This is a genomic window from Enterobacter sp. ECC-219 (assembly GCF_043966805.1).
Taxonomy (GTDB): Bacteria; Pseudomonadota; Gammaproteobacteria; order Enterobacterales; family Enterobacteriaceae; genus Enterobacter; species Enterobacter cloacae_N.
This window is the reverse complement of sequence record NZ_CP143680.1, coordinates 2,121,980-2,236,635: the sequence shown is the minus strand read 5'-3', so window position 1 is coordinate 2,236,635 and position 114,656 is coordinate 2,121,980. Positions and strand designations below refer to the sequence as shown.

General features: G+C 57.9%; 109 protein-coding genes and 1 riboswitch (2 of these 110 running past the window's edge). Of the genes, 55 read left to right on the top strand and 54 right to left on the bottom strand.

Annotated features, from left to right (window positions below):
- A protein-coding gene (locus tag V1603_RS10525) for a heavy metal-binding domain-containing protein (protein ID WP_028012516.1) crosses the window boundary here: on the bottom strand, nt 1-154 show its 5' end (the start). The gene continues 170 nt to the left of window position 1, outside the view; 154 of the gene's 324 nt are visible here — the first part of the coding sequence; the start codon lies at nt 152-154; its stop codon lies off the left edge, out of view.
- A 96-nt stretch (nt 155-250) separates the two neighbouring features.
- On the opposite strand from V1603_RS10525, the gene V1603_RS10520 reads away from it, so the two are divergent.
- The 6 genes from V1603_RS10520 (at nt 251) to artJ (ending at nt 4,771) form a co-directional block, all read left to right on the top strand.
- Nucleotides 251-769, top strand: coding sequence for a lipoprotein (locus tag V1603_RS10520; RefSeq protein ID WP_116341044.1), 519 nt, complete (start codon nt 251-253; stop codon nt 767-769).
- A gap of 226 nt (nt 770-995) precedes the next feature.
- Nucleotides 996-1,724, top strand: coding sequence for an arginine ABC transporter ATP-binding protein ArtP (gene artP / locus V1603_RS10515; RefSeq protein ID WP_116341046.1), 729 nt, complete (start codon nt 996-998; stop codon nt 1,722-1,724).
- A 19-nt stretch (nt 1,725-1,743) separates the two neighbouring features.
- A complete protein-coding gene (artI, locus tag V1603_RS10510) occupies nt 1,744-2,475 on the top strand; it encodes an arginine ABC transporter substrate-binding protein ArtI (protein ID WP_008500032.1) in 732 nt (243 codons plus the stop codon).
- Nucleotides 2,476-2,481: 6 nt separating this feature from the next.
- Complete coding sequence (gene artQ / locus V1603_RS10505; RefSeq protein ID WP_025756069.1) at nt 2,482-3,198, top strand: arginine ABC transporter permease ArtQ; 717 nt, start codon at nt 2,482-2,484, stop codon at nt 3,196-3,198.
- The gene (gene artM / locus V1603_RS10500) at nt 3,198-3,866 is read left to right on the top strand and encodes an arginine ABC transporter permease ArtM (RefSeq protein ID WP_163330820.1); all 669 of its coding nucleotides are present in this window, start codon (nt 3,198-3,200) and stop codon (nt 3,864-3,866) included. Before artQ ends, artM begins: the two co-directional genes overlap by 1 nt.
- A gap of 173 nt (nt 3,867-4,039) precedes the next feature.
- Nucleotides 4,040-4,771, top strand: a complete 732-nt coding sequence (artJ, locus tag V1603_RS10495; RefSeq protein WP_028019301.1) for an arginine ABC transporter substrate-binding protein ArtJ — start codon at nt 4,040-4,042, stop codon at nt 4,769-4,771.
- Between the two features lie 42 nt (nt 4,772-4,813).
- On the opposite strand, the gene V1603_RS10490 is transcribed toward artJ, so the two are convergent.
- The 11 genes from V1603_RS10490 to nfsA form a co-directional block, all read right to left on the bottom strand.
- On the bottom strand, nt 4,814-6,283 hold the full coding sequence (locus V1603_RS10490) for an ATP-binding protein (protein ID WP_116341170.1): 1,470 nt from the start codon (nt 6,281-6,283) through the stop codon (nt 4,814-4,816).
- The gene (locus tag V1603_RS10485; protein WP_116341052.1) at nt 6,267-6,974 is read right to left on the bottom strand and encodes a response regulator transcription factor; all 708 of its coding nucleotides are present in this window, start codon (nt 6,972-6,974) and stop codon (nt 6,267-6,269) included. The genes V1603_RS10490 and V1603_RS10485 overlap by 17 nt, the downstream gene beginning before the upstream one ends.
- A gap of 72 nt (nt 6,975-7,046) precedes the next feature.
- Nucleotides 7,047-8,174: a 23S rRNA (uracil(747)-C(5))-methyltransferase RlmC gene (gene rlmC / locus V1603_RS10480; protein WP_395313884.1), complete on the bottom strand. Its 1,128-nt coding sequence runs from the start codon at nt 8,172-8,174 to the stop codon at nt 7,047-7,049.
- Between the two features lie 40 nt (nt 8,175-8,214).
- Entirely contained in the window at nt 8,215-8,688 is a 474-nt protein-coding gene (locus V1603_RS10475; RefSeq protein WP_116341056.1) for a YbjO family protein, read from the bottom strand.
- A 65-nt stretch (nt 8,689-8,753) separates the two neighbouring features.
- Nucleotides 8,754-9,599, bottom strand: coding sequence for a putrescine ABC transporter permease PotI (gene potI, locus V1603_RS10470; protein WP_061098748.1), 846 nt, complete (start codon nt 9,597-9,599; stop codon nt 8,754-8,756).
- Nucleotides 9,596-10,549, bottom strand: a complete 954-nt coding sequence (gene potH / locus V1603_RS10465; protein ID WP_116341058.1) for a putrescine ABC transporter permease PotH — start codon at nt 10,547-10,549, stop codon at nt 9,596-9,598. The genes potI and potH overlap by 4 nt, the downstream gene beginning before the upstream one ends.
- 9 nt (nt 10,550-10,558) lie before the next feature.
- Nucleotides 10,559-11,692: a putrescine ABC transporter ATP-binding subunit PotG gene (gene potG, locus V1603_RS10460; protein WP_045630953.1), complete on the bottom strand. Its 1,134-nt coding sequence runs from the start codon at nt 11,690-11,692 to the stop codon at nt 10,559-10,561.
- A gap of 102 nt (nt 11,693-11,794) precedes the next feature.
- Nucleotides 11,795-12,907: a spermidine/putrescine ABC transporter substrate-binding protein PotF gene (potF, locus tag V1603_RS10455; protein WP_041910676.1), complete on the bottom strand. Its 1,113-nt coding sequence runs from the start codon at nt 12,905-12,907 to the stop codon at nt 11,795-11,797.
- 351 nt (nt 12,908-13,258) lie between these two features.
- Nucleotides 13,259-13,735, bottom strand: coding sequence for a YbjN domain-containing protein (locus V1603_RS10450; protein ID WP_003858385.1), 477 nt, complete (start codon nt 13,733-13,735; stop codon nt 13,259-13,261).
- A 63-nt stretch (nt 13,736-13,798) separates the two neighbouring features.
- Nucleotides 13,799-14,701, bottom strand: a complete 903-nt coding sequence (rimK, locus tag V1603_RS10445; RefSeq protein WP_029739445.1) for a 30S ribosomal protein S6--L-glutamate ligase — start codon at nt 14,699-14,701, stop codon at nt 13,799-13,801.
- Nucleotides 14,702-14,770: 69 nt separating this feature from the next.
- Nucleotides 14,771-15,493 (bottom strand): nitroreductase NfsA, encoded by a 723-nt coding sequence (gene nfsA, locus V1603_RS10440; protein WP_116341060.1) that lies wholly within the window; start codon nt 15,491-15,493, stop codon nt 14,771-14,773.
- Between the two features lie 184 nt (nt 15,494-15,677).
- On the opposite strand from nfsA, the gene V1603_RS10435 reads away from it, so the two are divergent.
- Nucleotides 15,678-15,947 (top strand): GrxA family glutaredoxin, encoded by a 270-nt coding sequence (locus tag V1603_RS10435; RefSeq protein WP_006809455.1) that lies wholly within the window; start codon nt 15,678-15,680, stop codon nt 15,945-15,947.
- Between the two features lie 30 nt (nt 15,948-15,977).
- Here V1603_RS10435 and V1603_RS10430 read toward each other — a convergent pair whose 3' ends face one another.
- Nucleotides 15,978-16,346, bottom strand: coding sequence for an inner membrane protein YbjM (locus V1603_RS10430; protein ID WP_116341062.1), 369 nt, complete (start codon nt 16,344-16,346; stop codon nt 15,978-15,980).
- 279 nt (nt 16,347-16,625) lie between these two features.
- On the opposite strand from V1603_RS10430, the gene V1603_RS10425 reads away from it, so the two are divergent.
- The 4 genes from V1603_RS10425 (at nt 16,626) to arsC (ending at nt 20,659) form a co-directional block, all read left to right on the top strand.
- Nucleotides 16,626-18,311, top strand: a complete 1,686-nt coding sequence (locus tag V1603_RS10425) for an aspartate:alanine antiporter (protein WP_014169303.1) — start codon at nt 16,626-16,628, stop codon at nt 18,309-18,311.
- Nucleotides 18,312-18,564: 253 nt separating this feature from the next.
- Entirely contained in the window at nt 18,565-18,885 is a 321-nt protein-coding gene (locus tag V1603_RS10420; RefSeq protein WP_395313883.1) for a metalloregulator ArsR/SmtB family transcription factor, read from the top strand.
- Between the two features lie 40 nt (nt 18,886-18,925).
- The gene (locus tag V1603_RS10415) at nt 18,926-20,215 is read left to right on the top strand and encodes an arsenic transporter (RefSeq protein WP_395313882.1); all 1,290 of its coding nucleotides are present in this window, start codon (nt 18,926-18,928) and stop codon (nt 20,213-20,215) included.
- 12 nt (nt 20,216-20,227) lie between these two features.
- Nucleotides 20,228-20,659: a glutaredoxin-dependent arsenate reductase gene (gene arsC, locus V1603_RS10410; protein WP_395313881.1), complete on the top strand. Its 432-nt coding sequence runs from the start codon at nt 20,228-20,230 to the stop codon at nt 20,657-20,659.
- Between the two features lie 21 nt (nt 20,660-20,680).
- On the opposite strand, the gene V1603_RS10405 is transcribed toward arsC, so the two are convergent.
- Nucleotides 20,681-21,232 (bottom strand): TetR/AcrR family transcriptional regulator, encoded by a 552-nt coding sequence (locus V1603_RS10405; RefSeq protein ID WP_047742376.1) that lies wholly within the window; start codon nt 21,230-21,232, stop codon nt 20,681-20,683.
- An 80-nt stretch (nt 21,233-21,312) separates the two neighbouring features.
- On the opposite strand from V1603_RS10405, the gene V1603_RS10400 reads away from it, so the two are divergent.
- Nucleotides 21,313-22,527, top strand: coding sequence for an MFS transporter (locus V1603_RS10400; protein WP_395313880.1), 1,215 nt, complete (start codon nt 21,313-21,315; stop codon nt 22,525-22,527).
- Complete coding sequence (locus V1603_RS10395) at nt 22,517-23,329, top strand: Cof-type HAD-IIB family hydrolase (RefSeq protein WP_395313879.1); 813 nt, start codon at nt 22,517-22,519, stop codon at nt 23,327-23,329. The genes V1603_RS10400 and V1603_RS10395 overlap by 11 nt, the downstream gene beginning before the upstream one ends.
- 89 nt (nt 23,330-23,418) lie before the next feature.
- Here the strand turns inward: V1603_RS10395 and V1603_RS10390 are convergent, their stop codons facing one another.
- Nucleotides 23,419-24,651: an MFS transporter gene (locus V1603_RS10390; protein WP_163330810.1), complete on the bottom strand. Its 1,233-nt coding sequence runs from the start codon at nt 24,649-24,651 to the stop codon at nt 23,419-23,421.
- A 168-nt stretch (nt 24,652-24,819) separates the two neighbouring features.
- Between V1603_RS10390 and V1603_RS10385 the strand changes: the two genes are divergently transcribed.
- The 3 genes from V1603_RS10385 to deoR all read left to right on the top strand — a co-directional run bounded on the left by V1603_RS10385 (nt 24,820) and on the right by deoR (nt 26,991).
- Nucleotides 24,820-25,548 (top strand): phosphatase PAP2 family protein, encoded by a 729-nt coding sequence (locus tag V1603_RS10385; protein WP_395313878.1) that lies wholly within the window; start codon nt 24,820-24,822, stop codon nt 25,546-25,548.
- 7 nt (nt 25,549-25,555) lie between these two features.
- A complete protein-coding gene (gene ybjG / locus V1603_RS10380; protein ID WP_166710568.1) occupies nt 25,556-26,164 on the top strand; it encodes an undecaprenyl-diphosphate phosphatase in 609 nt (202 codons plus the stop codon).
- Nucleotides 26,165-26,232: 68 nt separating this feature from the next.
- Nucleotides 26,233-26,991, top strand: a complete 759-nt coding sequence (gene deoR, locus V1603_RS10375; protein ID WP_395313877.1) for a DNA-binding transcriptional repressor DeoR — start codon at nt 26,233-26,235, stop codon at nt 26,989-26,991.
- A 67-nt stretch (nt 26,992-27,058) separates the two neighbouring features.
- On the opposite strand, the gene dacC is transcribed toward deoR, so the two are convergent.
- Nucleotides 27,059-28,264: a serine-type D-Ala-D-Ala carboxypeptidase gene (gene dacC / locus V1603_RS10370; protein WP_116343419.1), complete on the bottom strand. Its 1,206-nt coding sequence runs from the start codon at nt 28,262-28,264 to the stop codon at nt 27,059-27,061.
- A gap of 241 nt (nt 28,265-28,505) precedes the next feature.
- On the opposite strand from dacC, the gene V1603_RS10365 reads away from it, so the two are divergent.
- Complete coding sequence (locus V1603_RS10365; protein ID WP_163330806.1) at nt 28,506-29,132, top strand: glutathione S-transferase family protein; 627 nt, start codon at nt 28,506-28,508, stop codon at nt 29,130-29,132.
- Here V1603_RS10365 and V1603_RS10360 read toward each other — a convergent pair whose 3' ends face one another.
- Both V1603_RS10360 and bssR read right to left on the bottom strand, forming a co-directional pair.
- Nucleotides 29,133-30,251, bottom strand: a complete 1,119-nt coding sequence (locus V1603_RS10360; protein ID WP_163330805.1) for a PQQ-dependent sugar dehydrogenase — start codon at nt 30,249-30,251, stop codon at nt 29,133-29,135. It abuts the gene before it with no gap.
- 108 nt (nt 30,252-30,359) lie between these two features.
- A complete protein-coding gene (bssR, locus tag V1603_RS10355; protein WP_116343416.1) occupies nt 30,360-30,743 on the bottom strand; it encodes a biofilm formation regulator BssR in 384 nt (127 codons plus the stop codon).
- A 216-nt stretch (nt 30,744-30,959) separates the two neighbouring features.
- Here bssR and rimO point away from each other — a divergent pair, with 216 nt between their 5' ends.
- Entirely contained in the window at nt 30,960-32,285 is a 1,326-nt protein-coding gene (gene rimO, locus V1603_RS10350; protein ID WP_116343415.1) for a 30S ribosomal protein S12 methylthiotransferase RimO, read from the top strand.
- 108 nt (nt 32,286-32,393) lie between these two features.
- On the opposite strand, the gene gsiD is transcribed toward rimO, so the two are convergent.
- From gsiD to iaaA, 5 genes are read right to left on the bottom strand one after another with little or no spacing between them, the layout of a single operon-like run.
- A complete protein-coding gene (gene gsiD, locus V1603_RS10345) occupies nt 32,394-33,305 on the bottom strand; it encodes a glutathione ABC transporter permease GsiD (RefSeq protein WP_163330804.1) in 912 nt (303 codons plus the stop codon).
- A 1-nt stretch (nt 33,306) separates the two neighbouring features.
- Nucleotides 33,307-34,227: a glutathione ABC transporter permease GsiC gene (gene gsiC, locus V1603_RS10340; protein WP_116343413.1), complete on the bottom strand. Its 921-nt coding sequence runs from the start codon at nt 34,225-34,227 to the stop codon at nt 33,307-33,309.
- A gap of 5 nt (nt 34,228-34,232) precedes the next feature.
- Nucleotides 34,233-35,771 (bottom strand): glutathione ABC transporter substrate-binding protein GsiB, encoded by a 1,539-nt coding sequence (gene gsiB, locus V1603_RS10335; RefSeq protein WP_395313876.1) that lies wholly within the window; start codon nt 35,769-35,771, stop codon nt 34,233-34,235.
- Between the two features lie 23 nt (nt 35,772-35,794).
- A complete protein-coding gene (gene gsiA / locus V1603_RS10330) occupies nt 35,795-37,666 on the bottom strand; it encodes a glutathione ABC transporter ATP-binding protein GsiA (protein ID WP_395313875.1) in 1,872 nt (623 codons plus the stop codon).
- An 11-nt stretch (nt 37,667-37,677) separates the two neighbouring features.
- Entirely contained in the window at nt 37,678-38,616 is a 939-nt protein-coding gene (gene iaaA / locus V1603_RS10325) for a beta-aspartyl-peptidase (RefSeq protein WP_166710558.1), read from the bottom strand.
- Nucleotides 38,617-38,804: 188 nt separating this feature from the next.
- On the opposite strand from iaaA, the gene moeA reads away from it, so the two are divergent.
- Together moeA and moeB are read left to right on the top strand one after the other, a co-directional pair.
- The gene (moeA, locus tag V1603_RS10320) at nt 38,805-40,037 is read left to right on the top strand and encodes a molybdopterin molybdotransferase MoeA (protein ID WP_395313874.1); all 1,233 of its coding nucleotides are present in this window, start codon (nt 38,805-38,807) and stop codon (nt 40,035-40,037) included.
- A 1-nt stretch (nt 40,038) separates the two neighbouring features.
- Complete coding sequence (gene moeB, locus V1603_RS10315) at nt 40,039-40,791, top strand: molybdopterin-synthase adenylyltransferase MoeB (protein ID WP_395313873.1); 753 nt, start codon at nt 40,039-40,041, stop codon at nt 40,789-40,791.
- 89 nt (nt 40,792-40,880) lie between these two features.
- Here moeB and fsa read toward each other — a convergent pair whose 3' ends face one another.
- Nucleotides 40,881-41,543 (bottom strand): fructose-6-phosphate aldolase, encoded by a 663-nt coding sequence (gene fsa, locus V1603_RS10310; protein ID WP_008501195.1) that lies wholly within the window; start codon nt 41,541-41,543, stop codon nt 40,881-40,883.
- Nucleotides 41,544-41,671: 128 nt separating this feature from the next.
- Between fsa and V1603_RS10305 the strand changes: the two genes are divergently transcribed.
- The 4 genes from V1603_RS10305 to V1603_RS10290 all read left to right on the top strand — a co-directional run bounded on the left by V1603_RS10305 (nt 41,672) and on the right by V1603_RS10290 (nt 47,423).
- The gene (locus tag V1603_RS10305; protein WP_395313872.1) at nt 41,672-42,571 is read left to right on the top strand and encodes a glycyl-radical enzyme activating protein; all 900 of its coding nucleotides are present in this window, start codon (nt 41,672-41,674) and stop codon (nt 42,569-42,571) included.
- Between the two features lie 4 nt (nt 42,572-42,575).
- Nucleotides 42,576-45,008 (top strand): formate C-acetyltransferase/glycerol dehydratase family glycyl radical enzyme, encoded by a 2,433-nt coding sequence (locus tag V1603_RS10300; RefSeq protein ID WP_395313871.1) that lies wholly within the window; start codon nt 42,576-42,578, stop codon nt 45,006-45,008.
- Between the two features lie 193 nt (nt 45,009-45,201).
- Complete coding sequence (locus tag V1603_RS10295; RefSeq protein ID WP_395313870.1) at nt 45,202-46,017, top strand: Cof-type HAD-IIB family hydrolase; 816 nt, start codon at nt 45,202-45,204, stop codon at nt 46,015-46,017.
- Nucleotides 46,018-46,166: 149 nt separating this feature from the next.
- Nucleotides 46,167-47,423 (top strand): DUF1479 domain-containing protein, encoded by a 1,257-nt coding sequence (locus V1603_RS10290; protein ID WP_395313869.1) that lies wholly within the window; start codon nt 46,167-46,169, stop codon nt 47,421-47,423.
- On the opposite strand, the gene V1603_RS10285 is transcribed toward V1603_RS10290, so the two are convergent.
- Nucleotides 47,420-48,493, bottom strand: coding sequence for a LacI family DNA-binding transcriptional regulator (locus V1603_RS10285; RefSeq protein ID WP_163330795.1), 1,074 nt, complete (start codon nt 48,491-48,493; stop codon nt 47,420-47,422). The genes V1603_RS10290 and V1603_RS10285 overlap by 4 nt on opposite strands.
- A gap of 288 nt (nt 48,494-48,781) precedes the next feature.
- On the opposite strand from V1603_RS10285, the gene V1603_RS10280 reads away from it, so the two are divergent.
- Both V1603_RS10280 and V1603_RS10275 read left to right on the top strand, forming a co-directional pair.
- Entirely contained in the window at nt 48,782-50,083 is a 1,302-nt protein-coding gene (locus V1603_RS10280) for an MFS transporter (protein WP_116343402.1), read from the top strand.
- Nucleotides 50,084-50,100: 17 nt separating this feature from the next.
- Nucleotides 50,101-52,464 (top strand): TIM-barrel domain-containing protein, encoded by a 2,364-nt coding sequence (locus V1603_RS10275; RefSeq protein WP_395313868.1) that lies wholly within the window; start codon nt 50,101-50,103, stop codon nt 52,462-52,464.
- A gap of 90 nt (nt 52,465-52,554) precedes the next feature.
- Here the strand turns inward: V1603_RS10275 and V1603_RS10270 are convergent, their stop codons facing one another.
- Complete coding sequence (locus tag V1603_RS10270; protein WP_163330792.1) at nt 52,555-54,150, bottom strand: ABC-F family ATPase; 1,596 nt, start codon at nt 54,148-54,150, stop codon at nt 52,555-52,557.
- A gap of 222 nt (nt 54,151-54,372) precedes the next feature.
- On the opposite strand from V1603_RS10270, the gene ldtB reads away from it, so the two are divergent.
- Nucleotides 54,373-55,293 carry a L,D-transpeptidase gene (gene ldtB / locus V1603_RS10265; RefSeq protein ID WP_008501186.1) on the top strand — a complete coding sequence of 307 codons (921 nt, stop codon included), beginning with the start codon at nt 54,373-54,375 and terminating at the stop codon, nt 55,291-55,293.
- Nucleotides 55,294-55,335: 42 nt separating this feature from the next.
- On the opposite strand, the gene V1603_RS10260 is transcribed toward ldtB, so the two are convergent.
- From V1603_RS10260 to mntR, 9 genes are all read right to left on the bottom strand, one after another.
- Nucleotides 55,336-56,052: a GntR family transcriptional regulator gene (locus V1603_RS10260; RefSeq protein ID WP_049122335.1), complete on the bottom strand. Its 717-nt coding sequence runs from the start codon at nt 56,050-56,052 to the stop codon at nt 55,336-55,338.
- Between the two features lie 15 nt (nt 56,053-56,067).
- Nucleotides 56,068-57,390 (bottom strand): PTS sugar transporter subunit IIC, encoded by a 1,323-nt coding sequence (locus tag V1603_RS10255; RefSeq protein WP_116343399.1) that lies wholly within the window; start codon nt 57,388-57,390, stop codon nt 56,068-56,070.
- A gap of 51 nt (nt 57,391-57,441) precedes the next feature.
- Nucleotides 57,442-58,818: a glycoside hydrolase family 1 protein gene (locus tag V1603_RS10250; protein WP_395313867.1), complete on the bottom strand. Its 1,377-nt coding sequence runs from the start codon at nt 58,816-58,818 to the stop codon at nt 57,442-57,444.
- A gap of 150 nt (nt 58,819-58,968) precedes the next feature.
- Nucleotides 58,969-60,009, bottom strand: coding sequence for an aldo/keto reductase (locus V1603_RS10245; RefSeq protein WP_395313866.1), 1,041 nt, complete (start codon nt 60,007-60,009; stop codon nt 58,969-58,971).
- A gap of 102 nt (nt 60,010-60,111) precedes the next feature.
- Complete coding sequence (locus V1603_RS10240; RefSeq protein WP_395313865.1) at nt 60,112-61,635, bottom strand: efflux transporter outer membrane subunit; 1,524 nt, start codon at nt 61,633-61,635, stop codon at nt 60,112-60,114.
- Nucleotides 61,635-63,206 carry a DHA2 family efflux MFS transporter permease subunit gene (locus tag V1603_RS10235; RefSeq protein WP_395313864.1) on the bottom strand — a complete coding sequence of 524 codons (1,572 nt, stop codon included), beginning with the start codon at nt 63,204-63,206 and terminating at the stop codon, nt 61,635-61,637. Before V1603_RS10235 ends, V1603_RS10240 begins: the two co-directional genes overlap by 1 nt.
- Nucleotides 63,203-64,297 carry an HlyD family secretion protein gene (locus V1603_RS10230; RefSeq protein WP_116343395.1) on the bottom strand — a complete coding sequence of 365 codons (1,095 nt, stop codon included), beginning with the start codon at nt 64,295-64,297 and terminating at the stop codon, nt 63,203-63,205. Before V1603_RS10230 ends, V1603_RS10235 begins: the two co-directional genes overlap by 4 nt.
- 101 nt (nt 64,298-64,398) lie before the next feature.
- Nucleotides 64,399-65,508 carry an anion transporter gene (locus V1603_RS10225; RefSeq protein WP_116343394.1) on the bottom strand — a complete coding sequence of 370 codons (1,110 nt, stop codon included), beginning with the start codon at nt 65,506-65,508 and terminating at the stop codon, nt 64,399-64,401.
- Nucleotides 65,505-65,978 (bottom strand): manganese-binding transcriptional regulator MntR, encoded by a 474-nt coding sequence (gene mntR / locus V1603_RS10220; protein ID WP_023335001.1) that lies wholly within the window; start codon nt 65,976-65,978, stop codon nt 65,505-65,507. Before mntR ends, V1603_RS10225 begins: the two co-directional genes overlap by 4 nt.
- A gap of 183 nt (nt 65,979-66,161) precedes the next feature.
- Here mntR and mntS point away from each other — a divergent pair, with 183 nt between their 5' ends.
- Complete coding sequence (gene mntS, locus V1603_RS10215; RefSeq protein ID WP_014831181.1) at nt 66,162-66,290, top strand: manganase accumulation protein MntS; 129 nt, start codon at nt 66,162-66,164, stop codon at nt 66,288-66,290.
- A 269-nt stretch (nt 66,291-66,559) separates the two neighbouring features.
- The gene (locus V1603_RS10210; RefSeq protein WP_395313863.1) at nt 66,560-68,143 is read left to right on the top strand and encodes a phosphoethanolamine transferase; all 1,584 of its coding nucleotides are present in this window, start codon (nt 66,560-66,562) and stop codon (nt 68,141-68,143) included.
- A gap of 353 nt (nt 68,144-68,496) precedes the next feature.
- Here the strand turns inward: V1603_RS10210 and ompX are convergent, their stop codons facing one another.
- Nucleotides 68,497-69,015 carry an outer membrane protein OmpX gene (gene ompX, locus V1603_RS10205; RefSeq protein ID WP_014883110.1) on the bottom strand — a complete coding sequence of 173 codons (519 nt, stop codon included), beginning with the start codon at nt 69,013-69,015 and terminating at the stop codon, nt 68,497-68,499.
- 355 nt (nt 69,016-69,370) lie between these two features.
- On the opposite strand from ompX, the gene rhtA reads away from it, so the two are divergent.
- The 6 genes from rhtA to ybiO all read left to right on the top strand — a co-directional run bounded on the left by rhtA (nt 69,371) and on the right by ybiO (nt 75,967).
- A complete protein-coding gene (rhtA, locus tag V1603_RS10200; protein WP_116343392.1) occupies nt 69,371-70,258 on the top strand; it encodes a threonine/homoserine exporter RhtA in 888 nt (295 codons plus the stop codon).
- 299 nt (nt 70,259-70,557) lie between these two features.
- Entirely contained in the window at nt 70,558-71,061 is a 504-nt protein-coding gene (dps, locus tag V1603_RS10195; RefSeq protein ID WP_008501171.1) for a DNA starvation/stationary phase protection protein Dps, read from the top strand.
- 361 nt (nt 71,062-71,422) lie between these two features.
- Entirely contained in the window at nt 71,423-72,166 is a 744-nt protein-coding gene (glnH, locus tag V1603_RS10190) for a glutamine ABC transporter substrate-binding protein GlnH (protein WP_014831177.1), read from the top strand.
- Between the two features lie 84 nt (nt 72,167-72,250).
- Nucleotides 72,251-72,910, top strand: a complete 660-nt coding sequence (gene glnP, locus V1603_RS10185) for a glutamine ABC transporter permease GlnP (RefSeq protein ID WP_003858462.1) — start codon at nt 72,251-72,253, stop codon at nt 72,908-72,910.
- The gene (glnQ, locus tag V1603_RS10180) at nt 72,907-73,629 is read left to right on the top strand and encodes a glutamine ABC transporter ATP-binding protein GlnQ (protein WP_116343390.1); all 723 of its coding nucleotides are present in this window, start codon (nt 72,907-72,909) and stop codon (nt 73,627-73,629) included. Before glnP ends, glnQ begins: the two co-directional genes overlap by 4 nt.
- Before the next feature lie 124 nt (nt 73,630-73,753).
- Nucleotides 73,754-75,967: a mechanosensitive channel protein gene (gene ybiO, locus V1603_RS10175; protein ID WP_233002228.1), complete on the top strand. Its 2,214-nt coding sequence runs from the start codon at nt 73,754-73,756 to the stop codon at nt 75,965-75,967.
- 43 nt (nt 75,968-76,010) lie between these two features.
- Here the strand turns inward: ybiO and rlmF are convergent, their stop codons facing one another.
- The gene (gene rlmF, locus V1603_RS10170) at nt 76,011-76,922 is read right to left on the bottom strand and encodes a 23S rRNA (adenine(1618)-N(6))-methyltransferase RlmF (RefSeq protein WP_395313862.1); all 912 of its coding nucleotides are present in this window, start codon (nt 76,920-76,922) and stop codon (nt 76,011-76,013) included.
- Nucleotides 76,923-77,165: 243 nt separating this feature from the next.
- Between rlmF and mcbA the strand changes: the two genes are divergently transcribed.
- From mcbA to ybiJ, 3 genes are all read left to right on the top strand, one after another.
- The gene (gene mcbA, locus V1603_RS10165; RefSeq protein ID WP_163330782.1) at nt 77,166-77,432 is read left to right on the top strand and encodes a DUF1471 family periplasmic protein McbA; all 267 of its coding nucleotides are present in this window, start codon (nt 77,166-77,168) and stop codon (nt 77,430-77,432) included.
- A 121-nt stretch (nt 77,433-77,553) separates the two neighbouring features.
- Nucleotides 77,554-77,820, top strand: coding sequence for a DksA/TraR family C4-type zinc finger protein (locus V1603_RS10160; protein ID WP_395313861.1), 267 nt, complete (start codon nt 77,554-77,556; stop codon nt 77,818-77,820).
- Between the two features lie 286 nt (nt 77,821-78,106).
- On the top strand, nt 78,107-78,367 hold the full coding sequence (ybiJ, locus tag V1603_RS10155) for a DUF1471 family protein YbiJ (RefSeq protein WP_014883102.1): 261 nt from the start codon (nt 78,107-78,109) through the stop codon (nt 78,365-78,367).
- Nucleotides 78,368-78,481: 114 nt separating this feature from the next.
- On the opposite strand, the gene ybiB is transcribed toward ybiJ, so the two are convergent.
- Nucleotides 78,482-79,444: a DNA-binding protein YbiB gene (ybiB, locus tag V1603_RS10150; protein WP_116343386.1), complete on the bottom strand. Its 963-nt coding sequence runs from the start codon at nt 79,442-79,444 to the stop codon at nt 78,482-78,484.
- Nucleotides 79,445-79,700: 256 nt separating this feature from the next.
- Between ybiB and V1603_RS10145 the strand changes: the two genes are divergently transcribed.
- The 5 genes from V1603_RS10145 (at nt 79,701) to V1603_RS10125 (ending at nt 85,070) form a co-directional block, all read left to right on the top strand.
- Nucleotides 79,701-80,237, top strand: coding sequence for a fimbrial protein (locus V1603_RS10145; protein WP_061098798.1), 537 nt, complete (start codon nt 79,701-79,703; stop codon nt 80,235-80,237).
- Between the two features lie 69 nt (nt 80,238-80,306).
- Complete coding sequence (locus tag V1603_RS10140; protein WP_395313860.1) at nt 80,307-80,981, top strand: molecular chaperone; 675 nt, start codon at nt 80,307-80,309, stop codon at nt 80,979-80,981.
- Between the two features lie 24 nt (nt 80,982-81,005).
- Nucleotides 81,006-83,549 (top strand): fimbria/pilus outer membrane usher protein, encoded by a 2,544-nt coding sequence (locus V1603_RS10135; RefSeq protein WP_395313859.1) that lies wholly within the window; start codon nt 81,006-81,008, stop codon nt 83,547-83,549.
- Between the two features lie 22 nt (nt 83,550-83,571).
- Nucleotides 83,572-84,561, top strand: coding sequence for a fimbrial protein (locus V1603_RS10130; RefSeq protein ID WP_166710523.1), 990 nt, complete (start codon nt 83,572-83,574; stop codon nt 84,559-84,561).
- Nucleotides 84,562-84,566: 5 nt separating this feature from the next.
- The gene (locus V1603_RS10125; protein WP_116343424.1) at nt 84,567-85,070 is read left to right on the top strand and encodes a fimbrial protein; all 504 of its coding nucleotides are present in this window, start codon (nt 84,567-84,569) and stop codon (nt 85,068-85,070) included.
- On the opposite strand, the gene dinG is transcribed toward V1603_RS10125, so the two are convergent.
- Both dinG and rhlE read right to left on the bottom strand, forming a co-directional pair.
- Entirely contained in the window at nt 85,057-87,234 is a 2,178-nt protein-coding gene (gene dinG, locus V1603_RS10120; RefSeq protein WP_116343383.1) for an ATP-dependent DNA helicase DinG, read from the bottom strand. The two genes, V1603_RS10125 and dinG, sit on opposite strands and share 14 nt — an antisense overlap.
- A gap of 97 nt (nt 87,235-87,331) precedes the next feature.
- Nucleotides 87,332-88,714, bottom strand: coding sequence for an ATP-dependent RNA helicase RhlE (gene rhlE, locus V1603_RS10115; protein ID WP_080327824.1), 1,383 nt, complete (start codon nt 88,712-88,714; stop codon nt 87,332-87,334).
- 205 nt (nt 88,715-88,919) lie between these two features.
- On the opposite strand from rhlE, the gene cecR reads away from it, so the two are divergent.
- The 5 genes from cecR to V1603_RS10090 are packed head-to-tail and all read left to right on the top strand — an operon-like array spanning nt 88,920 to nt 94,560.
- Nucleotides 88,920-89,597 carry a transcriptional regulator CecR gene (gene cecR, locus V1603_RS10110; protein ID WP_395313858.1) on the top strand — a complete coding sequence of 226 codons (678 nt, stop codon included), beginning with the start codon at nt 88,920-88,922 and terminating at the stop codon, nt 89,595-89,597.
- Complete coding sequence (hlyD, locus tag V1603_RS10105; RefSeq protein WP_163330775.1) at nt 89,594-90,589, top strand: secretion protein HlyD; 996 nt, start codon at nt 89,594-89,596, stop codon at nt 90,587-90,589. The genes cecR and hlyD overlap by 4 nt, the downstream gene beginning before the upstream one ends.
- A complete protein-coding gene (locus V1603_RS10100) occupies nt 90,582-92,321 on the top strand; it encodes an ATP-binding cassette domain-containing protein (RefSeq protein WP_163330774.1) in 1,740 nt (579 codons plus the stop codon). Before hlyD ends, V1603_RS10100 begins: the two co-directional genes overlap by 8 nt.
- Nucleotides 92,311-93,444: an ABC transporter permease gene (locus V1603_RS10095; RefSeq protein ID WP_163330773.1), complete on the top strand. Its 1,134-nt coding sequence runs from the start codon at nt 92,311-92,313 to the stop codon at nt 93,442-93,444. The genes V1603_RS10100 and V1603_RS10095 overlap by 11 nt, the downstream gene beginning before the upstream one ends.
- Nucleotides 93,445-93,453: 9 nt before the next feature.
- Nucleotides 93,454-94,560: an ABC transporter permease gene (locus V1603_RS10090; protein WP_116343377.1), complete on the top strand. Its 1,107-nt coding sequence runs from the start codon at nt 93,454-93,456 to the stop codon at nt 94,558-94,560.
- On the opposite strand, the gene V1603_RS10085 is transcribed toward V1603_RS10090, so the two are convergent.
- Nucleotides 94,522-94,932, bottom strand: coding sequence for a YbhQ family protein (locus V1603_RS10085; RefSeq protein ID WP_115874544.1), 411 nt, complete (start codon nt 94,930-94,932; stop codon nt 94,522-94,524). The genes V1603_RS10090 and V1603_RS10085 overlap by 39 nt on opposite strands.
- A 133-nt stretch (nt 94,933-95,065) precedes the next feature.
- Between V1603_RS10085 and V1603_RS10080 the strand changes: the two genes are divergently transcribed.
- Genes V1603_RS10080 through V1603_RS10070 form a run of 3 tightly spaced genes read left to right on the top strand, consistent with a single transcriptional unit; the run spans nt 95,066 to nt 98,024 of the window.
- Complete coding sequence (locus V1603_RS10080; protein WP_116343376.1) at nt 95,066-95,827, top strand: endonuclease/exonuclease/phosphatase family protein; 762 nt, start codon at nt 95,066-95,068, stop codon at nt 95,825-95,827.
- A complete protein-coding gene (gene clsB / locus V1603_RS10075) occupies nt 95,824-97,062 on the top strand; it encodes a cardiolipin synthase ClsB (protein WP_116343375.1) in 1,239 nt (412 codons plus the stop codon). Before V1603_RS10080 ends, clsB begins: the two co-directional genes overlap by 4 nt.
- Nucleotides 97,062-98,024 carry a lysylphosphatidylglycerol synthase domain-containing protein gene (locus V1603_RS10070; RefSeq protein WP_395313857.1) on the top strand — a complete coding sequence of 321 codons (963 nt, stop codon included), beginning with the start codon at nt 97,062-97,064 and terminating at the stop codon, nt 98,022-98,024. Before clsB ends, V1603_RS10070 begins: the two co-directional genes overlap by 1 nt.
- Before the next feature lie 105 nt (nt 98,025-98,129).
- Here the strand turns inward: V1603_RS10070 and V1603_RS10065 are convergent, their stop codons facing one another.
- The 6 genes from V1603_RS10065 to moaA all read right to left on the bottom strand — a co-directional run bounded on the left by V1603_RS10065 (nt 98,130) and on the right by moaA (nt 101,609).
- Nucleotides 98,130-98,837, bottom strand: coding sequence for a Bax inhibitor-1/YccA family protein (locus V1603_RS10065; protein ID WP_010428846.1), 708 nt, complete (start codon nt 98,835-98,837; stop codon nt 98,130-98,132).
- Between the two features lie 64 nt (nt 98,838-98,901).
- Complete coding sequence (moaE, locus tag V1603_RS10060) at nt 98,902-99,354, bottom strand: molybdopterin synthase catalytic subunit MoaE (protein WP_116343373.1); 453 nt, start codon at nt 99,352-99,354, stop codon at nt 98,902-98,904.
- A gap of 1 nt (nt 99,355) precedes the next feature.
- Nucleotides 99,356-99,601 (bottom strand): molybdopterin synthase sulfur carrier subunit, encoded by a 246-nt coding sequence (gene moaD, locus V1603_RS10055; protein WP_232935974.1) that lies wholly within the window; start codon nt 99,599-99,601, stop codon nt 99,356-99,358.
- Nucleotides 99,594-100,079: a cyclic pyranopterin monophosphate synthase MoaC gene (gene moaC, locus V1603_RS10050; protein WP_163330770.1), complete on the bottom strand. Its 486-nt coding sequence runs from the start codon at nt 100,077-100,079 to the stop codon at nt 99,594-99,596. Before moaC ends, moaD begins: the two co-directional genes overlap by 8 nt.
- Nucleotides 100,080-100,082: 3 nt before the next feature.
- Entirely contained in the window at nt 100,083-100,595 is a 513-nt protein-coding gene (moaB, locus tag V1603_RS10045; protein WP_163330769.1) for a molybdenum cofactor biosynthesis protein B, read from the bottom strand.
- 24 nt (nt 100,596-100,619) lie between these two features.
- Nucleotides 100,620-101,609 carry a GTP 3',8-cyclase MoaA gene (gene moaA, locus V1603_RS10040; RefSeq protein WP_395313856.1) on the bottom strand — a complete coding sequence of 330 codons (990 nt, stop codon included), beginning with the start codon at nt 101,607-101,609 and terminating at the stop codon, nt 100,620-100,622.
- A riboswitch (molybdenum cofactor riboswitch) is annotated at nt 101,597-101,731 on the bottom strand. (Overlaps the previous gene by 13 nt.)
- 225 nt (nt 101,732-101,956) lie before the next feature.
- Between moaA and yvcK the strand changes: the two genes are divergently transcribed.
- Entirely contained in the window at nt 101,957-102,865 is a 909-nt protein-coding gene (gene yvcK, locus V1603_RS10035; protein ID WP_316380459.1) for a uridine diphosphate-N-acetylglucosamine-binding protein YvcK, read from the top strand.
- 71 nt (nt 102,866-102,936) lie between these two features.
- Here the strand turns inward: yvcK and uvrB are convergent, their stop codons facing one another.
- Nucleotides 102,937-104,952 (bottom strand): excinuclease ABC subunit UvrB, encoded by a 2,016-nt coding sequence (gene uvrB, locus V1603_RS10030; protein WP_395313855.1) that lies wholly within the window; start codon nt 104,950-104,952, stop codon nt 102,937-102,939.
- A 751-nt stretch (nt 104,953-105,703) separates the two neighbouring features.
- On the opposite strand from uvrB, the gene V1603_RS10025 reads away from it, so the two are divergent.
- Complete coding sequence (locus V1603_RS10025; protein WP_116343367.1) at nt 105,704-106,426, top strand: ABC transporter ATP-binding protein; 723 nt, start codon at nt 105,704-105,706, stop codon at nt 106,424-106,426.
- Here V1603_RS10025 and bioD read toward each other — a convergent pair.
- From bioD to bioB, 4 genes are read right to left on the bottom strand one after another with little or no spacing between them, the layout of a single operon-like run.
- Nucleotides 106,389-107,090, bottom strand: a complete 702-nt coding sequence (bioD, locus tag V1603_RS10020; RefSeq protein WP_192982878.1) for a dethiobiotin synthase — start codon at nt 107,088-107,090, stop codon at nt 106,389-106,391. The genes V1603_RS10025 and bioD overlap by 38 nt on opposite strands.
- A complete protein-coding gene (bioC, locus tag V1603_RS10015) occupies nt 107,083-107,838 on the bottom strand; it encodes a malonyl-ACP O-methyltransferase BioC (RefSeq protein ID WP_116343365.1) in 756 nt (251 codons plus the stop codon). Before bioC ends, bioD begins: the two co-directional genes overlap by 8 nt.
- Entirely contained in the window at nt 107,822-108,979 is a 1,158-nt protein-coding gene (bioF, locus tag V1603_RS10010) for an 8-amino-7-oxononanoate synthase (RefSeq protein ID WP_116343364.1), read from the bottom strand. The genes bioC and bioF overlap by 17 nt, the downstream gene beginning before the upstream one ends.
- A complete protein-coding gene (gene bioB / locus V1603_RS10005; protein ID WP_116343363.1) occupies nt 108,976-110,016 on the bottom strand; it encodes a biotin synthase BioB in 1,041 nt (346 codons plus the stop codon). Before bioB ends, bioF begins: the two co-directional genes overlap by 4 nt.
- Before the next feature lie 86 nt (nt 110,017-110,102).
- Between bioB and bioA the strand changes: the two genes are divergently transcribed.
- On the top strand, nt 110,103-111,392 hold the full coding sequence (gene bioA / locus V1603_RS10000) for an adenosylmethionine--8-amino-7-oxononanoate transaminase (protein ID WP_395313854.1): 1,290 nt from the start codon (nt 110,103-110,105) through the stop codon (nt 111,390-111,392).
- A gap of 48 nt (nt 111,393-111,440) precedes the next feature.
- A complete protein-coding gene (locus tag V1603_RS09995; protein ID WP_116343361.1) occupies nt 111,441-111,917 on the top strand; it encodes a kinase inhibitor in 477 nt (158 codons plus the stop codon).
- Between the two features lie 103 nt (nt 111,918-112,020).
- Here V1603_RS09995 and hutH read toward each other — a convergent pair whose 3' ends face one another.
- Both hutH and hutU read right to left on the bottom strand, forming a co-directional pair.
- The gene (gene hutH, locus V1603_RS09990; RefSeq protein WP_320720448.1) at nt 112,021-113,541 is read right to left on the bottom strand and encodes a histidine ammonia-lyase; all 1,521 of its coding nucleotides are present in this window, start codon (nt 113,539-113,541) and stop codon (nt 112,021-112,023) included.
- Nucleotides 113,538-114,656, bottom strand: partial view of a urocanate hydratase gene (gene hutU / locus V1603_RS09985; protein WP_395313853.1) — the 3' portion only. The gene runs 570 nt beyond the window's last position; 1,119 of the gene's 1,689 nt are visible here — the last part of the coding sequence; its start codon lies beyond the right edge, outside the window; the stop codon is at nt 113,538-113,540. Before hutU ends, hutH begins: the two co-directional genes overlap by 4 nt.

Sequence of the window (114,656 nt, the reverse complement as noted above, 5' to 3'; positions counted from 1 at the left end):
TTTCGTACGCGCCGGAGCGTCCACCGACGATGTCACGAATGCCGGCAAAGAAATCGCGGAAAATGTTCGCGCCGAGAATCGCTTCGCCGGTAACCACGCCGCAATACTCGGTGATGGTTTGTCCTTCCAGGGTTGGCGTTGTTGAAAACTGCATTCTTTTCTCCTTCTTTAGCGTTCAATGCCTTAGGCACAGCATTATCGGTTCGTTACGCTATGATTGAAAGGATAGTTAATAAATAAGGAAATCAACATGCGCTACTCTGCTTTAACACTTTTAGTGCCCTGCGCGCTGGTGCTCAGCGCCTGTACCACCACGGTCACGCCAGCCTTTAAGGATATCGGTACCCGCAGCGGCCCCTGCATCGACGGCGGCCCGGATACCGTGGCGCAACAATTTTATGATTACCGCATTCAGCATCGCGGGAATGACCTGACCGCCCTGCGCCCGTACCTGAGCGATAACCTGGCAAAACTGCTCAACGACGCCACCCGCGATCCGCAGCATAACGCCCTGCTGAAATCCGATCCGTTCTCCAGCCGCGCCACGCTGCCGGACAGCGCCGAGGTGGCCAGCGCGTCAACCATCCCGAACACCGATGCGCGGAACATTCCGCTGCGCGTGAAGCTGACCCAGGGAACCCAGACCTGGCAGGATGAAGTGCTGATGATCCGTGAAGGTCAGTGCTGGGCGGTGGACGACGTGCGCTACATCGGCGGCAGCGTTCATGCCCCGGCCGGCACGCTGCGCCAGTCGATTGAGAACCGCTAAATCATCAGTGATAAAAATGTTACCCCCGTAAAATGTCCGGCATTTCGTGCGGAATGCCGACATTTATACTCGCCGACCTTGCCGTTCGCTATTTTGTGCTATGTTTAAGAGGAAATACGGGTTATATTTAACTTTTAACGCAGAAATATTGCATAACTATTCTGTCAACGGTACTATCTGCGGCCTCAATTGCTATAGATTGCCTGGATGAGTAAAGACTGCCCCGATGAGTATTAAACTAAACGGCATTAACTGCTTCTACGGCGCACACCAGGCGCTGTTTGACATCACGCTGAACTGCCCGGAAGGCGAAACGCTGGTTTTACTTGGCCCAAGCGGTGCAGGCAAAAGCTCCCTTCTGCGCGTCCTTAATCTGCTTGAAATGCCCCGTTCCGGTACGCTGGCTATCGCCGGTAACCATTTTGATTTCGCGAAAACCCCGTCAGATAAAGCGATTCGCGAGCTGCGTCAAAACGTCGGCATGGTCTTCCAGCAATACAATCTCTGGCCGCATCTGACCGTCCTGCAAAACCTGATTGAAGCCCCGTGCCGCGTGCTGGGGTTAAGCAAGGAGCAGGCCATCGCGCGTGCCGAAAAGCTGCTGGAGCGTCTGCGCCTTAAGCCCTACAGCGACCGCTATCCGCTGCACCTCTCCGGGGGTCAGCAGCAGCGCGTAGCCATTGCCCGCGCGCTGATGATGGAGCCTGCGGTACTGCTGTTTGATGAACCGACCGCGGCGCTGGACCCGGAAATCACTGCCCAGATCGTGAGCATTATTCGCGAGCTGGCGGAAACCAATATCACGCAGGTCATCGTTACCCACGAAGTGGAAGTGGCGCGTAAAACCGCCAGCCGTGTGGTCTACATGGAAAACGGGTACATCGTTGAGCAAGGTGACGCGAGCTGCTTCGCGAACCCGCAAACCGATGCCTTCAAAAACTATTTATCTCATTGATTGTGTCAGGGGAAATATAATGAAAAAAGTATTACTTGCCGTGCTGCTTGCTGGCGTTACCCTTTCCGCTACCGCAGCCCAGACCATTCGTTTCGCCACGGAAGCCTCTTACCCTCCGTTTGAGTCCATTGATGCGAACAACAAAATTGTTGGCTTCGACGTAGACCTGGCAAACGCCCTGTGTAAAGAGATCGATGCAACCTGTACCTTCAGCAACCAGGCGTTCGACAGCCTGATCCCAAGCCTGAAGTTCCGCCGTATTGACGCCGTCATGGCCGGTATGGACATCACCCCGGAGCGTGAAAAGCAGGTGCTGTTCACCACCCCTTACTACGACAACTCCGCCCTGTTTATTGGTCAGAAAGGTAAATTCACCTCTGTCGATCAGCTAAAAGGCAAAAAAGTGGGCGTGCAGAACGGCACCACGCACCAGAAATTCATCATGGATAAACACCCGGAAATCACCACCGTTCCGTATGACAGCTACCAGAACGCGAAGCTGGATCTGCAGAATGGCCGTATCGACGGCGTATTTGGTGATACCGCTGTCGTGACCGAGTGGCTGAAAGCCAACGACAAACTGGCGCCAGTGGGCGACAAAGTGACCGATAAGGATTACTTCGGTACCGGTCTGGGGATTGCCGTTCGTCAGGGCAACACCGAGCTGCAGCAGAAATTCAACGCTGCGCTGGAAAAAGTGAAGAAAGACGGCACCTACGAAACCATCTACAAAAAATGGTTCCAGAAGTAATTCCTGATGAATGAAATATTTCCTTTAGCAAGCGCCGCCGGGATGACCGTCGGCCTTGCCGTTTGCGCACTGATTATCGGCCTCGTGCTGGCGATGTTCTTTGCGGTGTGGGAATCGGCGAAATGGTTCCCCGTCGCCTGGACAGGCTCCGCGCTGGTCACCGTGCTGCGTGGGCTACCGGAAATTCTGGTGGTCCTGTTCATCTATTTCGGCTCCTCGCAGCTGCTGCTGACGCTGTCTGACGGCTTCACCCTCAATCTTGGCTTTGCGCAGATCCCGGTGCAGATGCAGATTGAAAACTTCGACGTCAGCCCGTTCCTGTGCGGCGTGATTGCCCTCTCCCTGCTCTACTCCGCGTACGCGTCGCAAACCCTGCGCGGTGCGCTGAAGGCCGTACCGCAGGGGCAGTGGGAGTCCGGTCAGGCGTTAGGCCTGTCGAAATCAGCCATCTTCTTCCGTCTGGTGATGCCGCAGATGTGGCGTCACGCCCTGCCGGGGCTGGGTAACCAGTGGCTGGTATTGCTGAAAGATACCGCGCTGGTGAGCCTGATCAGCGTTAACGATTTAATGCTGCAAACCAAAAGCATCGCCACCCGTACCCAGGAGCCTTTTACCTGGTACATTGTGGCGGCGGCTATCTACCTGGTGATCACGTTGCTCAGTCAGTACATCCTCAAGCGTATTGACCTGCGTGCGACGCGCTTTGAACGGAGACCAGGCTGATGCTTGAATATTTCCCCGAGCTGATGAAAGGGCTGCACACCAGCCTGACGCTGACCGTGGCGTCCATTATCGTGGCGCTGATCCTGGCCCTTATCTTCACCATCGTCCTGACGCTGAAAACGCCGGTGCTGGTGTGGATCGTGCGCGGCTATATCACCCTGTTTACCGGTACGCCGCTGCTGGTGCAGATCTTCCTGATTTACTACGGCCCGGGCCAGTTCCCGTCGCTGCAGGAGTATCCGGTTATCTGGCACCTGCTCTCTGAGCCGTGGCTGTGCGCCCTGATTGCCCTTTCGTTGAACAGTGCGGCCTATACCACGCAGCTGTTCTTTGGTGCGATCCGCGCCATCCCGGAAGGACAATGGCAGTCCTGCGGGGCGCTGGGCATGAGCAAGAAAGACACGCTGGCAATCCTGCTGCCGTACGCCTTTAAGCGCGCACTCTCCTCCTACTCCAACGAAGTGGTGCTGGTGTTCAAGAGTACCTCTCTGGCCTACACCATCACCCTGATGGAAGTTATGGGTCACGGGCAGCTGCTGTACGGGCGCACCTATGACGTGATGGTGTTCGGCGCGGCCGGCGTGGTCTATCTGGTGGTAAACGGCCTGCTGACGCTGATGATGCGCCTGATTGAGCGTAAAGCGTTAGCGTTTGAGCGCAGAAATTAACCACGCGAGTGCATAAAACGATATTCATGGAGCGGGTAACCTGATGGGTTATCCGCTTTTTTTTGCCATTAAAATAATATTTAATCATTTTTATTGCATATAAATTCATTAAATGGCATTGTACATCCATGCCGCAGACACGGCGCATAAATAAGACAGACGGGAGCATTACAATGAAAAAGTTAGTTCTGGCCGCACTACTGGCAACCTTCGCCGCTGGCGCATCCGCTGCTGATAAAATCAATTTTGGCGTTTCGGCGACTTATCCGCCGTTTGAATCGCTGGATGCCAGCAACCAGATCGTCGGTTTCGATATCGACCTGGCGAAAGCGCTGTGCAAGCAGATGCAGGCCGACTGCACCTTTACCAACCACGCGTTTGACAGCCTGATCCCGTCGCTGAAATTCAAAAAATACGATGCGGTAATCTCCGGGATGGACATCACGCCGGAGCGCAGCAAGCAGGTGGCATTTACCGACCCGTACTACGCCAACTCGGCGGTAGTGATTGCGAAGAAAGGGGCGTACAAGTCCTTCGACGAGCTGAAAGGCAAACGCATCGGGATGGAAAACGGCACCACGCACCAGAAATACCTGCAGGACAAGCATCCTGAAGTGAAGACCGTGGCCTATGACAGCTACCAGAACGCGATTATCGACCTGAAAAACGGCCGTATTGATGGCGTATTCGGCGACACCGCCGTGGTGAACGAATGGCTGAAAACCAATCCGCAGCTGGGTACGGCGACCGAGAAAGTCACCGACCCGCAGTACTTCGGCACGGGCCTCGGCATCGCGGTACGTCCGGATAACAAGGCCCTGCTGGAAAAACTGAACGGCGCGCTGAAAGCAATCAAAGCGGACGGCACGTATCAGAAAATCAGCGACCAGTGGTTCCCGCAGTAATCTCTTTTGCCGGGTGGCGGCTTCGCCTTACCCGGCACTCTCTCACAGCGGTACAAAGAACCTGAACCGCGCCCCGCTCACCGACTCCATCAGCCTGATCCCGCCGCCGTGCAGCTCCAGCATACGCTTAACGATTAACAGCCCTAACCCACCGCGGTTCTCCCGCGCTGCCTGGGTATTCAGCGCCGACGGCCGCTGGAACAGATCGTCGCGCAGCGAGGCATCCACTCCCGTTCCGGTGTCGGCTACTTCGACCTGAAGCTGCTCATTCTCCTGCCAGACCGCCAGACGAATTTCCCCGCCGGTGGGCGTATGGCGCATCGCGTTATCCAGAAGGTTGGTCACCACGCGCTCGATCATCGACACATCGGCATTGACCAGCGGCAGGGGCCCCGGCACGTCAATATGCAGATTGACCTCGCGCGTGCGGGCGGTGAGCTCAAACTTCTGCGCCACATCGGAAATCAGCTCTCCCATCGCGAAACGCTCGCGCTGCGGCTTGATGCCGCCGTGCTCAAGGCGCGCCAGCTCGAACAGCTGCTGCGAAAGATGACGTACCTTTTGTCCCTGACGCAGCGCGGTGGCGAGATACTGCTGGTGCTCCTGCGGCGTCAGGGTGGCGGATTTGAGCGACAGGGTTTCCAGATAGCCCAGCAGCGAGGTGAGCGGCGTGCGGAGATCGTGCGAAATATTGGCGATAAACTCCCTGCGCTGGCGATCGCTGTCGGCCAGCTGGTCCCACTGGCGGGTGATTTTCCGCGCCAGCTCGATAAAACTGTTGCGCAGGAGGGCCACTTCGTCATTGGCCGCGGCGTCCGGCGGCTGTGCTGCCAGCAACCTGATTGCGCTAATGCTGTCCTGCTCCAGGCCGGTGACCTCCTCCGTCAGGCGCTTAACCGGACGCGTCACCCAGTACCAGACCAGCAGTCCCGCCAGCAGGCCAAACAACGCGACCCACAGCAATGACCAGAGTACCGTGCTCCAGAGCGCCTTATGCCAGGCCATTTCCGCCAGCGCGTTCGACTCCTCGCCCTGCAAAATAATGTACAGGTAGCCCTTAAGCTCGCCGTCCTGTCGCAACGGCGTGGCGCTGAACACTTTTTTATTTTGACTGCGCGGATCGTCGCCCAGTACCGGTATGGCGGTACCGCTCAGGAAGGTCTGAACCGGTGCCAGGTCGATTTTTTGCCGCTGAATATGGCCCGGCGGTGCGGCGTCGGCCAGAATATCACCGTCCGGGGAGACGACGTACAGCTCAACGCTCGGATTAAAGGTCATCAGCCGGTCAAACAGCGGTTTCAGCGCGCTGCGGTCGACCCTGCCCTGCCCGTCCAGAATCGGTTCCCGCTGGACGATCTGCTGCGCCAGCCCGCCCGACAACCGCTGCACCATCGCATTGCCGTACTGCATACTGCTGTAGAGCTGTACCGCGCAGGCGACGGTGGCGCAGAGCATCATCAGCAGGACAAACAGCAGCGTCAGGCGCTGGCTCAGGCTAAAGCGGCGCATGATGGTTTGGCTCCGCAAATTTATAGCCCTTGCCCCAGACGGTGCGAATAATCTCCGGCTCGGCGGCGTCCTTTTCAATCTTGATGCGCAGGCGGTTGATATGGGTGTTGACGGTGTGCTCATAGCCTTCGTGCTGATAGCCCCACACCTGCTCCAGTAGCGCCAGACGGGAAAACACCTCGCCGGGATGGCGGGCGAAGAAGTACAGCAGTTCGAATTCGCGCGGGGTGAGATCCACCGCCTGGCCGTGAAGCAGCACGCTGCGCGCCAGCGGATCGATCGTCAGGCCGTGGGCCTGAATTTGCCCGTCAGCCTGCGCCTGCCCCATCGCCTGCTGGCGGCGGAACAGCGCTTTGATGCGGGCGATCAGCTCCTGCACCGAAAAGGGTTTGGCGAGGTAGTCATCGGCGCCGGTTTCCAGCCCGGTGATGCGGTCGGTTTCGCTGCTGCGGGCGCTGATGATGATCACCGGCAGGTAGCGGGTCATCTGACGGATGCGGCGGCAAATTTCCAGGCCGTCAACGTTGGGCAGCATCAGGTCGAGGATCACCGCATCCCACGGCTGTTTTTCAAGGCGCTGCAGGGCGTTGCCCCCGTCGGGCTCGTGGGTAATGGCGTAGCCTTCGTCTTCTAAATTGAGTCGCAGAAGCGCCGCGATATCGTGGTCATCTTCCACCAGCAGGATCTGCTTCATGGGTAAGCCTTTATTCATCTCTTATGACGTAAGCTTACCTGATTTTGTGGGCCGGCAGAGTTCACATTTTGTTTAAGATTTCACGAGCAACGTCAGCACTTCATAATGCGCGGTGTGCGGGAACATATCAAAAAGCTGTACCCGCTCAATGCGGTAGCCCGGCAGGCTGGCGATGTCTTTCGCCATGGTCTGCGCGTTGCAGCTGGAGTAGACGATAAAATCGGGCGCCATCTGGCTCAGGTAGTCGCACAGCGCATTTCCAATGCCACGGCGCGGCGGATTGACCAGCACCAGCTCCGGCACGTTGCCCTGACCGATGGCAAACTGCGTGGAGTCCAGCGCCTGGAAGTGCAGATTGGTTAACCCCAGTTCAGCGGCGGACTGTTTCGCGCAGGCAATCGCCTCGGCAGAGATCTCAATTCCGGTGAGCTTCATCTCAGGCGTGGCGCAGTGCAGACCAAAACCGCCCACGCCGCAAAACAGATCCCACATATGCTTGATGTTTAACGCGCGCACCCAGTCGCGGGCGGTGGCGTACAAGCTGCTTGCCACGGTCGGGTTGGTCTGGAAGAAGCTTTGCGGGCGGATCCACAGCGGCACGCCGTTGAAGCTCTCCGCCAGCGCGTGCTGGTCGGTGAAGAAAATCTCTTTCTCCCCTTCCATGATTGCCATATGCACCGGCTGAATATTTGCGGTAATCACCTTTAACTGGGGAAGCTGTTCCTGCAGCCAAGGCAGCGCCGCGCGCAGCTGCTCCAGCTTGGCTTCCGAACGCAGCACGAAGCGCAGCATCATCCCGCCGTCTTTCTGGCTTTCGGTCAGGAGAAGGTACTTCAGCTCGCCGCGCCTGCGGGCGACGTTATAAGGCGTTAACCCCGCGCGAGCGATAAACGGCTTCAGTGCGGCAAAAACCGGCTCAAACGAGGCGGGATACAGCGGGCAGTGGGTTAAGTCTTCCGGCGTGCCGTCGCGGTGCAACATCCCCAGCAATGGTTTTTCAACGCTGCCGCTGACCACCATTTTGGCTTTGTTGCGAAAGCCCTGCTCAGGGCCGCTGACGGGTGCGCACCACTCGCCCACCGCGCGTGCTGCCAGCAGCTGTTGCAGGTCGGCCATTTTGGCGGTGAGTTGTTGAGAGACCGGCTGTTCTATCCACTGACAGGAGCGACAGCGTCCGGCGTCATAGAGTGCGCACTGCATATGAAAACCTTAAGGAAAACGAGGGCTGCGATTATACACATTATTGCAGACGGAAGAACCGCCGACTGGAGGCAGGAATATAAAGCAGGCAGAGCACCAGCATATCCGGCAGCTTCTGCAGGACCAGCGCATGGAAAATCTCGCGCTTTGAGCCACCGGCAATGCTGAACAGCTCCGGGTAGCCATAGCCCAGCGAGGCGGCCCACAGATAGCTGGCGGCGGTAATTTGCGTGAGCAGATAGACCCAGCGCGCCCAGTTGCGCCCTTTAACCAGCGAAAACGCGCAGTAGATCTCGATAAACACCAGCACCAGGCTGCTCAAAAAGACCAGCGTCAGGTTCCACGTCTGCACGCTGCGGTGAATGAATTCCCCGATGCCGCGCACGCCCAGGGTATTCAGAATCATCAGCACGTCCAGGCAGCGGATCATAATAATGGCGAGCGCCGCCACCTGCACCAGCGCAGGAACGTTAGGACGGGCGTGCGTAAGACGTGATTTTTTTAATAATCCCAATGTTTTACTTCCCTGAAAAACAGTGCCGCGTCATGCGCGGCACATCACTGGAAATTTTAAATGCTTCAGCCGCGTCTTGCACGCTGGATATCGCGCACGCGCTGTTTTTCCGCGCGCGCCATCAAATACCAGGCGATAAATCCGACAATTCCGACCACGCCGAGGATGATAGAGGCCAGGGCGTTGATCTCCGGGTTGACTCCCATGCGCACGCTGGAGAAAACCAGCATCGGCAGCGTCGTCGCACCCGGGCCGGAGACAAAGCTGGCGATAACCAGATCGTCCAGCGACAGCGTGAACGCCAGCAGCCAGCCGGAGATCACCGCCGGCATGATCATCGGCAGCGTGATGATGAAGAAGACCTTCAGCGGCGTGGCGCCGAGATCCATCGCCGCCTCTTCGATGGAGCGATCCAGCTCGCGCAGGCGCGAAGAGATCACCACCGCGACATACGCGGTACAGAAAGTCACGTGCGCCAGCCAGATGGTGAGCATACCGCGATCCGCCGGCCAGCCGATGGCGTGCGCCAGCGCCACGAACAGCAGCAGCAGCGACAGGCCGGTTATCACGTCCGGCATCACCAGCGGGGCGGTGATCATGAAGGCAAACCCGTTCGACCCGCGAAAACGCCCGAAGCGCACCATCACCAGCGCGGCGATGGTGCCCAGAACGCAGGCCATCGTGGCCGCCAGGGCAGCAATGGTCAGGCTCAGCCCCACCGCGCTCATCATCGCGTCGTCGTGGAACAGCTCGCTGTACCAGCGCGTCGACCAGCCCGCCCAGACCGTCACCAGCTTAGAGCTGTTGAACGAGTAGATCACCAGCATCAGCATCGGCGCATACAGGAAGGTAAAGCCGATAATGAGGATCAGAATTCGCCACGGGGAGCGTACTACCGGTAGGTTGTTCATCCGCGATCTCCCATCTGTTTCTGCTGATGCTTGTGGAACCACATGATCGGGACGATCAGCAGCAGGAGCATGATAATCGCCACCGCCGACGCCACCGGCCAGTCGCGGTTATTGAAGAATTCCTGCCACAGCACGCGGCCAATCATGATGCTGTCCGGCCCACCGAGCAGTTCCGGGATCACAAACTCCCCGACCGCCGGAATAAAGACCAGCATCGACCCGGCGATAATTCCGCCCTTGGTCAGCGGGACGATCACGCTGAAGAAGGTCTTCAGCGGACGCGCGCCGAGGTCAAGCGACGCTTCCACCAGCGAGTAATCAATCCGCGTCAGGGCCGTATAGATCGGCAGCACCATAAACGGCAGATAGGCGTACACAATGCCGATATAGACCGCAAGGTTAGTGTGCAGGATCGTTAGCGGCTGATCGATAACCCCGAGCCACATCAGGAAGTTATTCAGCACGCCGTTGTTTTTCAGGATCCCCATCCACGCGTAAACGCGGATCAGGAACGAGGTCCACGACGGCAGGATCACCAGCAGCAGCAGGATATTGCGCGTCGATGGCTTGCTGTGCGCCACCGCCCACGCCAGCGGGTAGCCCATCGCCAGACAGCAGAGCGTCGAGATCGCCGCCACCTGCAGCGACTGCAGATACGCTTCGAAATAGAGCGGATCCTCGGTGAGCTGCAGGAAGTTACCCAGGTTCAAGGTCAGCGTCAGCTGTCCGTCGGCCCACTCCCACAGATCGGTATACGGCGGGATCGCCCGGGCCATCTCCGCCAGGCTGATCTTGAACACGATCAGGAACGGCAGCAGGAACAGCAGGATCAGCCACACGTACGGCATGGCGATCACCAGCTTGCGGCCGTGGTTCATCTTAAGGCGCGTCAGCCAGTGGGCAAAGCCGCCCGGTTTGGCTGCACGGGCTGGAGGTTCAAGTGTGCTCATGATCGCTCCTTATACCGTCAGCACAACGCAGCTGTCCGCGTCCCAGCACAGGCGCACTTCGTCGCCCCAGGTCGGCTGGCCCTTCCGGTAGCGATGTTCGTTCTGCAGCTGGGCGCTGAGCATCTGTCCGCTTTTCAGGCGCACGTGGTAGATGGACAGATCGCCCAGATAGGCAATGTGCACCACTTCGCCGACGGCAAAGTTGTAGCCGTCGGCAGGCGGATCGTCACAGAGCATGATCTTCTCCGGGCGCAGCGCCACGTAGACCGGCACGTTGTCCACTACCGAGCTGTCAGGATCGACCTTAAGCGGATGCTGCAGCCCCGGCGATTCGATGACCAGACCATCCTCCTGACGATCCTTCAGCAGCCCTTCGAAGACGTTGACCGAGCCGATGAACTCCGCACTGTAGCGGGTGGTCGGATGCTCGTAAATCTCTTCCGGCTCGCCAATCTGCACGAACTTACCGCGGTTCATGATCGCGATACGACCGGCCATGGTCATGGCCTCTTCCTGGTCATGGGTGACCATCACGCAGGTCACGCCCACGCGCTCGAGGATATCCACCACTTCCAGCTGCATGCGATCGCGCAGCTTTTTGTCCAGGGCACCCATCGGCTCGTCGAGCAGCAGCAGCTTCGGGCGTTTCGCCAGGCTTCTCGCCAGGGCCACGCGCTGACGCTGGCCGCCGGAAAGCTGGTGCGGCTTACGCTTCGCGAACTCCTGCATGTGAACGAGGCTTAGCATTTCTGCCACGCGCGCGGTGATTTCGGCTTTCGGCAGCTTGTCCTGCTTCAGGCCAAAGGCGATGTTTTGCTCCACCGTCATGTGCGGAAACAGCGCGTAGGACTGGAACATCATGTTAATCGGGCGCTGGTACGGCGGCACGCTGGAGAGATCCACGCCATCGAGCATAATTTGCCCGGCGGTGGGCTGTTCAAAACCGGCCAGCATACGCAGCAGGGTCGATTTACCGCAGCCCGAGGCGCCCAGTAGCGCGAATATTTCGCCTTTATAGATAGTCAGGCTGACGTCGTCCACGGCATGCTGGCCATCAAAAGATTTGGTGAGGTTACGAATTTCAAGAAGCGGGGTCAGCGCTTTACGGACTTTCGCCTGCGGGCGGGGGATCGCGTCATTCACGGGGTGCTCTCCGGCATAAATCAAATCATGGTGCAGGCGCACCAGAACGGTGCGCCCGTTGCCGGGGGCGGTGCGCTTGCCCGGCCTACGACTCACGGTAAATTATTTACCGCTTTTCACCTTAGTCCACGCACGGGTACGGACGCGGTCAATTTTTGGATCCTGAACCTTCAGGGTAAACAGCTTGGCGAACACGTCCGCTGGCGGATAGATTGCCGGGTTACTGCGGATCGCTTCGCTTACCAGCGGCACGGAGGCCTTGTTACCGTTCGCGTAGTACACGTGGTCGCTGATGTGGGCGATCACCTCAGGACGCATCAGGTAGTTAAGGAACTGATACGCTTCGTCTTTGTTTTTCGCATCAGCCGGCATCGCGAAGACGTCGAAGAAGGCAAGGGCACCCTCTTTCGGAATGAAATAAGACACGTTCACGCCGTTTTTCGCCTCTTTCGCGCGGTTAGCCGCCTGCCACACGTCCCCTGCCCAGCCGATCGCCACGCAGATGTCGCCGTTCGCCAGGTCGTTGATGTACTGAGACGAATGGAAGTAACGGATGTTTGGACGCAGCTTCAGCAGCAGATCGGTCGCCGGGCCGGTGTAGTCATCCGCCTTGTTGCTGTTCGGATCTTTGCCCAGGTAGTTCAGCACGGTGGCAAAAATCTCTTCCGGCGCATCGAGGAAGGAGACGCCGCAGCTTTTCAGCTTCTCGAGGTTTTCCGGCTTCAGCACCACGTCCCAGCTGTCCAGCTTGACGTCCGGGCCCAGCGCGGCTTTGACTTTATCCACGTTGTAGCCGATACCGGTGGTCGCCCACAGGTAAGGCATGGCGTATTTGTTATCCGGGTCATGCTTGGCGACCAGCTTCAGCACTTCCGGATCGAGGTTTTTCCAGTTCGATAATTTGCTTTTATCCAGCGGCTGGAACACACCCGCCGTCAGCTGACGCTCCAGGAAGCTCGCGGAAGGCACGACCAGGTCAAACCCGGTGCTGCCCGCCATCAGCTTTCCTTCCAGCACTTCGTTGGAATCGAAAACGTCGTAAACCACCTTAATGCCGGTCTCTTTTTCAAAATTTGCCACCGTGTCCGGCGCAATATAGTCAGACCAGTTGTAAACGTGCAGCGTTTTTTGTTCCGCAGCGAGCGTGCCGGCAGAGACGGCCATCAGAGCACCCGCAACCAGACCCGATAACCATTTTTTATTCAAGGCGATCATAGTGTTATTCCTTCTGAAAGCTCGTTAACAAACGAACTAAAACTGTGCAATCTGGATATATGCAAAAATCATGCATAGTTTGTCGCTCTGCTCAAAATAAAAAGAAACCTCTTTACCCGGCAGCTTCCGCTCGCTTTTTTAAGCATCGCAAGAATAACTGTAGCCCGTGTCTCCGGCTATAGCCCAGACGAAAAAACGCCTTTTATCAATTTTTTATGCAGGTTAAGTCTACGTGATAAGCCGAAACGGCCTTTGAGGAGGTGAAATATTCTTTAAAGAAAGGTTAAAAGCAGCAGAAAAAATGGCCTTATGCAGCCGCTCTGGCAGCGACTGCGCAAAAGTCAGACAGGCTTAGTGAAGAAAATTGGGAGATGCATCATTATTCTCTGCATCATCTTCCGCGCTATACAGCAGATGGTGTGCATTGGCTTCCATCATTACCATGGAAATTTGCTCTTCACTCAAGCGCATAAACCAGGCGAACTGCTTGAACGACAGCCCGGCACCGGAGAATAAAGACTGGCAAACCACCAGTTTCGGCAGATTATCATCCTGTATATCGAGAAATGCTTTCACCGTCAAAGAACTGGCGTTGATCGCCGAGAGATCGGAGGCCAGCGCCAGCAGCGCGGACGGCTTCACTTCGGCCAGCGCGGAAAATAGGATCACGTCGTTAATCAGATCGATTTTGGCATCGAAAATGCCATCGAAATTCTGCATGTGAGGCAGATGCAGCGCCTGGCAGGAATCGCATTCAAAGAACGTGATCCCGGCATCATCAAGCCATTGACGTAACGTATCCAGTGTAGGAACGACCTGTAAATCCATCGCTGTGCAGCCTCTTTAATAAAAACTTCGCATAGGGTACTCAAAAAGCGCGCGGTAATCCATTTAACCACCCGTTTTAAGACAGTAGCCCGGCGTCGCATGACGTTCGATCCATGCGATCATTTTACCTGCAATATCGACCCCTGTGGTTTTTTCCACGCCCTCCAGCCCCGGCGAGGCATTCACCTCCATGACCAGCGGCCCGCGCGTCGCCCGCAGAAGGTCCACGCCTGCCACGTCCAGCCCGAGGGTTTGCGCCGCTTTGACGGCAATTTCCCGCTCGCGGTCGCTGATATCAGCCACCCGCGCCACGCCGCCGCGGTGGAGGTTAGAGCGGAAATCGCCCTCTTTGGCCTGACGCTCGATAGCCGCCACGACCTCGTTACCTACCACAAAGCAGCGAATATCGCGCCCTTTCGCCTCTTCGATGTACTCCTGCACCAGAATATGCGCATTCAGACCGCGAAAGGCGTCAATCACGCTCTCCGCCGCCTGACGGGTCTCCGCCAGCACCACGCCAATGCCCTGCGTACCTTCCACCAGCTTGATCACTAAAGGCGCGCCGCCCACCATATCGATAAGATCGCTGGTGTCGTCCGGGGAATGGGCAATCCCGGTGACGGGAAGATCGATTCCCTGACGGGCGAGCAGCTGCAACGAGCGCAGCTTGTCGCGGGCGCGGGAAATGGCGACGGACTCGTTGAGCGGGTAGCTACCCAGCATCTCGAACTGGCGCAGCGCGGCGGTGCCGTAATAGGTGATCTGGGAGCCGATGCGGGGGATCACCGCATCAAAATGCGGCAGCTTGCGGCCTTTGTAGTGAATCGACGAGGCGGCCGGGTCGATGTTCATATAGCAGGACATCGGGTCGAGGATCTCAACCTGATGCCCGCGTTTCGCCGCCGCTTCTCGCAGGCGCTTACATGAATAGAGCGTTCCATCCCGGGACAATATGGCAATTTTCACCCTGCACCTCTCTGAAGACATGGAAAAAGCCTGCATATCATATACGCAGGCAGGCGCAGGAGGAATGGACTATCGCGTCGCCCACCCCTGTTTGTGGAGGTAATCAAGAATAAACGGGCGGTTTTCTTTGATGATGGTGCGGCGAATATGATCAGTCCAGGTGTCGCGACGGTTATTGCTGCCGCGCGTCATGTAGTAGTTGGCCAGCTCTTCATCATATTGATTCAGGACGTTCTGATCGACCGGCTGGTAGTGGTTCTCGTGCACCAGCATCGCGGCAGGAATGCGCGGCTTCAGATCCGGGTTATCCGCAGGCCAGCCGAGGCACAGGCCAAACAGCGGCAGCACGTGTTTTGGCAGCTTCAGCAGATCGGTCACGCTTTGAATGTTGTTACGCAGCCCGCCAATATAAACACCGCCCAACCCCAGCGACTCCGCCGCCGTAAAGGCGTTTTGCGCCATCAGCGCGGTATCCACCACGCCCAGCAGCAGCTGTTCGGCCAGCCCCAGCTCGGCCTCAGGGCAGATCTGCAGGTGGCGGTTAAAGTCGGCGCAGAACACCCAAAACTCTGCCGCCTGGGCCACATGCTTCTGCCCGCCGGTGAGCGTGACAAGCTGTTCACGCATGGCCGGGTCGGTAATGCGGATAATCGAGCTGCACTGAAGAAAACTGGAGCTTGAGGTCGCTCTTGCGCTGTTAATAATCGCTTCGCGCTGCGCCTCGGTAATCGGCTCATCGGTGAAGTGGCGAATGGAACGGTGGGAAAGGAGCAGGTCTATGGTTGGCGTCATCTTGTCTCTCTTTGTCGTGCTTAATACGTATGGCAGCCAGTATAGGCAATGATATGCGCGGTGTAATTGGCGAAACATAGCTCATAGATATTATAACGACAGGCGAAACCTTCTTTAATGACGACAGGTTATCGGGCACTATACGTGTTATTCGCCGTCAGGCTTGTTTTTTGAGGAGAGAGAAATGTTTGCAGTAATTTTTGGTCGTCCAGGGTGCCCTTACTGTGTTCGCGCGAAAGAGCTGGCTGAGAAACTGACCGAAGAGCGCGATGACTTCAACTTCCGTTATGTGGACATCCACGCGGAAGGCATCACCAAAGCCGATCTGGAAAAAACCGTCGGTAAGCCGGTTGAAACCGTACCGCAGATCTTCCTCGATCAGAAACACATCGGCGGTTGCACCGACTTTGAAGCCTACGCCAAAGAACATCTGGGCCTGTTTGCCGCTCAGTAATGAAAAGGCGCCCTCACCGTGAGGGCGTTTTTATTTGTGGTGCCGTCGGTGCTGAACCAGACTGCGCACAAACAGGTAGCAGAGCGCGCCAAGAGCGCACCAGAACACCGCGCTCAGCAGCCACGCCAGCTCCTGCCAGAAACTCCGCGTTGAAATATACAGCAGGCGCATCATCAGCAGACACAGCGGCGCTGCGAGTATGGCACCGAGAAGCGGTTTCACCACCTCCCCTTTGCGGGAGAGAAAACTGGCGGCAGCCCCCGGCAGCGTGAAGAAGAGCAGCCCCAGCTCAGGATGCCCGGACGCCCTGAACGCGCCCTTCACATTAAATGCGAGCGACATGCACACGACCGTGAACAGCAAAAAACAGCTGATCACCCCCGCCCAGTTTCGTTTCATATTCAAACTATCCTCCTGACTTATCTCTATCAAATACACATTCGTCGGGTAGACGCCCAGTCAGATAAAGCAGTGCGGCAATCCATGCCAAAGTACGCACAGGGTGATGCGATAATCAGTAGCTGTCAGTAGCTAATGCGATTAAACTACACGCCAGCTAATGTTTTAGGGAATAAAGCAGGAAACAGGGAGCGTTAACGCCTTTCCCTGACCCAGAAAACAGTAGCCCAAAAAGTCCTTTCATTCAACAACTTACTGGTAAACAAGAAGTTAGCCTCCGTGAATATAAACGTCGCAGACTTGTTAAATGGGAATTACATCCTGTTATTATTTGTGGTACTGGCGCTGGGTCTTTGCCTGGGTAAATTGCGCCTGGGTTCGGTTCAACTCGGTAATTCCATTGGCGTTTTAGTCGTCTCCTTATTATTAGGCCAGCAGCACTTCAGCATTAACACGGACGCGCTCAACTTAGGTTTTATGCTGTTTATTTTTTGCGTTGGCGTAGAAGCGGGACCTAACTTTTTTTCAATTTTCTTCCGCGACGGCAAAAATTATCTGATGCTGGCGCTGGTGATGGTCGGCAGCGCGCTGCTGATCGCGTTAGGGCTGGGTAAACTGTTTGGCTGGGATATCGGGCTTACGGCCGGTATGCTGGCAGGCTCCATGACCTCCACCCCCGTGCTCGTGGGTGCCGGTGATACCCTGCGCCATTCCGGCATGGCGGGCGCGCAGCTCTCTACCGCCCTCGACCACCTGAGCCTCGGCTACGCCCTGACCTATCTGATTGGTCTGGTGAGCCTGATCGTTGGCGCGCGCTACCTGCCAAAACTGCAGCACCAGGATCTTCAGACCAGCGCCCAGCAAATCGCGCGCGAGCGCGGCCTGGATACCGATTCCAAACGTAAAGTCTATCTTCCGGTTATCCGCGCCTATCGCGTCGGGCCGGAGCTGGTGGCGTGGGCAGACGGCAAAAACCTGCGCGAGCTGGGGATTTACCGCCAGACGGGCTGCTATATCGAACGTATCCGCCGCAACGGCATTCTGGCGAACCCGGACGGCGACGCGGTGCTGCAGATGGGCGACGACATCGCGCTGGTGGGTTACCCGGACGCCCATGCCCGTCTCGACCCGAGCTTCCGTAACGGCAAAGAGGTGTTCGACCGCGACCTGCTCGACATGCGTATCGTCACCGAAGAGATCGTGGTGAAAAACCATAACGCCGTGGGCCGCCGCCTGGCGCAGCTGAAGCTGACCGACCACGGCTGCTTCCTCAACCGGGTGATCCGCAGCCAGATTGAGATGCCCATCGACGATAACGTCGTGCTCAACAAAGGCGACGTTCTGCAGGTCAGCGGCGACGCGCGACGCGTAAAAACCGTTGCCGACCGCATCGGTTTTATCTCCATTCACAGCCAGGTCACCGACCTGCTGGCCTTCTGCGCCTTCTTTATCGTTGGCCTGATGATCGGGATGATCACCTTCCAGTTCAGCAACTTTAGCTTCGGCATCGGTAACGCCGCCGGGCTGCTGTTCGCCGGGATCATGCTGGGCTTCCTGCGAGCCAACCACCCGACCTTCGGCTACATTCCGCAGGGCGCGCTGAACATGGTGAAAGAGTTCGGTCTGATGGTGTTTATGGCAGGCGTCGGCTTAAGCGCGGGCAGCGGTATCGGCCACAGCCTGGGCGCCGTCGGCTGGCAGATGCTGGTTTCCGGCCTTATCGTCAGCCTGGTGCCGGTGGTGATCTGCTTCCTGTTCGGCGCCTACGTGCTGCGCATGAACCGCGCCCTGCTGTTCGGGGCGATGATGGGGGCGCGTACCTGTGCGCCTGCTATGGAAATCATCAGCGATACCGCGCGCAGCAACATCCCGGCGCTGGGGTATGCAGGCACCTACGCTATCGCTAACGTGCTGCTGACGCTGGCGGGTACGCTGATTATCATCATCTGGCCGGGACTCGGATAACTCCTAAGTTTGCGCGTAATGAAAAAATTTTTGTTACGCGCAGAACTTTTTTTGCAGGGGGCAGTCATAACTAGTGCCACTGCTTTTCTTTGATGTCCCCAATTTGTGGAGCCCATCAACCCCGCCGTTTTGGTTCAAGGTTGATGGGTTTTTTGTTGCCTGAAGTTCCCCTTCCTCTAATCTCACCTTCTCTCTTACCATCAAAACATATATGATTAAACACATATGAGTTAATCCGCTAGCAGGAATCCGCATGCTCCACCCCCTCCAGCTCTTCAAAACCCTCTCCGACGAAACGCGGCTCGCCATCGTCATGCTGCTCCGCGAAGCGGGCGAACTGTGCGTCTGCGATCTCTGCGCCGCAACCGCCGAATCTCAGCCGAAGATCTCCCGCCACATGGCGCTGCTGCGCGAGTCCGGGCTGGTGATCGACCGTCGCGAGGGCAAATGGGTCCATTACCGTCTCTCTCCCAACATGCCTGCATGGGCGGCAACCGTTATCGACAACAGCTGGAACTGCCTGCGGGAAGAGACGCGCATGAAGCTTAAAAACCGGCTTCCAGGCTCGTGCTGATAACAATACATTCACAAAAACAGATATAACGGAGTAAAAGATGTTTCTGGCAGGGGCTATTTTTCTGTTTACGCTGGTGCTGGTCATCTGGCAGCCAAAGGGGCTCAGTATCGGCTGGAGCGCGACCATTGGCGCTGTGCTGGCGCTGGCAAGCGGAGTGATCCACATTAATGATATTCCGGTGGTGTGGAATATCGTCTGGAACGCCACGGCAACGTTTATCGCCGTCATCATCATCAGCCTGCTGCTGGATGAGTCCGGCTTTTTCGAATGGGCGGCGCTGCACGTTGCACGCTGGGGAAACGGTCGCGGTCGATTGCTGTTTACTTATATTGTGCTGCTGGGTGCGGCCGTGGCGGCGCTGTTTGCCAATGACGGTGCGGCGCTGATCCTCACGCCTATCGTTATCGCCATGCTGCTGGCGCTGGGGTTCAGCAAGCAGGCCACACTGGCGTTTGTGATGGCGGCAGGTTTTATCGCTGATACCGCCAGCCTGCCGCTGATTGTCTCCAATCTGGTCAACATCGTGTCGGCAGACTTCTTTAAGCTGGGGTTCAGCGAATACGCCTCGGTGATGATCCCGGTAGATATCGCCGCGATTGCCGCAACGCTGGTGATGCTGCATCTCTTCTTCCGCAAGGAAATTCCCCCGGAATATGACCTGGCGAAACTTCAGGAGCCCGCGCGGGCCATTCACGATCTCCCGACGTTCAGAACGGGCTGGATCGTGCTGCTGCTTCTGCTCGTCGGCTTCTTTGTGCTTGAACCTCTCGGCATTCCGGTCAGCGCCATCGCCACCGTCGGCGCGCTGATTTTGTTTACCGTTGCAAAACGCGGGCATGCGATAAACACCGGAAAAGTGCTGCGCGGCGCACCGTGGCAAATTGTTATCTTCTCGCTGGGGATGTATCTGGTGGTGTATGGCCTGCGCAATGCCGGGCTGACGGACTCTCTCACAGGTGTACTGAATAGCCTGGCCGGACACGGACTGTGGGCCACCACGCTGGGGACCGGGTTCATCACCGCGTTTCTGTCATCCATAATGAACAATATGCCCACGGTGCTGATTGGCGCGCTCTCCATTGAGGGCAGTACGGCGACGGGATTGATCAAGGACGCGATGATTTACGCCAACGTGATTGGCTGCGATCTGGGGCCCAAAATCACGCCTATCGGTAGCCTCGCCACCCTGCTCTGGCTCCACGTGTTGGCGCAGAAAAACATGACGATTACCTGGGGCTACTATTTCCGGACGGGCATCATCATGACGCTGCCGGTCCTGTTTGTGACGCTCGCCGCGCTGGCGCTACGTCTCTCCTTCACACTGTAATGAGCCATTGATATGAGCCACATCACCATTTATCACAACCCCGCCTGCGGCACGTCGCGCAATACGCTGGAGATGATCCGCAACAGCGGCACGGAGCCGGATATTATCCTCTATCTGGAAACCCCGCCGTCGCGCGAGAAGCTGACCACCCTGATTGCCGACATGGGCATTTCGGTACGGGATCTGCTGCGTAAAAACGTGGAGCCATATGAACAGCTCGGCCTTGCCGAAGATACCTTCACCGACGACCAGCTTATCGATTTCATGCTGCAATACCCGATCCTGATTAACCGTCCAATCGTGGTGACGCCGCTGGGTACCCGCCTGTGCCGCCCGTCTGAAGTCGTGCTCGACATTCTGCCGGAGGCGCAGAAAGGGGCGTTTACCAAAGAGGATGGTGAAGCCGTCGTGGACGCCAGCGGGAACAAAATCGAACCCAGGTAAAACTGGCAGGGCGAGTGATGCCTAAGGGTTCCCCTCGCCCGCAATTCTCCCCACCATCGCCCGGATCTCTTCGCGGGTTAACGGCGCCCGGTCGGTGACATAGTGCAGCGTCATCCCTTCGATAAACGCGTCCAGCGCACGGGTGGTGACCGGGTCGAACCACTGCTCCAGCGTGGTCTGGCTCATCTTCATCCAGTCCTGCATCACCGTTTTGAGCGCCGCGCTGCGGTGCATAAAGGCGTAGAGCTGATACATCAGCGCCATGTTGTGCGGCGTGGTCACCTGCGAGCTGTGGATCAGCGTGGTGATGGATTCGCACGCCATTTCCGGCCCGGTGACGCCCGCGAAGAAATCCCGGTACTGCTGCGACATCTGTCGGGTAAACCACGTGAAGGCCTCCTCCAGCAGCGGCTCCATACCGTCGAAATAGTAGGTCATCGACCCCAGCGGCACGCCCGCGCAGGTGGCGATTTTACGGTGCGTGACGGCGTGAATCCCGTGCTCGGCAATGGTATCGAGCGTGGCCTGCAGGATCTTCTCCCGGCGATGCGGATCGTTCGGTGGTCTGCTCATAAATTCCTCACGTGGTTTATGTACAAATGTACACAAACTTGCTAGTGTTGTCGCTATCGTTGTACTTCTGGTGCTCCCCAATGACGCTGACCTCTCCCCGTAAAGCCCTGCAGCTCCGCATGTGGGCGCTGTTTATGTTCTTCTTCATTCCCGGCCTGCTGATGGCCTCCTGGGCCACGCGCACCCCCGCCATTCGCGATATTTTGTCCGTTTCTACCGCTGAGATGGGCATCGTCCTGTTCGGCCTGTCGATAGGCTCCATGAGCGGCATTCTCTGCTCTGCCTGGCTGGTGAAGCGCTTCGGTACGCGGGCGGTGATCCGCACCACCATGTGCTTCGCGGTGTTCGGGATGGTGATATTAAGCGTGGCGCTATGGTTTGCCTCGCCGGTGCTGTTTGCCCTGGGGCTGACGGTATTTGGCGGCAGCTTCGGTTCGGCTGAGGTTGCCATCAACGTTGAAGGGGCGGCGGTCGAGCGCGAGATGAACAAAACCGTGCTGCCGATGATGCACGGCTTTTACAGCCTCGGCACCCTCGCCGGTGCGGGTGTGGGGATGGCGCTGACGGCCACCGGCGTGAGCGCGAATCTGCATATTCTGCTGGCGGCGCTGGTGTGCATCATTCCGATCCTGACCGGCATCCGGGCGATCCCGAACGGGACCGGCAAGAATTCCGCTGAAGAACAGCATTCGACGGAAAAAGGGCTACCCTTCTACCGCGATTTCCAGCTGATGCTCATCGGCGTGGTGGTGCTGGCGATGGCCTTCGCGGAAGGTTCCGCCAACGACTGGCTGCCGCTGCTGATGGTGGACGGTCACGGCTTTAGCCCGACCTCCGGTTCGCTGATTTACGCCGGGTTTACGCTGGGGATGACCGTCGGGCGCTTCACCGGCGGCTGGTTTATCGACCGCTACAGCCGCGTGGCGGTGGTGCGCGCCAGCGCCCTGCTGGGCGGCCTGGGTATTGCGATGATCGTCTTTGTGGACGTGGACTGGATTGCCGGGGTCTCGGTGATCCTCTGGGGTCTGGGCGCGTCGCTCGGCTTCCCGCTGACCATTTCAGCCGCCAGCGATACCGGCCCGGATGCCCCGACGCGCGTCAGCGTGGTGGCGACCACGGGCTATCTTGCCTTCCTGGTCGGGCCACCGCTGCTCGGCTTCCTCGGCGAGCACTACGGGCTGCGCAGCGCCATGCTGGTGGTATTAGGGTTGGTCATCATCGCGGCGCTGGTGGCGCGCGCGGTGGCAAAGCCGGAAACGAATCAAACGACACTGGAGAAGGGATATGAGCGTTAAACTGATCGCCGTCGACATGGATGGCACATTCCTGAGTGATGCCAAGACCTATAACCGCCCGCGCTTTCTGGGGCAGTATGCGCGCATGAAGGCGCAAGGCATTCGCTTCGCGGTCGCCAGCGGTAACCAGTATTACCAGCTGATCTCCTTTTTCCCGGAGATCGCGCATGAAATTGCGTTCGTCGCTGAAAACGGCGGCTGGGTGGTCGATGCCGGGGAAGATGTATTCAACGGCGAGCTGACAAAAGCGCATTTCAGCACCGTGGCCACCGTGTTGAATGATGTCCCCGGCATTGAGATTATCGCCTGCGGGAAAGGCAGCGCCTACACCCTTAAGGCCTATGACGATGCCTTCATTGATATCGCGTCAAAATATTATCACCGCCTCGAAAGGGTGCAGGATTTCGACAACGTGAACGACATCTTCTTCAAGTTCGGGCTCAACGTTTCCGATGATGAAATTCCGCGCATTCAGGCGCTGCTGCATGAAAAGCTGAGCGACATTATGGTGCCCGTCACCACCGGTCACGGCAGCATTGACCTGATTATCCCCGGCGTGCATAAAGCCAACGGTCTGCGGATCCTGCAAAAGCGCTGGGGCATAGACGATAGCGAAGTGGTTGCCTTCGGCGACAGCGGCAACGACGTGGAGATGCTGCGCCAGTCCGGGTTCAGCTTTGCGATGGCGAATGCCAGACCGCATATTAAAGCGGCGGCGCGTTTTGAAGCGCCACACAATAACGATGAAGGCGTTTTAAACGTGATTGAGAAGGTGCTGAACGGGGAGGCACCGTTTAATTGATACCGTGCGGTCTGGTGCCCTCACCCTAGCCCTCTCCCACAGGGAGAGGGGACTGTTCCGTGCACTCACACAGGGAAAGGGAATAAGAATTAAGGTTGCAGGGCGTTTCCGACGCGTTTGTCTTTCAGGAACACCACCATCAGGCCAACCCAAAGCACGCCGTTGGCGAGGTTAAACAGGCTGAACAGACCGTTGCCGCCCAGGGCGTAGGCATGCTTGCTCACTTCGATACCGACGGTAAAAATCAGCATCTGCAGCATCCCCATCGCCGCGGACACCGTGCCTTTACTCATCTCGCTCGCAAACAGCGTCAGGCGCACCAGGCCGGCGTTCGCCACGCCAATCCCGAAAGCATAAATACTCAGCCCCGCCGTCATCCACAAGTAGGCGTGGGATGACGCGACGGTCGCCACCGCAGCAAGAATCAGACCTGCCGCAATCGGCCAGCCGCCCATAATAATCAGGGAACGCACGGTGCGGCGAGACGTCAGACGGGCCAGTACCAGGTTACCGATAATCAGCGCGCCAAAGATCGGCACCTGCAGCAGGCCGTACTCGTAACTGCTGAGTTTTTCACCGCTGATGATTATCACCGGTGACTGCGCGATCCACGCCAGCAGCGGCAGGCTAACGAATCCGGTCGCCAGCGCCCCCGCCACAAAGCGGCCATTTTTCAGCACTGCTTTGTAATCCCGGCCCAGCTCTTTCAGCGAGAGTTTTTCGCCCAGACGGGTAGCCGTTTCCGGCATCGCACGGTGCAGGCCGAAGAACGCAATAGCGGCGAGAACGGCAAAGAGCACAAACATCCCTTCCCACGGTGCAACGTGCACCCATGCGGCCCCCACCAGCGGCCCGAGTAAGGGGGCGATCAGCGCCACGTTCGCCATCAGCGCGGTAATTTTGATACACACCGCCTCTTCAAACGACTCCTGAATGGCGGCATACCCCACGGCGCCAATAAAGCACAGGCTGACCCCCTGCAGGAAGCGCAGCAGGGTAAATTGCTCAATGTTTTGCGCCAGCAGCGTGGCAAGACAGGTGACGATAAACCACACCACCCCCGTCAGCATGACCGGACGGCGGCCAATACGATCCGACAGCGGGCCTAACAGCCACTGTAAAAACATGCCGCCGGCCAGGTAGGCGGTCATGGAGGTCGGCACCCACTCAATTCCCGCGTTGTACTGCTCCACAACGGCCAGCATACCGGGCTGGATCATATCGTTGCCGATATAGGTAGAGAATTCGTAGAGCACCAGACACAGGGGGAAAAGCAACGCCTGACGACCCAGACGTGAACCAGAAGTAGAACGGTTTAACATGCAATCTCTTTATGATGACAAAATCGCGACGAGTGTAATGAAATGCCGCAGCCCGAGATAGTAATTTATCGAGGATAAACAGAAATAAAGCACATATCGTCTTCGTTTAAGGTTTCCTTAAGTTGACAGATTTATGATAGCCCGATTATTCGTCAACGACCTCCTATTATGGCACTCACCTCCAGCCGTTCAGAATTGTCTAACTTACAGACAAATAAGACAAAACGACTTTACCGCTTACCGCCCCGCTTTTATGGTTATCAGCTTTTAGTGCTGATAGTCCTTGCCGTGGTGTTTACGTGGCTATCGCGCAATGAAGCACTCGACAGATGGATCACCGGCTTTTGGTATGACGCGGCGACACAGACTTTCCCGCTGCAGAAAGACCACCTGCTGGATCTGCTGAACCATCGTCTGGCGAAGTACATTGCGATCGCCTTAGGCGCCGTGGCGCTGTTTTACGGCGCTTATAAACGTAATGCAAGGCTGGTCACCGCTGCGCTGCTGATGGGGCTTGGCGCGCTGGTGGTCGGCGTGCTGAAAAGCATGAGCCACCATAGCTGTCCGTGGGATCTGGTGGAATATGGCGGTAAGGCCGTGTCTTACCCTCTGTTCAGTTCCGTTCCGGCAGACAGCGGTCCGGGGCGCTGTTTCCCAGGAGGTCATTCCTCCAGCGGCTTTATGGTGATGGGGCTGTTTTTTGCCTTCTGGCGCGAGCGTCCGCGTCTCGCCTGGAGTTTTGTTGCCCTCGGCGTGCTGCTCGGTCTGGCGATGGGTTTCGGCCAGGTCATGCGCGGGGCACATTTTTTCTCTCACAACCTGTGGGCCGGGTGGTGGGTCTGGTTTTCCCAGGTGGCAGTCTACGGGCTGGTTTCCACCCGGTTTGCAAAAGAGTGATAACGCTATGCTAGAGAATCTGAATTATCAGCTGTTTTATCTGATCAACGCCACCCCGGCCTCGCCAGAGTGGATGATCGATTTTGCCACCTTTCTGGCGAAAGACCTTATCAGTATTGTGCCTGCGCTGGCAGCCATTCTCTGGCTGTGGGGGCCCCGCAGCCAGGTCAAGGCGCAGCGCCAGCTGGTGATTAAAGTGGCGATGGCACTCGGAGTAAGCGTACTGGTCAGCTATATTCTCGGCCACGCGTTCCCGCACGATCGTCCGTTTGTCGATCGCATCGGCTATACCTTCCTGCACCACGCGCCGGATGACTCCTTCCCAAGCGATCACGGTACGGTTATCTTCACCTTTGCACTGGCTTTCCTGTTCTGGCATCGCCTGTGGTCTGGTGCAGTCCTGATGGTGGCGGCGCTGGCAATCGCCTGGTCTCGCGTTTACCTGGGCGTTCACTGGCCGCTCGATATGGTGGGCGGTTTCCTGGTCGGGCTGATTGGCTGCGTGAGCGCGGCTATCCTGTGGAGCCTCTTCGGTGAAGCGCTCTACCGCACGCTGTCTTCACTCTATCGTGCCATTTTCGCTATCCCGATCCGCAAAGGCTGGATACGTGACTAACCCCAACCTGACAGGTTACACTTGAACCCCCGCCCTGCGGGGGTTCACTTTTTTTATCCCGAGGAACTATGGAAACACGTCGCGATGACCGCATTGCTCAGCTGCTACAGGCGCTGAAGCGCAGCGATAAGCTGCATCTTAAGGAAGCCGCCAACCTCCTCGGCGTCTCAGAGATGACCATTCGTCGGGATCTGAACAGCGAAAGCGCTCCCGTGGTGCTGCTGGGCGGGTATATTGTGCTTGAGCCGCGTAGCGCCAGCCATTATCTGATCAGCGACCAGAAGACGCGGCTGGTGGACGAGAAACGCAAAGCCGCGCGCCTTGCGGCCACGCTGGTACAGCCGCACCAGACGCTGTTTTTTGACTGCGGAACGACCACGCCGTGGATTATCGAAGCCATCGACAGCAGCATTCCCTTTACCGCCGTGTGCTACTCCCTCAACACCTTTCTGGCGCTTCAGGAGAAACCCGAGTGCAGGGTAATCCTCTGCGGCGGCGAGTTTCACGCCAGCAACGCCATCTTCAAGCCGCTTAACCTGCAGGACACGCTCAGCAATTTATGCCCGGACATCGCGTTTTATTCTGCCGCAGGCGTGAACGTGCGCCAGGGTGCAACCTGCTTTAATCTGGAAGAGCTGCCGGTGAAGCACTGGGCGTTAAGCGCCGCGCAGTACCATGTGCTGGTGGTCGATCACAGCAAGTTTGGCAAGGTGCGTTCGGCAAGAATGGGCGAGCTGGCGCAGTTTGACGCCATCGTCAGCGATTGCCGCCCGGACGACGAGATCGTAGCCCATGCAAAGGCGCAGCAGGTGAAGTTGATGTATTAAGAGGGGTGCGGCCTGACGCCCTCACCCCGGCCCTCTCCCAAAGGGAGAGGGAGAAAACCCACAAGGTTTAACTAAACCAGCTGCCAAACCACCCGTGGAATTTCATCAACACGAAATCCCACATCCGGCTAAAGAAACCGCCCTCTTCTACCGCTTCCATCACAATCAGCGGACGCTGTTCAATCGACTTGCCGTTTAGCTGGAAATCAATCGTCCCGACCACCTGGCCTTTTTTCAGCGGCGCGGTGAGCTGTGGGTCAGTCAGGGTATAGCTGGCCTTCAGGTTTTTCAGCTGGCCGCGCGGAATGGTCACGGAACCGGCCTCACCTGCCCCCAGATTCACCTCGCTCTTGTCACCAAACCAGACGCGCTGGCTGACGAACGTGGCATCCGGTTTAATCGGCGTCACGGTTTCATAGAAGCGGAAGCCCCAGGTCAGCAGTTTTTCTGATTCATTAAAGCGGATGCGGTCGGTTTTGGTGCCCAGCACCACCGAGATCAGACGCATATCGCCCTGCGTCGCGGAGGCCACCAGGTTATAGCCCGCACCGGCCGTAGTGCCGGTCTTCATTCCGTCCACGTTGACGTTGCTGCTCCACAGCAGACGGTTGCGGTTCGGCTGGCGAATTTTGTTGAAGGTAAACTCTTTCTCTTTGTGGATGGCGTATTCATCCGGCACGTCATGGATCAGCGCTTTCCCCAGCAGCGCCATGTCGCGCGCGGTACTGAATTGTCCCGGCGCATCCAGACCGTGAACCGTTTTGAAGGTGGTGTTGGTTAAGCCGAGCTTCTGCGCATAGCCATTCATTAAACCAATGAAAGAATCCTGGCTGCCGGCAACGTAATCGGCCAGCGCGATGCACGCATCATTTCCCGACTGAATGATTACCCCTTTATTCAGATCGGAGACGGAGACCTGATCGCCAGGCTTCAGGAACATCACCGACGAGCCGCGCAGCGCCGGGTTACCGGTCGCCCAGGCATCCTTCCCGATGGTAACCATATCGTCCAGCTTGATCTTGCCCGCTTTTAACGCCTGCCCGACGACATAGCTGGTCATGATTTTGGTCAGGCTCGCCGGATCGAGTTTCTCATCGGCATTGCCTTCCGCCAGCACTTTACCGCTGGAATAATCCATCAGTATCCAGGCGCGCGCGTCCACTGGCGGCGCTTCGGGCGCAGCCTGTTCAGCCGCGTAGAGCGTTGGTGCAAACAGGAAAAGGAGCGCAGAGCCTGCCGCCAGGCTGCGCAGAGAAGTCATTTTTCGCGTCATAAATGCCACCCGAGTGTCCATTCAAAAATTACGTCACATCACCGTGTCGCAAGAAGCGATGAGTAATAGCGCACTAAAACGGTTAAAGAAACCCAACGAGGGTAAAGTTATTAAAGTTTATGCAATAACATTCATTTACGCTTTGATTCAGGCGATTTTTTTGTCTTCTGTTGCGTAATTGTTAGGTTTATCTCACCATGGCGAAAAGCCGACCCGGATTCACATCTCATCAGGAGAAAATATGATTACGCTGTGGGGCAGGAACAATTCGACCAACGTTAAGAAAGTGCTCTGGACGCTGGAAGAGCTGGATTTACCGTTTAATCAAATCATGGCTGGAATGGCGTTTGGCGTGAACAAAGAGGCCGACTATCTGGCCATGAACCCGAACGGCCTGGTGCCGCTGCTGCGCGATGACGAAACAGACGCGACGCTTTGGGAGTCCAACACCATTGTGCGTTACCTCGCCGCCCAGTACGGTCTTGGCCGCCTGTGGGTTGAAAACCCGGCGCAGCGCGCCCAGGGTGAGAAGTGGATGGACTGGGCAAACCAGACGCTCTCCCCCGTTCACCGCGTGATCCTGATGGGGCTGGTGAGGACCCCTGAAGCCGAGCGCGACTACCCTGCTATTCATGCCGCGCAGGATGCCTGCGAAAACCTGTTTGCCATGATGGATGACGAACTGGCGAACCACGCCTGGTTCTCCGGTGAGGCGTTCGGCGTGGGTGATATTGCCGTTGCGCCGTTCGTCTGGAACCTGACCAACCTCGGTCTGAAGTGGACCCCGCGCCCGCACCTTGAGCGCTGGCTTAAACAGCTGAGCGATCGCCCGGCATACCGTAACGTGGTGATGATCCCGGTCACCTGATTACGCTCCGGACGGGCTGACTTTCAACAGCTGCCCGTCCGTTTCATCCGTCAGTACATACAGATACCCGTCCGGCCCGACCCGCACGTCGCGAATGCGCTGTTCCCGGTCGCCCAGGATCCGACCGTCCTCCGTGACCCTGTTGCCGTCCACGCTCAGCACGATAACGTCCTTCTCCTTCAGTGCGCCGATAAACAGCTTGTTTTTCCACTGCGGGAACACGTCGCTGTTGTAGAACGCCATGCCGCTGACGGCGGGTGACACTTTCCAGACAAACAGTGGCTTCTCCGCGCCCTCAACGTGCTCGCCTTTGGCCTCCGGGATTTTCAGCCCGCTGTAGTTGATGCCGTGCGTCGCCAGCGGCCAGCCGTAATTTTTGCCCTTCTCCGGGATGTTGATTTCATCCCCGCCGCGCGGGCCGTGCTCGTTCAGCCACAGCGTGTCGCTCCACGGGTTCATCGCCATTCCCTGCGGGTTGCGAATACCATAAGACCAGATTTCAGGCCGCGCGCCGGAGGTATTCACAAACGGGTTATCCGGCGGCACTTTGCCGTCTTCGGTGAGGCGCACCACTTTACCCTGCAGCTTGTCCAGATCCTGCGCCGTCGGGCGCTGGTTGTTCTCGCCGAGTCCGATAAAGAGATACCCTTTTCCGTCGAACACCAGTCGCCCGCCAAAATGGTTTCCGGTAGAGAGTTTCGGCATCTGGCGGAACACCACCTGAAATCCCTCGATGCGGGAAAAATCGTCGCTCAGGCGGCCATAGCCCACCGCCGTTCCGGCCTTGCCGTCCTGCCCGGCTTCGGCATAGCTCAGCCAGACGCGACGCGACTTTTCAAAATCCGGCGCCAGCACCACGTCCAGCAGTCCTCCCTGGCCGTTCGCCCACACCTTCGGCACGCCGACAATGGGATCGGAAAGCCCTTTCCCGGCCTGCCAGCGCTTGAGCTGCCCGCCCTTAAGGGTGACCAGTAAACCGTTATTGCCCGGCAGGAACGCCATCGACCACGGGTGATCGAGTCGGTTTTGCAGCACCTCAACCTTCACCGCCTCTGGCGCGGCAATAAGCGAAAACGGAATGAATAACGCAGGCAGGAAAATCAACGAGGATCGAGGCATAACGCGCTCCTTTTTCGGCATATGGCATAAAGATTAGCCATTACCTCCGGGCGCGTTACCACTTTTACAAAAGCTTAATCAGATGGGGGGAGTTGTCTCCCCCCGGGCTCAGTGCTGTGAAAGCGTCTCGTGCTTATTCAGGCACATGATGCAAAGAGAGAGCGTTGTCAGGCAGTTTTCAAGCTTCTCCGCGTTAACAGCAATAAAATTCGGGCAGTCGTGGCGTCCGTTCATCAAACATACCCCTGCAATGGAGAGCACCTCAGCGGCACGGCGCAGCGCCATTAGCTCGCATTCATCGTATTCCGCCTTCAGGGTCGGTGCTTTTTCACGCATGAAATTACACAGTTCAAACAGGTTATCACGCAGATGTTCGCTTTCGCTGACTGACATATAGCCCTTTGCCTTCCTGAGTTGCAGATAGGCGGCCAGGTCGATTCGGGCGTTGATCAGCTTGTTAAGCAGATCGCGTTTCAGTCTGTCAACGGACATGCTATTTCCTCCTCTGTCAGCCATGTTGCACATTCAGAATAAGTTCATTTTTTGTACAGCTTAATGCCTGAGATCAATTATTCTTAACCAATTAACATTATTTACAATGTTACAACCTCTACCCGGCCCATCCCGCTTGCAAAGAGTGTATAAATCCCACGCGATACGCTGTAAAATCCCGCCCTGATAACTCCATAATTGATGAATTTTTAACCTATGAGCAATGTTACGCACCAGCCGAAAATCGGCTTCGTCTCCCTGGGCTGCCCGAAAAACCTGGTGGATTCCGAACGCATCCTGACCGAACTGCGCACCGAAGGCTATGACGTGGTGCCAAGCTACGACAACGCCGATATGGTGATCGTGAACACCTGTGGCTTTATCGACAGCGCGGTGCAGGAGTCACTGGAAGCCATCGGTGAAGCCCTGACCGAAAACGGCAAAGTGATCGTGACCGGCTGTCTGGGTGCGAAAGAAGACCAGATCCGCGAAGTGCACCCGAAGGTGCTGGAGATCACCGGCCCGCACAGCTACGAGCAGGTGCTGCAACATGTTCATCACTACGTGCCAAAACCCAAGCACAACCCGTTCCTGAGCCTGGTGCCGGAACAGGGCGTGAAGCTGACGCCGCGTCACTACGCTTACTTAAAAATTTCCGAAGGCTGCAACCATCGCTGCACCTTCTGCATTATCCCGTCCATGCGTGGCGATCTGGTGAGCCGTCCGATTGGCGAAGTGCTGGCGGAAGCGAAACGCCTGGCCGACGCGGGCGTGAAGGAGCTGCTGGTGATTTCCCAGGACACCTCCGCGTACGGCGTGGACGTTAAGCACCGCTCCGGGTTCCACAACGGCGAGCCGGTGAAAACCAGCATGGTGGGCCTGTGCGAGCAGCTGTCTAAACTGGGTATCTGGACGCGTCTGCACTACGTCTACCCGTACCCGCACGTTGACGACGTGATCCCGCTGATGGCGGAAGGCAAAATCCTGCCATACCTGGATATCCCGCTGCAGCACGCCAGTCCGCGTATCCTGAAGCTGATGAAGCGCCCTGGCTCGGTTGACCGCCAGCTGGCGCGCATCAAGCAGTGGCGCGAGATCTGCCCGGAATTGACCCTGCGCTCCACCTTCATCGTCGGCTTCCCGGGTGAAACCGAAGAAGACTTCCAGATGCTGCTCGACTTCCTGAAAGAAGCGCGTCTTGACCGCGTCGGCTGCTTCAAATACAGCCCGGTAGAAGGCGCAACCGCCAACGAGCTGGCGGACCAGGTGCCGGAAGAGGTGAAAGAAGAGCGCTGGAACCGCTTCATGCAGCTGCAACAGCAGATCTCTGCCGAGCGTCTGCAGGAAAAAGTGGGCCGCGAAATTATGGTCATCATCGACGAAGTGGACGAAGAAGGCGCGATTGGCCGCAGCATGGCGGACGCCCCTGAAATCGACGGCGCGGTGTACCTGAATGGCGAAACCAGCGTTAAGCCGGGCGATATTATTCGCGTGAAGGTTGAAAACGCCGACGAGTATGACCTGTGGGGTAGCCGGGTTTAATTACATTCCCCTCACCCCGGCCCTCTCCCCAAAGGGGCGAGGGGGAAAACCGCACCGAGCAGTCCCCTCTCCCCTCCGGGGAGAGGGTTAGGATGAGGGGCAATAAACCTACCCCTTTATCCTCGGATCCAGCGCGTCGCGCAGCCCGTCCCCCAGCAAATTAAACGCCAGCACGGTCAGAAAAATCGCCAGACTCGGGAAGATCGCCACGTGCGGCGCAATCACCATATCCGCCCTCGCCTCGTTCAGCATCGCGCCCCACTCCGGCGTCGGTGGCTGAGCCCCCAACCCTAAAAACGACAGGCTGGCCGCCGAGATAATCGACACCCCGATACGCATGGTGAAATAGACCACGATGGACGATACCGTGCCCGGCAGAATATGGCTAAAGAGGATGGTAGCGTCGCTTGCCCCCATGCTGCGGGCGGATTCGATAAAGGTTTGCTGTTTCAGCACCAGCGTGTTGCCGCGCACCAGGCGGGCAAAGGCCGGTATCGAAAAGACCGCGACGGCGATAATCACGTTCGCCATACCACTGCCCATGATCGCCACCACGGCAATCGCCAGCAGAATGCCGGGGAAGGCAAACAGCACGTCGCAGATGCGCATGATGATGCGGTCCCACCAGCCTTCGTAATACCCGGCGACAAGCCCCAGCACGGTCCCGATAGCCGCGCCGATCAGCACCGCGAACACTCCGGCGGCGAGAGAAATCTGCGCCCCCACCAGCACGCGGCTGAAGATATCGCGACCGAGGGAGTCCACGCCGAACCAGTGCAGCATCGAGGGGCCGTCGTTCAGACGGTCGTAGTCAAAATAGTTCTCCGCATCAAACGGCGCCACCCAGGGCGCAACGATCGCCACCGCGATCAGCAGCAGCACAAACAGCCCCGCCGCCATCGCGACCGGCTGACGGCGAAAACGCCGCCAGAATTCGGACCACGGCGTGCGGACATGCTCCGGTTTCAGCCCCGGCATCGCGCTCAAAACGGCCTGACGCCGCCAGTTCAACAATCGCATCTTACTTATACCTGATGGCCGGGTTAATGGCGGCGTAGAGCACGTCCACCACTAAGTTGATAAGAATAAACTCCAGCGAGAAAAGCAGGACTTCCGCCTGAATCACCGGGTAGTCGCGCATCTCGACGGAATCGACCAGCAGGCGCCCCAGCCCCGGCCAGTTGAAGACCTTTTCCACGACAATAGAGCCACCCAGCAGGAAGCCAAACTGCAGCCCCATCATCGTCACCACCGGGATCATCGCATTGCGGAACCCGTGCTTGAGAATGACCCACTTCTCGCTGACCCCTTTCGCCCGCGCAGTGCGAATATAATCTTCGCTAAGCACGTCCACGAACGAGGCGCGGGTAAAGCGGGCCATCACTGCCGACACGGCCGCGCCCAGCGTCATGGAGGGCAGAATATAATGCTTCCAGGTATCGGCCCCGACGGTCGGCAGCCAGCCCAGCTCGACGGAGAAGATCTGCATCAGCAGCATCCCCAGCGCGAACGCCGGGAAGGAGATGCCGGTCACCGCCAGCGCCATGCCGAGCTTGTCCGGCCAGCGGTTGCGCCAGACGGCCGCGACAATCCCGGCGCCAAGCCCAAACACCACCGCCCAGCTCATGCTGGCTATCGTTAACCAGAACGTCGGCATAAAGCGGCTGGCAATCTCCTCCGACACCGGACGGCGCGACACCATCGAGATACCAAAATCGCCCTGCAGAACGTTGCAGATATAATGGATGAACTGCATATACAGCGGCTGGTCGAGGCCAAGCTGCTTACGCACCAGGTCAATGACGGTGGCATCCGCTTCAGGCCCGGCAACCAGACGCGCCGGATCGCCCGGCAGCATATGGACAAACAGAAACACCAGCACCGCCACAATCAGCAGCGTCGGGATAAGCCCCAGCAGGCGTTTACAAACATAGTTCAGCATGAGGTTTATTTTAAATCCGCATCGTCAAAGCTAAAGCCCGTGTCCGGCATGATGTAGAACCCGGTCAACGCTTTGTTATGGGCTGACACCAGTTTCTCCACCACCAGCGGCACCCACGGCGACTCTTTCCAGATAATATCCTGCGCGTCTTTGTAGAGGCGCGCTTTCTCTTCCGGTTTGGTGGTTTTCAGGGCATCGGCCAGGTCTTTGTCCACCTGCGGATTGCTGTAAAACGCGGTGTTGAACAAGGTTGGCGGCCAGTTCTGCGAGGCAAACAGCGGCGACAGCGCCCAGTCGGCTTCACCGGTCGAGGCTGACCAGCCGGTGTAGAACATCCGCACGCCGCTCTCTTTCTGCCCTTTCCCCTCCACTTCTGCCGCACGCTGCCCGGCATCCATCGCGGTGACCTGCGCCTTAATCCCCACCTGCGCCAGCTGCTGCTGGGTAAACTGCAGCACCTTCTGGGCAGTACTGTGATTATGCGACGACCACAGCGTGGTGCTGAAACCGTTCGGGAAGCCCGCCTCTTTCAGCAACTCGCGCGCTTTTGCCGGATCGTACGGCCACGGCTGATAGCTATGCGCATAGGCGATAGCCGGCGGCAGCACGCCGGTCGCCGGGGTGGCATAGCCGGCAAAAGCGACCTTCACCAGCGCCTGCCGGTTAATGGCATAGTTGATGGCCTCACGCACCTTCGGATTATCGAATGGCTTTTGCGTGACGTTCATGCTGATGTAGCGCTGCATGATCGACGGGCTGGCAACCAGCTCCAGCTTGCTGTTTTTCTGCAGAATGGCGGCCTGCTCGTACGGGATCGGGAAGGCAAACTGCGCCTCGCCGGTTTGCAGCATCGCCGCGCGGGTGTTGTTGTCCACCACCGGACGCCAGGTGATGGTGTCCAGCTTCGGCAGCCCTTTCTGCCAGTATCCCGCGAATTTCTTCACCTTCACAAAATCGGTCTGGTTCCAGGTGAGCAATTCGTAAGGACCAGTGCCAACAGGATGGAAGCCGATCTCCTTGCCGTATTTTTTCAGCGCGGCAGGGGCAATCATCGCCGTTGCCGGATGCGCCAGAATATTGATAAACGCGGAGAACGGCTCTTTCAGGGTGATTTTTACCGTCGCCGGGTCGACCACCTCGGTGCTGGCGATATTTTTATACAGGTTATAGCGCTTGAGGCTATTTTCCGGATTGCTGGCGCGATCGAGGTTAACCTTCACCGCCTCCGCATTGAAATCTGTCCCGTCCTGGAACTTCACGCCGGTTCTGAGCTTGATGGTATAAACCAGCCCGTCTTCGGACACGGTGTATCCCTCCGCCAGCACGTTTTTAAGCTTCATCTCTTTATCCAGGCCAAACAGGCCCTGATAGAACGATTTTGCCACCGCCTGAGAGAGCGTGTCGTTGGCGTCGTACGGATCGAGCGTGGTGAAGTTGGAGCCGACGGCGACCACCACATCTTTGGCGGCGAACGCGGGGGCAGCGGCCAGGGCTGCCGTCACGCTCGCGGCTAACAACCATCTACGCGCTACAAAAGTAACCATTGTGTTCTCCTGCCTGTTGTAAGTTATAACCGCGAAAATGCATTGTCCTGACGCGGGGGAGCCACGAAGTGGCCAGAACCGACCTCGCGCAGCGTCACGCGCTCCACGGCCTCGCCGCGTTTACGTATGTTGCTCGGCATTTCATCCTGCAGCAGCACGCGCTGGCCGTGACGGTGCGCCGGATCGGCAACCGGGACCGCCGCGATAAGCTTGCGGGTATACGGATGCTGCGGGTTTTCAAACACCGCCCTTCGCGGCCCAATCTCGACTATTTGCCCCATAAACATCACCGCCACACGGTGGCTGATGCGTTCTACCACCGCCATATCGTGCGAGATAAACAGGAAGGCAATTCCCATATCCCGCTGTAAATCCAGCAACAGGTTGATAATTTGCGCCCTAATGGAAACATCCAGCGCCGAGACGGACTCATCGGCAATCACCACCTTCGGGTTCAGCGCCAGCGCGCGGGCGATGCAGATACGCTGCCGCTGTCCGCCGGAAAACTCGTGCGGATAACGCCAGGCGTGTTCCGGCTTCAGGCCGACGCGCTCCAGCAGCCAGGCCACGCGGCGCTGTGCCGCCTCGCCGTCGAGCAGGTTATGTACCCGCAGCGGCTCCATGATCGAATACCCCACCGTGTGGCGCGGGTCGAGAGAGGCATACGGATCCTGGAAGATAAACTGAATATCCCGCCGCACCGCCTGTAATTTGTTATCTGGCAGGGTGTCGATACGTTCACCGTTAAAGGTTATCGTCCCCTCCTGCGTCTCCACGAGCCTGAGCAGCGCCCGCCCGGTGGTGGATTTCCCGCAGCCGGACTCCCCCACCAGCGCCAGCGTTTCGCCCGGCCAGAGATCGAAACTGACGTTTTCCACCGCGTGCACTTCGCGCTTCACGCGGTTGAAAATTCCGCTGCGCAGCGGAAAGCGGGTCACCAGATCGCGCACTTCGAGTATCGGCTTGCCCGGCACCACGGTGTCCTGCTCGCGCTCATCCTCCTGCGGCTCAGACGCCTCGAGAGAAATCAGGGGGAAGCGGCGCGGCAAATCGCTGCCGTTCATCGCCCCCAGGCGCGGTACCGCCGCCAGCAGCGCTTTGGTATAAGGATGAACCGGCGCGTGAAAGATCTGCTCGACCGGGCCGGTTTCCACCGCGCTGCCCTTGTGCATGACCAGCACCCGATCGGCAATATCGGCGACCACGCCCATATCGTGAGTGATAAAGATCACCCCCATCTCCATCTCCTGCTGCAGCACTTTGATGAGCTGCAGGATCTGCGCCTGAATCGTCACGTCCAGCGCCGTCGTCGGTTCATCGGCAATCAGCACCGCCGGACGGCAGGAGAGCGCCATGGCAATCATCACCCGCTGGCGCATGCCGCCGGAGAGCTGATGTGGGTAGCGCCCCAGAATGGCCTGCGCCTCCGGAATGCGCACCAGCTCCAGCATCCGTCGGGCCTCTTTCAGCGCCTCATCGCCGCTCAGACCCTGATGCAGCCGGATGGACTCGGCAATTTGCTCCCCGACCGGGAAAACCGGGTTGAGCGAGGTCATTGGCTCCTGGAAGATCATGGCGATATCCGCCCCGCGCACGCCCTGCATCTGTGAGGCGCTCAGATCGTTTAAGTCAATAACCTGACGATTGCGGCGGCGCAGGAGTAGCTTTTCGCTGGATATTTGCCCGCCCGTTTGCTCCAGCAGGCGCATCAATGCCAGTGCGGTAACCGACTTACCGGAACCAGACTCGCCGACAATCGCCAGCGTTTCGCCGCGATTCAGCGAAAACGATAAATTCTGTACTGCGGGGATGAACTGCCGCTCCTCCTGAAACGCAATATTCAGCTGATGGACAGCCAGTACCTGACGATTGTCCAACTCTTCACTGTGCGGCACGCGCTGCCCCCTTATTCACGATAGATGCCCGTGCTCGGCTCATCACCGGCGTAACCCCAGGCGCGATACATCCCTTCGCTGTTAAACGGCAGAGCCACGTTGCCCTCACGATCCACGGCAATGAGCCCGCCGACGCCGCCCAGGGCAGGCAGTTTCTCCATCACCACGCGCTCGCAGGCTTCGCTCAGGCTTAAGCCGCCGTAATCCATCAGCGCGGTGATGTCGTAGGCCGCCAGGGCGCGAATAAACACATCCCCGGTGCCGGTACACGACACCGCCGCCGTGGCGTTATTGGCATAGCAGCCGGCGCCCGGCAGCGGGCTGTCGCCGACGCGTCCGGGCAGCTTGTTGGTCATCCCGCCCGTTGACGTCGCCGCCGCGAGGTTTCCGGCCTTATCCAGCGCCACCGCGCCGACCGTGCCCATTTTGGTTGTTTCATCAAGCGGCGCACTATGGTCAAGCTGCGTCATGCCCGCCGTTCGGGCTTCCAGCAGCTGCTGATAGCGTTCTTCCGTGGAAAACAGATCCGGCGATACCGGTTCCATGCCGTGCTCAAAGGCAAATTTCTCCGCCCCGGCGCCCGCCAGCAAAACGTGCGGGCTCTCCTCCATCACCAGTCGCGCCGCCAGCACCGGATTTCGCAGATGGCTCACACCCGCCACGGCGCCCGCCTTCAGGGTGACGCCGTCCATCACGCAGGCATCCAGCTCGTGGGTTTCATCCCGGGTAAAGACCGAACCGATTCCGGCATTAAAGAGCGGACACTCTTCCAGCAGGCGCACCGCCTCGGTGACCACATCCAGCGCGCTCTCGCCCGCTTCCAGCATTTGCTGGCCCGTTTCCACAATGGCGTACAGCGCGTCAATGTAGCGCTTTTCCTGCTCGGGGCTGAGCTGTGCACGGGTGATTGCCCCGGCGCCACCATGAATTGCGATTACCGCATTAACCATTCGCATCACCCGTTAGCCTGATTTGCGGCTTTTTCTATAAATATCATTATCGTCGATGAAACTTCAGATGATTTTTGAATATAGAAAGACGCAACAGTGATGTAAAGCGTACACCCATCGGGTCATACAGTTAGCCGCACTTTTCTGCCATAATGAGCGCTTTCGTTGTTACTCCGCAGGAGCCCACCATGGATTTTACCGCCGGACTGATGCCGCTTGAGACGGCACTCACGCAGATGCTTGACCGCATTACTCCCCTGCACGATGTCGAAACGCTGCCGCTTGTGCACTGTTTTGGCCGCATTGCCGCGCGCGATATCGTCTCTCCGCTTAACGTACCGGGGTTCGATAACTCCGCGATGGACGGTTACGCGGTACGCATGGCGGATCTCCGGACGGGTAACGCCCTGCCGGTGGCGGGTAAAGCCTTTGCGGGCCAGCCGTTTAGCGGTGAGTGGCCTGCGGGCACCTGCGTACGCATCATGACCGGCGCGCCGGTTCCGGCTGGCTGCGACGCCGTGGTGATGCAGGAAGAGACCGAGCAGACCGACGACGGGGTGCGTTTTACCGCGAGCGTCAAAGCGGGACAGAACATCCGCCGTACCGGCGAGGACATCACCCTTGGCGCAACGGTCTTTGCCGAGGGGCAGAAGCTGACGGCAGGTGAACTGCCGGTGCTGGCGTCGCTCGGCATCGCGGAAATTGACGTTGTCCGGAAAGTGCGCGTTGCCGTTTTCTCTACCGGCGACGAGCTGCAGCTTCCGGGCCAGCCGCTGCAGGACGGTCAGATTTACGATACCAACCGTCTGGCGGTGCACCTGATGCTGGAGCAGCTGGGCTGCGAGGTGATTAACCTCGGCATTATTCCTGACGATCCGGAAAAACTGCGCGCCGCGTTTATCGAGGCGGATAACGCCGCCGATGTGGTCATCAGCTCCGGCGGCGTATCGGTTGGCGAAGCGGATTACACTAAAACCCTTCTTGAAGAGCTGGGCGAAATCGCCTTCTGGAAGCTGGCGATTAAACCGGGTAAACCGTTCGCGTTTGGCAAGCTCACACACAGCTGGTTCTGTGGCCTGCCGGGTAATCCGGTCTCGGCGGCACTCACCTTCTACCAGCTGGCGATCCCGCTGCTGGCCAAGCTTTCCGGCAACAGCGCCAGCCCGCTGCCTGAACGCCAGCGCGTGCGCGCCGCCACGCGTCTGAAAAAATCACCGGGTCGCCTCGATTTCCAGCGCGGCATTCTGGCGCGCAGCGCGGACGGCGAGCTCGAAGTGAGCACCACCGGCCACCAGGGCTCGCACATTTTCAGCTCCTTCAGCCAGGGCAACTGCTTTATCGTGCTGGAGCGCGAGCGCGGCAGCGTAGAGCCGGGCGAGTGGGTTGAGGTTGAGCGCTTTAACCACCTGTTCGGGGGCTAACATGACGGTGGAGCTGAGCGACCAGGAGATGCTGCGCTACAACCGCCAGATTGTGCTGCGCGGGTTTGACTTCGAGGGCCAGGAAGCACTCAAGGCGGCCAGCGTGCTGGTTGTCGGGCTCGGCGGTCTGGGCTGCGCCGCCGCGCAGTATCTTGCGGCGGCGGGCGTGGGCAGGATGACGCTGCTGGATTTCGATACCGTATCGGTGTCCAACCTGCAGCGCCAGACGCTGCACAGCGACGCGACGGTGGGCCAGCCGAAAGTGGAATCCGCCAGAGCGGCGCTGGCGCGCATCAACCCTAATTGTGAATTCACCCTGATTGACGCAATGCTGGATGACGATGCACTGTCGGCGCAGATTGCGCAGCACGATCTGGTGCTGGACTGCACCGACAACGTGGCTATTCGTCACCAGCTGAATACGGGCTGTTTTGCCCATAAAACACCGCTGGTTTCCGGCGCGGCCATCCGTATGGAGGGGCAAATCAGCGTCTTCACGTACGCCGAAGGTGACCCCTGCTATCGCTGCCTGAGCCGCCTGTTCGGTGAGAACGCGCTAACCTGCGTCGAGGCGGGCGTGATGGCGCCGCTCGTTGGCGTTATTGGTTCGCTGCAGACAATGGAAGCGATCAAAGTGCTGGCTCGCTACGGCACGCCTGCCGCGGGGAAAATCGTGATGTATGACGCGATGACCTGCCAGTTCCGCGAGATGAAGCTGATGCGTAACCCGGGGTGTGAGGTTTGTGGAGGTTAAAGCAAACGGCAACCTTCAGGTTGCCGTTTTAGTGTTTGCTCCCTCTCCCTGTGGGAGAGGTTTGGAGTGAGGGCATCAGGCCGCCCCCGTCAGATCGACGTCCGTCCAAACGCCCCCTGCCAGTCCTGCTCAAATTTCACAATCGCCGCATCCACAGCCGGAGACGTAATAAACTGCTGCGCCACGTCCAGCGGCAGCGTGATGGACTCACACCCTGCCAGCAGGCAGTCCAGCGCCTGACGCGGCGTTTTGAAGCTCGCGGCCAGCACCTTTGACTGCGGGGCGTGCAGCGTCAGCAGCTGTTGCAGCTCAATCACCGTCTGGATCCCATCCCCGCCCTGCGCGTCCACGCGGTTGACGTAAGGGGCTACATACTCCGCCCCCGCCAGCGCGGACAGCATTCCCTGCGCGGCACCGTACACCGCCGTACCCAGCGTCGGGATCCCTTCCGCTTTCAGCATTTTAATGGCAGCCAGCCCTTCCGCGGTCACCGGCACTTTCACCACCAGGTCGTTAATGATGGCCCGCAGCTTACGCGCGTCCTCCACCATCCCTTCGGCGGTGGTCGCCATCACCTGGGCGAACAGACGACCTTTGCCGCCCAGCGCGTCGTGCAGCGCGGGCAGCAACTCGTCGAGCGGCGTTTTACCTGCCGCCACAATGCTTGGGTTAGTGGTCACACCCGCCAGCGGGAAGATACGCGCCAGCTTTTTGACTGCCGCAACGTCAGATGTGTCGAGATAAAGTTCCATGATGTCACCCTCAAAATTAGCCTGCACTTACCCTATCACGACAAAACCTGCTCAGTAGTTGACCTGCATCAAGATAACTTTCATTCGAAAGTCATTTAATCTTCATATGCAACACGAGAGGCGAAATCATGATCTTCAATATTCAGCGTTACTCTACCCACGACGGCCCCGGCATTCGAACCGTGGTGTTCCTGAAAGGCTGCTCGCTGGGCTGTCGCTGGTGCCAGAACCCGGAAAGCCGCTCCCGCAGCCGGGACGTGCTATTTGATTCGCGTCTGTGCCTGGAAGGCTGCGACCTGTGCCAGCAGGCGGCATCGGGCTGCATCGAACGCGCGCTGAACGGGCTGGTCATCCATCGCGAAAAGCTGAGTGAAGAGACGCTTAATGCCCTGACCGACTGCTGCCCGACGCAGGCGCTGACCGTCTGCGGTGAAGAACAGCAGGTCGAGGAGATCATGGCGACCGTACTGCGCGATAAGCCTTTCTACGACCGCAGCGGCGGCGGCATCACCCTCTCCGGCGGCGAACCATTTATGAACCCGGAGCTGGCGCACGCCCTGTTTAAAGCCAGCCACGAACAGGCGATCCACACCGCCGTCGAAACCTGCCTTCACGTGCCTTGGCATTATATCGAGCCGTCATTACCGTACGTCGATCTGTTCCTCGCCGACCTGAAGCATGTGGATAGCGAAGTGTTTAAACAGTGGACCGACGGCTCGGCCAAACGGATCCTGGATAACCTGAAGCGCCTCGCGGCTGCCGGGAAAAAGATCACCATTCGCGTGCCGCTGATCCAGGGCTTCAACGCGGATGAAGCGTCCATTACCGCCATTACCAATTTCGCCGCCGATGAACTTGGCGTCGAAGATATTCATTTTCTGCCGTATCACACGCTGGGCATGAACAAATACACCCTGCTCGGCCAACCCTACTCTGCCCCTGACAAACCGCTGGATAACCCTGCCCTGCTGGACTTCGCGCAGCAGTACGCCTGCCAGAAAGGGTTAACCGCGACCTTACGAGGATAAACCTATGACAACCCTGAATCTCAACACCCTCAGCGAGCGCATTAAAGCCCATAAAATGGCGCTGGTGCATATCGTTAAGCCGCCGGTCTGCACCGAGCGCGCACAGCATTACACCGAGATGTACCAGCAGCACATGGACAAGCCGATCCCGGTACGCCGCGCCCTCGCGCTGGCGCATCACCTGGCTGAACGCACCATCTGGATCAAACACGACGAGCTGATTATCGGTAACCAGGCAAGCGAAGTGCGCGCCGCGCCTATTTTCCCGGAATACACCGTCTCCTGGATTGAGAAAGAGATTGACGATCTGGCGGACCGCCCGGGCGCGGGCTTTGCAGTGAGCGAAGAGAACAAGCGCGTACTGCATGAAATCTGCCCGTGGTGGCGCGGCCAGACGGTGCAGGATCGCTGCTACGGCATGTTCACCGACGAGCAGAAAGGCCTGCTGGAAACCGGCATTATCAAAGCCGAAGGCAACATGACCTCCGGCGACGCGCACCTGGCGGTGAACTTCCCGCTGGTGCTGGAAAAAGGTCTCGACGGCCTGCGCGCCAAAGTGGCCGAGCGCCGCTCGCGCATCAACCTGACGGTGCTGGAAGACCTGCACGGCGACCAGTTCCTGAAGGCGATTGATATTGTGCTGGAAGCCGTCAGCCTGCACATCAAACGCTTCGCCGATCTGGCGCGTGAGATGGCGTCTACGGAAACCCGCGAAAGCCGCCGCGACGAGCTGCTGGCGATGGCGGAAAACTGCGACGTAATTGCTCACGAGCCGCCAAAAACCTTCTGGCAGGCGCTGCAGCTGTGCTACTTCATTCAGCTGATCCTGCAGATTGAATCTAACGGTCACTCGGTGTCATTTGCCCGAATGGATCAGTATCTCTACCCGTACTACCGCCGCGACGTGGAGCTGGACCAGAGCCTGGACCGCGAGCACGCCATTGAGCTGCTGCACAGCTGCTGGCTGAAGCTGCTGGAAGTGAACAAAATCCGCTCCGGCTCGCATTCGAAAGCTTCCGCCGGTAGCCCGCTGTACCAGAACGTCACCATTGGCGGCCAGAAGCTGGTCAACGGTGAGCCGATGGACGCGGTCAACCCGCTCTCCTACGCGATTCTGGAATCCTGCGGTCGCCTGCGCTCCACCCAGCCTAACCTGAGCGTGCGCTACCACGCAGGGATGAGCAACGACTTCCTCGACGCCTGCGTGCAGGTGATCCGCTGCGGCTTCGGGATGCCGGCGTTCAACAACGATGAAATCGTAATCCCGGAATTCATCAAGCTCGGCGTTGAACGCGACGACGCCTACGACTACGCGGCCATCGGCTGCATCGAAACCGCGGTGGGCGGCAAGTGGGGCTACCGCTGCACCGGCATGAGCTTTATCAACTTCGCCCGCGTGATGCTCGCCGCGCTGGAAGGCGGCCGCGACGCCACCAGTGGCAAGGTGTTCCTGCCGCAGGAGAAAGCGCTCTCCGCCGGTAACTTCGACAACTTCGAGGAGGTGATGGCGGCGTGGGATACACAGATCCGCTACTACACCCGCAAATCCATCGAGATTGAGTACGTGGTAGACACCATGCTGGAGGAGAACGTCCACGACATTCTCTGCTCGGCGCTGGTGGACGACTGCATAGAGCGCGCGAAAAGCATCAAGCAGGGCGGCGCGAAGTATGACTGGGTTTCCGGCCTGCAGGTGGGCATCGCCAACCTCGGCAACAGCCTGGCAGCGGTGAAGAAGCTGGTGTTCGAACAGGGCACTATCGGTCAGCAGCAGCTGGCGGCCGCCCTGGCGGATGACTTCGACGGGCTGACTCACGAGCAGCTGCGCCAGCGCCTGATCAACGGCGCGCCGAAATACGGCAACGACGATGACAGCGTGGACATGCTGCTGACGCGCGCCTATCAGACCTACATCGAAGAGCTGAAGCAGTACCACAACCCGCGCCACGGCCGCGGCCCGATTGGCGGTAACTACTACGCGGGAACGTCGTCCATCTCCGCCAACGTGCCGTTTGGCGCGGCAACGATGGCGACCCCGGACGGACGTAAGGCGCACACCCCGCTGGCGGAAGGGGCAAGCCCGGCTTCCGGTACGGACCACCTCGGCCCGACGGCGGTGATCGGCTCGGTCGGTAAACTGCCGACGGAAGCGATTCTTGGCGGCGTACTGCTGAACCAGAAACTGAACCCGTCGACGCTGGAAAACGACAGCGATCGCCAGAAGCTAATGGTGCTGCTGCGCACCTTCTTCGAGGTGCATAAGGGCTGGCATATTCAGTACAACATCGTCTCGCGCGAAACGCTGCTGGAAGCGAAGAAACACCCGGACCAGTACCGTGATCTGGTGGTGCGCGTCGCGGGCTACTCGGCATTCTTCACCGCCCTGTCGCCGGATGCGCAGGACGATATTATTGCGCGTACTGAGCATACGCTGTAACGGTGTATCCCTTAAGGGGAAATGCGCACGCTGATGCCCTCACCCCGCCCCTCTCCCACGGGGAGAGGGAGAAAACACTCAAAACGGCAATCCTGGTTGCCGTTTTGCTTTTACTTTCGAATGAAATTAAATTTGTGCTCCCCGTCACCTTGTTATTAGAATGTTTCAAAACGCAGTGACCCAGGAGCACAGTATGACCGTTAAAGTTATCGTCACCGATATGGACGGAACTTTCCTTGATGATGCCAAGCAGTACGATCGTGACCGCTTCCAGGCACAGTTTGAGCAGCTTAAATCCCGCGACATCGAATTCGTTGTCGCCAGCGGCAATCAGTATTACCAGCTCATATCCTTCTTCCCCGAACTGAAAGACCAGATCTCCTTCGTGGCGGAAAACGGCGCGCTGGTGTTCGACCACGGCGAACAGGTTTTCCACGGCGAACTGACCCGCCATGAGTCGCAGATCGTCATTGGCGAACTACTGAAAGACAAAGGGCTGAACTTCGTGGCCTGCGGTCTGGAGAGCGCCTACGTCAGCGACCAGGCCCCGGACGCGTTCGTGGCGCTGATGTCAAAGCACTACCACCGCTTAAAGCGCATCAGCGATTACCGCGAAATTGACGACGTGCTGTTTAAGTTCTCCCTGAACCTGCCGGACAGTGATATCCCAACTCTGGTGGATAAACTTCACGTCTCCCTGGACGGCATTATGAAGCCGGTCACCAGCGGCTTTGGCTTTGTGGATTTAATTATCCCCGGCCTGCACAAAGCCAACGGCATCAGCCGCCTGCTGAAACGCTGGAAAATCTCCCCGCAGGAGTGCGTCGGCATTGGCGACAGCGGCAACGATGCCGAGATGCTGAAGCTGGTGAAATACTCTTTTGCGATGGGCAACGCGGCAGAGAGCATCAAAGAAATCAGCCGCTACAGCACTGACGACAACAACCTTCAGGGCGCGCTGAACGTCATTCAGGCCATGCTCGACAACCATTCCCCGTTCGACGCCTGATCCTCTCCTCGCCGGAGCCTCGCTCCGGCCTCTCACTCTTTTTCCGTCCTGTGGCTTGCGTCAAGTTTTTAAACTTGCATTAACTTATTTTTAACTTAAAGTATCACTTGTAGATATTTTTACTTTCGAATGAAAGATGCGAGGCGGTTATGACCTTTACCAGTGAAACTTTGCCGGCGGATCACAAAGCGGCAATCCGTCAGTTGAAACGTGAGCTGCGCGCGCAGATCGGCGACGTGCAGGCGGTGTTTAATAAGCTCAGCGATAAAATTGCCACCCGCGTGGCGGAGATCAACGCCCTTAAGAACAAAGGCGAAACCGTCTGGCCGGAGATCCCGTTTGCGGACGTGAAAAACGGCACGATTACCGACGCACAGCGCGAGGCCGTTAAGCGCCGCGGCTGCGCGGTGATTAAAGGTCATTTCCCGCGCGAGCAGGCGCTGGCGTGGGATCGGTCGATGCTCGACTATCTCGATCTGAACAAATTTGACGACGTGTACAAAGGGCCAGGCGATAACTTCTTCGGCACCTTAACGGCCTCCCGCCCGGAGATTTACCCGATTTACTGGTCGCAGGCGCAGATGCAGGCGCGCCAGAGCGAAGAGATGGCGCAGGTGCAGTCGTTCCTGAACCGTTTATGGACTTTCGAGAGCAACGGCAAGCAGTGGTTCGACCCGGACGTGAGCGTGATTTACCCGGACCGTATTCGCCGCCGTCCGCCGGGAACCACCTCGAAAGGGCTGGGCGCGCATACCGACTCCGGCGCGCTGGAGCGCTGGCTGCTTCCGGCTTATCAACAGGTGTTTGCCCGCGTGTTTGACGGCAACGTCGATAAGTACGATCCGTGGAACGCCGCGCACCGTGCCGAAGTGGAAGAGTACACCGTCGATAACACCACCAAATGCTCGGTGTTCCGCACCTTCCAGGGCTGGACGGCGCTGTCGGACATGATCCCCGGTCAGGGACTGCTGCACGTGGTGCCAATTCCGGAGGCGATGGCGTACATTCTGCTGCGTCCACTGCTGGACGACGTGCCGGAAGACGAGCTGTGCGGCGTGGCACCAGGGCGCGTGCTGCCGGTTTCCGAGAAGTGGCACCCGCTGCTCATCGAGGCATTAAGCAGCATTCCGGCACTCGAGGCGGGCGATTCCGTATGGTGGCACTGCGATGTGATCCACTCCGTCGCGCCGGTGGAAAATCAGCAGGGCTGGGGCAACGTGATGTACATCCCTGCCGCGCCGATGTGCGAGAAAAACCTCGCTTACGCGAAAAAGGTCAAGGAAGCGCTGGAAACCGGCGCGTCGCCGGGAGACTTCCCGCGCGAGGATTATGAAAAAAGCTGGCAGGACCGCTTTACCGTGAACGATCTCAACATCCACGGCAAGCGCGCGCTGGGCATGGCTTAACTGTCGTAAAGCCCTTCTCGCTCCACGGCGGTGCGTCGTTTCCCCTGACGTATCCGCCGTACCGATTCCCGCACGGTCAGGGTTCCATTAAGCAACAGCGTTCCCACCGGCGCGTCCGGACGCATCAGCCGCTGCTGGAGCATATGCACCGCTTCGGTTCCCAGCTCGTCGCGGGGCACATGCACCGCCGTCAGCGGCACGTCCTGGATTGCCGCCAGATTAAATCCGTCGATGCTCATCACCGACACGTCCTGCGGCACGCGCAGACCGTGGTTTTGTAATGCGCTGATGGTGCCCGCCGCCATAAAGTCGCCGCCGACCAGAAACGCCGTCGGCAGGTCTTTTCCCTTCTGCTGGTTAAGCCACTCGCTCACCAGCTGCTCCGTCTCTCTGGCGCTGAAGCTTGGCACCACCAGCAGATCGCGTTTATCGTTGAATTTCAGGTTATGAGACTGCCACGCGTCGCGGATCCCCGCCAGGCGCAGCTCCATGGTGTAGCGGCGCAGGCACAGCACGTTCATCACCTCGCGGTGCCCCATCTCGAACAGGTACTCCGCCGCCCGCTCACCAATAGTGCGGTGATCCGGGGCGACGGCAGGCAGGCGCATGCGGCGGTCCCGGCAGTTAATCAGCACGCAGGGTCTCCCCACGTCCACCGCCAGGTCGTGAATATGCGGATCGTCGATGCCGAGAAGAATGGCCGCCTGGGTATCCGGCTCGTTCATGCGCGCCAGAAACAGCTGGGCGTCGCTGTCGTTCTCCTCCAGCGCGCAGTAGCGCAGCCGGACCTCGTGCGAGGCAAGCCCTTTGCTCACGCTCTGGATCACGCGGTAGTAAAAGATGTCGGACCGCTCGTCAAACGCCCGCTGCGGGGCAAAAACCACCAGGCTGTTAAGCAGCAAACGTCCTGCCGCCATGCCGTCCATCACCCCCAGCTCCCGCGCACACGCCAGCACCTTTGCGCGCGCCTTTTCGCTGGTATTCGCTTTACCCGCCAGCACGCGGGAAACCGTGCTGATGGAGAGCTGCGTGCGGGCCGCGATTTCGGTGATTTTTAGCCTTTTGTCCATTTTGTGATCTGGCTCCATTTGCGAAATGAAAAAATTTTCATAGCGTATCCGTCAGGCAAAAACTGCCATGAACGCCATCATGCCAGAGTGTTTTCGTTAGTTATGAGAAATTTTGCACAAAATCCACTTTTACCCTCTCATTTTCTCCCTTAAGGTGAACCTGTCACACAACTTCCATACTAGTTGCATAGCAACTTAAGCAGTTTAAACGGATAGAAATCAAAGGCATAAAAATCTGTGTGACACCTGAACCTCCGTCCCCTTACCGTCCGTCTTGTGGAGAGTCAAATGAGTCAGGACATCAATAATACCGTTGCGACAAGCAAAACCCGTCGCGTCATCAAGAACCTGCGCTGGTACGTACTGGTGCTGTTCTTACTTGGCGTCACCGTTAACTACATCACCCGTAACTCGCTCGGGATCCTCGCCCCGGAACTGAAAGAGAGCCTGGGGATCACCACCGAGCAGTACTCCTGGATCGTCGGCGCGTTCCAGATCGCCTACACCATTTTCCAGCCCCTGTGCGGCTGGCTGATTGACGTTATCGGCCTGAAGATTGGCTTTATGGTCTGCGCCGGGATCTGGGCGCTGATGTGTATCTTCCACGCGGGCGCCGGAAGCTGGCTGCACCTGGCGATTCTGCGCTTCTTTATGGGGGCCTCTGAGGCCGCCGCCACCCCGGCGAACGCCAAAACCATCGGCGAATGGTTCCCGAAATCAGAGCGCCCCGTTGCCGCCGGCTGGGCGGGCGTGGGCTTCTCCATCGGCGCGATGCTGGCTCCGCCTATCATCTACTTTGCTCACGCCTCGTTCGGCTGGCAGGGCGCGTTTATGTTTACCGGCGTGCTGGCGCTGCTGTGGGTGATCCTGTGGTGGGCGTTTTACCACAACCCGGAGCAGCACCCGAACCTGAGCAAGGACGAGCTGGCGTTTATCAAGCAGGATAACGAACCGCCCGCGGTGAAACTGCCGTTTCTGACCGCGCTGAAAACCGTCTCGAAAAACAAACGCTTCTACGGTATCGCCATTCCGGCCTTTATGGCGGAACCGGCCTGGGCCGTGCTGAGCTTCTGGGTGCCACTGTACCTCGCCAAAGAGCACGGCATGGATCTGAAGCAGATTGCGATGTTTGCCTGGCTGCCCTTCCTCGCCGCCGACCTCGGCAGCGTGGCGAGCGGCTACCTGACGCGCCTCTACACCCGCTGGTTCGGCTGCTCCCGCGTAAACTCGGTGGTGGCAAGCTCCGTCACCGGCGCGTTCCTGATGATCTCGCTGGCCATCGTCGCCATTACCCGCGACCCGTATATCACCATCGTGCTGATCTCCATCGGCGGCTTCGGGCACCAGATCATCTCCTGCATGCTGAGCGCCCTGGTCGTGGAGTCGTTCGACAAAGGCCAGATGGCGACCGTCAACGGCATGCGCGGCTCGGCGGCGTGGATCGCCAGCTTCCTGTTCTCGCTGTTAATCGGTGTGACCGCCGACAAAATCGGCTTTAACCCGCTCTTTATTGCCATGGGCTTCTTTGACCTGATTGGCGCTGTCTTCCTGGTAGCATTTATTGCTGAACGTCGCGCCAAGCGCGCCTGATAGTGGATGTATTGCATATGAAAACCCTGAAAAACTGGACCGTAGATAAGCAGTCGGCAAACCATCTGGAACTGCTGGTCGATAACCAGCACCGCCTGTGCCTGTATGTTCTGGAAGAGAACCTGTTCCGCGTGCTGATTAAGCGCAAAGGCGAGCTGGCGCTGGACCGCACCTGGAGCATCGCACCGGAAAAAGACGTGCCGTGGGAAGGCCGTCGTCGTGACGATATAAGCGGTTTCTCCTGCCCGGCCTGGACGCTGACGCAGCAGGATGATGCCGTTACGGTGGCAACGGAGCAGCTGCGCGTGACCGTCCACCAGCCGCTATGGATGGAGTGGCACTACCGCAATGAGGCGGGCGAATGGCAGCCGCTGGTTAATGACCGTCCGACCAGCGCCTACCTGCTGAACGCCCACGGCGACGGCGTGGCGCACTACCTCAGCCGTCGCAAGGACGAGCGTTTCTACGGCCTGGGCGAGAAAGCGGGCGATCTGCAGCGCAACGGCAAGCGCTATGAGATGCGCAACCTCGATGCAATGGGGTACAACGCGACCAGCACCGACCCGCTCTACAAGCATATTCCGTTCACTATCGCCCGCCGCGACGACGTGAGCTACGGCCTGTTCTACGACAACCTGAGCAGCTGCTGGCTGGATCTGGGCAACGAGATCGACAACTACCACACTGCCTACCGCCGCTGGCAGGCGGAAGCGGGCGATATCGATTACTACATTTTTACCGGCAGGCGCGTGCTGGACGTCACCAAAGCCTTCGTGCGCCTGACCGGGAAAACGCTGTTTGGGCCAAAATGGAGCCTGGGCTACAGCGGCTCAACCATGCACTACACCGACGCGCCGGACGCCCAGAACCAGCTGATGAACTTTATCCGCCTGTGCGAAGAGCACGCCATTCCGTGCGACTCGTTCCAGCTCTCCTCCGGCTATACCTCCATCAACGGCAAGCGCTACGTCTTCAACTGGAACTATGACAAGGTGCCGCAGCCGAAGGTGATGAGCCAGGCCTTCCACGACGCGGGGCTGAAGCTTGCGGCCAACATCAAGCCGTGCCTGCTGCAGGACCATCCGCGCTATAACGAAGTGGCGGAGAGCGGCCTGTTCATTCGTGATTCAGAAACTGATGCACCAGAACGTTCAAGCTTCTGGGATGACGAAGGCTCGCACCTCGACTTTACCAACCCGCAGACGGTGAAGTGGTGGCAGAACGGCGTCACTACCCAACTGCTGGAGATGGGCATCGACTCCACCTGGAACGACAACAACGAATATGAAGTGTGGGACGGGGAAGCGCGCTGCTTTGGCTTCGGCAAGGAGATCGCCATCAAGCACATTCGCCCGGTAATGCCGCTGCTGATGATGCGCGCCTCGCTGGAAGCGCAGCAGCGCTTTGCGCCGGAGAAACGTCCGTATCTCATCTCCCGCTCCGGCTGCGCCGGGATGCAGCGCTACGTTCAGACCTGGAGCGGCGATAACCGCACCAACTGGGACACCCTGCGCTATAACATCCGCATGGGGCTGGGCATGAGCCTGTCCGGGCTGTTCAACGTCGGCCACGACGTGGGTGGTTTCTCCGGGGATAAGCCGGACGCCGAGCTGTTCGTGCGCTGGGTGCAGAACGGCGTGATGCATCCGCGCTTTACCATTCACTCATGGAACGATGACCACACGGTGAACGAGCCGTGGATGTATCCGGGCGTCACGCCTGCTATTCGCGGCGCGGTTGAGCTGCGCTACCGCCTGCTGCCGTACCTCTACACCCTGCTCTGGCAGGCGCACGCCGACGACGAGCCGATGCTGCGCCCGACCTTCCTCGACCACGAGCACGATACGCAGACCTTCGTAGAGTGCGATGACTTCCTGCTGGGCCGCGACCTGCTGGTTGCCAGCGTCGTCGAAGCCGGGCAGCGCGAGCGCCGCGTCTGGCTGCCGGATAACGCCACCGGCTGGTACGATTTTTACACCCACGCGTGGTATGCGGGCGGCCAGTCGATCGTTCTCGACGCGCCGCTGGAAAAACTGCCGCTGCTGGTGCGCGCCGGTGCCGGTCTGCCGCTGAGCGAGCGCATTACCCACGTATCCGCTGAAAAAGACGACACCCGCGAGCTGAAGCTGTTCCCGGTGAAGGGCGTCGGCACCACCTCCGGGCTGCTGTTTGAAGACGACGGCGAAAGCTGGGGCTATCAGAACGGCAATGCGCTATGGGTGGAATGGGAAATGGTGTGCGATGGCGCAACCATCAACCTGAAGATCAACGCGCGCGGGGATTATCGTCCGGCGTGGAAAGCGCTGAAGGTGTCGTTGCCTGTAGGGGAAAAACGTAAGCTGCTGGTGAACGGGATTGAAGGGAGCGAGTGGGTGGTGTAGTGCGGCCTGATGCCCTCACCCTGACCCTCTCCCACCGGGAGAGGGAATAGAACGTAGGCCGGGTAAGGCGAAGCCGCCACCCGGCTTTTTTTAGTTCTCGATACCTTTACTGCGCAGGTAATCTTCGTAGTTACCGGTGAAGTCCACCACGCGCTCTGGCGTAATTTCGATCACGCGGGTCGCCAGCGAGCTGACGAACTCACGGTCGTGAGAGACGAAGATCAGGGTGCCCTGATACATCTCCAGCGCCATATTCAGCGATTCGATAGATTCCATATCCAGGTGGTTAGTCGGTTCGTCCATTACCAGGATATTCGGTTTTTCCATCATCAGCTTGCCGAACAGCATGCGGCCTTTCTCACCACCGGAGAGCACTTTGGCCGGCTTTTTGATGTCGTCCTGGCTGAACAGCAGACGACCCAGAATGCTGCGCACCGCCTGCTCGTCATCGCCTTCCTGCTTCCACTGGCTCATCCAGTCGAAGACGGTGAGGTCGTTTTCGAATTCGTATTCATGGTCCTGCGCGTAGTAGCCAATCTGCGCGTTCTCGGACCATTTCACGGTGCCGTTGTCCGGCTGCAGTTCGCCGACCAGGGTTTTCAGCAGTGTGGATTTACCCACGCCGTTGGCGCCCAGAATGGCAATCTTCTCGCCCACTTCCAGCAGCAGGTTGAAGTTTTTAAACAGCGGGCCTTCATCAAAGCCTTTGGTAAGGGCTTCCACTTCCAGCGCGTTACGGAACAGCTTCTTGTCCTGCTCGAAGCGGATGAACGGGTTCTGACGACTGGAGGCTTTAACTTCTTCCAGCTTGATTTTATCAATCTGACGCGCACGTGAGGTCGCCTGACGCGACTTAGAGGCGTTGGCACTGAAGCGGCTGACGAAGGACTGCAGGTCCGCAATCTGCGCTTTCTTCTTGGCGTTGTCCGCCAGCAGACGCTCACGCGCCTGGGTGGCCGCCGTCATGTACTCGTCGTAGTTGCCCGGGTAAACGCGCAGCTCACCGTAGTCCAGATCCGCCATGTGCGTACAGACCATGTTCAGGAAGTGACGGTCATGCGAGATGATGATCATAGTGCTGTCGCGGTCGTTCAGCGTCTGCTCCAGCCAGCGGATGGTGTCGATGTCCAGGTTGTTCGTCGGTTCGTCGAGCAGCAGGATGTCCGGGTTAGAGAACAGCGCCTGTGCCAGCAGCACGCGCAGCTTCCAGCCAGGGGCGACTTCGCTCATCGGACCGTAATGCTGTTCAACCGGAATGCCTACGCCCAGCAGCAGCTCGCCCGCACGCGCTTCCGCAGAATAGCCGTCCATTTCGCCGTACTGCGTTTCCAGATCGGCCACTTTATAGCCGTCTTCTTCGCTCATTTCGGCCAGCGCGTAGATGCGATCGCGCTCCTGCTTCACTTCCCACAGCTCCGCGTGCCCCATGATCACGGTGTCCAGCACGGTGAACTCTTCAAAGGCGAACTGATCCTGACGCAGCTTACCGATGCGCTCGTTAGGGTCGAGCGACACGTTGCCGAGCGTTGGCTCCAGATCGCCGCCGAGGATCTTCATGAAGGTGGATTTTCCGCTACCGTTGGCGCCAATCAGGCCGTAACGGTTGCCGCCGCCAAATTTGACGGAAATGTTTTCGAACAGCGGCTTACTGCCAAACTGCATAGTGACGTTGCTGGTAACTAACACGGGGAGATTCCTGCGAAAAGTGTGATAAACACGGCATTATGCCACAATTCCGAATTGAGATCCCGTGTTGCGGCAATCCACTAAACTTTAACAAAATCGAAAAAAATGTGATTTCGTACACATCTGAATTCCCTGTTAGCGGGAATGCACATATAATGCGCTCCCATCACAGATTCAGACTTATCAACTCATCGCCAGAATGGCTTAGATACCTCGCACAACATGAACATGAAATTAACAACGCTTTTTGCGGCGGCGTTAGCCGTAGTAGGTTTTTGTAAGACCGCGTCTGCGGTGACGTATCCCCTGCCGACCGACGGAAGCCGTCTGGTGGGTCAAAATCAGGTAGTGACGGTACCTGAGGGTAACTCTCAGCCGCTGGAGTATTTCGCCGCACAGTACCAGTTGGGCCTGTCTAACATGCTGGAAGCGAACCCGGGCGTTGACCCGTATCTGCCAAAAGCGGGTACCGTGCTGAATATTCCTCAGCAGCTGATCCTGCCGGATACCGTTCATGAAGGTATCGTAATCAACAGCGCCGAAATGCGTCTGTATTACTACCCGAAAGGCACCAACACCGTTATCGTGCTGCCAATCGGTATCGGCCAGCTGGGCAAAGACACCCCGCTGAACTGGACCACCAAAGTCGAGCGTAAGAAAGCGGGCCCAACCTGGACCCCAACCGCCAAAATGCACGCGGAATATATCGCTGCGGGCGAACCGCTGCCCGCCGTTGTGCCAGCCGGCCCGGATAACCCAATGGGTCTGTACGCGCTGTACATTGGCCGCCTGTACGCTATCCACGGCACCAACGCCAACTTCGGTATCGGCCTGCGCGTAAGCCACGGCTGCGTGCGCCTGCGTAACGACGACATTAAGTTCCTGTTTGAAAACGTGCCGGTCGGCACGCGCGTTCAGTTCATCAACGAACCGGTGAAAGCGACCTCTGAGCCAGACGGCAGCCGCTACATTGAAGTGCACAACCCGCTGTCCACCAGCGAAGACCAGATTAATAACAACGAGATCGTACCGATTACGCTGAACAGCGCGGTGCAGTCCGTGACCTCTCAGCCTGACGTGGAAACCACCATCGTCGACCAGGCGATTCAAAACCGCTCCGGTATGCCGGTTCGTTTGAATTAACAGAGAAAAATTAAAAAAGCGGGCTTCGATGCCCGCTTTTTTTTACCCGTTATTCACGATCACGATCCCGCCGTGGTCGTAGCGATAGTGGCAGTGGGCATACTCCAGCGCTGTGCCGTCCTCCAGATAAATCACCTGCTCCACTTCCAGCACCGGATCGGTCTGCTCGCAGACCAGATGCTCTCTGTCCAGCGCGTTTGGCTTTAGCGCCCTCACCACCCGGTACGATCCCATAATTTTCAGCCCCAGCGTCTCCTGAACGTACTGGAACACCGAACCTTCAAGATGGCTTTTCGTCAGGCCGGGCACCAGATTCATCGGCATTACCGTGGAATCCAGCGACATGGGTTCACCGTTTAGTAAGCGCAGGCGGATAAAGTCATAGACAGGCGCATCGGCGTTAATCATCAGCGACGCCTGCTCTTTCTCGTTCGGGAAGCGCAGTTCGAAGTGCACCACCTGGCTGGTCACCGTCCCCAGATGTTCCCAGGTTTTGGTGGCGCCGAAGTAGTCGCTGCCGGAGAGATCCCACTGCGAGAGTTGAAGGAAATTTTTGCGGATAAACGTTCCCTGTCCCTGGCGGGTATAGACCAGACCTTCGACGATCAGCTGGCGCATCGCCTGCTGAATGGTCATCCGGCTGGTGCTGAACTCCGCCGCCAGTGCAAACTGGTCCGGCAGCGGTTCATTGGCGGCGTACTGCTGGCTGATGATGCGTTTTTTAATTTCCCGCGCTATGGTGATGTACTTCGCCGCCATCGTCCTTCCTTTCAGTTAGTTTTCTATCCCGCTGTTTTTCATCGCCACTCTCTCGGCAATCTTGAGGAAAGGCAGGTAGAAGAATACACCAAATACGATGATTGCCAACTGCACCACCACCGCGCGCCAGTCCCCCGCCGTCGCCAGCCAGGCGCTGAGAATTGGCGGAGTGGTCCACGGGATCATCACCACGCAGCGCGACATTAATCCCAGCGTGGTACAGAGCCAGGCGAAGTAAATGCCGATGGCGGGCAGCAGCACAAACGGGATCATCAGCGGCAGGTTAAACACGATCGGCAGGCCGAAAATGACCGGCTCGTTGATGTTGAACAGACCCGGCGCCAGCGACAGACGCGCCACCTGCTTAGCCGACTTTTGTCGGGAGAAGATAAAGATGGCGATCAGCAGCGATATTGTGCTGCCCGTGCCGCCCACCATGCCAAACGTCGGCACGAAAATGTTGTTGATGATATGCGGGATGGGTTGACCGTTGGCGAAGGCCAGCATGTTCTCGTTGGTGTTGATCAGCAGGAACGGCTCCAGCACCACGCTGTTAACGACTGACTGATGAATACCGAGGGTGAACAGAAAGTTACCGAAGCTGTAGATGAAAATCGTCCCCGGCAGGCTGGTGTTGATCAGCCGCAGCGGCTGCTGGATAAAGGTCGTAATGAGATGGATCAGGTCCGTGTGCAGAACGTTTGCCAACAGCGCCGCCAGCACGGCGAACACCGACAATGTAAGAATGGTTGGGATCAGCGCGGTAAAGGATTTGCTCACCGCCGGCGGCACGTTCTCACCCAGCGAAATGTGCAGCGCCTTCAGGCGCGAAATAGCGATAAACAGTTCCGTTGAGAGCAGCCCAATCAGCACCCCGGCGAAAATCCCGGTTGAGCCAATATTGGCGAACGTCAGCACCTGAGTGACGTTCACCACGGCGTCGCTACCGACGGGCGTAAGCTGCAGGCGCATCGGCATCATGATGATGAAGCTGCTGACGGCGATGACCACTGCCGAGACCGGATTGTCGAAATCTTTGTTGCGCGCCAGCGACCAGGCAATCATCGGGGCCAGCAGCAGCGCGGCGATGTTCAGCGTGCCGTTGATAATCGCCTCGCCCCACACCTTAAACTGCACGAGCGTCTCGCCGTGAAAAATCCACGGAAACACCACGTTGTTCACCAGCACCGCCAGACCGGCGAGGATGAAAATGGGCATCACCGTGGCGAAGGCGTCGCGCAGGGAGCGCAGGTGCACCTGGTTTGCCAGGCGCGCCGAGAACTCAACAAATTTATCGACAAAGGACTGCATGTGCGGTGTTATTTTTGCTTCAGACATAGCGGATAGTTCCCATCAATCAGTCACAAAAACGGCCCGGCAGCGTACGGCTTACATCTCGCGTCCGTTGGTATGAATAACCTGTTTTAACCACGCGTAGCTCTTCTTCGGCACGCGCTTGAGGTCTTTCAGGTCGTGGTTTTCCCGGTTGACGTAGACCACACCGTAGCGCTTACGCATGTCGCCCTGGGAGCTGAGAATGTCGATTAAGCCCCAGCCGAGGTAACCGATCACCTCCGCCCCGTCCTCGAACATCGCCGCCTTCATCGCGTCGATATGCGCCCGGTGGTAGTCGATTCGGTAGGTGTCCTCAATCGGGTTCATGCCGTCCCAGGACTCAATCACCCCGATACCGTTCTCGATCGGGAATACCGGCATCCGCCAGTCGTTGGCGTAGCGGGTGATGATGGTGCGAAAGCCCAGCGGATCGATCTGCCAGTTCCACTCGGTGGCCTTCAGGTACGGGTTGTTTTTATCGCCGTGCAGGAGGTAATAGTTCACCGGCGTGCCTTCCGGAATCGCATCGCTGTCCAGCGTTTTGCTGGCGTAGTAGCTGAAGGCCATAAAGTCGTTTCTGGTTCTTGCGAACAGGGCCAGATCCTCGGCACGGTAAATATCGCCAAACCCTTCCTGCTCCACCACCGCCATCACCGCCGGGCTGTAGCCCTGCCCGGCAAAGACGCGCAGCAGGTTCTGGTTGAGGAACTCGTCGTACTGCTGGGCGCAGAAGATATCGCGCGGTTTGCAGGTGGCCGGGTAGATCAGCTGGTGCGCCAGCATGCCGCCCATCAGCTTGCCCGGTTTGGTCTGGTGCAGATACTCGGTCAGCGCCATGTGCGCCACCATGGTGTGATGCTGCAACTCGTAGAGCTCGCGCAAGGTTTTCTCGCCTTTCATGTAGCCGGAAATGCGGAAGGCTTCCGGCATATGGAAGATGTTCTGCTCGTTGAAGGTCAGCCAGTACTTCACCCGGTCGCCGAAGCAGTCGATCATCTTTTTGCCGTAGCGGATAAAGGCGTCCATCACGCGGCGGTCGTTGAAGCCGTTGTACTCCTGCGCCAGCGCCAGCGGCATATCGAAGTGGTACAGGCAGATCATCGGCTCGATGCCGCGGGCGATCAGATCGTCAATAAAGCGGTCGTAAAACGCGATGCCTTCGTCGTTGAACGCGCCGTCACCCTGCGGACACACGCGGCTCCAGGAGATCTGGAAGCGGTAGCAGTTCATGCCCAGATCCTGCATCAGGTCAAAATCTTCCCGGTAGCGATGGTACGAATCGGTCGCCACTTTCCAGTCGGAGATGTTTTCCCCGGCTTCGCGAATGTCGTACACCGACATGCCCTTCCCGCCCTCGTTCCAGGCCCCTTCCGTCTGCATGCTGGATACCGAGTTGCCCCATAAAAAATTGGCCGGCAGCGATTTGTTCATGCTCTCTCTCCTTATATGACTAGTCATTTAAATATTCATGACTAGTCATATAGTCGAAGATAAAATGGCGATCAAAGAGGAGGATCGTTTTTTGTGAGCGATGCGGAAAAAAAGCCCCGGTAAGCGAAGCGTCACCGGGGAAAAGGAAGGTTACTGCTGCGCGAGCTGGTTACGACGATATTCGCCCTGGCGCTCCAGCATCCAGCCCGGGTATTCGCGCGGCAGCGCGCTCACCGCATCAAGCTGCTTAAGCTCGTCTTCGCTTAAGCGGATCCCGGTCGCGGCGATGTTGTCGTCCAGCTGATCGACACGTTTCGCACCAATAATCACGCTGGTCACGGCTTTTTGATGCAGCAGCCACGCCAGCGCGATTTGCGCGACGGAGACGCCCTTGCTTTCGGCAATCGTGCGCATCACGTCCACGCAGTCGAAGGCGCGGTCTTTATTCACCGGCGGGAAGTCGAACTCCAGACGGCGGCCTCCGGTTTCGCTCGTCCCGTCGCGGCCATATTTTCCGCTCAGCAGGCCACCCGCCAGCGGGCTCCAGACCATCAGCCCGACGCCTTCGCTCTGCATCATCGGTACCAGCTCGCGCTCAAGATCGCGCCCGGCGATGGTGTAGTAAGCCTGCAATGACGCAAAACGCGCCAGCCCCAGACGCTCGGAAATCCCGAGCGCTTTGGCTATCTGCCACGCCGCCCAGTTCGAGACGCCGATATAGCGCACGTGGCCGTGCTGCACCAGGTTATCCAGCGCATAGAGCGTCTCTTCAATCGGCGTTGCGGGGTCAAAGCCGTGAAGCTGGTAGAGATCGATATGATCGAGCTGCAGGCGACGCAGGCTCTCCTTCACGCTGCTGATGATGTGATAGCGCGAGCTGCCGCGCGAATTCACCCCCGCGGTGCCCGTTTCGCCGAACACCTTGGTGGCAACCACCACATTCTCGCGCGGGACGTTGAGGTTTTTCAGCGCCTGCCCGAGGATCGCCTCCGAGCGCCCTTCCGAATAGACGTCGGCGGTATCGATAAAGTTGATACCCGCATCCAGCGCGCGCCCCACCAGCTGTTCGGCTTCGCTCTGCTGCAGCTGGCCAATTTTTCCCCACATGCCGCCTTCACCGCCGAAGGTCATGGTGCCGAGGCACAGTTCAGAAACAAACAGTCCGGTGTTGCCCAGTTTTTGATAACGCATAAGTTAATCCTCGCATGTCGATTGGGTACCCGATAGTTATACCCGCCCCTCAGTCATCGCGAATGTGGCGTTCCTGTCCGTTTCTTGCCCAATCCTCTGAATTTATCCGCGCGGGGCGTCACCAAAGACGCTGTAATCCGGGAGCTGCACCTGCTGATAGGGCTCCCAGCCGCCGCCGAGCGCCTTGTAGAGCGCCACCAGATCGAGCGCACTCTGCACCTGCGCCTGCGCGCGCTGCTGCTCGGCCTGCGCCAGCTGTCGCTGGGCGTCCAGCACGTCGATAAAGCTGGCGATCCCCTGCCGGTAGCTATCGCTCGCTAAATCAAAGGCGTTTTTCAGGGCGTCGATGGTTTTTGCAAGACCCGCTTCACGCTGCTGGTCGGTGCGATAGCTCACCAGCGCGTTTTCGACATCCCCGAGCGCGGTCAGGACCGTCTGGCGATAGTCCAGCACCGCCGCCCCCTGCTGCGCGCGCGCCACCTTGACGCTGGAGACCAGCCGCCCGCCCTGGAAAATGGGAATGGAGACCTGCGGCCCAAAGCTGTAGAAGTGGCTGCTCCAGTCGGTCAGCCAGTTGCTTTCGCTGTTACGCAGGCCAAACTGCCCGGAGAGCGTAAAGCTCGGGAAAAGCTCCGCCACCGAGATGCCGATTTGCGCCGTCGCGGCGTGAAGGTTCGCCTCCGCTTCGCGCACGTCCGGACGGCGGCGCGCCAGCGTGGACGGAATACCCGTTTGTACGATATCCGGCAGCGCGGGCATTGGCTGCACGCTTTGCAGTTCCGCATCCAGCGCTCCCGGCGGCTTGCCGAGCAGGATCGCCAGGCCGTTCATCGCCTGGCGCTCCTGCGCCTGATACTGCGGTAGCTGCGCTTCGAGGTTGCCCAGCTGCGCCCGGGCGTTTTCCACATCCATCTGCGGCGACAGCCCGCCCCGCTGGCGGCTTTCGGTCAGATCCAACGTCTGCTGGGCGCTTTTAATCTGGGTATTCAGGGTGGCAATAATGCTCTGCGCCCCGCGCAGCTGTAGCCACGCGCGCGCCACTTCGGCTTCCAGCGACACCAGCGCGTCATTACGCTGCTCTATCGCCGCCTTCTGCTGAGCCTCCGCCGCCTCCACCTGACGGCGCACCTTGCCCCACAGATCGATTTCCCATTGGGCGTCGAAGCTGCCCTGGTAGAGGTTAATCGGCTGCGTCAGTGGCCCCAGCGCGCCTCTGAGTTCAGGATCGACATTATCCAGCTGGTCGTAAACGCCGTGGGATTTCAGCTCCCCTTCCAGCCCGAGCTGCTGGCGCGTCGCCTGCAGATTGCCGTTCACCGACGGGAAAAATGCCCCGCCCGCCTGGTTAATCTGTTCACGCGCCCCGGCGATGCGCAGCACCGTCTGCTGCAGCGTCAGGTTTCCGGCGATGGCGCGCTCAACCAGGCTGTCGAGCTGCGGCGAACCGAAGGTTTTCCACCAGCGGGGGTTGGTCGCGGCGGAGGTGGTTTGCGATTTCACCGCGCTGTCGCCCTTATCGTTCCAGTGCGTAACAGCGGGCGGCGCAGGCTGCTGGTAGTCCGGCCCGACGGCGCAGCCCACCAGCAGCATCACTATCATCAGGGGGTGTAAACGTCTGTGTATCATCAATGTGCTCCTGCACTCCCCTCGCTCTTAACCGGCGAGAGCAACAAACAAAACGGAATCAGTAACAAGGCCACCGCGCTCAGGATGGTGAAGACGTCGATGTAGGCCAAAAAGCGCGATTGCTCGATCATCGTCTGGTACATCCTCCCGGTGGCTATTCCCGTAGGGTCACCCACCTGGGTGGTGAAGTTTTGAATAGCCTGCGCGCTCTCGTGTATCGCCAGCTGGAACTGCTCGTTGAACGGCGAGGCGTGGTACGCAAGGTGCGCGCTGTGCGCCTGCGCGCGCTCGGTGATGGCGGCCGTCGAGAGCGAAATCCCGATGGACCCCGCCACGTTGCGGAACATGGTAAACAGAGCCGCCGCATCGGCGTTGAGCCGCCTCGGTATCGAGATAAAGGCGATGGTGGTGAGCGGCACAAACAGGAACCCCAGACCTATCGACTGGGCGCTGCGGAACAGCACCAGCGTTTCGAAGTCGATATCCGGCGTCAGCGTGCGCGACCAGAAGAACGACACCGCCAGACAGGTAAAGCCAAAGGCGATGATCCAGCGCGTCTGCACCACCGGCATCAGCTTCAGCACCAGCGGGATGGTTAACACAATCAGCACCGCCCCGGGCGAGAGCACCAGCCCGGACCAGGTGGCGGTATAGCCCAGATCCTGCTGCGCCAGCTGCGGGATCACCACCGAGCTGCCGTAGAGGATCATCGCCATCCCCGCCATCAGCAGGCTGGAGATCGCGAAGTTGCGGTCTTTCATGCAGTGCAGATCCACTACAGGCTTTTTGGCATACATCAGCCAGTAGATTGCGCCGATAATGCCGACCAGCGTCAGCACCGCGAAGGTGCGGATAAAGTTCGAATAGAACCAGTCGTCATCCTCGCCCCGGTCGAGCATCACCTGCAAACAACCGAGACCAAGGGCGATCAGGCCGATCCCTGTCCAGTCAATTGTCAGCTTCTCTTTTGATTTGCTCTCCCACGGCGGATCTTCCAGCAACTGGTAGATCGCCAGCACCGTGACAATCCCCACCGGGATGTTGATAAAGAACACCCAGCGCCAGGAGTAGTTGTCGGTGATCCAGCCGCCCAGCGTCGGGCCGAGCACCGGCGCAACGATAATCGCGATCGAGGAAAGCCCGAACGCTTTGCCCCTGTCCTCCGGCTTGAAGTAGTCGAGCAGCACCGACTGCTGGGTGGGCTGTAGCCCGCCGCCAAAGAAGCCCTGCATCACGCGGAACAGGATAATTTGCCACAGCTCGGTGGCAATGCCGCACAGGAACGAGCAGATGGTAAACATCACGATGCAGATCAGGAAGAACTGCTTGCGGCCAAACAGGCGACTGAGGAAGGCAGAGATGGGCAGCACGATGCCGTTCGCCACCAGGTAGCTGGTCAGTACCCAGGTGGATTCGTCATAGCTGGCCGAGAGCGACCCCGCCACGTGCGGCAGCGCCACGTTGACGATGGTGGTGTCCAGAATTTCCATAAACACCGCCAGGGTGACGACAATCGCCACCGCCCACGGATTGCTGGCGGGCTTCCAGTTATCGTGGCTGTGATCCGTCATTCCACGGTAACCTTCGGTTCAACCGACAGCCCCAGCGGCAGCGGCTTGTTTGGATCAAGACCTTTATCAATGACGATTTTTACCGGCACGCGCTGAACAATCTTCACAAAGTTACCGGTGGCGTTTTCCGACGGGAAGGCGGAGAAGCGCGAACCGCTGCCCTGCTGGATGCTGTCGATATGGCCCTCAAGTTCCATATCCGGCCAGGCATCCACGGAGACGCTGACCTTATCGCCGGGCTTCATGCGCTCAAGCTGGGACTCTTTAAAGTTCGCCACCACCCACACGTTCGGGGAAACCAGCGAGAACAGCGCGGTGCCCGCCTGCACCAGCGTGCCGGGCTGCACGTTGCGTTTGGTGACAAAGCCGTCGAACGGAGCGCGGACTTCGGTGTAAGAGAGGTTCAGGTTGGCGGTTTCCAGCTGCGCTTTGGCCTGATCGACCTGACGCTCGCGAGCTTCGACGTTGGTCTCCTGCTGTCGAATTTGCAGCTGAACCTGCTCCGCCACTTCCAGCTGCGCCTGGGCGCTGGCCAGACCGGCCTGGGCGCTGCGTAGCTGAGCATTCGCGGAATCAATACTTTGCTGGGTGGTCGCGCGCGGGTCGACGCCGCGCTGGCGACGGTACTCTGCCTGCGCGTTCGCCAGATCGGCCTGCGCTTTCAGCACCTGCGCTTTAGCTTCATCACGCTGGGCGGGATACTGCACTTTTGAGAGCGCCAGCTGCGCCTGGGCCTGATGGAGCTGCGCGATAGCCAGCCCAAGCTGGGCCTGAGCCTGATCGCGCTGCGCGGTGGTATCACGCGGATCGATGACTACCAGCAGGTCGCCCTTTTTCACACGCTGGTTATCGCGCACGCGCAGCTCGGTAACGTAGCCCGCCGTCTTGGGGGCAATCGTCACCACGTCGCCGTCGGTAAAGGCGTCGTCGGTCGTCTCTTCGTTACGGGTTAAAAACCACCAGACCAGCGCCACAACGACCATTACCACCACGACAATGCCGAGGATAATTAACGGTTTCTTGCCCGGGCGCTTACGCTCATTATTGTTTTTGTCCTGCTCGTCAGCAGGCGGGTTTTGATCTTCAGCCATAGTTCAGCAACGGTCCTGTCAGTGAGCGGCATCACACTATGCCGTTCACTAAAGCTAGGACGTTGCTATACGTTTGCCAGGAAAAACTGACAAATTGCGCACTATATGAGAAGGAATAGTCCGAAACCGATCGCCGCAGCCCAGAGCAGCATCGGAATCGACCAGAGATGGAAGCGCCACCAGATGCGGCGGTCGTTGGCCATGCGCAGGGCGATCAGGTTTGCCAGAGAGCCGGGCAGCAGCCCAAACCCGCCAATGTTAACCGCCCAGGCTAGCAGCGTGTCCGGCGGAACGTAGTTGAGCAGCAGAATGGTGGCAGGCACGTTGCTGATAAACTGCGACAGGCCAATCGCCGTCAGCCACAGCCCCGGCTGCGACAAGCCGCTGACGCTGTGCAGAACGTTTTGCAGCACCGGAAGCTGGATAAGAAGATGCACATCAATAAACATCGCCATAAAGACCAGCAGCAGCGTCCAGTCCACGCTCACCAGCACGCGCCGTGCCAGTACGACAAAGCCCGCAGCGACGAGCAGGACGCCCGCCAGCTCGTACTTCAGCTCCAGGGCGAACAGAAAGACGATATACAGCCCGAGGCAGCTCCAGACCAGCCGCGGCTGCCACTGCGGGCCGGTTGTGCCGCTGTGGTATTGCAGCTTTTTATCCGGAAACGCGAACCAGCACACTGCCAACAGCGACAGCATCATCACCAGCGCCAGAGGCACCATCTGCCAGGTAAAGGCAGCGAACGACAACCCGGAACGTCCCCAGAGGAGGATATTTTGCGGGTTGCCGATAGGGGTCAACAGAGAACCCGCGTTAACGGCGAGCGCTTCAAAGATGATCAAGCGGCTGACCGGGATCTCGCACAGCTTACGCAGCGTGAGCGTGAGGGGCACGATGATAAACAGCGCCACGTCGTTGGTCAGAAACGTTGACAATACCGCAGCGGAGAACACCATAAACAGGGCCAGCCTGCGCTCGGTGGCAAAACGGCGCACCATTTTACGGCCCAGCACGTCAAAATAGCCGCTCAGCTCGACCCCTTTGGTCAGCATCATTAACCCGCTCAGGGTAATGATGGTGCGCCAGTCAATCGCCGCAGACCAGGCCTGTGGCGCAAACGGCACAAACAGGCTTAACGCTGCGCCAATAATTAATAAGAGATGGAAGAAACGATCGCGTGACAGGGCCTGCAGTCCAGGGATTTTCATTCAGCGGAGGGACCATATTTAAGGGTAAACTCACGAAACTTCACCAGCGTCTCTTCGCTAACGTGGTGCTCCATTCCTTCCGCATCCCGGCGGGCTATTTCCGGGCTGACGCCCAGCACCAGCAAAAAATTCTCGACAAGCTGGTGACGCTCGCGGCTCTCCTGCGCAAGCTTCTCCCCTTCCGGCGTCAGAAACACGCCGCGCCAGGGAATCATTTCAATAAGGCCCACCGAGGCCAGACGTTTTAACATTTTCGCGACCGTCGGCTGCGAAACCCCCAGCCTGGCGGCCATATCAACCTGACGCGCTTCCCCGACCTCGCGGATCAGATCGGAAATCAGCTCAACGTAATCATCAATCAGTTCACGCCGGTGCGCCTCACGGACCTGGCGAAAACCTTCGACATGTTCTTCAACATTCACCAGTTGCGTCGTTTTCCTCATTGTTGGCTTACCTGCACGACGGTTCATTGTACTTCCTCAGTGGGGTGACGCTTCCAGCGCCCGGTATCGAGAGCGCACATTGTAAACCATAGCTCTGCAAGCACAAAAAATTAACGAAATAGCCATAGCTATACAATATAGCCTGTGCTATATCTGTATGTAATGCAGTCACCCTTCACGGATCGAAGGGATCAAAAATCAGGAGGTCTTATGAACGAATTCAAGAGGTGTATGACCGTGTTTACCCACTCTCCTTTTAAAGTGCGCTTAATGCTGTTGAACATGCTGTGCGATATGTTTAACAACAAACCGCATCAGGACGACAAACCTTCCCACTAAGCGGCGTTGCGGTACGCCGCTTCATTTTTCTGTCACATTTCCGCTGTAAACTGACCAATTCCCGATTATTTTTGCGGATTTGCAGCCCCCTTCGCAAAACATCTGTTTAGCAACTGTTGACCTTAATTCACGCTCGCACTATCTTCTTGCAGCCCTGCACAATTTGCGGCTCGCTGAAGCGGACCTCTCATTCCCTTTCCACGCACTGTCCGGCAGGCTTTGACCCTTGGCGCCAGGGTGAGCACATGGCGTTTTTGTGATAGTGACCTATGAATGTAACCCTGATAGATACCATCGTTACCCGCAGCCGGGCCTTAAGCCCGTGGACGGGATTTTACTTTTTGCAGTCGCTGCTGATTAACTTTGCGCTCGGCTATCCCTTCAGCCTGCTTTATGCGGTGGCTTTCACCTGTGTGCTCCACGTACTGTGGAGGAGCGCTCCGCGCGTGCAGAAAGCATTTGTGGGGGTCTGTTCGCTGGTTGCTGCGATGTATTTCCCGTTTGGTCAGGCCTACGGCTCGCCAAACTTTAATACCCTGCTGGCGCTGCACTCGACCAACATGGAAGAGTCGACGGAGATCCTGACGATCTTCCCGTGGTACAGCTACGTGGTAGGGTTATTCATCTTCGCGTTGGGCGTTATCGCCATCCGCCGTCGGTCGGGCGAGAAAAAATCCTGGGGTAAAATCGAAATACTCTGTCTGGTCTTCAGCCTTGCCGTGGCGTTCGTCGCCCCCATCCAGAATATTCCCTGGGACGGTAAGCTAAGGCTCATCAATATCGGCTATCCGGTTTTCCGCTTCGTGAAAGACGTCGTTGTCAACAATAAAGAGGTTCTCGACGAGCAGGCGCGCATGGCTGAACTTTCCAATATGAAAGACACCTGGAACGTGCTGGCGGTTAAGCCGAAATATCATACCTACGTGGTGGTGATTGGCGAGAGCGCACGTCGCGACGCACTGGGTGCCTTCGGCGGGCACTGGAATAACACGCCGTTTGCCAGCTCGGTCAACGGCACCCTGTTTACCGATTATGTTGCGGCCAGCGGCTCGACGCAGAAATCGCTCGGCCTGACGCTGAACCGCGTGGTGGATGGCAAACCTCAGTATCAGGATAATTTTGTTACGCTGGCCAACCGCGCCGGTTTTCAGACCTGGTGGTTCTCCAATCAGGGGCAAATTGGCGAATACGACACGGCCATCGCCAGTATTGCTAAGCGTGCTGACGAAGTGCAGTTCCTGAAGAGCGGCGACTTTGAAGCCGACAAAAACACCAAAGACGAGGCGCTGCTGAAGATGACGGCGCAGGTCTTTGCTACCCCGCGCACCCAGCCTCAGCTGATTGTTCTCCACCTGATGGGATCGCACCCGCAGGCCTGCGATCGCACTGGCGGGAAATACGCGGAGTTTGTGCAGTCAAAAGAGACCTCTTGCTATCTCTACACCATGACGCAAACTGACGATCTTCTCAGCAAGCTGTACGATCAGCTGCGCAACACGGGCGAAAGCTTCTCTGTGGTCTATTTCTCGGATCACGGGCTGGCGTTTAAAGAGCGTGGCAAAGAAGTCCAGTATCTGGCGCACGACGACCAGTTCCAGCAGAACTTCCAGGTGCCGTTTATGGTGCTGTCGAGTGATGATAAAACGCATCGCGTTATTAAAGCGCGGCGCTCGGCGAATGATTTCCTGCTGTTCTTCTCGCAATGGACGGGGATTAAGGCCAAAGAGATAAAAAATAGTTACCCGTTTATCTCCAACAAGAAAGCGCCCCCAGTGTACGTTACCAACTTCAAGTTACAGAAAGTTGACTACAACCATCTGGGTACGGATATTTTTGATATTAAGAGTAAGTAGTTTCTGCCGTCTCGTGCGGTCTGATGCCCTCACCCTGGCCCTCTCCCACAGGGCTGAGGGATCCCCACAAAATAATGTTTGCATGGACGCCCCCCTCTCCCTTGAGGGAGAGGGCTGGGGTGAGGGGAACTTACGGCTCCGGTGGTCATTCCGTTCACTTTATGTTCCTTGCTACTCTGTAAGGACATGACCGGTGAACGTGCCAGGGCGTCGCTGAAAACCTTAAATCGTTCTGAAACAACCTTATTGCTTCTGCTTAAAAATTACTGGGGATTCCTCAGCCCACAGGGAGAGGGAAAAGGCAAAAAAAATCCGCCACATTGGGCGGATTTTTTATTTCATCACCGGAGTGATTAGAAGCGGTAACCTACGCCCGCGATCCAGGTGCCAACGTCAACGTTGCGGATACGGCTCTGCTCATAGGAGAAGTCCAGAGCCACGTCCTGGATTGGGTTGAACTGCAGGCCTGCGCCATAGGAGAAGCCGTAGTCGCTGGTGCTTGCAGTGCGGTTCAGACCCTGGTTTTCGGTCTGCTGGAATTTACCGTAGCCAACACCTACAACACCGTAGATGCTTGCCCAGTCGTTCAGACGGTAAGCTGGACCAGCGGTGATACCGTAGTACTGGCCTTTGTTGTATGCGCCGTTTTCAGTACGATCTTTCTCGGTGTAGGTGAAAGAACCGATCACGCCCAGCGGGTTGTTATCCTGCTCGTAACGATACTTCAGGTTGAAACCGTTGGTTTTGTTCATCACGCCCTGCATATCGCTCTGAGCGTAACCACCGGTTACAGTAGAAGTAGCAGCTACAGCGGTACCTGCGGAAACAGCCAGTACAGCGGCCAGTGCTGAAAGACATGCAATTTTTTTCATAACCACCTCAAATGTGCTTCAAGTAAGTCCGTAAGTTTTAAATATATCAAAAAAATTTGCGAAACTCTTTGTGATTCGTGATGTCTAATGAGGCCTTTCCTGTAACAGAACGTTTCCAACATCAGCTAACTCTTTCAAATCACATGCGATTTTTCCTACTAAACGCCCATATTGCGCGTCTGCGCCGTTACATTCATCCAGATTATTCCTAATCTTTCAGGCGATAAATCCACCAGCGCTTAACCATTTTACGGATTTCACGGGCCTTTTTTTTCAACAGAGTCTCAACCGTAGCTGTATATTTCCTTTACACTGCAACCTTTACTCCATTTGACATTAGCTGACAGGAGAAAGGATGCCTGGGTTATCCCGCACGTCGTCGGTCTGGTTGCCGGTAGCCGTCATACTCATTGCCATGTTGTCTATCCAAAGCGGTGCCTCGCTGGCAAAATCGCTTTTTCCTCTGGTGGGTGCCCCCGGGGTGACGGCCCTGCGTATCGTGCTGGGCACGGCGATACTGGTGGTCATTTTCAAACCCTGGCGTCTGCGCTTCAAAAAAGAGCAGCGTCTCCCCCTGCTTTTTTATGGTCTCTCCCTCGGGGCAATGAACTATATGTTCTACCTCTCCATCCAGACCATTCCGCTCGGGATCGCCGTCGCGCTGGAGTTTACCGGCCCGCTGGCGGTGGCGCTTTTCTCCTCCCGTCGTCCGGTGGATTTTATCTGGGTCGTGCTGGCCGTTCTGGGCTTATGGTTCTTGCTGCCGCTCGGCCAGAATGTCTCTGAGATTGATCTCACGGGCGCAGCGCTGGCTCTGGGAGCAGGGGCCTGCTGGGCTGTCTATATCCTCACCGGGCAGCGCGCGGGTGAAGAACATGGCCCGGCAACGGTTGCCCTGGGTTCCGTGATTGCGGCTATCGTTTTTGTGCCGATCGGTATGGCGCAGGCCACGGAGTCTATCTGGCAATGGTCAGTCATGCCCATCGGGCTGGCGGTCGCTGTTCTTTCAACGGCTCTCCCCTATTCTCTGGAGATGATCGCCCTGACGCGTCTGCCGACGCGCATATTTGGCACCCTGATGAGCATGGAGCCCGCCCTTGCGGCGATCTCCGGGATGGTGTTCCTGGGCGAAACGCTGACGTTTACCCAGACGCTGGCGCTCTGCTCAATTATCGCGGCGTCAATGGGTTCAACGCTCACCATGCGCCCGGAGCCCAAAGTAGAGAAAATCGACATCAGCTAATGCCATATATTCTGCATGGCTTCACGGCCATGCAGAATAAAGGCCACAAATTCATACGTTATAATTTCTTACATACCTGGTCATATTATCGAAATATCCTTTCCCGCCTGTTCCCCTTCCGGTGAATTAAGATTGATCTGTATCAATTTCAAAATTACCCATTCATTTCAAGCAATTAAATTATCAACCTCCTTCTTGCTATTAAACCGATAGGCACAGCCAGACCGCAGAGAAAAAATCCGGTGCTATACTTAGTTCCGTAATTACCTGGGACATAAACATCAAGAGGATATGAGATTATGAGTACCGCTAAACTGGTGAAAACGAAAGCGTCTAATCTGCTTTATACCCGTAACGATGTATCGGATAGCGACAAAAAGGCGACCATTGAGTTGCTGAATCGCCAGGTGATCCAGTTCATCGATCTTTCGCTGATCACCAAACAGGCCCACTGGAATATGCGCGGTGCAAACTTTATTGCCGTTCATGAAATGCTGGATGGCTTCCGCACAGCACTGGTGACACACCTCGATACGATGGCTGAACGTGCCGTACAGCTGGGTGGTGTCGCGCTTGGGACCACGCAGGTGATCAACAGCAAAACGCCACTTAAAAGCTACCCGCTGGATATTCATACCGTTCAGGATCACCTGAAAGAGCTGGCGGACCGCTACGCGATTGTGGCCAATGACGTGCGCAAAGCGATTAGCGAAGCCAAAGATGAAGATACCGCAGATATCTTCACCGCCGCGTCCCGCGACCTGGATCAGTTCCTGTGGTTTATCGAATCTAACATCGAATAATTCATACGACTTTTCTATCAAACCCTCGCCTCTGGTGAGGGTTTTGCACATCTATGGTGCACAGTTTTTGCCTGATACGGTGCAAAAGTGAAGAAATTGTAATAATCACCTCACACAACCGTTAATGGAAGATTGTTTTTTCGTCAGAATTTACGCTAAATATCTCCCCGTCAGTTGACCCAAACGAAGTGCACCAAAACGGTGCTCCATCCTGGTGCAACACGACATCATTGCCACGTTTTTTGTGCAATGCATGACTCCATCCCCTTTGCAAAACAACAGCTTGAAAAGTTGGCACGATTTTTTCATTGTGCCAGTCGTTCTCGCAGGGGATCGCCCCGTGGATATAAAAGGAAATGCTATGAAGTCTGTATTAAAAGTTTCACTGGCTGCACTTACCCTGGCTTTTGCGGTGTCCTCTCAGGCTGCCGACAAACTGGTTGTGGCGACCGACACGGCGTTCGTTCCGTTTGAATTTAAGCAGGGTGATAAATACGTTGGTTTTGATGTTGATCTGTGGGCCGCTATCGCCAAAGAACTCAAACTGGACTACACCCTGAAGCCAATGGACTTCAGCGGCATCATCCCGGCACTGCAAACCAAAAACGTCGATCTGGCGCTGGCGGGTATCACCATTACCGAAGAACGTAAAAAAGCGATCGACTTCTCTGACGGCTACTACAAGAGCGGCTTGCTGGTGATGGTCAAAGCCGATAATAACGACGTTAAAAGCGTGAAAGACCTCGACGGCAAAGTGGTCGCGGTGAAGAGCGGTACCGGTTCTGTGGATTACGCGAAAGCGAACATTAAAACCAAAGACCTGCGTCAGTTCCCGAACATCGACAACGCGTACATGGAACTCGGCACCAACCGTGCTGACGCTGTTCTGCACGATACGCCAAACATCCTGTACTTCATCAAAACGGCAGGTAACGGCAAGTTCAAAGCCGTGGGCGACTCTCTGGAAGCTCAGCAGTACGGTATCGCGTTCCCGAAAGGCAGCGACGATCTGCGCACGAAAGTTAACGGCGCGCTGAAAACGCTGAAAGAGAACGGCACCTACAACGAGATCTACAAAAAATGGTTCGGTACCGAGCCTAAATAATAAGACGTAAAAACGACGTTCACTCAGGGGCGGCCTTTCGCCCCTGCTATTTTTGAAACACGGTAACAGTAACAGGAAATTATCATGCAGTTTGACTGGAGCGCCATCTGGCCTGCCATTCCACTCTTGCTTGAAGGCGCTAAAATGACCCTGTGGATTTCGGTCCTCGGTCTGGTTGGCGGGTTGATTATCGGTCTTGTCGCCGGTTTCGCCCGCACCTACGGCGGCTGGATTGCAAACCACATCGCGCTGGTTTTCATCGAAGTGATCCGCGGCACGCCTATTGTCGTGCAGGTCATGTTCATCTACTTCGCCCTGCCCATGGCGTTCACCGACCTGCGCATCGACCCGTTCAGCGCAGCCGTCGTGACCATTATGATCAACTCAGGCGCCTACATTGCGGAAATCACCCGCGGTGCGGTTCTGTCGATTCATAAAGGTTTCAGCGAAGCGGGTCTGGCGTTAGGTCTTTCTCGTCGCGAAACGATCCGCCACGTTATTCTTCCGCTGGCGCTGCGCCGCATGCTGCCACCGCTGGGTAACCAGTGGATCATCAGTATTAAAGATACGTCGCTGTTCATCGTTATCGGCGTGGCCGAACTGACCCGTCAGGGCCAGGAAATTATTGCAGGCAACTTCCGCGCGCTGGAAATCTGGAGTGCGGTCGCCGTTGTCTACCTGATCATTACGCTGGTTCTGAGCTTCGTTCTGCGTCGTCTTGAAAGAAGGATGAAAATCCTGTGATTGAATTTAAAAACGTTTCCAAGCACTTTGGCCCAACCCAGGTGCTGCACAATATCGATCTGAACATCAAGCAGGGTGAAGTGGTGGTGATTATCGGGCCATCCGGCTCCGGTAAATCCACCCTGCTGCGCTGCATTAACAAGCTGGAAGAGATCACCAGCGGCGATCTGATCGTTGACGGTCTGAAGGTGAACGACCCGAAAGTGGACGAGCGTCTGATTCGCCAGGAAGCGGGCATGGTGTTCCAGCAGTTCTACCTGTTCCCGCACCTGACGGCGCTGGAAAACGTAATGTTTGGCCCACTGCGCGTGCGCGGTGCCAACAAAGCGGCAGCGGAAGCGCTGGCAAAAGATCTGCTGGCGAAGGTTGGCCTGGCGGAGCGTGCGCACCACTACCCTTCCGAGCTTTCCGGCGGCCAGCAGCAGCGCGTGGCAATTGCGCGCGCGCTGGCGGTGAAACCGAAGATGATGCTGTTTGATGAGCCGACGTCTGCACTCGACCCGGAGCTGCGCCACGAGGTGCTGAAAGTCATGCAGGATCTGGCGGAAGAAGGGATGACCATGGTTATCGTGACCCACGAAATCGGCTTTGCTGAGAAAGTGGCCTCCCGCCTGATCTTCATCGATAAAGGCCGTATCGCGGAAGACGGTAACCCGCAGGCGCTGATCGCGAATCCGCCGAGCCAGCGTTTACAGGAGTTCCTGCAGCACGTCTCCTGATCCCTCGCTTTACGCCAAGCCGGGCTTGCCCGGCTTTTTTACGCCAGATTGTTCCCAAAAACGCTCCTCCTCCCCTCGCCCTCTATACTTATCATTTTGCACGATATTTTTGTCGGAGGACGCCGTGCCCTGGATCCTGCTGCTGTTGATAAGCCTGTTTAGTGCGCCATCGCTCGCCGTGGCGATACCCGGTGTCACCACCGGAGCAACCGCGTCCCAGCAAAGTTCTCCTCCTCCGGAACCGGATGCTGAACAAAAAAAAGCGGCTTACAGCGCGCTTGCCGACGTTCTTGAAAACGACGCCTCCCGAAAGGAGCTCATCGAGCAGCTGCGCAAAGCCGCCGCCGCGCCGCCGCAGGAAACCGTCCCGACCCTCACCCCGCCGCAGGTGGAGGAACAAAAAACGGTGCTGGAAAACGTCACCGACGTGAGCCGCCGTTACGGTGAAGCGCTTTCCGCGCGCTTTGCCCAGCTCTACCGCAACCTGATGGGATCCCAGCACAAGGCGTTTAACCCGCAAACCTTTACCGCCGCCGCCACCCAGTTTTTGATGCTGGCCGCGGCCGTGTTTATTTTTTACTGGCTGGTGCGCCTGTGCGCCTGGCCGCTGTACCGCAGGATGGGCCACTGGGGGCGAAAAAAGAACCAGCATAAAAACAGCTGGCTGCACCTCCCCGCTATGGTTGCCGGAGCGTTTATCATCGATTTACTGCTGCTGGCATTAACGCTGTTTGTCGGTCAGGTGCTTGCGGATCACCTCAACACGGGCAACAAAACCATTGCCTTCCAGCAGGCGCTCTTCCTGAATGCATTTGCGCTCATCGAATTTTTTAAAGCGGTGCTGCGCGTCATCTTTTGCCCGCGCGTGCCTGAGCTTCGCCCTTTCAATATCAGCGATGACAGCGCGAAATACTGGGCCGTGCGGCTAAGCGTGCTCAGCGGCCTGATAGGCTACGGCCTGCTGGTTGCCGTGCCGATTATCTCCAACCAGGTTAACGTGCAGTTTGGCGCGCTGGCGAACGTGCTGATCATGCTCTGTATAACCGTCTGGTCTCTGTACCTTATCTTTCACAATAAAAAGGCGATCACCGAGAGTCTGCTGCACCTGGCCGACCGTTCCCTCTCGTTTTTCAGCCTGTTTATTCGCGCCTTCGCGCTGGTGTGGCACTGGCTGGCAAGCGCGTACTTTATTGTGCTGTGCTTCTTCTCGCTGTTCGACCCGGGAAACAGCCTGAAATTTATGATGGGGGCAACGTTCAAAAGCCTGGCGATTATCGGCATCGCGGCATTTGTGTCCGGGCTGCTGTCCCGCTGGATCTCGAAAACCATCACCCTGTCGCCGCAGGTACAGCGTAATTACCCGGAGCTGCAAAAACGGGTGAACGGCTGGATGTCGGTCTCGCTCAAGGTGGCGCGCATTCTGACCGTCTGCGTGGCGATCATGCTGCTGCTAAACGCGTGGAGCCTGTTTGATTTCTGGAACTGGCTTCATAACGGCGCAGGCGAGAAGACCGTCGATATTTTAATTCGTATTGCGTTGATATTATTTTTCTCCGCCGTCGGCTGGACGCTGCTGGCAAGCCTTATCGAGAACCGTCTGGTCTCCGATATTCACGGCAGACCGCTCCCCAGCGCCCGCGCGCGGACGCTGTTGACCCTGTTCCGTAATGCGCTGGCGGTGATCATCAGCACCATCACCATCATGATCGTGCTGTCGGAAATCGGCGTGAATATCGCCCCGCTGCTGGCAGGTGCCGGCGCGCTGGGGCTGGCGATCTCTTTCGGTTCGCAAACGCTGGTGAAGGATATTATTACCGGCATCTTTATCCAGTTTGAAAACGGGATGAACACAGGCGATCTGGTGACCATCGGGCCGTTGACCGGCACCGTTGAGCGCATGTCGATTCGCTCTGTAGGCGTGCGTCAGGATACCGGGGCGTACCACATCATTCCGTGGTCATCGATCACCACCTTCGCCAACTTTGTGCGCGGCATTGGCTCCGTTGTGGCGAACTACGACGTGGATCGTCACGAGGATGCGGATAAAGCGAAGCAGGCGCTGCGGGATGCGGTGGAAGAGCTGATGCAGATGGAAGATATTCGCGGGCTGGTGATTGGCGAGCCGTCATTTGCCGGCATCGTCGGGCTGACGAACACGGCATTTACCCTTCGCGTGTCGTTCACCACCCAGCCGCTGAAGCAGTGGACGGTGCGCTTTGCCCTCGACAGCATGGTGAAGAAGCACTTCGATCTGGCGAACGTGAGAACGCCGGTGCAGACGTATCAGGTATTGTCGCCGCCCGCCTCGCCGCTCCCTCCGCAGGAGCCGACGCTGTAACCCTATTGCCCGGTAGCGCTGCGCTTACCGGGCCTGTGGGTACTTACTTCCGACGTTTGTTATCGTCCATAAATGACCAGGCGATAAAGCGGCTCTGCTTCTGGCCCTGCGCCATCTCTTTTTTCACCACTTTTACGGCGCCCGCTTCGGACAGTGCGCGGTAGAGCGGCGGCAGGTTATCCCCGCGGGAAACCAGCGTCGTGAACCACTTCACCTGACGGCCAAACTGTTTGCTTTCCGCAATCATGCGCAGGATAAACGCAACTTCACCGCCCTCGCACCACAGCTCCTGCTGCTGACCGCCGAAGTTCAGCGCGGCGTCTTCCGCCTGACCGAGGTTGCGGCGTTTACGCTCGCTGCCCGCGCGGGCCGCTGCCGCCGAATCATGAAACGGCGGGTTGCACATCGTGGCGTCATAGCTTTCATTTTTGTGAATAATGCCGTTGAAGATAGCTGCAGCATCTTTCTGACGACGCAGACGAATGGCGCGGCTCAGGCCGGAATTGGCGCTGACGATCGCCTGCGCGCTGGCAAAAGCCTCGGCCCCGATTTCGCTCCCGGTAAAGCGCCAGTGATACTCATGCACGCCAATCAGCGGGTAAATCAGGTTTGCCCCGGTACCAATATCCAGGATGGAAGCCTGCTGCGGGATCGCGCCGTCACGGTCTTCGGCGAGAAGATCGGCAAGGTGATGAACGTAATCAGCGCGGCCCGGAACGGGAGGACAGAGAAAGCCTTCCGGGATATCCCAGTGCGCCACACCGTAAAAATGCGCCAGCAGCGCTTTGTTCAGCGTTTTCACCGCCTGCGGGTCGGAAAAGTTGACAGACGGCTCACCCGCTGGGGTCTGGACAATGTAGTCCTGCAGCGCAGGGCAGCTTTGGCACAGGGCGTTCATGTCGTAGCGACTGCGGTGGCGGTTTCGTGGGTGCAATCCCGGCTTTTGGGAAGTCATGGCATTCTCCTTTAAACAGCGGCGTAAGATACCCTGTGCTGGCCCAACGGTAAATCTTTCTCTGCGGCGCTTAAAAAAACACCGTAAATCAAACACCTCTACGTCTATGATCTGTCAGTGAATTGTCAGTTTTTATCGTTCAAAAAATAAGCAGATCATCATCAAATATTTGCGCTAAGTCACACTCGTCAGGCTTCTAAACTTAGAGGGAATCACCTGTTGTTTCCTCATGAGGATGTGATTATGAAAAAGTACCTGACCCTTGCTGTTATCGCCGGCGTCCTGGCGACCGCTTCATTTTCTGCAATGGCCGTCCAGTCGCTGACCGAGAGTAACGATACCAGCCAGCTGCGTCCGGCGGGCACCGTCTCGGTAAGCCGCGCAAGTAATCTGGACGATCTGCAAAATAAACTGGCCGAGAAAGCCCGCCAGGAAGGTGCCAAAGGCTTCGTGGTTAACTCCGCAGGCGGAGATAACCATATGTACGGCACTGCGACCATCTATAAATAATTTCCCTCTCTATAAAACTGCATCTGCCTGCCGGATGCAGTTCACTTCCCCCTTCACCTTGATTGTTCATTTTTTAACCCCATATTCATAGCAGGGTATAAACCAATTTCAGGAGGATGCTATGGCTTCCGGCTGGGCGAATGACGACGCCGTTAACGAACAGATCAACAGTACGATTGAAGATGCGGTTGCGCGCGCTCGCGGTGAGATTCCGCGCGGTGAAAGTTTAAAGGAGTGCGAAGAGTGTGGAGAGCCGATTCCGGAGGCGCGGCGTAAAGCCATCCCCGGCGTAAGGTTATGCATCACCTGCCAGCAGGATAAAGATTCAAAAAATAGTTCACATCCAGGTTATAATCGCAGAGGATCGAAAGACAGCCAGCTACGTTGACTTTCCTTTACCTAAGTTAACCGCGAGGGAACCTACCTTTACGCTCACGAAATTTAGCGAACCGCGTAGCAAAATGTGCCCTTCACCTCTCTTCTGTAAAGCGCACCAACAAGAAGTGTAAAGCGCAACTTTGATTTAATTAATAATCAATAAGTTATTTGTCATTCAATTTTTTTGATTGACCACGTCAATTCTCTTCGATTTTATCTCACCGAAAAAAACGTGATACTTATCACATCGACGGAACATCGTCCCCTTAACAGAAAACACCTGCGAGAGATTAATTATGAAAACCATCAAATATGCTGTAGCTGCTGTTGCCCTGTCCGCTCTGTCTTTTGGCGCATTCGCCGTAGAGCCAGTTTCATCCACTCAGGCTCAGAGCATGAATAAAATCGGTGTGGTGAGTGCAGAAGGCGCAACCACGCTGGACGGTCTGGAAGCCAAGCTGGCTGAGAAAGCGGCGGCTGCCGGTGCAAGCGGATATACCATCACCTCCGCTAACACCAATAACAAACTGAGCGGTACTGCGGTTATCTACAAATAATCGCCTGAATGAATGCTGTACCCTCGCCAAACCCTCTGGTGAGCTGCTCCAACCCTCATTGACCCTGTTGTTACCCTTGTTTGCCCGTCCGCCACTGGACGGGCTTTTTTTTGCCTAAAACGCCGCTTCAACGCGTTTCAGACCGGCCTCGACCGTGTCAGCTTCCCCGGTTGCCAGCAGGCAGCAGGCCATCTGCAGCTTAATGGCATGCGGCACAGGCACATTTCCGGCAAGGCACTGTTCAATCCAGCGCGCGGTGGTAAGCGGATCTTTCGCCTCGGGGAGAATGACACCCGTATTCTCTTCCCCACGCTCCAGAACCGCACGCGTACCGGCAGAATCGATCAGCATCAGCTGAGGGCAGCGCAGTGGATTGGCATAAACTTCACCTTCCGTGCCGTGCATCAGCAGCGCCCTGCCGCCAATCTCCTCAAAAAATGTCCCAACACGCCCCACGTATTCCGGGTGTGAGACGCTGGAAAGGCGCAATGCGGCGTCTTCAGCAAACGGCGTCGCCAGCTTCGCCAGGGTATGCGCGCTGTTACGCACGCCCATTCGCCAGCGCATATCAAGCTGCTTTTCCAGCGGCGGACATAGAGCACCAACGGGGATGTAAACCGGTTCATGACCCTCCAGCTTTGCCTGCGCCTGGCCCGCATGACGCGTGGGTTCAATCCCCAGCATGCCGAAAATGGTCTCCGTCAGCACGCGCGTCGGATCTTCGCTGACCCCGTGTACCACCACCGGGAACCCCAGCTTATGTAATAAGATCGCCAGCAGCGGGGTCAGGTTTGCCTGCTTGCGCGCGCCGTTATAGCTGGGGATTACGATCGGCATCGGTTTTGCCACCGGCGGCGTTAAGCGCAGCGTTTGCGCCTGCATCGCCTCGTAGAAGCCGCGCATCTCCGCTTCGCCTTCGCCTTTAATACGTAGCGCAATCAGGATGCCGCCCATTTCCAGGTCCGGTACCTCGCCATTGAGCATACGGGTATACAGGGCGCGAGCGGTCTCATGGTCCAGATCGCGGGCGTGGTTTTTGCCCCGGCCTACCTCTTTGATAATCTTGCGATAATCCACGACATCTCTCCTGAAAATATCATCTTGTTAACAATATAGCCCCGTTGAACGTCTGGACGTTAGTTTTTTTCGACACAATCAACGTTCTGTTTTTATGGCGAAAAATGAAACTCAAGCATTATTTCAATTATTTGTGATTTCTGCAGAAGATTCTTAACGCATCAATATTTGTTTAAATAACCAGCGGAAAGTCATTAAGGGTCAACGGTGAAAACGTCCAGGCAACGCTATCACCAGAAACATACCAGGATTTGTTATGAACAAGGTTGCTTTAGGTTTAATTATCGCCGCAACGATAGGATGTTCTGCATCCGCATTTGCGACAACAAACGGTGAAGGTCAGATCAATTTCACCGGTGAAATTATCGATTCTGCTTGTCAGGTCGTGAATGGGTTGAGTAACCCATTAAATGTTCAGCTGGGAAAAGTGTCTAAAACGGTATTTACCGGCGCAGGCTCTACCAGCACATTGACGAAGTTTGATATTCAGTTAACGAACTGCCCGGAAACGGTCACCTCCGCTGCGATTAACTTCGGCGGTACGCCGGATGCGAATAACAACGCCACGCTGGCCTTAACGCCAGATACCGATGCAGCTACAGGTGTCGCTATTCAGCTGGTTGACGCGTCAGAGCAGCCGGTCACCCTGTATACGCCGTCTCAGCAATATCCATTAGCCTCCGGCACGGCGGTTAACGATCTGGAGTTCGGCGCACGCTATATCCAAACCGGCGCTGCGATTACCGCAGGCCCTGCTAACTCTGTATCGACCTTCACCGTTATTTATAACTGATCTTATCAATCCTGAGATATTAATGCTTTTGCGAGCATTAATATCTCATCTATTTATTGAGAAATCTTTATGCGCCACGGTTATTTACTGAGCACTCTTTTACTGGTAGCCGCTACTGCACATGCAGGGGTCGTTATTAATGGCACCCGTCTGGTCTATCAGGGAGATAAAAAGGAATCATCTCTTGGCCTTTCAAATCCAGATGCGACGGATTATCTGGTGCAGTCCTGGGTTGATTCCGGCGGTAAAAACCTGGCCAAAGCCCCGTTCCTGATCACCCCGCCGCTTTTCCGTCTGGATGCGAAAGAAGATAACGTTCTGCGCGTGGTGCGTACGGGCGGAAATTTACCGGAAGACAGGGAATCCCTGTACTGGTTGAACATTAAAGCGATCCCTTCCTCAAAGCACGTTGAGGGGATAAACACGCTGCAAATCGCCATTAATACCCGCATTAAATTACTCTATCGCCCGTCCGCGGTAAAAGGCAGACCAGAAGATGTGGCCGATAAACTTGAATGGCGCCGCGAAGGTAACGATCTGGTCGTGAATAACCCAACGCCGTTCTATATGAATTTCCAGACCGTTACGTTGAATGGTCAGAAAATCACTAAAGCCACCTGGGCCGTCCCGAAAACGGAAACGCATTTTGCTTTACCTGGCAATGTCGGGGGCACGAACTTAACGTATTCCATTATTACTGATTACGGCAGCATCAGCCATACCTGGTCGAAATCCGTTCATTAATACTTCCCCGGTAATAAAATAATCATGTACAGCGATAAAAAGCCGTTCACCTGCCGATTTTCGTCATTGCTGGTCATTCTCTGTGGCCTGGCAATGGCGATCTTTGCGCAGCAGGTTATGGCTGATGATTATTTTAACCCGGCCCTGCTGGATATTGATAATCCCCAGCAGGGGAAAACCGATTTGTCCGTCTATGAAAAAGGCCCTGACCAGGCGCCGGGTAAATATCAGGTCGCGGTATTTATCAATAACAATAAAATTGATACCCGCGATGTCACCTTCACTTTGCAAAAAGACGCTCAGGGTAACAGCACGCTGCAACCTTGCTTCACCCTGGACGATTTAAAAAGCCTCGGCATCAAAACGAAAAAATATCCGCAGCTGATGGCCAAAGGCCAGTGCGCCGATTTACACGCCATCCCTGCAGCATCCGCAACTTTCCGCGTTCGTAACCAGCAACTGCTGCTGAGCATTCCCCAGTCGGCGCTCGGTCAGGTACCTCGCGGTTACATTGACCCAAAAGAATTTGACGAAGGGATCAACGCAGGCCTGCTTAACTACAGCGCCAATGCCAGCCAAAGCCATGCGCGCCAGCAGGGTGAACAGGACAACAGCAGCCAGTACGTTAACCTGCGTCCTGGCTTGAACATTGGCGCGTGGCGCGTTCGCAACTATTCCACCTGGAATCGCAGCACCACGGGTAAGGAGGAGGAACAGAAATTCACCTCCGTTTATACCTACGCGCAGCGCGATATTGTGGCGATGAAAAGCGACCTCACCGTCGGCCAGAGTTCCTCCCCTTCTGACGTGTTTGACAGCGTCCCCTACACCGGCGTGGAGCTGAAATCCGACAACGACATGCTGCCAGACAGTGAAAAAGGCTACGCCCCCATTATTCGCGGCACCGCCCACAGTAACGCGCTGGTGGTAGTACGCCAGAACGGATACATCATTTATCAGAACACGGTCGCACCGGGCGCGTTCGAAATTAACGATCTCTACCCCACCGGCAGCAGCGGCGATCTTCAGGTCACCGTGAAAGAGACCGACGGCAGCGAAAGCCATTTCGTCGTGCCGTTTGCCTCCGTGCCGGTATTGCAGCGTGAAAAAAACCTGCGCTACAGCGTGACCGCCGGACGCTATCGTTCTTATGACAAAGACGTGGAGAAGACCCCGTTTGCCCAGGGCAGCGCCATCTACGGTTTACCCTACGGCTTTACCGCCTACGGCGGCGTGCAGCAGAGTAGCCATTATCAGTCTCAGGCGGCTGGCGTCGGGAAAAACATGGGCGATTTAGGGGCGTTCTCCATTGACGTCACCCGCGCCAAAGCCCTGTTGAAAAAACAGCAGGCCAGCAAAGGCCAGTCGTGGCGCGTGCGCTACAGCAAAGATATCGCCCGCTCGGGCACCAACTTCTCGCTGGCCGGCTACCGCTACAACAGCAAAGGGTTTTACACCCTCGAAGACACCATGGAGTCGTATACCCGCTCTGACGACTGGTCTGCACCGCAGCAGCGCCGCGCCCGAACCGAAGCCACCATCGACCAGACGCTGCCGGAAGGCTGGGGGTCCGTCACCCTGAGCATGGTGAAAGAAACGTACTGGAGCCAGAGCCAGAACATGACCTCCATGAGTGTCAGCTACAACAACAGCTGGCACGGCGTGAGCTACAGCCTCAGCTACAGCATGAATAAAAACACCAGCGACAGCGATGAAGACGGTAATGAGGTAACGAACGACAATCAGTTCTCGCTGAGCGTCTCCGTGCCGCTGGACCACTGGATGCATAACACCTGGGCCACCTACAACCTGAACAACACCAAAGACGGCACGACGCAGAACATCGGCCTGAACGGCACTGCGCTGAAGGAAGACAACCTTAACTGGAACATTCAGGAAGGGTTGAGCAGCACCGGCAGCGGTAACTCCGCCAGCGTCAATGCCGACTACAAAGCGACCTATGGTGAAGTGAGCGCGGGGGTCAGTCAGGACAAATATCAGCAGACCGTGAACGTCGGTTTGCAGGGCGGCGTCATTGCCCATGCTAACGGGATAACCCTGAGCCAGCCGCTCGGTGAGACCATCGCGCTGGTGAAAGCGCCGGGCACACACGGAACCCATATCACTAACCAGACGGGCGTTGAGACCGACTTCCGCGGCTACACCGTCGTGCCGTTTGTTACCGCGTATCGCCATAACACCATCGCGCTGGATACCGAAACGCTGCCAGACAACGCCGACGTCACCCACGCGGCGCAGATCGTGACCCCAACCCGCGGGGCCGTGGTGCGCGCCAGCTTTAATACCCGCGTGGGTAACCGCGTCCTGATGACGTTGACACAAAACGGTAAACCGCTGCCCTTCGGTGCAACGGTAACCACGGACGATAAGGACAGCGAGTTTATTGTCGGTAACGACGGGCAGACCTATCTCTCTGGTCTGCCACAGCAAGGGCATCTCAACGTTTCCTGGGGACAGGAGGCGAGCGAGCAGTGCGTCGCTGACTATGCGCTAACGGATGAGAAAGAGAAAACCAGCATCATTAACGCTGCCGCGCAGTGTCACTGATCCACCGTTCAGGCTAACGATTATGCAACTGATTAAACAATGCTTTTTCTTACTGGTTCTGGGAACCGCCGCGTTATTTATGCCACATGCGAAGGCGACCTGTTCCACGCCGGATATGCCGAAGATGATTAACGTCGCCTCGATTATGGTTCCCACTACCCTGGCTGTAGGTGACACCATTCCGGGTTCGGAACAGACGGTCCACGTGGCGGGGAAATGCGATCACCCTTACGAGAGCGGCATGGAGATCATCTCCTGCTACTACGGAAGTGGTTCAGAAATTCCCGGCTTGACTGGCGTTTATGATTCGGGCGTACCCGGCGTAGGCGTGGCGCTGATGAATGACAAAGGTCAGCGCATCACGGGTGGGGGCCTGGCTGCCTGCGATTCCCGCAGTACGCCGATTGGCTATGTATCGAATGACGGAATGATGAGCTTTGATTTCAACGTGACCCTTCAGCTCGTAAAAACCAGCAATTCGGTGCAGTCCGGTACGCTGCAGCAGGCGCAAACTAAGTTTGGTATTGGTGTGTATGGCAATGACGGTATCGGAAGTCCCAACATTATCTCCTACGCTGGTAACGTCAATTTCCAGAACGTCACCTGCTCCGTCCTGCCGAAAAACCTGACGGTCAATCTGGGGGACTTCCCGGTCAGCGATTTCGTCAGCGTGGGGATGCTCTCTTCCCCGGCACAAAACTTTGACGTCACGGTGAACTGCAACAGCACCGTACAACCTGAGGTAAAAATTACCAGCGCAAACGGCTATGAAACGGCGTTTGAAGGAGTGCTGAAACTCACGCAACAACCCGGCGCGGCAACAGGCGTCGGCGTAAGAATGCTGTTCGACGACAATATCGCCACCTTTGATACCTACGTTAACACCCGAAGCGAAGCCATCGCCAACGAAACGCTGACCATACCGTTTGAGGTGCGCTACGAGCAGGTCAGCGACATGGTCACCCCCGGCCCGGCCAATACCGTTGCCACCATCACGCTTGCCTATAAGTGACCGACATGAAAAAGACAATCGCACTTCTGGCGCTGGGGCTGATCGCCCAGGCGCACGCCGACGATATTCAGATCCAGATGACGGGCAACATTTACGCCAATACCTGCATCATCGACAGCGCCAGCCGCAACCTGACGGTGGATTTAGGCCAGGCAGTATCCGGCGATTTTAAAGACGTGGGCGATACCGGCGAGTGGAAAGATTTTTCCCTTTCAGTGTCACATTGCCCGGCCACGCTCGCCCTTGCCACGGCCTATTTCTACGGCCAGGCCGACAGCGCGCACCCGACTAAGTTCGCCAATATCGGCAGCGCAAAAGGGCTGGCGCTGGAGCTGGCAGACCGTCAGGACAAAATCCTGATTGCCCCGCAGGCGGCCTTTAACGCCGTCATTAATCCAGGTGACCACACGGCCACGTTTCCGTTGTCCGCACGCTATTACGCCACCGCCATACCCGTCACGGCCGGCACGTTCAGCAGCGTAGTGCAGGTGACATTCACTTACCAGTAGGACCGCGCCTCTTAGCACGGATGCTTTTACCACGCCCGGCGGCCAGTTTTGCCGGGCGTTTTTTTACCTCCGGCACCTCCGGCTGTTCGATCGGGAAAACAGGCAGCGCGTTCAGCAAACGCTGGCCGTAGTTTTTGGTGAGCAGACGCTTGTCATAAATCACCACCTCGCCCCAGCAGCCGTGGCTACGAATAAGACGCCCCACCTGCTGAATCAGGTTAAACGACGCCGCAGGCAGGCTCTGCACCTCAAACGGATAGCGGTTAAGACTCTTCAGCCACTCCCCCTCGGTGATCACCACCGGGCTGTCGATGGGCGGGAAGGCAATTTTATGGATGTGCACCTGCGTCAGGTAGTCCCCTTTCAGATCCAGACCTTCGGCAAACGACTGTAGCCCCACCAGCACGCTGCGCTCGCCGTTATCAATACGCTTGCGGTGGGTTTCCACCAGCCGATAGCGCGGCTGATCCCCTTGCACCAGCAAGAGTAAACGCAGATCGGTGACGTGTTCGAGGAAGCGCTGCATCGCCCGCCCGCTGGCAAACAGCACCAGCATGCCGGGATACTTTTTACTCTCGACCTGTTCGCGGAAGTAGGCCGCCATCTCCGCAATGTGCTGCTCTTCGTTGTCGATAAGCGGCTCGAATTTCATGCGCGGAATCACCAGCTTGCCCTGCTCGCAGTGGTTAAAGGGCGAGTCCAGCGCCACAAAACGGTCGCCCGCTTTCTCCTTCAGGCCGCTCATCTCCTGCAGCCTGGAGAAGCTGTTCAGGGAGCGCAGGGTTGCGGAGGTGACAACCACGTGCGGCACGCTGCGCCAGATCAGCTTTTCCAGCTGATCGGCCACGCGAATGCCCACGCAGTGGAAAAAGAGGTGGACCTGCCCATCCCGCACTTCACGGGTGGCCCATTTGGTGACCGGCGCCCCCGACGCCTGAGCCATCGAAGCCAGACGCCAGAGCTTGCTCTGCGCCTCAAACATCCCCAGCGCGCGGTTCATCTGCAGCAGAATGCGGTGCAGGCGCACCACGTCGTGCGAGCCGGTTTTCTCGCTCAGATCGTTTAAGAACATCTCCGCCAGCCCGCGCAGCTTTTCCAGATGCTTCGCCAGCTGCTGGCAGATCTCCATCACCTCTTCCGGTAGTTCCCCCATCGCAAAGCGGTGTTCGGCTTCCTGGGCGGCAGGAAGATAGAGGTTCAGGATGTTGTTCAGGGACGAAATGAGGCTATAAACCTCTTCGCAGTGCTCGCTCAGCCGCTCCGGGACCGCCAGCGGCGGCGTGGTTTTCGGGCGGAACTGCTCCATGCAGGTCGCCACCAGCTTGCAGAAGAGATCGAGCTGCAGGCGGAACCAGGGTGCCGTAATTTCAGCGCTCATTTCCAGCGCGTCCCGCGCCACGTCCGGCAGATGGTGACCTTCGTCGAGCACCAGCAGCAGGTTTTTAGGCTCCGGCAGCACCGCTTCACTCTCGAGCGCCGCCATCACCAGCGCGTGGTTAGCGACAACCACCTCCGCCTCCTGAATTTCGCGCCGGGCGACAAAGAACGGGCACTCGCGGTAGTAGTGACAGTTGCGGTTCAGGCAGCTTGCTTTATCGGTGCTGAGCCTGCGCCATAAGTCGTCGCTAATCGCCAGGCTGGTGTGATCCCGCAGGCCGTCCCACTTATAGCCGTCGAGCTCGGTTTTCAGCTTTGCACACTGCTCCTGCTCCGCCTTATTGTTTGGCGTCAGCTCGTCATCCAGAAACGCGAGCAGATCCTGTTGATTCGGCTCGCTGCTGGCAAGCGCCGCCAGGTTACGCGGGCACACGTAGCGCCCGCGCCCAAAGGCGGCGGTAAACCGCAGATCGGGGATGATTTTGCGCAGCAGGGGCAAATCTTTGCTGAAGATCTGATCCTGCAGCGCGACGTTGGCGGTGCTGACCACCAGCGTTTTGTCCTCTTCCCGCGCAATCGCGATGCCGGGAATCAGATATGACAAGGTTTTCCCGACGCCGGTCGGGGCTTCAATCGCCAGATGTCGCCCGTCGTCCCCGGCGAGCGTTTTTGCCACGTCGGCAATCATCTGCCGCTGCGGCGCTCGGGGGATAAAATCGGGGATCTGCTGCTGTAGCGCCTTATACCATGCGCCAATTTGCGCTTTCAGCGCCGCGGTTAAAGCCATTGGAAAACCTGAAATACTGTATAAACAGCCACTATTGTGGCACTTTCTCTTCTCTGCCGCAAAAAGAAAAGCCCGGCTTTACGACCGGGCTTCCAGATTACTGCGGGTTAGCAGGCTTACGCGGGCGGCGTCGACGCTGCCCTTCCCCTGCCGGCTTGCCTTCGCCGCTGCGCCACGGGTTTTCACCGGCCGGTTTGCTGTCGTTGTTGCGACGCGGCGGTTTGCCGGATGATTTCGGCGCGCCGCCTTCGGCACGACGCGGCTGCTGACCACGACCGCCGCCGCCCTGGCCGCGACCGCCGCCCTGACGACCGTTCTGAATCGGCTCGGCTTTGATAGACGGGTCCACTTCGTAACCCGGGGTTTCGATGCGCGGGATCTCTTTCTTCAGCAGGCGTTCGATGTCGCGCAGCAGTTTGTGCTCGTCCACGCAGACCAGCGAGAGCGCCTCACCGGTTGCCGCCGCACGACCGGTACGGCCGATACGGTGCACGTAGTCTTCCGGGACATTCGGCAGCTCGTAGTTCACCACGTGCGGCAGCTCTTCAATATCGAGGCCACGGGCGGCAATGTCGGTCGCCACCAGCACGCGGATGTCGCCAGACTTGAAGTCCGCCAGCGCGCGGGTACGCGCGCCCTGGCTCTTGTTACCGTGAATGGCGGCGCTGCGGATGCCGTCTTTATTCAGCTGTTCCGCCAGGTGGTTAGCGCCGTGCTTGGTGCGGGTAAAGACCAGCACCTGCTGCCAGTTACCCTGGCCGATCATCTGGGAGAGCAGTTCGCGCTTGCGCTTTTTATCCACAAAGTGCACGTGCTGCGTCACCTGCTCGGAGGCGGTGTTGCGGCGGGCCACTTCCACTTCGAGTGGGTTATGCAGCAGCTTTTCCGCCAGCGCCTTGATCTCGTCGGAGAAGGTCGCGGAGAAGAGCAGGTTCTGGCGACGCGGGGGCAGCTTAGCCAGCACGCGGCGAATGTCGTGGATAAAGCCCATGTCGAGCATGCGGTCGGCTTCGTCCAGCACCAGAATTTCGATGTTATCCAGCTTCACCGCGTTCTGGTGTTCCAGATCCAGCAGGCGGCCCGGCGTTGCCACCAGAACGTCCACGCCGCCGCGCAGCTTCATCATCTGCGGGTTAATGCTCACGCCACCGAAAACCACCAGCGAGCGAATATTGAGGTAGCGGCTGTACTCACGCACGTTCTCACCAATCTGCGCCGCCAGCTCGCGGGTTGGGGTGAGGATCAGCGCGCGCACCGGACGACGGCCTTTGGCGTGCGGCTGGTTTTTTACCAGCAGCTCTAACAGCGGCAGCGTAAAGCCCGCGGTTTTACCGGTGCCGGTCTGGGCGCTGGCCATCAGGTCACGGCCCTGAAGCACAGCGGGGATCGCCTGCTGCTGGATTGGGGTTGGCTCAACGTAGCCCTGCTCTGCGATGGCGCGCAGAATTTCCGGGTTCAGGCCAAGGGAATCAAAAGACATAAAAACTCCGAACCGCCCCGACCATCACAGGTGTAGTTTTCAGGGAGATATAACAATTAGGAGGACAAAAACCACAATGTCGCGAAGGGGCGGAGTGTAGCAGCTTTTGTGACGTGGCGCATAAAATATCCCTCAGCATTCCCTCGACGTTAGCGGGAATCAGGCATAATCTTAATCAATCGATTGATTAATTCTTAATGCCGCCATGAATACGACACCCACAACAACCAAAGGTGAACAGGCCAAAAATCAGCTTATCGCCGCCGCGCTGGCGCAGTTTGGCGAGTACGGGCTGCATGCGACCACGCGCGATATTGCCGCGCTGGCCGGGCAGAACATTGCGGCGATTACCTACTATTTTGGCTCAAAAGAAGATTTATACCTCGCCTGCGCCGAGTGGATCGCCGATTTTATCGGCTCGCAGTTTCACCCGCACGTTGAGGAAGCCACCGCGCTGCTCAGCCAGCCGTCACCCGATCGCGCCGCCGTACGCCAGCTTATTCTCAAAGCCTGCCATAATATGATTCGCCTGCTGACGCACGACGATACGCTCAACCTGAGCAAGTTTATTTCCCGGGAACAGCTCTCCCCGACTGCCGCCTACCAGCGGGTACACGATCGGGTAATTGCCCCGATGCATACCCACCTGACCCGGCTGATCGCTGCGTATACCGGGCGGGACGCCAGCGATACCGACACTATTTTGCATACCCACGCCCTGCTGGGTGAAATCCTTGCCTTCCGTCTGGGCAGGGAAACTATCCTGTTACGCACCGGCTGGACACAATTTGATGAGGATAAAGCCGCGCAGATTAGCCAGGTCATCGCCTGTCATCTCGATCTGATCCTGCAAGGCTTAACGCAAAGGAGCCTGAAGTCATGAAAAAACCTGTCGCCATCATTCTGGTGGTTGTTGTTTTGCTTGCCGCGGGAATCGGTGGCTGGCTGTGGTATCAGAGCCAGCAGGATCGGGGCCTGACGCTGTACGGTAACGTGGATATTCGTACTGTGAATATGAGCTTCCGCGTTGGCGGACGTCTCGCCTCGCTCAGCGTTGACGAAGGCGATGCCATCAAAGCCGGTCAGACGCTGGGCGCGCTGGATAAAGCCCCTTTTGAGAACGCGCTGATGCAGGCCAAAGCTGGCGTTTCCGTCGCGCAGGCGCAGTATGACCTGATGCTGGCAGGCTATCGCGATGAAGAGATTGCCCAGGCCGCCGCCGCCGTTAAGCAGGCCAAAGCCGCGTACGACTACGCGCAGAACTTCTATAACCGCCAGCAGGGACTTTGGAAAAGCCGCACCATTTCCGCCAACGATCTGGAAAACGCGCGGTCATCCCGGGACCAGGCGCAGGCAACGCTGAAGTCCGCGCAGGATAAATTAAGCCAGTACCGCTCCGGTAACCGCGAGCAGGACATTGCCCAGGCGAAAGCCAGCCTTGAACAGGCGCAGGCCCAGCTGGCGCAGGCGGAACTGGATCTGCACGACACGACCTTAATCGCTCCATCTGACGGCACGCTGATGACCCGCGCCGTGGAGCCGGGCAGCATGCTCAGCGCGGGCAGTACCGTCTTAACGCTCTCCCTGACCCGTCCGGTGTGGGTGCGCGCCTATATTGACGAGCCGAACCTCGGGCAGATGCAGCCGGGCCGCGAGCTGCTGCTCTATACCGACGGCCGCCCGGACAAGCCGTATCACGGCAAGGTGGGCTTTGTCTCCCCTACCGCCGAATTTACGCCGAAAACGGTAGAAACACCGGACCTGCGTACCGACCTGGTATACCGCCTGCGCATCATCGTCACCGATGCGGACGACGCGCTGCGTCAGGGCATGCCTGTTACCGTGACCATAAACGACGGGGAACGACATGAATGATGCGGTTATCCAGCTCAACGGTCTGGTCAAACGCTTCGCGGGCATGGACAAGCCGGCGGTCGCGCCGCTGAACTGCACCATTCAGAAAGGCTACGTAACCGGGCTGGTCGGCCCGGACGGCGCGGGGAAAACCACGCTGATGCGGATGCTGGCGGGGTTGCTCAAGCCGGACGAAGGCTCGGCCAGCGTGCTTGGCCTGGACCCGATAAAAGACGACGGCGCGCTCCACGCCATGCTCGGCTATATGCCGCAGAAGTTTGGCCTGTATGAAGATCTGACGGTGATGGAAAACCTGAACCTGTACGCCGACCTGCGCAGCGTCACCGGTGAAACGCGGCAGAAAACCTTCGCCCGACTGCTGGAGTTTACCTCCCTCGGCCCGTTCACCGACCGGCTGGCGGGCAAGCTCTCCGGCGGGATGAAGCAGAAGCTGGGTCTGGCCTGCACGCTGGTGGGCGAGCCGAAGGTGCTGCTGCTGGATGAGCCCGGCGTCGGCGTGGACCCGATTTCCCGCCGCGAGCTGTGGCAGATGGTGCACGAGCTGGCGGGCGACGGGATGCTGATCCTCTGGAGTACCTCCTACCTCGACGAAGCGGAACAGTGTCGGGACGTGCTGCTGATGAACGAGGGTGAACTGCTCTATCAGGGCGAACCGACCAAACTGACGCAAACCATGGCCGGGCGCAGCTTCCTGCTGCACAGCCCGCAGGAGTCGAACCGCAGGCTGCTCCAGCGGGTGCTGAAGCTGCCGCAGGTCAGCGACGGGATGATTCAGGGCCGCTCGGTGCGCATTATTCTCAAAAAAGAGGCCACCGCCGACGACGTTCGCCAGGCGCAGGGGATGCCTGAGATCGAGATAGAAGAGACTGCACCGCGCTTTGAGGACGCGTTTATCGACCTACTGGGCGGCGCGGGTACATCAGAGTCGCCGCTTGCCGCCATTCTGCATACGGTGGAAGGCACGCCGGGCGAAACGGTCATTGAAGCGAAATCGCTCACCAAAAAGTTCGGGGATTTCGCCGCCACCGATAACGTCAATTTCGCGGTGAAGCGCGGCGAGATTTTTGGTCTTCTGGGGCCGAACGGCGCGGGAAAATCGACCACCTTTAAGATGATGTGCGGCCTGCTGGTGCCGACATCCGGCAAGGCGCTGGTGCTGGATATGGATCTGAAGGTCAGCTCCGGCAAGGCGCGCCAGCATCTGGGGTATATGGCGCAGAAGTTTTCCCTGTATGGCAACCTGACGGTCGAGCAGAATCTGCGCTTTTTCTCCGGCGTGTACGGCCTGCGCGGACGCGCGCAGAATGAGAAAATCCGCCGCATGAGCGACGCCTTTGGGTTAACGAATATTGCTTCCCATGCCACCGACGAATTGCCGCTCGGCTTTAAGCAGCGGCTGGCGCTGGCCTGCTCGCTGATGCACGAACCCGATATTCTTTTCCTGGATGAGCCGACCTCCGGCGTTGACCCCCTCACCCGCCGCGAGTTCTGGCTGCACATCAACAGCATGGTGGAAAAAGGGGTGACCGTGATGGTGACCACCCACTTTATGGACGAGGCGGAGTACTGCGACCGTATCGGGCTGGTCTATCGCGGCAAGCTGATCGCCCACGGCACGCCAGACGACCTGAAGGAGCAGGCCGCTGACGAAGAACAGCCAGACCCGACTATGGAGCAGGCGTTTATTACCCTCATCCACGACTGGGACAAGGAGAATGCCCATGCGCAGTAGTGCTATATCCTGGCGCCGGGTGCGCGCGCTGTGTATTAAAGAGACGCGGCAGATCGTGCGCGATCCCAGCAGCTGGCTGATTGCGGTGGTGATCCCCCTGCTGCTGCTGTTTATCTTTGGCTACGGCATTAACCTCGACTCCAGCAAGCTGCGGGTCGGGATTTTGCTTGAGCAGCAGAGCGAAGAGGCGCTGGACTTTACCCACGCCATGACCGGCTCGCCCTATATCGACGCCACCGTCAGCGACAACCGGCAGGAGCTGATCCAGAAAATGCAGGCCGGGAAAATTCGCGGCCTGATCGTCATCCCGGTGGATTTCGCCGCCAACATGGCGCGGGCGAATACCAATGCACCGATCCAGGTGATTACCGACGGCAGCGAGCCGAATACCGCCAACTTCGTACAGGGCTACGCGGAGGGGATCTGGCAGCTCTGGCAGATGCAGCGCGCGGAAGACCGGGGCGAGACGTTTGAACCGCTTATCGACGTGCAGACGCGCTACTGGTTTAACCCCGCCGCCATCAGCCAGCATTTTATTATTCCGGGCGCGGTGACCATCATCATGACGGTGATCGGCGCAATCCTCACCTCGCTGGTGATCGCCCGCGAGTGGGAGCGCGGCACCATGGAGGCGCTGCTCTCCACCGAGGTGACCCGGGTCGAGCTGCTGCTGTGCAAGCTTATCCCCTACTACTTCCTCGGCATGCTGGCGATGCTGCTCTGCATGCTTGTGGCAGTCTTTATCCTCGGCGTGCCGTACCGCGGCTCGCTGGTGGTGCTGTTCTTTATCACCAGCCTGTTTTTACTCAGCACGCTGGGGATGGGGCTACTCATCTCCACCATCACCCGCAACCAGTTTAATGCCGCGCAGGTGGCGCTGAACGCCGCTTTCCTGCCGTCGATAATGCTCTCCGGGTTTATCTTCCAGATAGACAGCATGCCGGCGGTGATCCGCGCCGTGACCTACATCATTCCGGCGCGCTACTTCGTGAGCACGCTGCAGAGCCTGTTCCTGGCGGGGAATATTCCGGTGGTGCTGATCGTCAACACCCTGTTTCTGATGGCGTCGGCGGTGATGTTTATCGGGTTGACGTGGATGAAAACCAAACGGCGACTGGATTAAGGAGCGCACATGTTTCACCGTTTATGGACACTGATCCGCAAAGAGCTGCAATCCCTGCTGCGCGAGCCGCAAACCCGCGCCATTCTGGTGCTGCCGGTGCTGCTTCAGGTTTTACTGTTCCCGTTTGCCGCCACCCTTGAGGTGACCAACGCCACCATTGCCATTTACAACGAAGACAACGGCAAACACGCCGTCGAGCTGACGCAGCGTTTCGCCCGCGCGAAGGCCTTTACCCACATCCTGCTGCTGAAAAGCCCGCAGGAGATCCAGCCCACCATCGACACGCAAAAAGCGCTGCTGCTGGTACGCTTCCCGGCGGATTTCTCCCGCAACCTGGACACCTTCCAGACCGCGCCTATGCAGCTGATCCTCGACGGGCGCAACTCCAACAGCGCCCAGATAGCGGCGAACTATCTGCAGCAGGTGGTGAAGGATTACCAGCAGGAGCTGATGGACGGCAAACCGAAGCCCAACAACAGCGAGCTGGTGGTGCGCAATTGGTACAACCCGAATCTGGACTACAAGTGGTTTGTGGTCCCGTCGCTAATCGCCATGATCACCACCATCGGGGTAATGATCGTCACCTCCCTGTCCGTCGCCCGCGAGCGCGAGCAGGGCACGCTGGATCAACTGCTGGTCTCCCCGCTCGCCACCTGGCAGATTTTCGTCGGCAAAGCGGTGCCGGCGCTGATCGTCGCAACGTTCCAGGCCACCATCGTGCTGGGGGTGGGGATTTGGGCCTACGAGATCCCGTTCGCCGGTTCGCTGGCGCTGTTTTACTTCACGATGGTGATTTACGGGCTGTCGCTGGTGGGATTTGGACTGCTGATATCCGCGCTCTGCTCGACGCAGCAGCAGGCGTTTATCGGGGTATTCGTCTTTATGATGCCGGCGATTCTGCTCTCCGGGTACGTTTCGCCCGTCGAGAACATGCCGGTGTGGCTCCAGGATTTAACGTGGATAAACCCGATTCGACACTTTACGGATATCACCAAGCAGATCTATCTGAAGGATGCGAGTCTGGACATTGTCTGGGGAAGTTTGTGGCCGCTACTGGTCATAGCGGCCACGACGGGCTCAGTGGCCTATGCGATGTTTAGACGCAACATTGCGTAGCTTTTTCTCTTTGGTGAGCAACGACACCACCGCTGGTCCTGCGAGGATTGCCAGACCCGCCAGGGCCAGCAGCAGGTTGTTTTGCAGCACGCGTGACAGCAGCCAAAGCACGATCATCGCGGCACCAAAGTACCAGGTGGTGGTGAGCTCTTCGAGCACATCACCCACCTCGCGCCAGCGCGCTTCATGGTGGCGCTGTAAGAACAGCATCGACAGCACGGTGACGCCATAGAGGACGCACAGTCCTAAGCCAACACGCACCAGCGTGCCGCTCATCCAGCCCATCACCAGTACGGCCACGACCAGTAAATGCAACATTATCTGCCAGCAACTCAAACCGGTTGCGACACGAACACGTTGTTGCCACTTCATGGCTTCTCTCCTGAAGGATTTTTCTCTGCTTAATCAGACTACCGCACTTTACGGAAAATTCCGTAACGCCGCATCTTTTTGTGACGCCGACTACACTTTATTTTCATCGGGATAGTCACCCAGGAAGGTGTTTATGAGCAAAAAAACGCAGCATTTCTCGCTTAAGGTGCTGACGATAAACATTCATAAGGGCTTCACAGCATTTAACCGCCGCTTCATTTTACCGGAGCTGCGCGACGCGGTACGCACCGTCAGCGCGGACATTGTCTGCCTGCAGGAGGTGATGGGCGCGCACGAGGTGCATCCTATGCATTTCGAAAACTGGCCCGATACGCCGCACTACGAATTTCTGGCCGACACCATGTGGAGCGATTACGCTTACGGCCGCAACGCGGTCTATCCGGAAGGCCATCACGGAAACGCCGTGCTGTCGCGTTTTCCTATCGAACATTACGAGAACCGGGACGTCTCTGTTGGAGAGAGCGAAAAGCGCGGGCTGCTTTACTGCCGCATCGCACCGCCGGATCTTGACGTTCCCGTTCACGTAGGCTGCGTTCACCTTGGCCTGCGTGAAGCCCACCGTCAGGCGCAGCTACAGATGCTGGCTGACTGGACCAATGCGCTTCCGGAAGGCGACCCCGTGGTGGTAGCCGGTGACTTTAACGACTGGCGGCAGCGGGCCAACCATCCTCTGAAGGTGAATGCGGGGCTGGAGGAGATTTTCACCCGGGCACACGGCCGTCCCGCACGGACGTTTCCCGTGCGCTTTCCCCTGCTGCGCCTGGACCGCATCTACGTGAAAAATGCGCATGCCAGCAGCCCGACGGCGCTGGCGTTACTTAACTGGCGACATCTTTCCGACCATGCCCCGCTGAGCGCGGAGATCCACTTATGAAATGCACATGGCAGGAAGGTAACCGTATTACGCTGCTGGAAAACGGCGATAACTTTTATCCGGCAGTCTTCGAGGCGATTAGCCACGCGCAGCAGAAAGTCTACCTTGAAACGTTTATCTGGTTTGAAGACGACGTTGGCAGGCAGCTGCACAGCGCGCTGCTGCATGCCGCCCGGCGCGGGGTAAAAATCGAGGCCCTGCTCGACGGGTATGGCTCGCCGGATCTCAGCGATGAATTTGTTAATGAACTCACCGCCGCCGGCGTGGTGTTCCGTTACTACGATCCCGGTCCTCGCCTGTTCGGCATGCGCACCAACCTGTTCCGCCGCATGCACCGCAAAATCGTTGTGGTGGACGAAACGGTGGCGTTCGTGGGCGGCATTAACTACTCCGCCGAGCATATGTCGGATTACGGCCCGGAGGCCAAGCAGGACTACGCGATCCGCATTGAGGGACCGGTGGTTCAGGACATCCAGCTGTTCGTGCTGGAAAACTTGCCCGGTAAAGAGGCCGCTCGCCGCTGGTGGCGACGCCGTCATCGCCCGGAAGAGAATCGCAAGCCCGGCGAAGCGCAGGCGCTGTTTGTCTGGCGGGACAACGAGGAGCATCGGGACGATATTGAACGTCACTACCTGAAGATGCTGGCCAATGCGAAGCGCGAAGTGATTATCGCCAATGCCTATTTCTTCCCCGGCTACCGTATTCTGCACGCCATGCGCAACGCGGCCCGCCGCGGCGTCCGGGTGAAACTCATCGTGCAGGGCGAGCCGGATATGCCGATTGTGAAGGTCGGCGCGCGTCTGCTCTACCGCTATCTGGTTAAAAGCGGCGTGCAGATATATGAATACCGCCGCCGCCCGCTGCACGGCAAAGTGGCCGTGATGGATGACCACTGGGCAACCGTTGGCTCCAGTAACCTCGATCCGCTGAGCCTGTCGCTTAACCTGGAAGCGAACCTGATCATCCATGACCGCCAGTTTAATCAGACCCTGCGCGATAACCTTCAGGGACTTATCAATAAGGACTGCGTGCGGGTGGATGAATCCATGGTGCCGAAACGGAGCTGGTGGAACGTTGGCGTCGGCGTGGTGGTGTTCCACTTCCTGCGCCACTTCCCGGCGATGGTCGGCTGGCTGCCGGCGCATACGCCGAAGCTGGCGCAGGTGGATCCGCCGGTACAACCCGAAATGGAAACCCAGGACCGCGTTGAAGCGGAAGATGGAGGCAAACCCTGATGTCAAAATCTCATCCTCGCTGGCGGCTGGCGAAAAAAATCCTCACCTGGGTATTCTTTATCGCGGTCGCGGTACTGCTGGTGGTCTACGCGCAGAAAGTGGACTGGGAAGAGGTGTGGAAGGTTATCCGCAACTATAACCGACTGGTGCTGCTGGGCGCCGTTGGGCTGGTGATCGTGAGCTACCTGATGTACGGCTGCTATGACCTGCTCGGCCGCGCCTACTGCGGACACAAGCTGGCTAAACGTCAGGTGATGCTGGTGTCGTTTATCTGCTACGCCTTTAACCTGACGCTGAGCACCTGGGTCGGGGGGATTGGCATGCGCTATCGCCTGTACTCGCGGCTTGGCCTGCCGGGTGGGACGATCACGCGCATTTTCTCATTAAGCATCACCACCAACTGGCTGGGCTATATTCTGCTCGGCGGGGTAATTTTCACCATCGGCGTGGTGCAGCTGCCCGCGCACTGGTATATCGACGAAGCCACGCTGCGCATTCTCGGCTTCGTGCTGCTGCTGATCATCGCCGTGTATTTGTGGGCCTGCGCCTTTGCCAGACGCCGCCATATGACCATTAAAGGGCAGAAACTGGTACTGCCGTCGTGGAAGTTCGCGGTGCTGCAGATGGCGGTTTCCAGCGCCAACTGGATGGCGATGGGGGCGATCATCTGGCTGTTGATTGGCGAGGACGTGAACTACTTCTTCGTGCTGGGCGTGCTGCTGGTGAGCAGTATCGCCGGCGTTATTGTGCATATCCCGGCAGGGATTGGGGTGCTGGAGGCGGTATTTATTGCGTTGCTGGCCGGAGAGCATGTCTCACAGGGGACGATTATTGCCGCCCTGCTCGCCTACCGCATGCTCTATTACTTCCTGCCGCTGGCACTGGCCACGGTCTGTTATCTGGTGCTGGAGAGTCGGGCGAAAAAGCTGAGGGCGAAGAACGAGAAGGCGATGGCGAAATAAAAGCAAAACGGCAACCTTGTTGCCGTTTTTAGTGTTTGTCCCCTCTCCCGTGGGAGAGGGTCAGGGTGAGGGCACCAGACCGCTCCGCCACCCGGCAAAACAACCTTAACGACGGTTGCCAAAAATACGCAGCAGCATCAGGAACAGGTTGATAAAGTCCAGATAGAGCGTCAGCGCGCCCAGAATCGAGTATTTGCGCAGGTTGGAACTGTCGCGCACGTCGATCTGCTCGCCGATGTTTTTCAGCTTCTGGGTGTCATAAGCGGTCAAGCCAACAAAGACCACCACCCCGATGTAGGTCACGGCCCACATCAGCGCGTCGCTCTTCAGCCACAGGTTCACCAGCGACGCCAGCACAATCCCGATCAGCCCCATAAACAGCATGTTGCCTAAGCCGCTCAGGTCACGTTTGGTGGTGTAACCGTACAGGCTCATCACGCCAAACATCCCCCCGGTCACCACAAACGTGCTGGCGATGGAGGAGTAGGTGTAGACGATGAAAATGCTGGAAAGCGTCAGGCCGGTCAGCGCCGAATAAAGCATAAACAGCGTGGTTGCCATGCCCGCGCTGAGCTTTTGCACCAGCCCGGAGAGTACAAACACCAACGCCAGCTGCGCGATAATCAGCCCAAAGAAGGTGATTTTGCTGGAGAAGATAAACATCATCAGCTCAGGCGTGTTCGCTGCATACCACGCGATAAACGCGGTAAGCAGCAGGCCGACCGTCATCCAGCCGTACACCTGCGCCATATACGTCTGCAGGCCGCTACGGGTCTGCTGTACTATTGAATCGGAACGCGGAAATCGGTCCATGATTCACTCCTGATTAAGATTAAGAAGACACACACGTTAAGAGTAACACATCCACGTAAACCGACTACCAACGGCTGGCGGCCTGTTTATCGCTGTCGCGAGATTCCACCCAGCGGTCCCCTTCCGGCGTGGCTTCGCGCTTCCAGAACGGCGCTTTTGTTTTGAGATAGTCCATGATGAACTCCCCGGCCTCAAACGCGCTGCCGCGGTGTGCGCTGGTCACGCCGACAAACACAATCTCTTCACCGGGCCACATCTCGCCAATGCGGTGGATAACCGTGACGCGCCCAAGCGGCCAGCGGCCTCGCGCCTCTTCCACAATTGCCGCGAGCGATTTCTCCGTCATACCGGGATAGTGCTCCAGCGTCAGCGCTTTTACGCTGTCACCGAGGTTGTGGTTACGCACTTTGCCGGTGAAGGTGACGACCGCGCCGTCTTCATCGCGTTCCGCCAGCCAGCTGTATTCGGTCCCCACGTTAAAACGCTCGGGGCTCACCAGAATTCGGGTTTCCGCCATCTTAACCCCCTGTCACCGGCGGGAAGAAGGCCACTTCATCCCCTTCGGCCAGCGGGTGGCTGAACTCCACCAGCGTCTGGTTAACGGCCGCCAGCAGCTTGCCCTCGTCCAGCGCCAGCGCCCAGCGGTCGCTTTGCGCCGCCAGATGCGCGCGCAGGGCAGCGACGTTTTCGAAGGGCGCATCCAGCATCAGGCTGTCGGTATTGACCAGCTCGCGGACCTGGGCGAAAAAGAGCACCTTAATCATGGCTGTTCACCTTAAAATCACCGGATTTGCCGCCGCTTTTCGCCAGCAGGCGAACCGGGCCAATCACCATATCTTTCTGCACTGCTTTGCACATGTCGTAGATGGTCAGCGCGGCAACGGAGGCCGCCGTCAGGGCTTCCATCTCCACGCCGGTTTTCCCGGTTAAGCGGCACAGGGACTCAATGCGCACGCGGCTGTGCTCCGGTTGCGCCTGCAGGTTCACCTCCACCTTGCTCAGCATCAGCGGATGGCAGAGCGGGATTAAGTCCCAGGTGCGCTTGGCGGCCTGAATACCCGCGATGCGCGCAGTGGCAAAGACGTCGCCCTTATGGTGGCTGCCGTCGATAATCATCGCCAGCGTTTCCGGCAGCATAGTGACGAACGCTTCCGCTCGCGCTTCGCGCACCGTTTCGGCTTTGGCGGAAACATCCACCATATGCGCTTCACCGGCGGCGTTAATGTGGGTTAGTTGTGACATAGCTTATTTCTTTAAATGGGGATGGAAATTACAGGGACGGGTACGGGCATCCAGCTGCGGGGCAATAATATTTTCCCACGCAGTGCGGCAGGCTTTAGTCGAGCCCGGCATGGCGAATATCAGGGTTTTGTTCGCCACGCCCGCTACGGCACGGGACTGAAGCGTAGAGGTGCCGATCTCTTCAAATGAGAGCATGCGAAACACTTCGCCGAAGCCTTCCACTTCGCGGTCGAACAGCGGGAGCAGCGCTTCGGGGGCCTGATCGCCTGCAGTAAAGCCGGTGCCGCCGGTAATCAGCACCACCTGGACGTCGTCACTCGCAATCCACTGCGAAACCTGCGCGCGAATGGCGTAACGGTTCTCTTTGACGATCGCTTTATCAACAATCTGGTGTCCGGCTTCGTGTGCCGCCTCGCGCAGCCAGTGGCCGGAGGTATCGTCTTCTTCACCACGGCGGTCGGAAACGGTAAGAATAGCAATGCGTGTCGGGATAAATTCTGCGCTTACCTGACTCATCTTCTGATTCCTTCTTAAGCCTGATTACCCGCCGATGTAGGACAGGTTCTGAGTAATACCGGTATTGCCCTGATGCAGGAAGTGGGTCTGTTTTTTATGCGTCAGCGCTTCAGAAATGCGTGCTTCAAGCGAGTCCTGCTGCGCATCGTCTTCCAGCAGATCGCGAAGGTCTACGCCGCCGTCGCCGAACAGGCAAAGGTGGAGCTTGCCAACGGAGGAGACGCGCAGGCGGTTGCAGCTGGCGCAGAAGTCTTTCTCGTAGGGCATGATAAGCCCGATTTCGCCTTCGTAATCCGGGTGACAAAAGACCTGCGCCGGGCCGTCGCTGCGCTGGCGGATCTGATGGATCCAGCCGCGTCTCAGCAGCTCGTCGCGCAGCACCATGCCGGAGATGTGGTGACGGCGGAACAGCTCGCTGCCCTCTCCGGTTTCCATCAGCTCAATAAAACGCAGTTGAATGCGGCGTGGTTTGATCCACGCCAGGAAGGTGTCCAGCTGATGATGGTTTACATCACGCATCAGTACCGTGTTGACTTTGACTTTGTCGAAGCCCGCAGCGAATGCGGCGTCGATGCCGTCCATGACCTGCTGGAATTTATCCTGGCCGGTAATGGCGTGGAACTGACGGGCATCGAGGCTATCGACGCTGACGTTGATAGCGGTTAAGCCAGCGTCGCGCCAGTTCGCCACGTCGCGCGCCATGCGGTAACCGTTGGTGGTCACCGCAATCTGGCGGATACGTTCGTTTTCACGTACGGCGGCAATGATGTCGGGGAAATCACGACGCAGGGAGGGTTCGCCCCCGGTCAGACGGACTTTTTCCGTACCGAGCTCAGAGAACGCACGCGTGACGCGGCGCACTTCATCCACGGAGAGAAAGCCGTTATTGGTGACGCTGCCCGGCTTGTAGCCATCGGGCAGGCAGTAGGTGCAACGGAAGTTGCACACATCGGTAATCGACAGACGCAAGTAGTAAAACTTACGCGCGAAAGCATCAGTAAGTTGTGAAGCCATGTACACCTTTCCAGATACGGGAGGCACAGTCATTTCTTTCTGTACCCTGGTGGCAAATCCGCCACGGCCAGGGCGCCATATCATTCGACACAGGCGCCAAGGCTAGAGTGTATGTTTTCAACGTTGAAAACGTGGTTTAAGCGATAGTAGCGCGGAAATTCTGGCGGCGCCATTATCACTTCACGCTATATAATTATCTATATAGCGAATCAATCGTGCATTTTCGCTACAGAATACTTAAAAACCGTATTTTCGCATTGATATACGTCATTTTGCGTCGGGTGAGGCATCGTCTTTTAGGGGTAGTTAGGTTACTGTTACGCGATTACAGGTGAAAAGGAATATGTATGCGCAGTCGCACTTTTGCGGATCTTGACCGAGTGGTCGCTCTTGGCGGAGGCCACGGCCTGGGCCGCGTTATGTCCTCTTTGTCGTCACTGGGCTCACGGCTGACAGGGATAGTAACAACCACCGACAACGGCGGCTCAACCGGACGCATTCGTCGTGCTGAAGGCGGCATCGCCTGGGGAGATATGCGCAACTGCCTGAATCAGTTAATTACCGAGCCGAGCGTCGCGTCGGCGATGTTTGAGTACCGTTTTGGCGGTAATGGCGAACTTTCCGGGCATAACCTTGGAAATTTAATGTTAAAGGCGCTTGATCACCTGAGCGTACGGCCTCTGGAAGCCATCAACTTAATCCGTAATCTGCTCAAAGTGGACGCATTCCTGATCCCGATGTCTGAACAGCCGGTTGACTTGATGGCAATCGACGCCGAAGGGCATGAAGTTTATGGCGAGGTGAATATTGACCAGCTCATCCTGCCGCCAACGGAGTTAATGACCTATCCGAGCGTACCCGCCACGCGTGAAGCGGTGGAGGCCATCGGGGAAGCGGATCTTATCCTGATTGGTCCAGGCAGCTTTTACACCAGCCTGATGCCAATTCTGCTGGTAAAAGAGCTGGCGCAGGCGCTGCGCCGCACCCCTGCCCCGATGGTTTACATCGGTAACCTCGGCCGCGAGCTGAGCCCGGCCGCGGCAAGCCTGTCGCTGGCGGACAAACTCAATTTGATGGAGCACTACGTCGGGAAGAAGATCATTGACGGCGTAGTCGTGGGCCCAAAAGTGGATGTGTCAGGGATTGGCGATCGTCTGGTGGTGCAGGAGCCGCTGGAGGCCTCAGACATCAAGTATCGCCACGACCGTCACCTGCTGCGCGACGCGCTGGAGAAGGCGATTCAGGCGTTGGGTTAGGTTCGTTTTGTGCGGCCTGATGCCCTCCCCCCGGCCCTCTCCCACTAAGAGAGGGAGAAAACAACGCTTACTCACGATGCCGCGATGAAAAGATCCCGCAGTTGATGAAGCTGGTCGCGGATCTGCGCCGCCTCTTCGAACTCCAGGTTCTGCGCGTGCTGCATCATCTGCCCTTCCAGCTCGTGGATTTTCTGCTGCAGCGCCTTCGGCGTCAGCACGACGGTATCTTCTTCCACCACTGAACGCGCCTTGCCGCGGCCTTTCGCTTTGGTCTTCGCAATGTTCTGACCCAGGGCCAGAATATCCACCACCTTCTTGTTCAGCCCCTGCGGCGTGATGCCGTGCTCTTCGTTATAGCGCTGCTGTTTCTCGCGGCGGCGTTCCGTTTCGCCAATCGCTTTCGCCATCGACGGGGTGATTTTGTCACCGTACAGTATCGCTTTCCCGTGGACGTTACGCGCGGCGCGGCCAATGGTCTGGATCAGCGAACGTTCAGAGCGCAGGAAGCCCTCTTTATCGGCGTCCAGAATCGCCACCAGCGAGACTTCCGGCATATCCAGACCTTCTCGCAACAGGTTAATCCCCACCAGCACGTCAAATTCGCCCAGACGCAGATCGCGGATGATCTCCATACGCTCCACGGTGTCGATATCCGAGTGCAGATAGCGCACCTTCTCACCGTGTTCTTCCAGATACTCGGTCAGGTCTTCCGCCATTCGTTTGGTGAGCGTGGTCACCAGCACGCGCTCGTTGATGGCGGAACGGGCCCGGATCTCAGAGAGCAGATCGTCCACCTGGGTCGCAACCGGGCGCACCTCGATAATCGGATCCAGCAGCCCGGTCGGACGGACCACCTGATCAATCACCTCATCGCCGGATTTCTCCAGCTCGTAGTTGCCCGGCGTGGCCGACACGTAGATGGTTTGCGGCGCCAGCGCCTCAAACTCTTCAAACTTCATCGGACGGTTATCGAGCGCTGACGGCAGGCGGAATCCGTACTCCACCAGCGTCTCTTTACGCGCGCGGTCACCGCGGTACATCCCGCCGATCTGCGGGATCGTGACGTGGGATTCGTCGATCACCAGCAAACCGTCTGCCGGAAGGTAGTCAAACAGCGTCGGCGGCGGCTCGCCCGGCCCGCGCCCGGAGAGGAAGCGCGAGTAGTTTTCGATACCCGAGCAATAGCCCAGCTCGTTCATCATCTCCAGATCGAACTGTGTGCGCTGACTCAGGCGCTGCTCTTCCAGCAGCTTATTGTTCGCCAGAAGCACCTTACGGCGTTCTGCCAGCTCCTCTTTGATCTCTTCCATCGCCTGCACGATACGCTCGCGTGGCGTCACGTAGTGTGTTTTAGGGTAGATGGTAAAACGCTGGATCACCGACTCAACGTGCCCGGTCAGCGGGTCGAACAGCGACAAACGCTCCACCTCTTCGTCAAACAGCTCAACACGCAGCGCCATATCGTCCGATTCCGCAGGGAAAATGTCGATCACCTCACCGCGCACGCGGAACGTCCCGCGCTGGAACGCCTGGTCGTTACGGGTGTATTGCAGCTCGGCCAGACGGCGCAAAATCGCGCGCTGATCGATGATCATCCCCTGCGTCAGGTGCAGCATCATCTTCAGGTAGAGATCCGGGTCGCCCAGGCCGTAAATCGCCGAAACCGACGCGACCACAACCACATCGCGACGCTCAAGCAGCGCCTTGGTCGCCGACAGTCGCATCTGTTCGATGTGTTCGTTCACCGAAGCATCCTTCTCAATGAAGGTGTCAGAGCTCGGCACATAGGCTTCCGGCTGGTAGTAATCGTAGTAGGAGACGAAATACTCCACCGCGTTTTCCGGGAAAAACTCTTTCATCTCGCCGTAAAGCTGTGCCGCGAGGGTTTTGTTGGGTGCAAGCACCATCGTGGGGCGCTGCAGGTCAGCGATCACGTTCGCGACAGTAAACGTTTTGCCCGAGCCGGTTACCCCCAGCAGCGTCTGGTGCGCCAGCCCGTCTTCCAGCCCCTCTTTAAGGCGACGGATCGCCTCAGGCTGATCGCCTGATGGGCGGAAAGCAGAATTCAGTTTGAACGGTTTACTCATGGGCGACGACCTGATGACGTTATAAGCGGCAGGTGAGTAATTTTACTCGTTGTTGCCAGGAATGCCAGTAAAAAACACTGGATGAAAAACCAGTGGCGTGTCAGGATATTTAGCGTAGCGGCTAAATCATTAGCGCGTTAGCGAACAAAATTTAGGCTCTGACGAGATAAAAAACCAGCCAGGCTGGGTTATCCCCAGAACTTTTTCTTTTTTAACATTTGTCAAGCCAGGTAATGATAGTTTTATGGCAACGAGTGACACTTTCATTACGGTAATTGCTTTTATCTAAGCAATTAAATTATAAAGGATATTTTCTAAAGCCGCGTTTCGCGTCAATTTGGGCGAAAGCCGCGTCTTCTCTCGCTTATCGCGTGTTTTCTAACTCTAATGCACATGGTTATCCACAGGAATAGTGGATAACTGCTTCCAGCCCGTGCAGACCGCCGCTCAGCAAATTCCCGGATTTTCCCACGAGGCGGCAACAAAAAATTTTTATAGCTATTTTTTGACGATAAACAGTTGAGTCATTCATAACCAACCGGTGCGATCCTGCTCACATTTCCGCCATTTTTCCTCCTGCACCACCATTCAACACCGCCAGCACCGCCGATGTGCAATCCCCGTTCGTTTAGACGATTCACCGGTGGTTTATTCCTAAAAAAAGCCGTTTTTTTAATCGATTTACGCTTTCTGGCAGGGGTTTTGCAGAAGCATAAACGAGCGTCACCGACACATTTTTAAGGAGAGAAAGATGTTGAGTCTGCGTGCAGTGAATCAGTTTTACGGAAGCCAACATACGCTGTGGAACGTGGATTTAGATTTTCCGCAAGGGATGTGCACAGGCGTCGTTGGCCTGCCGGGGATGGGCAAAACCACCCTCATGAACTGCATTACCGGAAAAGTGCCCGTCGATAGCGGCACCATCATCTGGCATGAAGCGGGTGCACCGCCGCGTGATTTGCTCAGCCAGGCGTCAGAAGAGCGTTCAGGGCCGGGAATAGGCTATGTGCCGCAGGACAGGCGGATTTTTTCTCAGCTGACGATTGAGGATAATCTGCATATTGCCATGCGGGCGGTGGGGAAACCCGACCCGGCAGCGAAAAGCGACGTATACGATCTGTTCCCGGAACTCTACGCGCGACGTCAGACGCGAGGCAATACCCTTTCGCCGGAGGATCAGTATCAGCTGGCGCTGGCGAATGCGCTGGTCAACCGCCCGCGGATGCTGATTCTGGATGAACCCATGCACGGCGCGGGACACGGCTTTGCCCAGAAGCTGGCGCAGCTGCTGGTGCGCTTAAACCAGGAGTTAGGCATGACGGTGCTGTTAGCGGAGCAGCAGCTGTCGTTTATCCGCCGGGTGGCGGATCGGTTTTGCATGCTTTATCGCGGGCGTAACGTGGCGCACGGCCACGTTAGCGAACTGAACGATGAGCTTATTGCCCACTGGATGTCGCGGGAAGCAAGGCGCTGAGGTCGAGATAGCGCCCGGTTTCGGCATTTTCCGCGCCGTCAGCAAGCCAGGGAATTTCCCCAAGGCACGGGGCGGGAAGTACACGCCTTAGCGTCGCCAGATACTCCTGATGTCGTTTCCCCGGCGCAACCACATCGTTGGCTATCCAGCCCGCCAGACGCAGCCCGGCCTGCCGTACGGCCTGCGCGGTCAGCATAGCGTGATTGATGCAGCCCAGCTTAACGCCGACAACCAGAATGACCGGGAGCCGCTCGGCCTGCACCCAGTCAGCAAACGTCTGCGTGTCCGAAAGCGGCGTAAACCAGCCGCCCGCGCCTTCCACCAGCACCCAGTCGGCCTGGCTTTCGAGCGTCCGTAACCCGGCAGACAGCACGGCGAACTCAATCGGACGGCCTTCGTCGGCGCTGATAATGTGCGGCGAGGTCGGCTCGGCAAAGGTGTATGGATTGACCGCCGAATAGGCAAGCTTAAGGGTACTATTACGCTGGAGCGCCAGTGCATCGGTGTTGCGCAACCCTTCCGCCGTCATCTCGCTGCCGGAAGCAACAGGCTTATATCCGGCGGTGTTTTTCCCAAGCTTTCGCGCCGCCTGCAGAAGGGCCGCGCTGGCAACCGTCTTGCCCACTTCCGTATCCGTGCCGGTAACAAAATAACGTTCAGTCACGTTCGATAATCCCATGAAAAAGTTGATAAGAGAGCGGGAAAAAGCCCCGCTGCTGCGGCCAGGCCAGCTCCAGGCGCTGCAGCTGGCCCCGGGTCAGCGGTTTTTTCTCCCGCCCAGCGTGCAGGTGCGTGGCGCCGATGCCCTTCAGCGAACGCATGGCGCTGAACGCGTCGCTAAAATTGAGCGTGATGGTCTGCACCGTGCTGCGACAGCGCCAGCCTGCCAGCGCCTGCGTGACCTGGTCATGCGATAAGAAGCGGTTGGCGTGAGGCTGCTCATCTACTGCTTTCCACGCCTGATTCAGCTCCGGCAGCGAGCTTTCCAGCAGGGTGGTAAAGGCCACCTTCCCTCCCGGGCGGGCGACGCGATAAAGCTCGCCTAACGCCTGCGGCAGGCTGCTGCACCACTGCACCGCCAGATGGCTCCAGACCAGATCGAACTGCGCGTCCGCCAGCGGGATAGCCTCGATATCAGCTACAAGGTAGTGATGCGCAGCCTGCTGCTGGCGCGCCTCGTCCAGCATGGCGGGCGACAGGTCGATGGCCGTCACCTGGCTCCCCGCTTCACGCCAGTAGCGGCTGTTACTGCCGGGACCACAGCCGGCGTCCAGTACCTGCGGAAAGCGGTTCCCGCCAAGCGCGGCCAGGAGCCCCTGCGCGCTCTGGCGCTGCAGTTCATCGTGCTGAGAATAGCTCCGCGCGGCCCGGCCAAATGCCGCCGCAACGGCCTGTTTATTCACCGGCGTCATGGAGCGCCTCCAGCAGCGTCTGGATATCCCGAGCTTCATGCGCCGCCGTCAGGGTTAAACGCAGCCGTGCGGTACCCGGCGGAACCGTTGGCGGGCGAATGGCGGTCACCCACATGCCGCGCTCGCGCAGCGCCTGTGCCAGCGCCAGCGCGCGGCCGTTTTCACCAACAATCACCGGCTGGATGGCGCTCTGCGACTCTGGACTGAGGAAGGGCAGCGCCGCCAGTCCCTGGCGGAAGCGGGAGATATGCTCTGCCAGCCGCTGGCGACGTTCATCCCCTTCTGCGCTGCGGATCACCGCCAGCGACGCCGACAGCGCCACGGCCTGTGCCGGGGGCATGCTGGTGCTGTAGATCAAATGCCGGGCAAACTGCAGCAGATAGTCAGCGACGGACTCGCTGCACAGTACGGCGGCGCCGCTGGCGCCAAAGCCCTTGCCGAAGGTGACAATCAGCAGCTCGGGCTTCACGTTTTGCTGGTATGCGCTGCCGCGACCTTCATCGCCCATCACGCCAATCCCGTGGGCATCGTCCACCAGCAGCCAGGCGTTTTGCCGCTTTGCGGCCTCGTGCAGCGCAGCAAGCGGCGCGCTGTCGCCGTCCATGCTGAACACCCCTTCGGTGATCGCCAGTTGTTGCCCGTCGCAGGGTTTATCCAGCAGCGCAGCAAGCTGCCCCGCATCGTTATGGGCAAAGCGGCGCAGCTGCGCCGGGCTTAAATTTGCCGCCTCAAGCAGCGAGGCGTGGCTTAAGCGGTCGGCGACAATGCGGTCCTCTTTCCCCATCAGGGCCGCGATGACCGCCTGATTGGCGGCAAAGCCCGAGATAAAGAGCAGCGCACGCGAATAGCCAAGCCAGTCGGCCAGCTCTTCCTCCAGCGCCTGATGCGCCGTGGTGTACCCGCTGACGTGTCCCGAGCCGCCGCTGCCCACGCCAAACCGCTCCGCGCCCTGCTGCCAGGCCCGGACGATGGCCGGATGCTGGCTCAGTCCGAGATAGTCATTGCTTGAGAAATTACAAAACTGCCGCCCCTCGCGGGTCAGAAAACGGCCCGCGCCGTTTTCCACCACACTGCGTACGCGAAACGCCTCTGCCGCCCGGCGTTCTTCCAGCGCGGCATTAATTCGTGCCTGCCAGGTCATACGGCTGCCGCGTTGTAGAACTGGTCGGTGTCGGCGTTAAAAATCTGCTGCTCCAGCTGCTGCTGTTGCTCGTTATCGCCCGTCAGCACCTCGGTCTGGTGCGGGTTCAGCCCCAGCTTGCGGAACAGCTGAACATCTTTGTCCTCTTCCGGGTTCGGCGTGGTCAGCAGCTTGCAGCCGTAGAAGATGGAGTTGGCCCCGGCCATAAAGCACATCGCCTGGGTTTGCTCGTTCATCTGCTCGCGGCCCGCAGAAAGGCGGACGTAAGAGGTTGGCATCATGATGCGCGCCACTGCGATGGTACGAATAAAATCAAACGCATCCACGTCGTCATTATCCGCCAGCGGCGTGCCTTTGACCTTCACCAGCATGTTGATCGGCACGCTTTCCGGCGGGGTGGGCAGGTTCGCCAGCTGCAGCAGCAGGCCCGCGCGGTCTTTCACCGTTTCGCCTAAGCCGACAATACCACCGGAGCAGACCTTGATCCCCGCTCCACGCACTTTGTCCAGCGTGTCCAGGCGCTCCTGGTAGGTGCGCGTGGTGATGATGTTGCCGTAAAACTCCGGGGAGGTATCGAGGTTGTGGTTGTAGTAATCGAGCCCCGCCGCCGAGAGGCGCTGCGCCTGCTCCTCGTTCAGCGTGCCAAGCGTCATACAGGCTTCGAGGCCCATCTCCTTCACGCCCTTCACCATCTGCTCCAGATACGGCATGTCGCGGTCGTGCGGGTTCTTCCACGCCGCGCCCATGCAGAAGCGGGTCGAGCCGGCGTTTTTCGCCTTGCGCGCCGAGTCGAGCACCTGCTCCACTTCCATCAGCCGTTCGGACTCCAGGCCGGTTTTGTAGCGCGCGCTCTGCGGGCAATATTTGCAGTCTTCAGGACAGGCGCCGGTCTTGATCGACAGCAGCGTGCTGACCTGAACATGGCGCGGATCGAAGTGCTGACGATGCACCTGTTGGGCTTCAAACATCAGCTCAAGGAAAGGTTTGTTGAATAATTCAGTTACTTGCGACATCGTCCAGCGTGCGTGGTGAGCCATCGGGCTTCTCCAAAGGGTTTTGTTAATTTTCGGTTCGGTTTATACTCGTAAACCTAAAACTTTTCAAAATGGTTTACAAGTCGATTATGACCCAGGACGATCTCGCCTTCGACAAGCAGCATATCTGGCACCCTTACACCTCCACCACCCGCCCCCTCCCCGTCTATCCGGTGGCCTCGGCCCACGGCTGCGAGCTGCACCTTGCCAGCGGCGAGCGGCTGGTTGACGGAATGTCTTCCTGGTGGGCGGCCATTCACGGCTACAACCACCCGCGCCTGAACGCGGCAATGAAAGCCCAGATTGACCAGATGGCGCACGTGATGTTTGGCGGGATTACCCATCAGCCGGCGGTGGATTTATGCCGTCGCCTGGTGGCGATGACGCCTGAATCGCTGGAGTGCGTCTTCCTGGCCGATTCCGGCTCGGTAGCAGTGGAAGTGGCGATGAAAATGGCGCTGCAGTACTGGCATGCGAAGGGCGAAGCGCGCCAGCGGTTCCTTACCTTCCGCAACGGCTATCACGGGGATACCTTCGGGGCGATGTCGGTGTGCGATCCGGACAATTCCATGCACAGCCTGTGGAAGGGGTATCTGCCGGAAAACCTGTTTGCCCCTGCCCCGCAGAGCCGCTTCGACGGCGAGTGGAACGAGATGGATATGGTCGGTTTCGCGCGGCTGATGGCGGCGCATCGTCATGAGATTGCCGCCGTGATCCTGGAGCCAATTGTGCAGGGCGCAGGCGGGATGCGGATGTACCATCCGGAATGGCTCAGGCGCATTCGCAAGATGTGCGACCGCGAGGGCATTCTGCTGATTGCCGATGAGATCGCCACCGGCTTTGGCCGCACCGGCAAGCTGTTTGCCTGCGAGCATGCGGGCATTTCGCCGGATATTCTGTGTCTGGGCAAAGCGCTGACCGGCGGCACCATGACGCTCTCCGCCACGCTGACCACCCGCCAGGTTGCCGACACCATCAGCGACGGCGAGGCGGGCTGCTTTATGCACGGCCCGACGTTTATGGGCAACCCGCTGGCCTGCGCCGTGGCGAGTGAAAGCCTTGCGATTCTGGAGAGCGGCGAGTGGCAGACGCAGGTTGCGGCGATAGAAGTGCAGCTGAAATCGGAACTGAGCGCCGCCTCCGGTGCGAATTTCGTGGCGGACGTGCGCGTACTGGGCGCCATCGGGGTGATTGAAACCACCCATCCGGTGAATATGGCGGCGCTGCAGCGCTTCTTCGTGGACCAGGGCGTGTGGGTGCGGCCTTTCGGCAGGCTTATCTACCTGATGCCGCCGTATAGCATTACGCCAGAGCAGCTACGTAAATTAACCGACGCGGTCGTAACAGCCGTTAACATTCCCGCGCATTTCACGATTTAACCCCATGCGTTACACTTCCTGAACGAGTGAATAACGAGGGTAAACCGTATGAAAATCATCAGTAAAGATCTGCGCGACGGTGAAAAACTCCCTGAACGCCACGTTTTCAACGGCATGGGGTATCAGGGCGATAATATCTCCCCGCACCTGGCGTGGGACGAGGTTCCAGCCGGAACCAAAAGCTTTGTCGTGACCTGCTACGACCCGGACGCGCCGACCGGCTCCGGCTGGTGGCACTGGATCGTAGCGAACCTGCCCGCCGACACGCGCGTCCTGCCGCAGGGTTCCGGCTCTGATCTGGTTGCCCTGCCTGAGGGCGCGATTCAGACCCGCACTGATTTTGGTAAAGCGGGCTACGGCGGCGCGGCGCCGCCAAAAGGGGAAACCCACCGCTATATCTTCACGGTGCACGCGCTGGACGTGGAGAAGATTGAGGTTGATGAAGAGGCGAGCGGCGCGATGGTCGGGTTTAACGTGCATTTCCATTCGCTGGGGAGCGCGTCGATTACGGCGATGTATTCATAATCGAGCGAATTAATGGCCCCTCACCCTAGCCCTCTCCCCATAGGGGAGAGGGAACTTGAACACCCTCTCCCTTATGGGGAGAGGGCCGGGGTGAGGGGAACCATCACAGTACGGAAGGCAACAGCCCCACCAGCCGCCCCTCTTCCAGAAGCTGCATCGCCTTATCAATATCCGGCGCAAAGAAGCGGTCATCATCGTAGTGCGTAACGTGCTCGCGCAGTTCCTGACGCGCCTGCTCCAGCAGCGGGCTGGATTTAAGCCCATCACGCAGATCGATACCCTGACACGCCGCCAGCCACTCCACCGCCAGCACGCCGCGGGTGTTTGAGGCCATTTCCCACAGACGACGCCCGGCAGCCGGCGCCATCGAAACGTGATCTTCCTGGTTTGCAGACGTCGGCAGGCTGTCCACGCTGTGCGGGTGCGACAGGGCTTTGTTCTCGCTTGCCAGCGCGGCTGCGGTCACCTGGGCAATCATAAATCCCGAGTTGACCCCACCATTACGCACCAGGAACGGCGGCAGCTGGGACATATGTTTATCCATCATCAGCGCAATGCGGCGCTCGGACAACGCGCCGACTTCGGCAATCGCCAGCGCGATGTTATCCGCCGCCATCGCCACCGGCTCAGCGTGGAAGTTGCCTCCGGAGACCACCTCGTTTTCCTGGGCGAACACCAGCGGGTTATCGGACACCGCGTTGGCCTCCACCAGCAGCACCTCTGCCGCCTGGCGCAGCTGCGTCAGGCACGCGCCCATCACCTGCGGCTGGCAGCGCAGGGAATACGGATCCTGAACCTTCTCGCAGTTATGGTGTGAATCGGCAATTTCGCTGGTGTCGGTAAGCACGTGGCGGTACATCGCGGCGGCATCAATCTGCCCGCGCTGGCCGCGCACCGCGTGGATGCGGGCGTCGAACGGGCGACGCGAGCCCAGCACGGCTTCGGTGGTCAGCGCACCGCACACTACCGCCGAGGCAAACAGATCTTCCGCTTCAAACAGGCCGCGCAGCGCGAAGGCCGTCGATGCCTGAGTGCCGTTCAGCAGTGCCAGCCCCTCTTTCGCCGCCAGCGTAATTGGCGTTAATCCGGCTTTTTTCAGTGCCTCCTTCGCAGGCAGCCACTCGCCCTGCCAACGCGCTTTGCCTTCGCCCAGCAGCAGCAGCGACATGTGCGCCAGCGGCGCGAGGTCGCCGGATGCGCCTACGGAACCTTTGGCCGGGATCCACGGGTAGACCTCTGCATTCACCAGCGCCATCAGCGCCTGGATGACGCTCAGGCGAATGCCCGAGAAACCGCGCGCCAGGCTGTTAATTTTGAGCACCATCATCAGGCGGACAATCTCATCATCCAGCGGCTGACCCACGCCCGCCGCGTGCGACAGCACCAGCGAACGCTGTAAGTTTTCCAGATCGTGCGTGGCGATGCGGGTCTGCGCCAGCAGGCCAAAGCCGGTGTTAATCCCGTAGGCGGTGCGCCCCTCGGCCACGATGGCTTCAACGCAGGCGACGCTGTCATTAATGGCGGCGTGAGCGCTTTCATCCAGCGAAAGGGTGACCGGTTTACGCCAGACGTTACGCAGCTGTTTGAGCGTCAGCGAGCCGGGAGTGAGTGTTAAGGCGTTCATTCATGCTTTCCTTGTGTGGCAGGGATCATCGGCAGGTTCAGCCCCTGCTCTTTGGCACAGTCAATGGCAATCTCGTAACCCGCATCCGCGTGACGCATCACGCCGGTTGCCGGGTCGTTGTGCAGCACGCGAGCGATACGCGCGGCGGCTTCATCGGTACCGTCACAGACGATGACCATCCCGGAATGCTGGGAGAAGCCCATCCCCACGCCGCCGCCGTGGTGCAGCGAGACCCAGGTCGCGCCGCTGGCGGTGTTCAGAAGGGCGTTGAGCAGCGGCCAGTCGGAGACCGCATCCGAGCCGTCGCGCATGGCTTCGGTTTCGCGGTTCGGGCTGGCAACGGAGCCGGAGTCCAGGTGGTCGCGGCCAATGACGATCGGCGCGGAGACTTCACCGCTGCGCACCATTTCGTTGAAGGCGAGGCCCAGCTTTTGCCGCCACTCCAGCCCAACCCAGCAGATGCGCGCCGGCAGGCCCTGGAAGCTGATGCGCTCGCGGGCCATGTCCAGCCAGTGGTGCAGATGTTTGTCATCCGCAACGATCTCCTTCACTTTGGCATCAGTTTTGTAGATATCCTGCGGATCGCCGGACAGGGCAACCCAGCGGAACGGGCCGATGCCGCGGCAGAACAGCGGGCGAATATAGGCAGGCACGAAGCCGGGGAAGTCGAAAGCGTTATTCACGCCCATCTCTTTCGCCATCTGGCGGATGTTGTTGCCGTAGTCAAAGGTCGGAATCCCCATCTGGCTGAAGGCCAGCATGGCAGAAACGTGTTCGGCCATAGAGCGTTTCGCGGCAAGCACGGTGCCTTCCGGGTCGGTCTCCGCTTTTTGCTGGTATTCTTCCCACGCCCAGCCTTTTGGCAGGTAGCCGTGCAGCGGATCGTGGGCGCTGGTCTGGTCGGTGACGAGATCCGGGCGCACGCCGCGGGCAACCAGCTCCGGCAGAATATCCGCCGCGTTGCCGCACAGGGCAATCGACACGGCTTTGCCTTCGGCGGTGTATTTTTTAATGCGCGCCAGCGCATCGTCCAGATCGGTTGCCTGTTCATCGACGTAGCGGGTGCGCAGACGGAAATCAATGCGGCTCTGCTGGCACTCAATGTTCAGCGAGCA

Bases quoted from the DNA above. Each gene is read 5' to 3' on its own strand.
- V1603_RS10520 (WP_116341044.1), top strand. From the start codon at position 251: ATGCGCTACTCTGCTTTAACACTTTTAGTGCCCTGCGCGCTGGTGCTC.
- artP (WP_116341046.1), top strand. From the start codon at position 996: ATGAGTATTAAACTAAACGGCATTAACTGCTTCTACGGCGCACACCAG.
- artI (WP_008500032.1), top strand. From the start codon at position 1,744: ATGAAAAAAGTATTACTTGCCGTGCTGCTTGCTGGCGTTACCCTTTCC.
- artQ (WP_025756069.1), top strand. From the start codon at position 2,482: ATGAATGAAATATTTCCTTTAGCAAGCGCCGCCGGGATGACCGTCGGC.
- artM (WP_163330820.1), top strand. From the start codon at position 3,198: ATGCTTGAATATTTCCCCGAGCTGATGAAAGGGCTGCACACCAGCCTG.
- artJ (WP_028019301.1), top strand. From the start codon at position 4,040: ATGAAAAAGTTAGTTCTGGCCGCACTACTGGCAACCTTCGCCGCTGGC.
- V1603_RS10485 (WP_116341052.1), bottom strand. From the start codon at position 6,974: ATGAAGCAGATCCTGCTGGTGGAAGATGACCACGATATCGCGGCGCTT.
- rlmC (WP_395313884.1), bottom strand. From the start codon at position 8,174: ATGCAGTGCGCACTCTATGACGCCGGACGCTGTCGCTCCTGTCAGTGG.
- potI (WP_061098748.1), bottom strand. From the start codon at position 9,599: ATGAACAACCTACCGGTAGTACGCTCCCCGTGGCGAATTCTGATCCTC.
- potH (WP_116341058.1), bottom strand. From the start codon at position 10,549: ATGAGCACACTTGAACCTCCAGCCCGTGCAGCCAAACCGGGCGGCTTT.
- potF (WP_041910676.1), bottom strand. From the start codon at position 12,907: ATGATCGCCTTGAATAAAAAATGGTTATCGGGTCTGGTTGCGGGTGCT.
- V1603_RS10450 (WP_003858385.1), bottom strand. From the start codon at position 13,735: ATGGATTTACAGGTCGTTCCTACACTGGATACGTTACGTCAATGGCTT.
- nfsA (WP_116341060.1), bottom strand. From the start codon at position 15,493: ATGACGCCAACCATAGACCTGCTCCTTTCCCACCGTTCCATTCGCCAC.
- V1603_RS10435 (WP_006809455.1), top strand. From the start codon at position 15,678: ATGTTTGCAGTAATTTTTGGTCGTCCAGGGTGCCCTTACTGTGTTCGC.
- V1603_RS10430 (WP_116341062.1), bottom strand. From the start codon at position 16,346: ATGAAACGAAACTGGGCGGGGGTGATCAGCTGTTTTTTGCTGTTCACG.
- V1603_RS10420 (WP_395313883.1), top strand. From the start codon at position 18,565: ATGCTCCACCCCCTCCAGCTCTTCAAAACCCTCTCCGACGAAACGCGG.
- V1603_RS10415 (WP_395313882.1), top strand. From the start codon at position 18,926: ATGTTTCTGGCAGGGGCTATTTTTCTGTTTACGCTGGTGCTGGTCATC.
- arsC (WP_395313881.1), top strand. From the start codon at position 20,228: ATGAGCCACATCACCATTTATCACAACCCCGCCTGCGGCACGTCGCGC.
- V1603_RS10405 (WP_047742376.1), bottom strand. From the start codon at position 21,232: ATGAGCAGACCACCGAACGATCCGCATCGCCGGGAGAAGATCCTGCAG.
- V1603_RS10400 (WP_395313880.1), top strand. From the start codon at position 21,313: ATGACGCTGACCTCTCCCCGTAAAGCCCTGCAGCTCCGCATGTGGGCG.
- V1603_RS10395 (WP_395313879.1), top strand. From the start codon at position 22,517: ATGAGCGTTAAACTGATCGCCGTCGACATGGATGGCACATTCCTGAGT.
- V1603_RS10390 (WP_163330810.1), bottom strand. From the start codon at position 24,651: ATGTTAAACCGTTCTACTTCTGGTTCACGTCTGGGTCGTCAGGCGTTG.
- V1603_RS10385 (WP_395313878.1), top strand. From the start codon at position 24,820: ATGGCACTCACCTCCAGCCGTTCAGAATTGTCTAACTTACAGACAAAT.
- ybjG (WP_166710568.1), top strand. From the start codon at position 25,556: ATGCTAGAGAATCTGAATTATCAGCTGTTTTATCTGATCAACGCCACC.
- deoR (WP_395313877.1), top strand. From the start codon at position 26,233: ATGGAAACACGTCGCGATGACCGCATTGCTCAGCTGCTACAGGCGCTG.
- dacC (WP_116343419.1), bottom strand. From the start codon at position 28,264: ATGACGCGAAAAATGACTTCTCTGCGCAGCCTGGCGGCAGGCTCTGCG.
- V1603_RS10365 (WP_163330806.1), top strand. From the start codon at position 28,506: ATGATTACGCTGTGGGGCAGGAACAATTCGACCAACGTTAAGAAAGTG.
- V1603_RS10360 (WP_163330805.1), bottom strand. From the start codon at position 30,251: ATGCCTCGATCCTCGTTGATTTTCCTGCCTGCGTTATTCATTCCGTTT.
- bssR (WP_116343416.1), bottom strand. From the start codon at position 30,743: ATGTCCGTTGACAGACTGAAACGCGATCTGCTTAACAAGCTGATCAAC.
- rimO (WP_116343415.1), top strand. From the start codon at position 30,960: ATGAGCAATGTTACGCACCAGCCGAAAATCGGCTTCGTCTCCCTGGGC.
- gsiD (WP_163330804.1), bottom strand. From the start codon at position 33,305: ATGCGATTGTTGAACTGGCGGCGTCAGGCCGTTTTGAGCGCGATGCCG.
- gsiC (WP_116343413.1), bottom strand. From the start codon at position 34,227: ATGCTGAACTATGTTTGTAAACGCCTGCTGGGGCTTATCCCGACGCTG.
- gsiB (WP_395313876.1), bottom strand. From the start codon at position 35,771: ATGGTTACTTTTGTAGCGCGTAGATGGTTGTTAGCCGCGAGCGTGACG.
- iaaA (WP_166710558.1), bottom strand. From the start codon at position 38,616: ATGGTTAATGCGGTAATCGCAATTCATGGTGGCGCCGGGGCAATCACC.
- moeA (WP_395313874.1), top strand. From the start codon at position 38,805: ATGGATTTTACCGCCGGACTGATGCCGCTTGAGACGGCACTCACGCAG.
- moeB (WP_395313873.1), top strand. From the start codon at position 40,039: ATGACGGTGGAGCTGAGCGACCAGGAGATGCTGCGCTACAACCGCCAG.
- fsa (WP_008501195.1), bottom strand. From the start codon at position 41,543: ATGGAACTTTATCTCGACACATCTGACGTTGCGGCAGTCAAAAAGCTG.
- V1603_RS10305 (WP_395313872.1), top strand. From the start codon at position 41,672: ATGATCTTCAATATTCAGCGTTACTCTACCCACGACGGCCCCGGCATT.
- V1603_RS10300 (WP_395313871.1), top strand. From the start codon at position 42,576: ATGACAACCCTGAATCTCAACACCCTCAGCGAGCGCATTAAAGCCCAT.
- V1603_RS10295 (WP_395313870.1), top strand. From the start codon at position 45,202: ATGACCGTTAAAGTTATCGTCACCGATATGGACGGAACTTTCCTTGAT.
- V1603_RS10290 (WP_395313869.1), top strand. From the start codon at position 46,167: ATGACCTTTACCAGTGAAACTTTGCCGGCGGATCACAAAGCGGCAATC.
- V1603_RS10285 (WP_163330795.1), bottom strand. From the start codon at position 48,493: ATGGACAAAAGGCTAAAAATCACCGAAATCGCGGCCCGCACGCAGCTC.
- V1603_RS10280 (WP_116343402.1), top strand. From the start codon at position 48,782: ATGAGTCAGGACATCAATAATACCGTTGCGACAAGCAAAACCCGTCGC.
- V1603_RS10275 (WP_395313868.1), top strand. From the start codon at position 50,101: ATGAAAACCCTGAAAAACTGGACCGTAGATAAGCAGTCGGCAAACCAT.
- ldtB (WP_008501186.1), top strand. From the start codon at position 54,373: ATGAACATGAAATTAACAACGCTTTTTGCGGCGGCGTTAGCCGTAGTA.
- V1603_RS10260 (WP_049122335.1), bottom strand. From the start codon at position 56,052: ATGGCGGCGAAGTACATCACCATAGCGCGGGAAATTAAAAAACGCATC.
- V1603_RS10255 (WP_116343399.1), bottom strand. From the start codon at position 57,390: ATGTCTGAAGCAAAAATAACACCGCACATGCAGTCCTTTGTCGATAAA.
- V1603_RS10250 (WP_395313867.1), bottom strand. From the start codon at position 58,818: ATGAACAAATCGCTGCCGGCCAATTTTTTATGGGGCAACTCGGTATCC.
- V1603_RS10245 (WP_395313866.1), bottom strand. From the start codon at position 60,009: ATGCGTTATCAAAAACTGGGCAACACCGGACTGTTTGTTTCTGAACTG.
- V1603_RS10240 (WP_395313865.1), bottom strand. From the start codon at position 61,635: ATGATACACAGACGTTTACACCCCCTGATGATAGTGATGCTGCTGGTG.
- V1603_RS10235 (WP_395313864.1), bottom strand. From the start codon at position 63,206: ATGACGGATCACAGCCACGATAACTGGAAGCCCGCCAGCAATCCGTGG.
- V1603_RS10230 (WP_116343395.1), bottom strand. From the start codon at position 64,297: ATGGCTGAAGATCAAAACCCGCCTGCTGACGAGCAGGACAAAAACAAT.
- V1603_RS10225 (WP_116343394.1), bottom strand. From the start codon at position 65,508: ATGAAAATCCCTGGACTGCAGGCCCTGTCACGCGATCGTTTCTTCCAT.
- mntR (WP_023335001.1), bottom strand. From the start codon at position 65,978: ATGAACCGTCGTGCAGGTAAGCCAACAATGAGGAAAACGACGCAACTG.
- mntS (WP_014831181.1), top strand. From the start codon at position 66,162: ATGAACGAATTCAAGAGGTGTATGACCGTGTTTACCCACTCTCCTTTT.
- V1603_RS10210 (WP_395313863.1), top strand. From the start codon at position 66,560: ATGAATGTAACCCTGATAGATACCATCGTTACCCGCAGCCGGGCCTTA.
- ompX (WP_014883110.1), bottom strand. From the start codon at position 69,015: ATGAAAAAAATTGCATGTCTTTCAGCACTGGCCGCTGTACTGGCTGTT.
- rhtA (WP_116343392.1), top strand. From the start codon at position 69,371: ATGCCTGGGTTATCCCGCACGTCGTCGGTCTGGTTGCCGGTAGCCGTC.
- dps (WP_008501171.1), top strand. From the start codon at position 70,558: ATGAGTACCGCTAAACTGGTGAAAACGAAAGCGTCTAATCTGCTTTAT.
- glnH (WP_014831177.1), top strand. From the start codon at position 71,423: ATGAAGTCTGTATTAAAAGTTTCACTGGCTGCACTTACCCTGGCTTTT.
- glnP (WP_003858462.1), top strand. From the start codon at position 72,251: ATGCAGTTTGACTGGAGCGCCATCTGGCCTGCCATTCCACTCTTGCTT.
- rlmF (WP_395313862.1), bottom strand. From the start codon at position 76,922: ATGACTTCCCAAAAGCCGGGATTGCACCCACGAAACCGCCACCGCAGT.
- mcbA (WP_163330782.1), top strand. From the start codon at position 77,166: ATGAAAAAGTACCTGACCCTTGCTGTTATCGCCGGCGTCCTGGCGACC.
- V1603_RS10160 (WP_395313861.1), top strand. From the start codon at position 77,554: ATGGCTTCCGGCTGGGCGAATGACGACGCCGTTAACGAACAGATCAAC.
- ybiJ (WP_014883102.1), top strand. From the start codon at position 78,107: ATGAAAACCATCAAATATGCTGTAGCTGCTGTTGCCCTGTCCGCTCTG.
- V1603_RS10145 (WP_061098798.1), top strand. From the start codon at position 79,701: ATGAACAAGGTTGCTTTAGGTTTAATTATCGCCGCAACGATAGGATGT.
- V1603_RS10140 (WP_395313860.1), top strand. From the start codon at position 80,307: ATGCGCCACGGTTATTTACTGAGCACTCTTTTACTGGTAGCCGCTACT.
- V1603_RS10135 (WP_395313859.1), top strand. From the start codon at position 81,006: ATGTACAGCGATAAAAAGCCGTTCACCTGCCGATTTTCGTCATTGCTG.
- V1603_RS10130 (WP_166710523.1), top strand. From the start codon at position 83,572: ATGCAACTGATTAAACAATGCTTTTTCTTACTGGTTCTGGGAACCGCC.
- V1603_RS10125 (WP_116343424.1), top strand. From the start codon at position 84,567: ATGAAAAAGACAATCGCACTTCTGGCGCTGGGGCTGATCGCCCAGGCG.
- dinG (WP_116343383.1), bottom strand. From the start codon at position 87,234: ATGGCTTTAACCGCGGCGCTGAAAGCGCAAATTGGCGCATGGTATAAG.
- rhlE (WP_080327824.1), bottom strand. From the start codon at position 88,714: ATGTCTTTTGATTCCCTTGGCCTGAACCCGGAAATTCTGCGCGCCATC.
- cecR (WP_395313858.1), top strand. From the start codon at position 88,920: ATGAATACGACACCCACAACAACCAAAGGTGAACAGGCCAAAAATCAG.
- hlyD (WP_163330775.1), top strand. From the start codon at position 89,594: ATGAAAAAACCTGTCGCCATCATTCTGGTGGTTGTTGTTTTGCTTGCC.
- V1603_RS10100 (WP_163330774.1), top strand. From the start codon at position 90,582: ATGAATGATGCGGTTATCCAGCTCAACGGTCTGGTCAAACGCTTCGCG.
- V1603_RS10095 (WP_163330773.1), top strand. From the start codon at position 92,311: ATGCGCAGTAGTGCTATATCCTGGCGCCGGGTGCGCGCGCTGTGTATT.
- V1603_RS10090 (WP_116343377.1), top strand. From the start codon at position 93,454: ATGTTTCACCGTTTATGGACACTGATCCGCAAAGAGCTGCAATCCCTG.
- V1603_RS10085 (WP_115874544.1), bottom strand. From the start codon at position 94,932: ATGAAGTGGCAACAACGTGTTCGTGTCGCAACCGGTTTGAGTTGCTGG.
- V1603_RS10080 (WP_116343376.1), top strand. From the start codon at position 95,066: ATGAGCAAAAAAACGCAGCATTTCTCGCTTAAGGTGCTGACGATAAAC.
- clsB (WP_116343375.1), top strand. From the start codon at position 95,824: ATGAAATGCACATGGCAGGAAGGTAACCGTATTACGCTGCTGGAAAAC.
- V1603_RS10070 (WP_395313857.1), top strand. From the start codon at position 97,062: ATGTCAAAATCTCATCCTCGCTGGCGGCTGGCGAAAAAAATCCTCACC.
- V1603_RS10065 (WP_010428846.1), bottom strand. From the start codon at position 98,837: ATGGACCGATTTCCGCGTTCCGATTCAATAGTACAGCAGACCCGTAGC.
- moaE (WP_116343373.1), bottom strand. From the start codon at position 99,354: ATGGCGGAAACCCGAATTCTGGTGAGCCCCGAGCGTTTTAACGTGGGG.
- moaD (WP_232935974.1), bottom strand. From the start codon at position 99,601: ATGATTAAGGTGCTCTTTTTCGCCCAGGTCCGCGAGCTGGTCAATACC.
- moaC (WP_163330770.1), bottom strand. From the start codon at position 100,079: ATGTCACAACTAACCCACATTAACGCCGCCGGTGAAGCGCATATGGTG.
- moaB (WP_163330769.1), bottom strand. From the start codon at position 100,595: ATGAGTCAGGTAAGCGCAGAATTTATCCCGACACGCATTGCTATTCTT.
- moaA (WP_395313856.1), bottom strand. From the start codon at position 101,609: ATGGCTTCACAACTTACTGATGCTTTCGCGCGTAAGTTTTACTACTTG.
- yvcK (WP_316380459.1), top strand. From the start codon at position 101,957: ATGCGCAGTCGCACTTTTGCGGATCTTGACCGAGTGGTCGCTCTTGGC.
- uvrB (WP_395313855.1), bottom strand. From the start codon at position 104,952: ATGAGTAAACCGTTCAAACTGAATTCTGCTTTCCGCCCATCAGGCGAT.
- V1603_RS10025 (WP_116343367.1), top strand. From the start codon at position 105,704: ATGTTGAGTCTGCGTGCAGTGAATCAGTTTTACGGAAGCCAACATACG.
- bioC (WP_116343365.1), bottom strand. From the start codon at position 107,838: ATGACGCCGGTGAATAAACAGGCCGTTGCGGCGGCATTTGGCCGGGCC.
- bioF (WP_116343364.1), bottom strand. From the start codon at position 108,979: ATGACCTGGCAGGCACGAATTAATGCCGCGCTGGAAGAACGCCGGGCG.
- bioB (WP_116343363.1), bottom strand. From the start codon at position 110,016: ATGGCTCACCACGCACGCTGGACGATGTCGCAAGTAACTGAATTATTC.
- bioA (WP_395313854.1), top strand. From the start codon at position 110,103: ATGACCCAGGACGATCTCGCCTTCGACAAGCAGCATATCTGGCACCCT.
- V1603_RS09995 (WP_116343361.1), top strand. From the start codon at position 111,441: ATGAAAATCATCAGTAAAGATCTGCGCGACGGTGAAAAACTCCCTGAA.
- hutH (WP_320720448.1), bottom strand. From the start codon at position 113,541: ATGAACGCCTTAACACTCACTCCCGGCTCGCTGACGCTCAAACAGCTG.